This is a genomic window from Streptosporangium sp. NPDC049644 (assembly GCF_040675205.1).
GTDB classification, from domain to species: Bacteria; Actinomycetota; Actinomycetes; order Streptosporangiales; family Streptosporangiaceae; genus Streptosporangium; species Streptosporangium fukuiense.
Genome location: NZ_JBFAOJ010000006.1, coordinates 57,339 through 172,681, shown reverse-complemented (window position 1 = coordinate 172,681; position 115,343 = coordinate 57,339). Strand labels below are relative to the sequence as shown.

104 protein-coding genes, 1 pseudogene and 2 riboswitches (2 of these 107 cut by a window edge) are annotated in these 115,343 nt (G+C 70.6%); of the genes and pseudogenes, 40 read left to right on the top strand and 65 right to left on the bottom strand.

What is annotated here, in order from left to right; translation table 11 throughout:
- The 7 genes in view from AB0J58_RS05485 to AB0J58_RS05455 are tightly spaced (at most 54 nt apart) and all read right to left on the bottom strand, a layout consistent with a single transcriptional unit that may run on beyond the window.
- Positions 1-665 carry the 5' portion of a MaoC/PaaZ C-terminal domain-containing protein gene (locus tag AB0J58_RS05485; RefSeq protein ID WP_364210613.1) on the bottom strand. 199 nt of this gene lie to the left of the window's left edge, so the window shows 665 of its 864 coding nt (coding positions 1-665); it begins with the start codon at positions 663-665; its stop codon lies off the left edge, out of view.
- A gap of 1 nt (position 666) precedes the next feature.
- A complete protein-coding gene (locus AB0J58_RS05480) occupies positions 667-1,569 on the bottom strand; it encodes an SDR family oxidoreductase (protein WP_364210610.1) in 903 nt (300 codons plus the stop codon).
- Between the two features lie 54 nt (positions 1,570-1,623).
- A complete protein-coding gene (locus AB0J58_RS05475; RefSeq protein ID WP_364210608.1) occupies positions 1,624-2,778 on the bottom strand; it encodes a thiolase in 1,155 nt (384 codons plus the stop codon).
- Positions 2,775-3,197 (bottom strand): Zn-ribbon domain-containing OB-fold protein, encoded by a 423-nt coding sequence (locus AB0J58_RS05470; RefSeq protein ID WP_364210605.1) that lies wholly within the window; start codon positions 3,195-3,197, stop codon positions 2,775-2,777. Before AB0J58_RS05470 ends, AB0J58_RS05475 begins: the two co-directional genes overlap by 4 nt.
- Position 3,198: 1 nt before the next feature.
- Positions 3,199-4,326 carry an acyl-CoA dehydrogenase family protein gene (locus AB0J58_RS05465; protein ID WP_364210602.1) on the bottom strand — a complete coding sequence of 376 codons (1,128 nt, stop codon included), beginning with the start codon at positions 4,324-4,326 and terminating at the stop codon, positions 3,199-3,201.
- Between the two features lie 29 nt (positions 4,327-4,355).
- On the bottom strand, positions 4,356-6,557 hold the full coding sequence (locus AB0J58_RS05460) for an acetate--CoA ligase family protein (protein ID WP_364210599.1): 2,202 nt from the start codon (positions 6,555-6,557) through the stop codon (positions 4,356-4,358).
- Position 6,558: 1 nt separating this feature from the next.
- A complete protein-coding gene (locus AB0J58_RS05455) occupies positions 6,559-7,758 on the bottom strand; it encodes an acyl-CoA dehydrogenase family protein (RefSeq protein ID WP_364210597.1) in 1,200 nt (399 codons plus the stop codon).
- A gap of 140 nt (positions 7,759-7,898) precedes the next feature.
- Here AB0J58_RS05455 and AB0J58_RS05450 point away from each other — a divergent pair, with 140 nt between their 5' ends.
- The gene (locus AB0J58_RS05450; RefSeq protein ID WP_364210594.1) at positions 7,899-8,867 is read left to right on the top strand and encodes a zinc-binding dehydrogenase; all 969 of its coding nucleotides are present in this window, start codon (positions 7,899-7,901) and stop codon (positions 8,865-8,867) included.
- Positions 8,864-9,610: an enoyl-CoA hydratase/isomerase family protein gene (locus tag AB0J58_RS05445; RefSeq protein ID WP_364210591.1), complete on the top strand. Its 747-nt coding sequence runs from the start codon at positions 8,864-8,866 to the stop codon at positions 9,608-9,610. Before AB0J58_RS05450 ends, AB0J58_RS05445 begins: the two co-directional genes overlap by 4 nt.
- A gap of 15 nt (positions 9,611-9,625) precedes the next feature.
- Here AB0J58_RS05445 and AB0J58_RS05440 read toward each other — a convergent pair whose 3' ends face one another.
- The 4 genes from AB0J58_RS05440 to AB0J58_RS05425 are packed head-to-tail and all read right to left on the bottom strand — an operon-like array spanning position 9,626 to position 13,692.
- Entirely contained in the window at positions 9,626-10,858 is a 1,233-nt protein-coding gene (locus tag AB0J58_RS05440; RefSeq protein ID WP_364210588.1) for an MFS transporter, read from the bottom strand.
- Positions 10,859-10,895: 37 nt separating this feature from the next.
- Positions 10,896-11,612 carry a nitroreductase family protein gene (locus tag AB0J58_RS05435; protein ID WP_364210585.1) on the bottom strand — a complete coding sequence of 239 codons (717 nt, stop codon included), beginning with the start codon at positions 11,610-11,612 and terminating at the stop codon, positions 10,896-10,898.
- On the bottom strand, positions 11,609-12,493 hold the full coding sequence (locus AB0J58_RS05430; protein ID WP_364210679.1) for an SDR family oxidoreductase: 885 nt from the start codon (positions 12,491-12,493) through the stop codon (positions 11,609-11,611). The genes AB0J58_RS05435 and AB0J58_RS05430 overlap by 4 nt, the downstream gene beginning before the upstream one ends.
- Positions 12,494-12,495: 2 nt before the next feature.
- Positions 12,496-13,692: an acyl-CoA dehydrogenase family protein gene (locus AB0J58_RS05425; RefSeq protein WP_364210582.1), complete on the bottom strand. Its 1,197-nt coding sequence runs from the start codon at positions 13,690-13,692 to the stop codon at positions 12,496-12,498.
- Positions 13,693-13,779: 87 nt separating this feature from the next.
- Here AB0J58_RS05425 and AB0J58_RS05420 point away from each other — a divergent pair, with 87 nt between their 5' ends.
- Entirely contained in the window at positions 13,780-14,154 is a 375-nt protein-coding gene (locus AB0J58_RS05420; RefSeq protein ID WP_364210579.1) for a VOC family protein, read from the top strand.
- A gap of 41 nt (positions 14,155-14,195) precedes the next feature.
- Here AB0J58_RS05420 and AB0J58_RS05415 read toward each other — a convergent pair whose 3' ends face one another.
- The 18 genes from AB0J58_RS05415 to AB0J58_RS05330 form a co-directional block, all read right to left on the bottom strand.
- Entirely contained in the window at positions 14,196-15,245 is a 1,050-nt protein-coding gene (locus AB0J58_RS05415; RefSeq protein WP_364210576.1) for an MBL fold metallo-hydrolase, read from the bottom strand.
- On the bottom strand, positions 15,235-15,801 hold the full coding sequence (locus AB0J58_RS05410; RefSeq protein ID WP_364210573.1) for a flavin reductase family protein: 567 nt from the start codon (positions 15,799-15,801) through the stop codon (positions 15,235-15,237). The genes AB0J58_RS05415 and AB0J58_RS05410 overlap by 11 nt, the downstream gene beginning before the upstream one ends.
- The gene (locus tag AB0J58_RS05405; RefSeq protein ID WP_364210570.1) at positions 15,798-17,378 is read right to left on the bottom strand and encodes a class I adenylate-forming enzyme family protein; all 1,581 of its coding nucleotides are present in this window, start codon (positions 17,376-17,378) and stop codon (positions 15,798-15,800) included. The genes AB0J58_RS05410 and AB0J58_RS05405 overlap by 4 nt, the downstream gene beginning before the upstream one ends.
- A 146-nt stretch (positions 17,379-17,524) precedes the next feature.
- Positions 17,525-19,750: an acetate--CoA ligase family protein gene (locus AB0J58_RS05400; protein WP_364210567.1), complete on the bottom strand. Its 2,226-nt coding sequence runs from the start codon at positions 19,748-19,750 to the stop codon at positions 17,525-17,527.
- Positions 19,751-19,969: 219 nt separating this feature from the next.
- The gene (locus AB0J58_RS05395) at positions 19,970-20,968 is read right to left on the bottom strand and encodes an LLM class flavin-dependent oxidoreductase (protein WP_364210564.1); all 999 of its coding nucleotides are present in this window, start codon (positions 20,966-20,968) and stop codon (positions 19,970-19,972) included.
- Positions 20,968-21,498, bottom strand: coding sequence for a VOC family protein (locus tag AB0J58_RS05390; protein ID WP_343963814.1), 531 nt, complete (start codon positions 21,496-21,498; stop codon positions 20,968-20,970). The genes AB0J58_RS05395 and AB0J58_RS05390 overlap by 1 nt, the downstream gene beginning before the upstream one ends.
- Positions 21,499-21,524: 26 nt before the next feature.
- The gene (locus AB0J58_RS05385; RefSeq protein WP_343963812.1) at positions 21,525-22,487 is read right to left on the bottom strand and encodes an enoyl-CoA hydratase-related protein; all 963 of its coding nucleotides are present in this window, start codon (positions 22,485-22,487) and stop codon (positions 21,525-21,527) included.
- Between the two features lie 45 nt (positions 22,488-22,532).
- Positions 22,533-23,579 carry an LLM class flavin-dependent oxidoreductase gene (locus tag AB0J58_RS05380; protein WP_364210561.1) on the bottom strand — a complete coding sequence of 349 codons (1,047 nt, stop codon included), beginning with the start codon at positions 23,577-23,579 and terminating at the stop codon, positions 22,533-22,535.
- Positions 23,580-23,879: 300 nt separating this feature from the next.
- Positions 23,880-24,521: a TetR/AcrR family transcriptional regulator gene (locus AB0J58_RS05375; protein ID WP_364210558.1), complete on the bottom strand. Its 642-nt coding sequence runs from the start codon at positions 24,519-24,521 to the stop codon at positions 23,880-23,882.
- 84 nt (positions 24,522-24,605) lie between these two features.
- Complete coding sequence (locus AB0J58_RS05370; protein WP_364210555.1) at positions 24,606-26,144, bottom strand: long-chain fatty acid--CoA ligase; 1,539 nt, start codon at positions 26,142-26,144, stop codon at positions 24,606-24,608.
- An 8-nt stretch (positions 26,145-26,152) separates the two neighbouring features.
- Positions 26,153-27,208 (bottom strand): LLM class flavin-dependent oxidoreductase, encoded by a 1,056-nt coding sequence (locus AB0J58_RS05365; RefSeq protein WP_364210552.1) that lies wholly within the window; start codon positions 27,206-27,208, stop codon positions 26,153-26,155.
- Positions 27,209-27,233: 25 nt separating this feature from the next.
- Positions 27,234-28,010, bottom strand: coding sequence for an enoyl-CoA hydratase/isomerase family protein (locus AB0J58_RS05360; protein ID WP_364210549.1), 777 nt, complete (start codon positions 28,008-28,010; stop codon positions 27,234-27,236).
- Positions 28,007-29,011 carry an ABC transporter ATP-binding protein gene (locus AB0J58_RS05355; protein WP_364210546.1) on the bottom strand — a complete coding sequence of 335 codons (1,005 nt, stop codon included), beginning with the start codon at positions 29,009-29,011 and terminating at the stop codon, positions 28,007-28,009. Before AB0J58_RS05355 ends, AB0J58_RS05360 begins: the two co-directional genes overlap by 4 nt.
- A gap of 1 nt (position 29,012) precedes the next feature.
- The gene (locus AB0J58_RS05350; RefSeq protein WP_343963798.1) at positions 29,013-29,906 is read right to left on the bottom strand and encodes an ABC transporter permease; all 894 of its coding nucleotides are present in this window, start codon (positions 29,904-29,906) and stop codon (positions 29,013-29,015) included.
- On the bottom strand, positions 29,903-30,826 hold the full coding sequence (locus tag AB0J58_RS05345; RefSeq protein ID WP_343963796.1) for an ABC transporter permease: 924 nt from the start codon (positions 30,824-30,826) through the stop codon (positions 29,903-29,905). The genes AB0J58_RS05350 and AB0J58_RS05345 overlap by 4 nt, the downstream gene beginning before the upstream one ends.
- Positions 30,827-30,835: 9 nt before the next feature.
- Entirely contained in the window at positions 30,836-31,684 is an 849-nt protein-coding gene (locus AB0J58_RS05340) for an ATP-binding cassette domain-containing protein (protein ID WP_364210543.1), read from the bottom strand.
- Between the two features lie 483 nt (positions 31,685-32,167).
- Positions 32,168-33,577 (bottom strand): ABC transporter substrate-binding protein, encoded by a 1,410-nt coding sequence (locus AB0J58_RS05335; RefSeq protein WP_364210540.1) that lies wholly within the window; start codon positions 33,575-33,577, stop codon positions 32,168-32,170.
- A gap of 538 nt (positions 33,578-34,115) precedes the next feature.
- Complete coding sequence (locus AB0J58_RS05330) at positions 34,116-34,667, bottom strand: hypothetical protein (RefSeq protein ID WP_364210537.1); 552 nt, start codon at positions 34,665-34,667, stop codon at positions 34,116-34,118.
- A 710-nt stretch (positions 34,668-35,377) separates the two neighbouring features.
- Here AB0J58_RS05330 and AB0J58_RS05325 point away from each other — a divergent pair.
- Positions 35,378-35,695: an autorepressor SdpR family transcription factor gene (locus tag AB0J58_RS05325; RefSeq protein WP_355549267.1), complete on the top strand. Its 318-nt coding sequence runs from the start codon at positions 35,378-35,380 to the stop codon at positions 35,693-35,695.
- 11 nt (positions 35,696-35,706) lie between these two features.
- The gene (locus AB0J58_RS05320; protein WP_364210534.1) at positions 35,707-36,411 is read left to right on the top strand and encodes an SdpI family protein; all 705 of its coding nucleotides are present in this window, start codon (positions 35,707-35,709) and stop codon (positions 36,409-36,411) included.
- Positions 36,412-36,427: 16 nt separating this feature from the next.
- Here the strand turns inward: AB0J58_RS05320 and AB0J58_RS05315 are convergent, their stop codons facing one another.
- From AB0J58_RS05315 to AB0J58_RS05285, 7 genes are all read right to left on the bottom strand, one after another.
- Positions 36,428-36,979, bottom strand: coding sequence for a hypothetical protein (locus AB0J58_RS05315; protein WP_364210531.1), 552 nt, complete (start codon positions 36,977-36,979; stop codon positions 36,428-36,430).
- A gap of 137 nt (positions 36,980-37,116) precedes the next feature.
- A complete protein-coding gene (locus AB0J58_RS05310) occupies positions 37,117-37,869 on the bottom strand; it encodes a lysophospholipid acyltransferase family protein (protein ID WP_364210528.1) in 753 nt (250 codons plus the stop codon).
- Between the two features lie 58 nt (positions 37,870-37,927).
- The gene (locus tag AB0J58_RS05305; RefSeq protein ID WP_364210525.1) at positions 37,928-39,571 is read right to left on the bottom strand and encodes a thiamine pyrophosphate-binding protein; all 1,644 of its coding nucleotides are present in this window, start codon (positions 39,569-39,571) and stop codon (positions 37,928-37,930) included.
- A complete protein-coding gene (locus AB0J58_RS05300; RefSeq protein WP_343963778.1) occupies positions 39,568-40,341 on the bottom strand; it encodes a cyclase family protein in 774 nt (257 codons plus the stop codon). Before AB0J58_RS05300 ends, AB0J58_RS05305 begins: the two co-directional genes overlap by 4 nt.
- A gap of 214 nt (positions 40,342-40,555) precedes the next feature.
- Entirely contained in the window at positions 40,556-40,918 is a 363-nt protein-coding gene (locus AB0J58_RS05295) for a hypothetical protein (RefSeq protein WP_343963775.1), read from the bottom strand.
- 261 nt (positions 40,919-41,179) lie between these two features.
- The gene (locus AB0J58_RS05290) at positions 41,180-42,508 is read right to left on the bottom strand and encodes a hypothetical protein (protein WP_364210522.1); all 1,329 of its coding nucleotides are present in this window, start codon (positions 42,506-42,508) and stop codon (positions 41,180-41,182) included.
- 558 nt (positions 42,509-43,066) lie between these two features.
- The gene (locus AB0J58_RS05285; protein ID WP_030919034.1) at positions 43,067-43,321 is read right to left on the bottom strand and encodes a Smr/MutS family protein; all 255 of its coding nucleotides are present in this window, start codon (positions 43,319-43,321) and stop codon (positions 43,067-43,069) included.
- Positions 43,322-43,688: 367 nt separating this feature from the next.
- On the opposite strand from AB0J58_RS05285, the gene AB0J58_RS05280 reads away from it, so the two are divergent.
- Complete coding sequence (locus AB0J58_RS05280) at positions 43,689-47,033, top strand: S8 family serine peptidase (RefSeq protein WP_364210519.1); 3,345 nt, start codon at positions 43,689-43,691, stop codon at positions 47,031-47,033.
- An 82-nt stretch (positions 47,034-47,115) separates the two neighbouring features.
- Here AB0J58_RS05280 and AB0J58_RS05275 read toward each other — a convergent pair whose 3' ends face one another.
- Together AB0J58_RS05275 and AB0J58_RS05270 are read right to left on the bottom strand one after the other, a co-directional pair.
- A complete protein-coding gene (locus tag AB0J58_RS05275; protein WP_364210517.1) occupies positions 47,116-47,544 on the bottom strand; it encodes a CBS domain-containing protein in 429 nt (142 codons plus the stop codon).
- A 94-nt stretch (positions 47,545-47,638) separates the two neighbouring features.
- Positions 47,639-48,838 (bottom strand): helix-turn-helix domain-containing protein, encoded by a 1,200-nt coding sequence (locus AB0J58_RS05270; RefSeq protein ID WP_364149710.1) that lies wholly within the window; start codon positions 48,836-48,838, stop codon positions 47,639-47,641.
- 184 nt (positions 48,839-49,022) lie between these two features.
- On the opposite strand from AB0J58_RS05270, the gene AB0J58_RS05265 reads away from it, so the two are divergent.
- The 18 genes from AB0J58_RS05265 (at position 49,023) to AB0J58_RS05180 (ending at position 67,966) form a co-directional block, all read left to right on the top strand.
- Positions 49,023-49,847: an ABC transporter ATP-binding protein gene (locus AB0J58_RS05265; RefSeq protein WP_364210514.1), complete on the top strand. Its 825-nt coding sequence runs from the start codon at positions 49,023-49,025 to the stop codon at positions 49,845-49,847.
- Entirely contained in the window at positions 49,844-50,668 is an 825-nt protein-coding gene (locus AB0J58_RS05260; RefSeq protein WP_343963764.1) for an ABC transporter ATP-binding protein, read from the top strand. Before AB0J58_RS05265 ends, AB0J58_RS05260 begins: the two co-directional genes overlap by 4 nt.
- Positions 50,665-51,555 carry a branched-chain amino acid ABC transporter permease gene (locus tag AB0J58_RS05255; RefSeq protein WP_343963762.1) on the top strand — a complete coding sequence of 297 codons (891 nt, stop codon included), beginning with the start codon at positions 50,665-50,667 and terminating at the stop codon, positions 51,553-51,555. Before AB0J58_RS05260 ends, AB0J58_RS05255 begins: the two co-directional genes overlap by 4 nt.
- Complete coding sequence (locus AB0J58_RS05250) at positions 51,548-52,675, top strand: branched-chain amino acid ABC transporter permease (RefSeq protein WP_364210511.1); 1,128 nt, start codon at positions 51,548-51,550, stop codon at positions 52,673-52,675. Before AB0J58_RS05255 ends, AB0J58_RS05250 begins: the two co-directional genes overlap by 8 nt.
- Before the next feature lie 2 nt (positions 52,676-52,677).
- Positions 52,678-53,955 carry an ABC transporter substrate-binding protein gene (locus AB0J58_RS05245; protein ID WP_364210508.1) on the top strand — a complete coding sequence of 426 codons (1,278 nt, stop codon included), beginning with the start codon at positions 52,678-52,680 and terminating at the stop codon, positions 53,953-53,955.
- Positions 53,956-54,061: 106 nt separating this feature from the next.
- A complete protein-coding gene (locus AB0J58_RS05240; RefSeq protein ID WP_364210505.1) occupies positions 54,062-55,471 on the top strand; it encodes an aminopeptidase P family protein in 1,410 nt (469 codons plus the stop codon).
- Between the two features lie 392 nt (positions 55,472-55,863).
- Positions 55,864-56,673 (top strand): ABC transporter permease, encoded by an 810-nt coding sequence (locus AB0J58_RS05235; RefSeq protein ID WP_343963754.1) that lies wholly within the window; start codon positions 55,864-55,866, stop codon positions 56,671-56,673.
- The gene (locus tag AB0J58_RS05230) at positions 56,673-57,539 is read left to right on the top strand and encodes an ABC transporter permease (protein WP_343963752.1); all 867 of its coding nucleotides are present in this window, start codon (positions 56,673-56,675) and stop codon (positions 57,537-57,539) included. The genes AB0J58_RS05235 and AB0J58_RS05230 overlap by 1 nt, the downstream gene beginning before the upstream one ends.
- Positions 57,540-57,544: 5 nt before the next feature.
- A complete protein-coding gene (locus AB0J58_RS05225; protein ID WP_364210502.1) occupies positions 57,545-58,564 on the top strand; it encodes an MlaD family protein in 1,020 nt (339 codons plus the stop codon).
- Between the two features lie 4 nt (positions 58,565-58,568).
- Positions 58,569-59,627 carry an MlaD family protein gene (locus AB0J58_RS05220; RefSeq protein WP_364210499.1) on the top strand — a complete coding sequence of 353 codons (1,059 nt, stop codon included), beginning with the start codon at positions 58,569-58,571 and terminating at the stop codon, positions 59,625-59,627.
- A complete protein-coding gene (locus tag AB0J58_RS05215) occupies positions 59,627-60,652 on the top strand; it encodes an MlaD family protein (protein WP_364210496.1) in 1,026 nt (341 codons plus the stop codon). The genes AB0J58_RS05220 and AB0J58_RS05215 overlap by 1 nt, the downstream gene beginning before the upstream one ends.
- A complete protein-coding gene (locus AB0J58_RS05210) occupies positions 60,649-61,764 on the top strand; it encodes an MCE family protein (RefSeq protein WP_364210493.1) in 1,116 nt (371 codons plus the stop codon). Before AB0J58_RS05215 ends, AB0J58_RS05210 begins: the two co-directional genes overlap by 4 nt.
- Positions 61,764-62,843, top strand: coding sequence for an MCE family protein (locus tag AB0J58_RS05205; protein WP_364210491.1), 1,080 nt, complete (start codon positions 61,764-61,766; stop codon positions 62,841-62,843). The genes AB0J58_RS05210 and AB0J58_RS05205 overlap by 1 nt, the downstream gene beginning before the upstream one ends.
- On the top strand, positions 62,840-64,180 hold the full coding sequence (locus tag AB0J58_RS05200) for an MCE family protein (protein ID WP_364210488.1): 1,341 nt from the start codon (positions 62,840-62,842) through the stop codon (positions 64,178-64,180). Before AB0J58_RS05205 ends, AB0J58_RS05200 begins: the two co-directional genes overlap by 4 nt.
- A 4-nt stretch (positions 64,181-64,184) precedes the next feature.
- The gene (locus AB0J58_RS05195; RefSeq protein WP_364210485.1) at positions 64,185-65,027 is read left to right on the top strand and encodes a hypothetical protein; all 843 of its coding nucleotides are present in this window, start codon (positions 64,185-64,187) and stop codon (positions 65,025-65,027) included.
- 79 nt (positions 65,028-65,106) lie between these two features.
- A complete protein-coding gene (locus AB0J58_RS05190; protein WP_364210482.1) occupies positions 65,107-65,670 on the top strand; it encodes a MarR family transcriptional regulator in 564 nt (187 codons plus the stop codon).
- 59 nt (positions 65,671-65,729) lie between these two features.
- Complete coding sequence (locus AB0J58_RS05185) at positions 65,730-66,410, top strand: LppX_LprAFG lipoprotein (RefSeq protein ID WP_364210479.1); 681 nt, start codon at positions 65,730-65,732, stop codon at positions 66,408-66,410.
- Positions 66,410-67,966, top strand: coding sequence for an MFS transporter (locus AB0J58_RS05180; protein WP_364210476.1), 1,557 nt, complete (start codon positions 66,410-66,412; stop codon positions 67,964-67,966). The genes AB0J58_RS05185 and AB0J58_RS05180 overlap by 1 nt, the downstream gene beginning before the upstream one ends.
- Before the next feature lie 46 nt (positions 67,967-68,012).
- Here AB0J58_RS05180 and tnpB read toward each other — a convergent pair whose 3' ends face one another.
- The gene (gene tnpB / locus AB0J58_RS05175; protein WP_364210473.1) at positions 68,013-69,380 is read right to left on the bottom strand and encodes an IS607 family element RNA-guided endonuclease TnpB; all 1,368 of its coding nucleotides are present in this window, start codon (positions 69,378-69,380) and stop codon (positions 68,013-68,015) included.
- 365 nt (positions 69,381-69,745) lie between these two features.
- Here tnpB and AB0J58_RS05170 point away from each other — a divergent pair, with 365 nt between their 5' ends.
- The 4 genes and pseudogenes from AB0J58_RS05170 to AB0J58_RS05155 all read left to right on the top strand — a co-directional run bounded on the left by AB0J58_RS05170 (position 69,746) and on the right by AB0J58_RS05155 (position 72,248).
- Positions 69,746-70,135: a pyridoxamine 5'-phosphate oxidase family protein gene (locus AB0J58_RS05170; protein ID WP_364210676.1), complete on the top strand. Its 390-nt coding sequence runs from the start codon at positions 69,746-69,748 to the stop codon at positions 70,133-70,135.
- A 16-nt stretch (positions 70,136-70,151) separates the two neighbouring features.
- Positions 70,152-70,754: pseudogene (cbiT, locus tag AB0J58_RS05165) on the top strand (precorrin-6Y C5,15-methyltransferase (decarboxylating) subunit CbiT); the annotation flags it as partial.
- Positions 70,751-71,500: a precorrin-4 C(11)-methyltransferase gene (gene cobM, locus AB0J58_RS05160; RefSeq protein WP_364149688.1), complete on the top strand. Its 750-nt coding sequence runs from the start codon at positions 70,751-70,753 to the stop codon at positions 71,498-71,500. The pseudogene cbiT and the gene cobM, both read left to right, overlap by 4 nt.
- Positions 71,501-71,507: 7 nt before the next feature.
- Positions 71,508-72,248 carry a cobalt-precorrin-6A reductase gene (locus AB0J58_RS05155; RefSeq protein WP_364210470.1) on the top strand — a complete coding sequence of 247 codons (741 nt, stop codon included), beginning with the start codon at positions 71,508-71,510 and terminating at the stop codon, positions 72,246-72,248.
- Here AB0J58_RS05155 and AB0J58_RS05150 read toward each other — a convergent pair.
- The 3 genes from AB0J58_RS05150 to AB0J58_RS05140 all read right to left on the bottom strand — a co-directional run bounded on the left by AB0J58_RS05150 (position 72,236) and on the right by AB0J58_RS05140 (position 76,048).
- On the bottom strand, positions 72,236-73,840 hold the full coding sequence (locus AB0J58_RS05150) for a precorrin-2 C(20)-methyltransferase (RefSeq protein ID WP_364210467.1): 1,605 nt from the start codon (positions 73,838-73,840) through the stop codon (positions 72,236-72,238). The two genes, AB0J58_RS05155 and AB0J58_RS05150, sit on opposite strands and share 13 nt — an antisense overlap.
- A gap of 97 nt (positions 73,841-73,937) precedes the next feature.
- Positions 73,938-74,564 (bottom strand): precorrin-8X methylmutase, encoded by a 627-nt coding sequence (locus AB0J58_RS05145; RefSeq protein ID WP_364210464.1) that lies wholly within the window; start codon positions 74,562-74,564, stop codon positions 73,938-73,940.
- On the bottom strand, positions 74,561-76,048 hold the full coding sequence (locus AB0J58_RS05140; RefSeq protein ID WP_364210461.1) for a precorrin-3B synthase: 1,488 nt from the start codon (positions 76,046-76,048) through the stop codon (positions 74,561-74,563). Before AB0J58_RS05140 ends, AB0J58_RS05145 begins: the two co-directional genes overlap by 4 nt.
- A gap of 15 nt (positions 76,049-76,063) precedes the next feature.
- Positions 76,064-76,268: riboswitch (cobalamin riboswitch) on the top strand.
- A gap of 31 nt (positions 76,269-76,299) precedes the next feature.
- On the opposite strand from AB0J58_RS05140, the gene cobN reads away from it, so the two are divergent.
- A complete protein-coding gene (gene cobN / locus AB0J58_RS05135) occupies positions 76,300-79,956 on the top strand; it encodes a cobaltochelatase subunit CobN (protein ID WP_364210458.1) in 3,657 nt (1,218 codons plus the stop codon).
- A 104-nt stretch (positions 79,957-80,060) separates the two neighbouring features.
- Here cobN and AB0J58_RS05130 read toward each other — a convergent pair whose 3' ends face one another.
- From AB0J58_RS05130 to AB0J58_RS05095, 8 genes are all read right to left on the bottom strand, one after another.
- Positions 80,061-81,452 carry a cobyrinate a,c-diamide synthase gene (locus tag AB0J58_RS05130; RefSeq protein ID WP_364210455.1) on the bottom strand — a complete coding sequence of 464 codons (1,392 nt, stop codon included), beginning with the start codon at positions 81,450-81,452 and terminating at the stop codon, positions 80,061-80,063.
- Positions 81,446-82,048 (bottom strand): cob(I)yrinic acid a,c-diamide adenosyltransferase, encoded by a 603-nt coding sequence (gene cobO / locus AB0J58_RS05125; protein WP_364210452.1) that lies wholly within the window; start codon positions 82,046-82,048, stop codon positions 81,446-81,448. Before cobO ends, AB0J58_RS05130 begins: the two co-directional genes overlap by 7 nt.
- Before the next feature lies 1 nt (position 82,049).
- Positions 82,050-84,119: a putative cobaltochelatase gene (locus tag AB0J58_RS05120; protein ID WP_364210449.1), complete on the bottom strand. Its 2,070-nt coding sequence runs from the start codon at positions 84,117-84,119 to the stop codon at positions 82,050-82,052.
- Positions 84,120-84,168: 49 nt separating this feature from the next.
- The gene (locus tag AB0J58_RS05115; RefSeq protein WP_364210446.1) at positions 84,169-84,894 is read right to left on the bottom strand and encodes a CbtA family protein; all 726 of its coding nucleotides are present in this window, start codon (positions 84,892-84,894) and stop codon (positions 84,169-84,171) included.
- A gap of 9 nt (positions 84,895-84,903) precedes the next feature.
- Positions 84,904-85,092: a CbtB-domain containing protein gene (locus AB0J58_RS05110; protein ID WP_364210443.1), complete on the bottom strand. Its 189-nt coding sequence runs from the start codon at positions 85,090-85,092 to the stop codon at positions 84,904-84,906.
- A 30-nt stretch (positions 85,093-85,122) separates the two neighbouring features.
- Positions 85,123-85,255, bottom strand: a riboswitch (cobalamin riboswitch).
- A 229-nt stretch (positions 85,256-85,484) separates the two neighbouring features.
- Complete coding sequence (locus AB0J58_RS05105; protein WP_364210440.1) at positions 85,485-86,648, bottom strand: transposase; 1,164 nt, start codon at positions 86,646-86,648, stop codon at positions 85,485-85,487.
- 134 nt (positions 86,649-86,782) lie between these two features.
- A complete protein-coding gene (locus AB0J58_RS05100) occupies positions 86,783-87,193 on the bottom strand; it encodes a hypothetical protein (protein ID WP_364210437.1) in 411 nt (136 codons plus the stop codon).
- The gene (locus AB0J58_RS05095; RefSeq protein ID WP_364210434.1) at positions 87,187-87,903 is read right to left on the bottom strand and encodes an ABC transporter ATP-binding protein; all 717 of its coding nucleotides are present in this window, start codon (positions 87,901-87,903) and stop codon (positions 87,187-87,189) included. Before AB0J58_RS05095 ends, AB0J58_RS05100 begins: the two co-directional genes overlap by 7 nt.
- A gap of 364 nt (positions 87,904-88,267) precedes the next feature.
- Here AB0J58_RS05095 and AB0J58_RS05090 point away from each other — a divergent pair, with 364 nt between their 5' ends.
- Positions 88,268-90,610 carry a DUF4132 domain-containing protein gene (locus tag AB0J58_RS05090; RefSeq protein ID WP_364210431.1) on the top strand — a complete coding sequence of 781 codons (2,343 nt, stop codon included), beginning with the start codon at positions 88,268-88,270 and terminating at the stop codon, positions 90,608-90,610.
- A 60-nt stretch (positions 90,611-90,670) separates the two neighbouring features.
- On the opposite strand, the gene AB0J58_RS05085 is transcribed toward AB0J58_RS05090, so the two are convergent.
- On the bottom strand, positions 90,671-91,897 hold the full coding sequence (locus AB0J58_RS05085; RefSeq protein ID WP_364210428.1) for an alpha/beta hydrolase: 1,227 nt from the start codon (positions 91,895-91,897) through the stop codon (positions 90,671-90,673).
- A gap of 242 nt (positions 91,898-92,139) precedes the next feature.
- Positions 92,140-92,892, bottom strand: coding sequence for a precorrin-6A synthase (deacetylating) (cobF, locus tag AB0J58_RS05080; protein WP_364210425.1), 753 nt, complete (start codon positions 92,890-92,892; stop codon positions 92,140-92,142).
- 82 nt (positions 92,893-92,974) lie between these two features.
- Here cobF and AB0J58_RS05075 point away from each other — a divergent pair, with 82 nt between their 5' ends.
- Together AB0J58_RS05075 and AB0J58_RS05070 are read left to right on the top strand one after the other, a co-directional pair.
- Positions 92,975-93,502, top strand: coding sequence for a hypothetical protein (locus tag AB0J58_RS05075; protein WP_364210422.1), 528 nt, complete (start codon positions 92,975-92,977; stop codon positions 93,500-93,502).
- Between the two features lie 74 nt (positions 93,503-93,576).
- Positions 93,577-95,664: a multicopper oxidase family protein gene (locus AB0J58_RS05070; protein ID WP_364210419.1), complete on the top strand. Its 2,088-nt coding sequence runs from the start codon at positions 93,577-93,579 to the stop codon at positions 95,662-95,664.
- A 67-nt stretch (positions 95,665-95,731) separates the two neighbouring features.
- On the opposite strand, the gene AB0J58_RS05065 is transcribed toward AB0J58_RS05070, so the two are convergent.
- Positions 95,732-96,262: an ATP-binding protein gene (locus AB0J58_RS05065; RefSeq protein ID WP_364210416.1), complete on the bottom strand. Its 531-nt coding sequence runs from the start codon at positions 96,260-96,262 to the stop codon at positions 95,732-95,734.
- Between the two features lie 328 nt (positions 96,263-96,590).
- Here AB0J58_RS05065 and AB0J58_RS05060 point away from each other — a divergent pair, with 328 nt between their 5' ends.
- The 8 genes from AB0J58_RS05060 (at position 96,591) to AB0J58_RS05025 (ending at position 104,721) form a co-directional block, all read left to right on the top strand.
- Entirely contained in the window at positions 96,591-97,445 is an 855-nt protein-coding gene (locus tag AB0J58_RS05060; protein ID WP_364210413.1) for a helix-turn-helix transcriptional regulator, read from the top strand.
- 33 nt (positions 97,446-97,478) lie between these two features.
- Positions 97,479-97,889, top strand: coding sequence for a DUF397 domain-containing protein (locus AB0J58_RS05055; RefSeq protein WP_364210410.1), 411 nt, complete (start codon positions 97,479-97,481; stop codon positions 97,887-97,889).
- Positions 97,890-98,336: 447 nt separating this feature from the next.
- Positions 98,337-100,040 (top strand): ABC transporter substrate-binding protein, encoded by a 1,704-nt coding sequence (locus AB0J58_RS05050; protein WP_364210407.1) that lies wholly within the window; start codon positions 98,337-98,339, stop codon positions 100,038-100,040.
- Positions 100,027-100,956, top strand: coding sequence for an ABC transporter permease (locus AB0J58_RS05045; RefSeq protein ID WP_364210404.1), 930 nt, complete (start codon positions 100,027-100,029; stop codon positions 100,954-100,956). The genes AB0J58_RS05050 and AB0J58_RS05045 overlap by 14 nt, the downstream gene beginning before the upstream one ends.
- The gene (locus AB0J58_RS05040; protein ID WP_364210401.1) at positions 100,953-101,939 is read left to right on the top strand and encodes an ABC transporter permease; all 987 of its coding nucleotides are present in this window, start codon (positions 100,953-100,955) and stop codon (positions 101,937-101,939) included. Before AB0J58_RS05045 ends, AB0J58_RS05040 begins: the two co-directional genes overlap by 4 nt.
- A complete protein-coding gene (locus tag AB0J58_RS05035) occupies positions 101,932-102,966 on the top strand; it encodes an ABC transporter ATP-binding protein (protein WP_364210398.1) in 1,035 nt (344 codons plus the stop codon). Before AB0J58_RS05040 ends, AB0J58_RS05035 begins: the two co-directional genes overlap by 8 nt.
- Positions 102,963-103,751 (top strand): ATP-binding cassette domain-containing protein, encoded by a 789-nt coding sequence (locus AB0J58_RS05030; RefSeq protein WP_364210395.1) that lies wholly within the window; start codon positions 102,963-102,965, stop codon positions 103,749-103,751. The genes AB0J58_RS05035 and AB0J58_RS05030 overlap by 4 nt, the downstream gene beginning before the upstream one ends.
- A 121-nt stretch (positions 103,752-103,872) precedes the next feature.
- Positions 103,873-104,721, top strand: a complete 849-nt coding sequence (locus AB0J58_RS05025; RefSeq protein ID WP_364210392.1) for an alpha/beta fold hydrolase — start codon at positions 103,873-103,875, stop codon at positions 104,719-104,721.
- Here the strand turns inward: AB0J58_RS05025 and AB0J58_RS05020 are convergent.
- The 12 genes from AB0J58_RS05020 to AB0J58_RS04965 form a co-directional block, all read right to left on the bottom strand.
- Positions 104,708-105,670 (bottom strand): LysR family transcriptional regulator, encoded by a 963-nt coding sequence (locus AB0J58_RS05020; protein WP_364210389.1) that lies wholly within the window; start codon positions 105,668-105,670, stop codon positions 104,708-104,710. The genes AB0J58_RS05025 and AB0J58_RS05020 overlap by 14 nt on opposite strands.
- A 191-nt stretch (positions 105,671-105,861) precedes the next feature.
- On the bottom strand, positions 105,862-106,410 hold the full coding sequence (locus tag AB0J58_RS05015; RefSeq protein ID WP_364210386.1) for an RICIN domain-containing protein: 549 nt from the start codon (positions 106,408-106,410) through the stop codon (positions 105,862-105,864).
- Between the two features lie 140 nt (positions 106,411-106,550).
- Positions 106,551-107,090, bottom strand: a complete 540-nt coding sequence (locus tag AB0J58_RS05010; protein WP_364210383.1) for an RICIN domain-containing protein — start codon at positions 107,088-107,090, stop codon at positions 106,551-106,553.
- 142 nt (positions 107,091-107,232) lie between these two features.
- Positions 107,233-107,775, bottom strand: coding sequence for an RICIN domain-containing protein (locus AB0J58_RS05005; RefSeq protein WP_364210380.1), 543 nt, complete (start codon positions 107,773-107,775; stop codon positions 107,233-107,235).
- A 392-nt stretch (positions 107,776-108,167) separates the two neighbouring features.
- Complete coding sequence (der, locus tag AB0J58_RS05000) at positions 108,168-109,592, bottom strand: ribosome biogenesis GTPase Der (protein WP_364210377.1); 1,425 nt, start codon at positions 109,590-109,592, stop codon at positions 108,168-108,170.
- Entirely contained in the window at positions 109,589-110,245 is a 657-nt protein-coding gene (gene cmk, locus AB0J58_RS04995; protein WP_343968838.1) for a (d)CMP kinase, read from the bottom strand. Before cmk ends, der begins: the two co-directional genes overlap by 4 nt.
- A gap of 260 nt (positions 110,246-110,505) precedes the next feature.
- On the bottom strand, positions 110,506-111,579 hold the full coding sequence (locus tag AB0J58_RS04990; RefSeq protein WP_364210374.1) for a prephenate dehydrogenase: 1,074 nt from the start codon (positions 111,577-111,579) through the stop codon (positions 110,506-110,508).
- Positions 111,580-111,613: 34 nt separating this feature from the next.
- Positions 111,614-111,973: a chorismate mutase gene (gene aroH / locus AB0J58_RS04985; protein WP_030919183.1), complete on the bottom strand. Its 360-nt coding sequence runs from the start codon at positions 111,971-111,973 to the stop codon at positions 111,614-111,616.
- 80 nt (positions 111,974-112,053) lie between these two features.
- Positions 112,054-113,868 (bottom strand): pseudouridine synthase, encoded by a 1,815-nt coding sequence (locus AB0J58_RS04980; protein ID WP_364210371.1) that lies wholly within the window; start codon positions 113,866-113,868, stop codon positions 112,054-112,056.
- Complete coding sequence (gene scpB / locus AB0J58_RS04975; protein WP_364210368.1) at positions 113,865-114,443, bottom strand: SMC-Scp complex subunit ScpB; 579 nt, start codon at positions 114,441-114,443, stop codon at positions 113,865-113,867. Before scpB ends, AB0J58_RS04980 begins: the two co-directional genes overlap by 4 nt.
- Positions 114,436-115,260 (bottom strand): segregation/condensation protein A, encoded by an 825-nt coding sequence (locus AB0J58_RS04970; RefSeq protein ID WP_364210365.1) that lies wholly within the window; start codon positions 115,258-115,260, stop codon positions 114,436-114,438. The genes scpB and AB0J58_RS04970 overlap by 8 nt, the downstream gene beginning before the upstream one ends.
- Before the next feature lie 30 nt (positions 115,261-115,290).
- A protein-coding gene (locus tag AB0J58_RS04965) for a ParA family protein (RefSeq protein WP_326638505.1) crosses the window boundary here: on the bottom strand, positions 115,291-115,343 show its end. Its footprint extends 895 nt past the window's final position; the window shows 53 of its 948 coding nt (coding positions 896-948); its start codon lies off the right edge, out of view — the gene reads right to left on this strand; the stop codon is at positions 115,291-115,293.

The window sequence follows — 115,343 nt, the reverse complement described above, 5'->3', positions numbered from 1 at the left end:
GCCGCCACGACGGCCCTGCCGGTGAAGCCGTACGTGCACATCCCGTGCAGGATCGGCCGGTCGAACCCGCCGCGGGCCGCGAACGCGGGATCCGAGTGCAGGGGGTTGCGGTCACCGGTCAGGCGGTACAGCAGCGCCTGTTCCGGGCGGGTCCGGTAGCGCACGACCTCGTCCGGAGAACGTGTCGGCTGCTTCCAGTCGTCGGCGGACCCCCGGGGGCCGCCGAAGCCTCCCGCGCCCCGGATGAAGGCGGCCGACCGGGTGGAGAACATCGGCGCGCCGGAGGTGGGATCGACCGCGCGGACGCCGGTCCACACGATCGCCCCGCTACCCTTGTCATGGATCGCCAGCACTTCGGCGGTCAGTCTCGCCCGGCCGGAGACGGCCAGCGGGGCCGCCAGCTCCAGGTGCTGCTCGGCGTGGAGCAGCCGGGCCCTGTCGTACGAACCGATGTCCGGCCTGGAGACCCGCTGGCCGAGCAGCGCGCCGAAGGTCGGCAGCACCCGCTGGCGCAGGTTCTCGCTGTTCTCCGTGGTCACCGAGAGCTCGGCGCCCGGATCCTGCCCGGCGCCGATCGAGACGGCGTAGAGCAGCGCCTCGTCGGATCCCCAGGAGACGTCCACCGGCTCGCCGGTCCGGCCGACCGAATCGAGGTCGAGGGCCATGTCAGGCTCCGTCCAGCTGGGGCAGCCGGGGGTTCCGCACGGACTGGGCCAGCAGCTTGCGGACCGCTCCGTCGATCTCCTCGGCGTGCCACAGCCGGGGCAGCTCCGCGGTGGGGCCGACGTTCCAGCCCTCGTACACGCTGAGCAGTCCTCCGCTGGACCCGAAGACCTGCCCGGTGACACCGGCGGACCGCTCGCTGCCCAGCCAGGCGACCAGCGGCGAGATGGCGGCCGGGTCGTAGGGGTCGAAGTCCCCCTCGGGCTCGGCCATCAGCCCCTCGGTCATCCGGGTGCGCGCTCCGGGAGCGACCGCGTTGACGGTGATCCCGTACGGAGCGAGTTCCATGGCCGCGATCACGGTGAAACCGGCGATGCCCGCCTTGGCCGCCCCGTAGTTGGTCTGGCCGATGTTACCGAGCAGGCCGGACGAGGACGAGGTGTTGACCAGGCGCGCGGACAGCTTCTCGCCCGCCTTGGCGCGCGCCTTCCAGTACCGGGCGGCGGCGCGGGACGGCGCGAAGGTCCCCTTCAGGTGGACCCTGATGACGTCGTCCCACTCCTCCTCGGTCATGTTGGTCAGCGTGCGGTCACGCACGATGCCGGCGTTGTTCACCAGCACGTCCAGGGTGCCGAACCGGTCGACGGCGGTCTGCACCATGGCCTCGGCCGAGGCCATGTCGGCGATGTCGCCGTGGTCGGCGACGGCCTCGCCGCCCATCGCCTCGATCTCCGCGACGACCGCGTCCGCCGGCGTGCGCGAGCCACCCGCGCCGCCGCGCTCGACACCCCGGTCGTTGACGACCACCTTGGCGCCCTGGCGGGCGAACTCCAGCGCGTGGAAGCGGCCGATGCCGTTGCCCGCACCGGTCACGATCACCACGCGTCCCTCACACAACCGCGACATCCGTCCTCCTGTTCACATGTTCCGACAATCGTGTTTCGACAACGGGGTGGCGCCTCAGGCGGCTGCGACCTCTTCCGCGCCGAGCACCAGGACGCCCGCGCTCATGAAAGAGCCGCCGTTGCCCAGCACGACGCTGGTCCGCACCCCGTCCACCTGGGCCGCGGCCTCCCCGCGTACCTGGCGTACGGACTCGCAGATGGCGAACATGCCGTACATCCCGGTGTGCGTGTACGCGAGACCGCCGCCGTTGGTGTTCATCGGAAGTCGTCCGCCGGGGGCCGTGTGCCCCTCCTCGACGAATCCGAAGGACTCCCCTCGGCCGACGAAGCCCAGATCCTCCAGCCCGTACAGCGGGACGTGCGCGAAGGCGTCGTAGATCATCAGATGGTCCACCTCGGAGTGCGAGACCCCGGCCTCCGCGAACGCCGCGCGGCCGGCGTCCCGGAACGCACGGGACGACGTCAGGTCCGCCATCTGCGAGATGGCCGACGACTCTCCCGCCTCACCGGCACCCAGCAGGTACACGGGAGGTTTCGGCCCGTCGGCGGCCCGTGCCGCGGAGGTGACCACCACCGCGGCGCCGCCATCGGTGACCAGGCAGCACTCCAGCAGGTGGAGCGGGTAGGAGATCATCTTGGAGGACAGCACGTCGTCGACGGTGATCTCGTCCCGCAGCTTCGCCCGCGGGTTGAGGGCGGCCCACTTCCGCTGGACGACCGGCACCATCGCCAGTTGTTCCGGCGTCATGCCGTACTGCTTCATGTAGCGCAGCACCCCGATGGGGAACGTCGACGGCGCGAAGACGCCGCCGTAGGGCACCTCGAACTGCCCGCGCATCGACTGCGGCGCGGGGGCCCACGGCTGCATGCCGACGCGGGACCTGCCGGACTCGCCGTGGGTGATCAGGACCGTCTCGCAGAGCCCGGCCGTGATCGCGGCGGCGGCGTGCCGGACGTGCAGCATGAACGACGTCCCGCCGACCATCGTCCCGTCCAGGTAGGAGGGGTTGATGCCCAGGTAGTTGGCGACGTCCAGCGGGCTCTCTCCCGCACAGGCCACCCCGTCGACATCCGCGACGCCGAGCCCCGCGTCGCGCAGCGCGGCCAGCCCGGACTCGGCGTGCAGCTGCAGCGCGGACTTGTCGGGGATGCGCCCGAGCTGCTCGGACTCGGCTGCTCCGACGATCGCGACCCTGCCTCGGATGCTCATCGGCCACCGCCCGCCGGCTGGAACTTCGGAACGGCGACGTCACCGTGCTTGTCGAAGACGACCTCGAGGTCCATGTCGAGGACGAGGTGCTCCGGGTCGTTGGGAACCCCGACGATGTTGGACATGAGTCTTGGACCCTCCTCAAGCTCCACCACCGCCACGGCGTACGGCCCCTCGCTCTCGAAACCGGGCGACGGCCGGTGGGCGATCAGGTAGGAGTGCAGTTTTCCCCTGCCGGTTGCGGTGAACCACTCGATGTCCGACGAGGAGCAGAAGGGACAGACCGAGCGCGGGTAGAGGAACGCCTTGCCGCACGGGACGCATCGTGGCAGCCGCAGCTCACCGGCCGCGGCGCCGTCCCAGTACGGCCGGGTCTCGGGGGTGGGCTTCGGCGCCTGCTTCCCCTCGTTGCGGGCCACCTCAGACCCCCACCCGGACGGCGAGCTGCTCGCGGTGCAGGTCGGAGTCTCCGAAAAGGTGCTGGGAGGCCTTCGCCCTCTTGAAGTAGAGGTGGGCGTCGTGCTCCCAGGTGTAGCCGATCCCGCCGAGTACCTGGATCATCTCTCCGGTGATGGCCGTGTAGGCGTCCGAGCAGACCGCCTTCGCCACGGAGGTCGCGACGGGCAGGTCCTCCGCGTCGTCGGCGACCGCGGCCGCCGCGTAGTACGCCGCGGAGCGCGCCGCCTCCAGGTCGAGCAGCATGTCGGCGCACTTGAACTTGATGGCCTGGAAGCTGCCGATGGGGACGCCGAACTGCTCGCGGACCTTGGCGTACTCCACCGCCACCTCCAGGGACCGCGCGGCACCGCCCACCTGCTCGCAGGCCAGGCCGGCGGCCGCGATGCCGAGGGTCGCGTCCAGCACCTGCCGGGCGCGGGCCCCCAGGGCGACAGCCCGGCCGCGGGCGTCGGCGAACGTCACCGTCGCCAGCCGCCGGGTCATGTCCAGCACGGGTACGTCCTCGGCGACGACGCCCGCCTCGCGGGTGTCCACGGCGAGCAGCACGGTCTCGCCCTCCTCGCCACCCGCGACCGAGGCCAGGACGAGGAGCAGGTCCGCCTGGACTCCGTCCATCACGAACGACTTGGTCCCGGTGACCCGCCAGCCCTCGCCGTCGCGTACCGCGCTCACCCGGGGGCGCGCGGCCCGCCAGTCCCCGTCCGCCTCGACGTGGGCCAGGCTCGCGACCGCGTCGCCGGCGGCGATGCGGGGCAGCCAGTCGCGGCGCAGTTCCTCGTCGTCGCCGAGCAGCAGGGCGTTGGCCGCCACGATCACGGTGGACAGGTAGGGCGAGCGCAGCAGCACCCGGCCCATCTCCTCCAGCACCACCGACTGCTCGCGGAAGCCGTAGCCCGCGCCGCCGTACTCCTCGGGAATCGCCATCGCGTGCAGTCCGAGGCTCTCCGCCATCAGCTTCCAGAGCCCCGCGTCGTAGGGCTCCTCGGACTCCAACTCCGCCCGCAGCCTGTCGGTGCTCGCGTGCTCGGTGAGCAGGCGACGCACACCGGCGCGCAGTTCCTCCTGCTCGGCCGTGAATCCAAGCCTCATTGCCGTCTCCTTATGCTTCCTGGTGAGTGTCACGCCGGCCTGCCGACCACGAGGGCGTCGAGGGCCTCGACCACCGTCCCGTCGACCCGCATCGGGTTGACCTCCACTGAATCCCAGCCGTCACCCCAGCCGAGTGCCGCGTCCGTCAATGCCAGGACCGCCGCGACCACGGCGTCGACGTCGCCGGCCGCACGGCCTCGTACTCCCCGTAGCAGCGCCGCCCCCCGGAGCCCGCCGAGCATCTCGGTGACGTCTCGCGCGCTGACCGGCAGTGGCCGTATCGCCACGTCCGCCAGTACCTCTACCAGCACGCCGCCGAACCCGAGGACGAGAACGGGTCCCCAGACGGGGTCGCGGTTGATGCCGACGATCAGCTCGACGCCACCGGGGCGGAAGGGCGCGACGAGCACGCCGTCCAGGCGCGCCTCCGGCACCCGGGCGGTTACCGTCGCCATCAGGCCGGTGTACGCCTCGGCCACCGCGTCGTCACCCTCCACGTCGAGGACGACGCCACCGACATCGGACTTGTGGGCGATGTCCGGTGAGCAGATCTTCAACACCACCCGGCCGCCGAGCAGCCGTGCGGCCTGCACCGCGCCGGCCGCGTCCGAGACGAGGCGGTAGGGCATCACCGGCACGCCGTGGCCACCCAGCAACTCCAGCGCCCGCGCCTCCGACAGCGGGCCCTCCGACAGCGGCCCTTCCGACAGCGGCACCTCCGCCAGAGGTGCGGACGACGTCGGCCGGTCGGCGGCGCCGGTCCGCTCCTTCCCGCGCAGCCGTTCTCTGCCGGCCGTGTAGCGCATCGCGTTGGCGACGGCGCGCAACCCGACCTCGACCCCCGGCAATCTGACGAGGTCGAGTTCCGCGAACAGCTCCCGGGCGAAGTCGCTGAGCCCGACGCCCACCTCGTCCTGGAGCAGCACCGGGACGTCGAGCCCCTTGACGGTGTCCGCGATCGCCGCGAAGTGGGCGCGGGTGAGGTCGGGGTCGGCGGGTTGCTCGGGGGGCGCGACGAACGCCTGGAACAGCAGCAGGTCGTAGTGCTCCGCCCCGGTCCTGCCCATGACGGCGGCCGCGTCCACCGGCAGTCTCGGGTTCACCGTCGCGTAACCGGTGACATCGAGGGGGTTCTGCACGTGGGAGAAGGCCGGCAGCAGGGAGCGGAGCTCCTCCAGCGCCTCGGGTGGCAGCCTCGGCAGGGTCATCCCCTCGTCGGCGGCCTTGTCCGCCACCAGCTCGCAGCTTCCGCCGGACGCCGAGACCACACCGAGGCGGCCGCCGCGCGGCCGCACCCCGCGGGAGAGCAGCTCGGTCGTCGCGACGAACTCCTCCATCGAGGAGACCTCGACCACGCCGAGCTCCCGCAGCACCGCGGACGTCACCGCGGAGTCTCCGGCCAGCGCTCCGGTGTGCGACATCGCCGCCTGCCGGGCCACCTCACTGCGCCCGACCGGGAGCACCACGACCGGCCGGTCGAGTTCGAGCGCGCGCTCCGCCAGCGCCCGGAAGCCCTCGGCGTCCCTGAACGCCTCGAGGAACAGGCCGATCGCCCCGGTCTCCTCGCTCTCGACGAGGTACCGCGCCACATCGGTGGACGAGAGCGTGGCCTCGTTCCCGGTGCCCGCCAGCATGCCGACCCCCACGCCCCAGGCTCTGGCGAGGGAGAGCAGCGGCTTCATCAGGCCGCCCGACTGCAGGACGAACGAGGCGCCGCCGGGGTCGGGCAGGTTCGGCAGCGCGAGGCCGAACGGTACGACCTGGTGCCGCACGTCCACGTAACCACTGCCGTTCGGTCCCAGCAGGTGGATACCGGTCTCCCGCACCGCCGCGGCGAGCTCGCGCTGCAGCGCCCGGCCGTCGTCCGTCTCCCCGAATCCCGCGGTGAGCACGACGGCGCCGCCGATCCCGTTCGCGGCCGCCTCCCGCAGGAGGTCGGGAACGGTGTCGCGCGGGGACATGATGTAGGCCAGGTCGACCGGTTCCCCCACCGCGCTGAGGGAGGCCGCCGCCGTGACGCCGTGCACGGTCGCCCGTGAGGGGCTGACGCAGTGCACCGCGATCCCCGGCGAGTAGCGGCGCAGGTTCTCGAAGGCGTTGACCGACCACATGGAACGTTCCGTCGCACCGACGAGGGCGACCGACCGCGGCCGGAAGAGCGTGCCCAGGTCCGGCGTCGCCCGCGCCGCCTCCGACCGCGCGCCGCCGGTCACGTTGTCGAGGATCGCCACGCTAGGACGACCTTGGCAGGCCGAGCACGCGTTCGGCGACGATCCGGCGCTGCACCTCGCTCGTTCCCGCGAAGATCGTCTCAGCGCGGCTGGTGAGGAACGTCTTCTGCCAGCGCCCCACCCGGTAGCCGTCGCCAGAGGGGCGCACCAGCGCCTCCGCGCCCTCGATGTCGATGGCGATCTCGCCCAGCCTCCGGTGGTACTCGCTCCAGACCAGCTTGGTCAGCGACGCCTCGGCGCCCAGTTCCTCGCCGGAGGCGAGCGTGGCGAGGACTCGCTGGCCGGTGGCCTTCATGACGTGCACCTGGCAGTAGGCCCAGGCCAGTTTCTGGCGGATGAGCGGGTCGGAGTCCCGGCCGAGTTCCCTGGCCCGTTCGACCAGGGCCTCCCACTCCTTCTCGTACTCCAGGTGCTGGACGGCGGCCACCGCGCCGCGCTCGCTGCCGAGGGTGGTCATCGCGGACCGCCACCCGTTGTTGAGGCCCCCGATGACGTTGAACAACGGAGCTCGGGCGCCGTCGATGTACTCCTGGGAGAACGCGTCCTCACCCGACATGGTGATCAGCGGCCGCACCGTGATCCCGTTGTCCCGCATCGGGACGAGCACGTAGGAGATGCCCTTGTGCTTGGGGGCGTGCGGGTCGGTCCGGCACAGCAGGAACAGCGTGTCGGCGAGATGTGCCCGGGATGTCCAGATCTTCTGCCCGGTGATGACGATCTCGTCACCCTCCACGACTCCCTGGGTGGCGACGGCGGCCAGGTCCGAGCCCGCGTCGGGCTCGGAGAAACCCTGGCAGTACCTGTCCTCGCCGCTGACGACACGCGGCAGGAAGTACGCCTTCTGCTCGGGGGTGCCGTGCGCGAGGATGGCCGGACCGGCGAGGCGCTCCCCCATCCCCCGGGTCACCCGCGGCATGTCCGCACGTGCGAACTCCTCGGCGAGAACGGCCATCTCCAGGTCGTCCAGTCCACGGCCGCCGTACTCCACGGGCCAGTGCGGACAGACCAACCGGGCTTCCAGCGACGCCTTCTCCCAGGCGAGGAAGTCCTCGTAGAGCGGTGACCCGGGGTTCCGCCAGGCCTCGCGCTCCAGTTCGTACTCGCCCTTCGACGCGAGTGCCGGCCGCCGATGCTCGTTCAACCACTGTCGCAGTTCGGCGCGGAAGTCCTCGAGCCGTTTATCGCCGAAGTCGGTCGTCATCCAATCCTCCTCAGCACAGACGCTCACACAACGATGGTGTGGAATCCCTCGAACATTCGAGGCGTTGAATATCCAGAATCGTACCGGCCAGTTGGTATGATGTCGAGAACTTTCTCCTCGACCGCCCAGGGAGCCCCCCGATGCTCGCCGCATTCGCGCACGCCACGTCGGCCGACGACCCCGTCAGCGCCCTGTCCGTCGGAGAGCGCCCCGAACCGGTACCGCCGGACGGCTGGGTGCCGATCACGGTACGGGCCGCCTCGCTCAACCACCACGACGTGTGGACGCTGCGCGGTGCCGTCACTCCGGCAGGCGGCCTTCCCTGCGTGCTGGGCACCGACGCGGCCGGGGTGGACGACGACGGCAACGAGTACGTGATCCACGGAGTCCTCGGCGACCCCGCGCGCGGTCGTGGTGACGAGACCCTCGACCCGGAACGGTCCGTGCTCTCGGACGCGGGGCACGGGACTTTGGCCGCGCGAATCGTCGTCCCGCGCCGCAACCTGGTCCCGAAGCCCGCCGAGCTCTCCTGGGCCGAGGCGGCCTGCCTGCCCACCGCGTGGCTGACCGCCTACCGCATGCTGTTCACCAGGGCTCGGGCACGGCCCGGTGACCGGGTGCTGGTGCAGGGCGCCGGAGGCGGGGTGGCCACGGCCGCGATCCTGCTGGCCCGCGCCGCGGGACTGTGGGTGCGCGTGGTCACCCGGGACCCCGCCAAGGCCGACCGGGCCGCCGAGCTCGGCGCGCACGAGGTCGTCATGTCCGGGGCACGGCTTCCGTCCGACTGCGACGTCGTCCTCGACACCGTGGGGCAGGCCACCTGGAAGTCCTCTCTCGGCGCGGTACGCCCGGGCGGCACCGTGGTGCTCTCCGGCGCGACCACCGGCTTCGACGCGCCGACCAACCTGGCCCGGCTCTTCTCCCGGCAGATCAACGTGCTCGGCTCGACGATGGGCACCCGGACCGAACTCGAGGACCTCATCGGGTTCCTCGTCGCCGGCGGCGTCCGGCCGCTGGTGGACTCGGTGGCGCCGCTCGACTCGGCCGGTGAGCAGTTCTCCCGGCTGCTCTCCGGCCAGGTGTTCGGCAAGGTCGTGGTCGAGCCATGAGCTACGTTCACGTCAGCCGCCGGGGATCGGCGTTGTGGGCACGCCTGGACCGGCCGGAGCGGGCGAACGCCCTCGGTCCCGAGATCGTCGCCGGGCTGACCCGGTGGCTCGCCGACGGAGCGGCCGACCCGGCGGTGCGAACCCTGGTCGTCACCGGAACCGGCAGGGCGTTCTGCCCCGGAGCCGACGTCCGGGCCTCCGCCGCCCTGCGGGACGCGGACTCCCGCCTGGCCTTCCTGGAGAGCGGACGCGATCTGATGACCGCGATCGAGGAGTCGCCGCTGCCGGTGATCGCCGCGGTGAACGGGGCCGCGTTCGCCGGCGGGCTGGAGCTGGTCCTCGCGTGCGACCTGGTGATCGCGTCACAGCACGCGGTCTTCGGGGACCTGCACCTTCCCCACGGGCGGATCCCGGCCTGGGGCGGCTCCGCGCGGCTGGTCAGCGCGGTGGGAGCGGCGCGGGCGACCCGGATGCTGCTCCTCGGTGAACGGTTCGGTGCCGCCGAGATGACCGAGTTCGGCCTGGTGAGCCGGACGGTTCAGGACGACCTGCTGGTGGAGACCGTCGACGAGGTGGCGCGGACCCTGGCCGGATACGACCGGACCGCCGTGGCGGAGATGACCGCGCTCATCCGGTCGGTCCGCCGGCAGGCACCGCAGGAGGCGCTCCGGACCGAGTGGGCGCACTTCCGGCGGCACTTCACCGGCCACGGCGACCCCGGGGCCGTCACGATCCGCCGCTGAGCGGCCGAGCCGCGGTCACTCCCGGCGCTGCTCGCGCCGCGCGGCGCGGCCGGTCAGGAAGGACAGCGCGAGCAGACCGACCACGGCGAGGCAGACGAGCCCGGAGATCCCCAGGGCCTGTCGCGCTCCGGCAAGGTTGGCGAACCACCCGAAGACCGGAGCCCCCACCGGGACCCAGACGAAGAAGGCGACCACGTACAACGCCATCAGGCGCCCCTGGATGTTCGCGGGCGAGCGCAGCTGCAGCGCCGAGATGGCCGAGGTGCCGAACACCTGCATCGTCACGCCCGCGACGAACAGCCCGGCGGCCAGGGCGGGCCCCGGCGGGAGCGTGGACACCACCGCCGTCACCGCGGCGAAGGCCGCCGACCAGACGAACAGGGTCCGATTGGTCGGCTCGGATCTCACCGACGCCGCGAGCCCCGCCCCCACGACGCCGCCGATCCCGATCATCGCCGTCAGCACGCCGAAGCTCCCCGCCGCGTCCTTGTCCGTGGAGTCCACCAGCAGCGGGACGGCCAGTTGCAGGTGGGTCATGCCGATGCCGAGCATCAGCCCGCCCAGCAGCGGCACCAGATAGGCCGGCGCGTGCAGGTCCGCGAGACCCCGGCGCCCGCTCCCCGGCTCCGCCACCTCCGTCTCCTCGCCACCGGGCAACGGGCGCACCTTCAACAGCGCGAGGCAGGACACCAGGCCGAGCACCGCGACGACGGCGAACACCTCGGCGGTGCCGGAGAAGGCGATGAGGCCGCCGGCCAGGGCGGGACCGGCGACGCGCGAGAGCTGGAAGACGGCGCCGTTCAGCCCGACCGCCGCGGCCAGGAACCGGTACGGGACGAGCTGCCGAGGGTAGGCCAGCCGCACCGGCGCGTCCAGCGCTCCCGGGACGCCCAGCAGGACGGCGAAGACGTAGGCGATCGGCAGCGTCACGGCGTCACCGGCGATCAGCGCCGCCAGGACGACGCTGGCCACCACGACGACGCTCTGCGTCATCAGCATGATCCGGCGTTTGTCGAACCGGTCGCCGAGCGCACCGCCGCTCAGCCCCAGCAGGATCATCGAGATGTACTGCAGGCCGGTCACCACGCCGACCGCCACGCCGTCACCGCCGGAGATCTGGACGACGAGCCACACATGGGCCGTGCGGTGCATCCACATCGCGCCGTTGCCCAGCACCTGCGCGAGGGCGAACCAGCGATAGCTCACCAGGGCGAGCGCCCGGAAGGGCGAACCGTGCTCGGCCGTCACGACGCCCGGCTCCACGGCGGCACACGCCGCATCGCGGTCACGCTCCGACCGGCGGCTGGTCCCACCCGTCGACGAACACGACGTCCTCCACCGGCCTGCGCGCCGCCGGACGGAAGTCGGTGCCGATGGTGTAGGCGACGGGCAGCAGCGCGCACTGGGTCACGCCATCCGGAATCCGCAGGATCCGGGTCACCGCCTCGGGTTCCCGCAGGTGCAGGGTGGTGATGATGGAGCCGAGTCCTCGCGACCGCAGCGCCAGCTGAAAGGACCAGACCGCGGGGAAGACGGAACCGTACACCGCGGCGGCGATCTTCGCGCTGCGGTTCGGGCGGGTGGCGCAGGCGAGCACCAGCCACGGCGCACGGCCCAGGTTCTCCGCGAGGTACGCGGCGCCCGAGTAGACCCGGGCCCTGCGGCGGAGGGCCGCCTGCTCCAACGGCTCCGCCGGTGGGTCGACCCGCATGGTGCCGCCCTGGAGCATCCCCGCCATCCGCGGCCCGACGTGGACGTCGAACAGGCGGCGGTACTCCGCACCGATCTGGCGGCGGACCTCGGGGTCCCCCACCAGGACGAAGCGCCAGTCCTCTGCGTCCCCGCCCGTCGGCGCCTGCAGGGCGGTACGGAGACAGTCGAGGACCGTCTCGCGCGGCACCGGCCGGTCGAAGTCGAGCCTGCGACGCACCGCCCGCGTCGTGGTGAGCACCGTCTCCAGGTCCGTGATCGGCAGTTCCGTCGTCGACGTCCCGGCCGTCACAGGTTTCCTCCCATGGACTCCGGCGGCGCCGCCTGCTCCAGCAGCCTCTCGATCGTCACCCCGACCTCAACGGGGTCCATCACGCCGTCGGGAACCACCGACGGACCGTGCCGCCAGGGTTCCGCCACGCCGAGCCTCCGCCCGGAGACCTCGAAGACCCTGCCCGTGACCTCGCGTGAGGAGGCGCCGGCGAGCCAGGTGACCACCGGCGAGACGTGCTCGGGCGCCAGCTCGTCCACCGCGCGCGGGTCCGTCACCAGATCCGAGGTCATCCGCGTGTAGGCGACCGGCGCGACGGCGTTCACCGTCACGCCGTAACGGGCCAGCTCCGCCGCCGCGATCATGGTCAGCGTCGCGATACCGGCCTTGGCCGCCCCGTAGTTCGCCTGTCCCGGCTTGCCGAACAGGCCGGACGGAGACGTCGTGTTGATGATCCTGGCGTCGACCTCGTCGCCGGCCTTGGACCGCTCACGCCAGTGCGAGGCCGCCCACCGGCTCAGTGCGAACGTGCCACGCAGGTGTACGTGCATGACGGCGTCCCACTCCTCCGCGGACATGTTCACCAGCATCCGGTCCCGAAGGATCCCGGCGTTGTTCACGACCACGTCCAGCCGGCCGAACTCGCCGACGGCCAACTCGACCAGCCGCCTGCTGGCGTCCCAGTCCGCGACGTCGTGCCCGCTGGCCACCGCCTGGCCGCCGAGGGCCCGGATCTCGGAGACCACCTCCTCCGCCACCGGGCTCGCCTGCCCGTTGCCGTCCCGGCCGGAGCCCAGGTCGTTCACCACGACGGCGGCACCGGCGGCGGCCAGCGCGAGGGCATGGCACCTTCCCAGGCCCCGTCCGGCACCGCTGATGACGGCCACCCGGCCCGCGCACATGCTCACTGACGCACCACTTTCCTGTCGGTCTTCGGTCCCCACCACATGTGCCGCTCCTGGAGGCCGCGGGCGATGATGCCGAGCTGGATCTCCGAGGTCCCCTCCACCACGGTCAGGTTCCGCGCGTCGCGGTGGAACCGTTCCGCCGGATGTCCCGCGACGCTTCCCGCGGCACCGAAGATCTGCGTGGCCAGCCCGGACACCCGTACGGCGCACTCGGTGGCGTGCAGTTTCGCCACGGCCAGCTGTCCCGCCGAGTCCGGCCCGCCGGCGCCGCTCTCCACCAAGTCCGCGGCCCGGTAGGTCAGCAGCCTGGCCGCCTCGACGTCGGCGGCCGCCCGGGCCAGTTCCCACTGGATGCCCTGTTGCCGGATCAGCGCCACCCCGTTGACCTCGCGCGTCTCCGCGTGGCGTACCGCGTGCATCAGCGCAGCCTCGGCGAGACCGAGGCCCCGCGCGGCGACGACGGGGCGCATGGTCGCCAGCGAGCGCAGCAGCGGGCCGAGCCCGGTGATACCCGGCAGCACGGCATCGCCGGGAACGCGCACGCGGTCGAGTTCGATGTCCCCCAGGCTCATTCCCCGGACCGACGAGCGGGGGTGGAGCCGGAGGCTCAGTCCCGGGGCGTCCCGGTCCACGATGAAGGCGCGCAGCGCGTCCGGCCGCCGTTCGGCGGGGTCGGCCGTGGTCGCGACCACCACGTACCAGTCGGCCTCGGCCGCGCCGGAGATCCAGCTCTTGTGGCCCGAGAGCAGCCAGCCGTCGCCGTCCGGTTCGGCGCGGGTGGACACGCCCAGCACATCGCTACCGGCCTGCGGTTCGGACATGCAGAACGAGCCTCTGCTCCGGCCCTGCCCCAGGGGGATCAACCGCTCCCGTCGCTGCTCCGGCGTCCCGGCGAGGAGCAGGAACGCCGCGGGCAACCGGGACAGCAGCAGCATCAGGCCCGCCGCGCCGGAGTACTGCGCCATCACCTCGGTGGCGTGAGTGAGCGCGACGATCCCCCGGGGGGCGTGGCCTTCCGGACCGCCGAGCTCGGGCGGCAGGCTGAGAGCCAGCAGCCCTTCCGCGGCGAATCTCCGGTAGACGTCCTCGGGGTAGAGGCCGTCCGCGTCGATCCCGGCGGCCCGTGGCCGGACCGCGTCCACGGCGATCTCATGAAGACGGTCACGGAAGGAGTCGAAGTCTTGGAACATCATCACCTGTCCTTAGATACCGACCAGATGGTATGATCGTGCGCACATCCCCGTCAACGCCCGGCCGATCAGGCCGAGAAGGAGACCGTCATGACCGTGGCCCCCCAGCAGAGTGGCGTGCTCCGCGGCATCGCCGTCGCGGTCCAGGACACCGCCGCCGCCGAACGGCTGCTGGGCCGGGTGACGGATCTCCCGGTCACCGTCCGGGACGGCGACCGCTGGACCGCGCTGGAGGCGGGCGGGCTCACCGTGGCCCTGACCGTGACCGAGGAGTTGCCCGGCGGCGCGGCGGTGAGCCTCAACGTCAAGGTCGCCGATGTCGCGGCCGCGCACGAGGAGCTGATCGCCGCCGGCGCGCTGTCCGTCATGGCACCGGCCCTGACCGCGCACGAGGAGCGGGCCGCGGTCAGGCTCGGCGACTCCGTGGTGCTCTCGATCTACCGGTCGCTCCCCCGGCAGGCCTGACCGGTGGGCCCGAGACCGGGCCCGGCACACCGCCCTCGGCCTCAGGAGTCCCGAGGCACCCAGCCCTCGGTGGACGCCCCGTTCCGGTCGAGTCGCGCCAGGCGGCCGAGCGTCTCGAGATGGACGAGGTGCGCCATGGTCTCCGCGACGGCGGCCCTGACCATCGCGGAACCGAACCGCTCCAGGGGCCGCGACCAGCCGATGCGCCGCGTCACCTGCCAGCCGGACACCCCGGGGTCCGCGCGGACCACCGACTCCACCTCGTCGAGGCGCAGGTCGTGGTGGCCGGCCAGGAAGTCGGTCCGCTCACGCAGTCCGGAGAACCGGTTCTCGTGCCCCGGCAGCACCTCCTCGACGTCGAGCGCGGCCACCTTTCGCAGGGAGGCCAGGAACTCGCCCAGGACATCCGCCTCCTCGGCCGGGTGCACCCCGACACCCGGCGTGATCCGCGGCAGCACGTGGTCACCGGAGAACAGCAACCGGTTCCCGATGTCGTACAGGCAGAGATGCCCCTGCGTGTGACCGGGGGTCCATACCGCCCGCACCGACCACCCGGGCAGGTCCAGCGTCGCCCCGTCGGGCACCCCCTGGACCGGAACGGCCCAGGACTCCTCGGATGAGGGGGCACTGGCGGCCAGCATCTCCTCGACCCGCGCCGGAGGCACGCCCCAGCGGGGGTAGGTGGCCTCAAGCGCCCGCCGGAAGTTCAGCGGGCCGCTCCTGCCGCCCCGCAGCCGTCCCGCCTCCAGTTCGTGCACCAGCACGCCGGCCCCCGACGCGCCCGCCACGCGGTAGGCGAGGCCGAGATGGTCGGGATGGGCATGGGTGACGACCACCTTGCGCACCTCGTCAAGACGCCGCCCCAGGAGACTCAGTCCGTCTCGCAGGCTCCGCCAGGACTCCTCGCTGTCCCAGCCCGCGTCCACCAGCGCGACGCCGCCGCCCGCCAGTTCGAGGACATAGACGTTGACCGCCTGGAGCGAGGCGATCGGTATCGCGACCGGTACCGACCACAGGCCGGGACGGACCTCGGCCGGTCGCCAGTCGATCGGCCGCCGAGCCGCCGAGGCCAGGTCGGCCTCAGTCGACACTGAGGTACCGCCCACCGAGGAAGACCAGAGGCATCTCCCCGGTCCCCGTCTCAAGATGCGTCACCCTGCCGACGGCGATGCTGTGGTCGCCCGCCTGGTACTCGGCCTCCAGGTCGCATTCCACCCAGGCGACCACGCTCTCCAACCGTGGCGCGCCGTTGCCCGCCGCCGTCCAGGAGAGTCCACTGAACTTGTCGGGCTGCTTGCTCGCGAAGGCCGCGCAGACGTCCTCCTGGCCGGCCGCCAGGACGTTCACGCAGAAACGCTTCGCCATTCGGATCTTGGGCCAGCTCGTGGAGCTCTCACCGGGGCAGAAGGCCACCAGCGGGGGGTCCATGGACACGGAGGTGAACGTGCCGATCGCCAGCCCGACCGGCTGCCCGTCCGGCCCGATACCGGCGACCACCGCGACACTGGTCGGCACGTTTCCCAGCACCCGCCGGAAGTGCGCTCCCGGGATCGTCACGGACTGGGACGCCCCGGTGGGACGAGGCGCCTTCGCCAGGCCGGAGGACCCGGCCTGGCACAACGATTCGGTCATCGGAACAGTCGTCATGCCGACTCCTTGCTGTCGTTCGCCCCGGAGGACCGGGACGCGTCCGAGGCGACAAGCGCCGCGCGCTGGACCTTTCCTGCCTCGCTCCGGGGCAGCGCGTCCACGAAGGCCACCTGCCGCACGCTCTTGAAGTGGGCGAGCCGCTCACGGCACCAGGCGACCAACTCGTCGGCCAGCGCCGTTCCCGCCGCCGTTCCCGCCGTGGGGACGACGAACGCCTTGGGCACCTCGCCGAGGCGGTCGTCCGCCACGCCGACCACCGCGATGTCGGCCACCGCCGGGTGCCGGCGTAGGACCCCCTCCAGTTCCCCCGGCCACACCTGGAAACCTCCGGTCTTGATGACCTCCCTGCTACGCCCCACCAGATACAGCACCCGGTCGGCGTCGACATAGCCGATGTCACCGGACCGGACCCAGCCGTTCTCCACGAGCGAGGCCCCGTCACCGCCCGTGTCGACGTAGCCCTTGGTGCGCGTGGACTTCACCCAGATCTCGCCCTGCCTCCCGGTCTGCTGGGAGGCGCCGCCCTCGTCGCGGATCTCAAGCTCGACACCGTCGTAGATCCGGCCGACCGAGCCCGGCTTCCACCGCCCCTCACGAACGTCCCGGGCATTCCACCCGGCGACGTGGCCGAGCTCGGCGGAACCGTAGTTGGACATCACGATGACGCCGAACCTCTGCTCGAACAGGGTTTTCAGCTCGGGGTCCAGCCGCTGTCCGGCGACGAGCACCTTGCGCACCGAGGAGAGGTCCGGCCGCTCGGTGGTGTGCGTCAGGTCGTACACCATGGTCGGCAGCAGGAACAGGTTGTCGACGCGGTACCGCGGCACCAGCCGTGCGATCCGGTCGACGGAGAACCGCTCGACCAGCAGCACCGTCCTGCCGACGTGCCAGCTGAACAGCAGGGACTGGATGCCGCCGCCGTGGAAGAGCGGCAGCAGCACCAGGTTCGGCGGCACGGACTCGTCCACCAGCGCGTACAGCCCCTCCTCCGGCTGCCGTCCCCCCTTCTGCGCCCGGGCGAGGGTCGACATCGAGGCGTGCGTGCCGGAGTGGGTGACGGCCACGGCCTTCGGCATGCCGGTGGAGCCGCCGGTGAACAGCAGCAGTCCCTCGTCCTCTTCGGCCGGCTCGGGGGCCCTGACCGGCGGCGAGTCGCTCCCGGCGGAGCCACGAGCCGTCTCCCCTGCCGCCCGGACCACGTCAAGGGGGAGCAGCGGGACGCCGACGCCGTCCTCGGGGAGCTTCGCCGGGTCGGCGACCACCATGTCCGGCCCGGTCTTGGCGACGCACGATCGGACCTCGTCGAAGTTGTAGAGCCCGCTCATCGGGACCGGAACGAGACCGGCCTTCCAGCAGCCGGCGAGGCCGAAGACCAGCTCGGGGCTGTTGGCGAGGTAGAGGCCCACCCGGCTGCCCGGCGTCAGCCCGTGTTCGACGAGGGCACGGGCGACCGCCGAGGCGGCCTGGTCGATCTGCCGGTACGTCCAGGTCCGGCCATCCTCATGGATGAGCCCGATGCGGTGTGGCGATCCGCTCGCCCGCGCCTCCAGGTCGTGTACGAGGTTACGCCTCAACTGTCCTCCTCGGCTGTTGGCACGGTGGCCGAACATCGTGATTCCGTTCCGCCGGCGGATCCGCCGCCCATGGGCCCTCAGACGCCTCGGATGAGCCACGGTCCGCTTCCGGCGCCACTCCTTTTTAATACCGACTAGTCGGAATATTACTGTGTGCCGGACTCGCTGTCCACCTTCTCCGCCTCCGGCCGGGGAGCCCAGTCGACCAGCAGGTCCAGCGCCTCCACCCGGTCTCCGTGAACCCACAGCGGGTTCACCTCGATGGCGCGCAGCTCGGGGCCGAGGGTGGTCGCGAGCCGCTGCACCCCGTGGACGGCGGCCGCCACCCTTGCCAGGTCGGCGGGCGCCGAACCGCGAAAACCGCCGAGCAGCCGCGAGACGCGCAGCTCCGACAGCAGGCCCGGGATGTCCCGTTCAGGCACCGGAAGCGGCCTGACCACGACATCCTCCAGCAACTCGGTCAGCACCCCTCCGGACCCCACGGTCAGCAGCGGGCCCCAGTTCGGATCGTTGATCACGCTGACCAGCAGTTCCACACCCGCCGGACGCATCGGGGCGACCAGCGCTCCGTCCAGCACCGCGTCGGGCAGCCTGCTCGCCACCTCGGCCAGCATCTTCTCGAAGGCGCTCCGCACCGCGTCGGGATCGCGGAGATCGAGCACCACACCTCCCACATCGGATTTGTGGGGCACGTCCTCACTGATCACCTTGAGCACCACGGGGAAGCCCAGCTCGGCGGCCGCCTCCGCGGCCTCGTCGGCCGTACGGGCCAGGCGGCTGGGAGGTACCGGCACCCCGCACTCGACCAGGAGTCTCTCCAGCTCGGAAGCGGCGGCACCGCTCACGGTGCCGTTCACAGTGCCGTTCACGGTGCCGCCGGTCACCGGCACGACGGGGCTCCGGTCCCGCAGCGCGCGCGGCAGCAGCTCCGCGTACCTGGCGGACCCGTCGAGCGCGTTCATCCCCGCTGCGATCCCGGGCAGGATGACCAGGTCGTTCTCACGGACGATCTCCAGCGCGAACGGGCTCAACGCGAAGACCGCGCCGGTCTGGAGCACCACCGGCACCGGACTGTCCCTGATCGCCTGGGCGAGCCGCCCGAACCGGGCCCGAACCACGTCCTCGTCCGGTCCGGGCGCCGCCGGCAGCACCACGGACTGCAGGATCGTCACGTCGTAGTCGTCGGAGCCGTGCTCCGCAACCAGTCGTGTCGCGGTGAAGGGAAGGTCCGCCGCCTTGACCACGAACCCCGTCACATCCAGGGGGTTCTGGACGTCGGCGAAGGCGGGCATCTCCTCGACCAGCGCCTTGGCCAGGGGACCGGCGAAGGGAGGCAGCGTGAAGTCCAGCGGCTCGGCCGCGTCGGCGATCAGTTCGCACGCTCCCCCCGACGCGGCGACGACGGCGAGCCTGCGTCCGCGCAGGCCCCGGGGATGGCGGCCGAGCAGCGCCGCCGTCGCCACCAGATCCTCTATCGAACGCACCGGGACGACACCCAGGTCCTCCAGGGCCGCCACCGTGGAGGCGTGGTCGCCCACCAGGGCACCGGTGTGCGACAGGGCCGCCTCGCGTCCCAGCGACGAGCTGCCGACGTGCAGGGCGACGATCGGCTTGCCCCGCTCCGCCGCCCGCAGCGCGGTCGCCCTGAACGCCGCGGGGTCTCGCACCGACTCCAGGAACACCGCGATGACATCCGTGGCCTCGTCGTCGACGAGGTGGCCGATCGCGTCGGTGGCGGTGATCACCGCCTCGTTCCCGGTGGTGACGAGCAGGCTCAGGCCCGTTCCCCAGCTCCGCGCCAGGCCGAGCACGTGGGTGGCCAACCCTCCGGACTGCATGACGACGCCCACCCGGCCGGCCGGCAGCCCGTCCGGAACCGGCAGGCCGAACAGCCGCACCCCGTCCGTGGCGTTCACGAACCCGCTGACGTTCGGGCCGAGCAACCGGGCGCCCCCGGCCGCACAGAGCTCCACCAGGCGTCGCTGTCGTTCCTCGCCCCTGGGACCCGCCTCGCCGAGACCGGCCGAGAGCACGACGAAGTCCCTGGTACCGGCCGCCAGTGCCTGCTCGACGACGTCCGCCACGTGGTCCGGCCCGACCATGACGAAGGCGAGGTCGACCGGCGCGTCCAGCGCGTCCAGGCCCGGCACGGCCCGTCGCCCGTGCACCGTGCCACGTCGCGGATTCACCAGGACGACGTCGTCGAGTCCCGCCGAGAGGTCCGTGCCCGCGAGAACGAGCCGGGTCCAGCCGGAGGACTCGCTCGCACCGATCAACGCCACCCGCCGCGGCGCGAAGAAACCGCCGAGGTCACGCGTCAGCGCCGCGTTCGGCCACTCGGGGCCGCCGGGCACATCCCTGCCAGCACTCATTCCGCTCCTCCTTCGAGTCAGTGGATTTCCCATTTTAGTACCGTCCGGTCGGTATGTTATTCCGGCCGGAGAGGGCGTCCGGGAGAGGTTCCCCGCTCGCCGGGGCCGACCGGGTCGCGCGGCCCCGTCGTTCCGCAGGCGGGAAACCCAGGGCGACGAGAGCCGCGCCGACCGGGTGGGCGGCCATGGCGAACGCGGCCTCCGTGCTGCGAGGCACCGTCAGACGCCGGCCGGCCCGGCGAACCGCGGCATGACCTCTTTCGCGAACAGCTTGATGGACTCGACGGTTCGCTCGTGCGACGTCCCGAGCCAGTACGGCCGGGCGATGATGTGGTTCACCCCGGCCTCCTCCAGGCGCGAGATGCGCTGGGCCACGAAGTCGGGGTCACCCACGATGAACAGGTTCTCCCACATGTACTCGAACCTGTCCTTCTGGAAGGCGAGCTGCGGGTACTCGGCGTAGTTGAAGTACTCCCGCTCGACGTTCGGCCGCACGGTGTCCCTGGCCAGCTGTGTGGTGGGAGCACAGAACACGTTCACGATTATCGGATACTCGCGGCCTTCACGTGACTTGCCGGCCTTGGCCAGTGCGTCGTCGTGGTTGGCCATGGCCTGCACGTGCCAGTCGGGCTTCGGCGAGTTCCCCGGAATGATCCAGGCGTCGCCCAGCTCGGCGGCCTTCCGCACGGAGATCGGGCCTCCGGCCCCGATCCAGATCGGCGGACCTCCCCGCTGCAACGGCTTCACACAGATGGTGTCGTGCACGCTGTAGAACTCACCGTCGAAGTCCACCTTCTCGCCGGTCCACAGCGCGCGGATCAGCCGGATCTGCTCGTGCATCTTCCGGAACCGGTTGGGCTTGTCGATGTTCATGGCGGCGAACTCGTTGTTCCGATAGCCCGCCCCCACCCCCAGGACCAGCCTGCCGTCGGCCATGTGGTCGAGGGTCGCGAACTCCTCCGCGATGTGAACGGCGTGGTAGGCGGGAAGGATCACCAGGCTGGTTCCGACGGTCATGTTGCCGGAGTGCTGGATCAGTTTCGCGACGACCGAGATGGTCTGCGGTGTCTGCAGGTTCGCGAGAAAGTGGTTGATGGCGAAGATCGAGTCGAACCCCTGCTCGGCGGCCAGCTCGGTCAGGTCCCACAGCTCGTAGAGCCGCCGGCGAAGGTCGTCCTCCGGCAGGTACTGGTGCGACGCCAAGATGCCGAACTTCATTATCGCTCCTGTTCCGGCGTGTCTGCTGACGCCGCTTCCGCTCGCCGTGCGGCCCTGAAGGCACGGACCTGCTCCGGGGTGGGCAGGCTGACGAACTCGACCTGGATCTGATCCGGGTCCTCGCACATGAACATCGTGATCGGGCCGTAGTTGTCCAGGACGCTGGTCGCCGGAGGGTGGTAGCAGTCCACCCCCATGCCGACCAGCCGGTCGTACACGTCCTGGATCTCGTCGGCCGGAACCTGGAAGGACAGTGAGAAGACGCCCGGGTCGCCCGGTCGCTTGGGGCGGGAGTCCGCCGGCACCGGCAGGTCCCACTGGATCAGCTCCAGCTGCCCGATCCGTGTCGGCCCCTGGAAGTACACCGCCCTGCCGCCGGCACCGGGGGGTGTGCGCAGCCGCTCGTGCATCGTCTCGTTGCCCACCCGCATGTCCAGGGTCATCCGCAGCCCGAGCCCGTCACGATAGAACGGGATGGACTTCTCAAGATCACGGACGCTGATCGCGACGTGGTGGATCTCGCCGACCATCGGCAACTCTCCCTCGATAGTGAACGTCAGCCGAGCTTTCCTCCGAGCCGGAACCTCGGTGCGACCGCGGCGTCCCGGTCCCTGAGCGCCTGGGCGAGGCCCTTGTCCCGCCGCTCCTTGACGAAGTTGTACTCGCCCTCCGCCAGCGAAAGGTTCGTGGCCCAAGCGTGCCCGATCCAGTTGCCCACCTCGCCGACGCCCTTGCCGCGCGCCTCCATGGCGATGCGCATCATCGACTTGCCGATCATCAGGCCGTCCAGCGGCATGAACGAGATGGCCGTGACGTACTCGTCGACGGCGGCGTCCAGTTCCTCTCTGGGCACCACCTGGTTGACGAAGCCGATGCGCTCCCCCTCCTCCGCGCTGAGGGGCCGCATCGTCAGCATGATCTCCTTCATCTTCTTCAGCCCCAGGTTCTCGATCCACAGGTACATGTCCTGCGGGGCGGAGCCGAGGTAGCGGAAGGCCGGATGGGTGAACTGGGCGTCCGGCGAGGCGACGATCATGTCGGCCCCCAGCGCGATCTTCATGTGGCCGCCGTAGCAGTAACCGTGCACCTGGCAGATCGTCGCCTTCAGACAGTTCGTCACCCTGTTTCCGAGACTCTCGGAGAGGAGGTTCCGATCCGGAAGAATGCGCTGGCGCTGCGCCGGACGCCCCGCCCGCTCGCCCTTCTTGTTCTTGCCGTAGCCGATGTAGTAGCCCAGTTCGGCGGCGTCCGCACCGGAGCCGAAGCAGTCGCCGTTGCCCTTGAAGACGATCGTCTTCACGTCATCGTCCATCTCGGCCTCCCGGATCAGGTCGCCGACCCTCTCGAAAGCCGCCACCGGGATGCCGTTCAGCTTCTCCGGGACATTGAAGATGATGTAGGCGACCGACTTCTCCGGGTCCTTCTCGTACAGCACCGAGTTCTCGATGGCCTTCTCGTCGATCGCCATGCCTTCGGCGTCCCACTGGGAGGCCAGGAGTTCGTACTCGCTCTTCTTCATCAAACTCTCCAGGAGCTGGGAATGGGCCGGCCCGTCGCGCTCGCGTCAGACCGAGGTGAGCTGGGGAATCACCTTCGCGGCGAAGGTCTCCATCGACTCGATGGCACGCTTGCGGTCAAGTGAGGGAATGTGGAACCAGCCGATGTAGTGGGTGACACCCAGTTCGTCCCGGATCCTGCCGAGGGTGTCGACCACCCGGTCCACCGAACCGAAGGTGCCGCCGTGGGTCAGGGTCTTCTCCACGGTGAGCAGACCGATGTTCCGCTGGACCTTGTCGTAGTACACCCGCTCCGACTCGATCGCCTCGTCGGAGCCGGGAATCACCTTGCCGACGCTGCGGTAGTAGTTCAGCGCGGCCCCTGCCGCCGCCTGCAGGCCGTCCGCACTCCCGCCGACCCACACCTGCTGCATGAAGGGGAGGTCGAAACCGCTGCTCTCGTGCCCGCCTTCGACGAGCGCCTCGCGGTAGGAGTCGTAGTTGTCCTTGATCCGCTGCATGGGCGTGAAGCTGGACGACACGATGATGTGGTCGCCGGCGAGCCCGCGCTGCCGGAAGGTCTCCGGTGACGACGTACCGTGCAGGATCGGCGGCCCTCCCGGAGTCACCGGCTTCGGAAAGATGTTCATGTCGCCGTACTGGAAGTGCTTGCCCTCGTACGACCAGTTCTCCTGGGTCCAGGCCAGCTTCAGGATGTCGACGATCTCCGCGTACAGCTCCTTGTTGGCGTTGCGGTCCTTGCCGAAACCCCGGAACTCGTTCGGCTGGTAGCCGCGTCCGATGCCGAGCACGAGGCGGCCGCCGGACAGGATGTCGAGCAGCGCGGCGTCCTCGGCGATGCGCAGCGGATCGTGCAGTGGGACGACGACCACTGCGGTGCCGATGGTGATGTTGCGCGTCCGTTCGGCGATCGCCGTGCCCAGCATCAGCGGATTACCGAGGATCCCGTAGCGCGAGAAATGGTGCTCCGCCAGCCAGCACGAGTCGAATCCCAGCTCGTCGGCGATCTGGATCTCTTCGATGGTGTCGCGCAGCACCTGCGCGTCGTCTCCGTCACCCTCGGCCGGAAACAGATTCATCACACCGAATTTCATGCTTCAACCCCCTCGTTACATTCCGACCAGTAGGTATGGTACGGGTATCGAATCGAGATCGTCAAGGTCCGGATGTTCAGGCTCCCGGCGCTTCCCCGGCGGACGGCGCCGGCGTTCGCGGGTCGTCCACGGCCTCGCCGAACGGCGTCAACGCCGAGGTCAGCAGTACCACGGGGCGTCCTCAGAGGCGCGGTCAGCCGAGCGCGCCTCCGGGCCCTCCGCCCCCGACGGACATCCCCCGGCCCGGTGAGCAACCGGGCACGCGAGGTGCCCGTTTTCTCACACCGACCGGTCGGGACGTTATTGCCTGGAAGAAGTCCCGCTCGCCGGCGAGGTCAGCCCCTCCAGAACCAGCTCGGAGAGCTGGTCGGCCACTTCGGAGACGGCCAGCAGACCGTCCGGGCGGTACCAGTTGTACGCCGAGGTCAGCATGCCAAGGACTCCGAAGCTGGCGATACGCGGTTGCAGGGCCGGATTGAAGACCCCTTCCTCGATACCTTGGCGGATCACCGACTCGTACATCGCATCGAGCTCGTCGCGCTTTTTCTTAATCGCGGCGAAGCGCTCCTCGGTAAGGAAGCGACGCTCCTGAGTAAACACGGTGACATGGGCCCGGAACTGGTCGATGGCGACCAATGACTCAAGGATGAGCTGCCGCAACCGTTCAGCCGGGGCCTCGAACGACTCTAGAATGCGACGGCAGTTCCGGAGCCGGTCATCGATGTATTCCTCCTGTATCTGCTGAAGGATCTCCTCCTTACCGGAGAAGTGATGATACAAGGCTCCCTTGGTCAGGTTGGCCTCCTTCACGATGTCCTCGACGGACGTCGCGTGGTAACCGCCGACCTCGAACAGCTTCAGCGCACTCGCCAGCAGCGCCCGCCGCGTCTCCGCGGGAGAATAGGTGCCCCGGGGGCCACCTCGTGATGCGGTACGTGCCATGGTTCTCATCCCCCTTACCTAGAACGGTTTTCCGGTGGTTATCTGCCACACAGGGTAGGGCGTTCGCCGTCACGGTGCGCGAGGTCAGGAGAGGAGCATCGAATCGGTTTTCTCCGAGGATTCCCGTAGCACCCGCTTGAGCACCTTTCCCGAGGGATTGCGAGGAAGCCTGTCCACGAAAGCCACGGATTTCGGCGTTTTGAAGGACGCGAGACGTTCACGGCAGTAGCCGATCAGATCGTCCTCCGCCAGCATCGCGCCGGCCTTCAGCACGACGTACGCCTTCGGCACCTCCTGCCAGCGCGGATCCGGCACACCGATCACCGCCGTCTCGGACACAAGAGGATGAGTGTAGATCACCCGCTCGATCTCCTGGCTCGCGACGTTCTCCCCTCCGGAGCGGATCATGTCCTTGAGCCGATCCGTGATGTGCAGGAAACCATCCTCGTCCACCATCCCGACATCACCCGTGTGGAACCAGCCACCCCGCCACGCCTGCGCGGTCAATTCCTCGTCACCCCAGTAGCCGGGCGTCACCTTCGGCCCGCGGAGCACCACCTCACCCTGGACACCCGGCCCGGCGTCGTTCTCGTCCTCATCGACCACCCGATACTCCACGAAGGGCACGGCCGTGCCGACGGAACCACGCTTCGACACGACGTGTGCGGCGTCCATGTAGGCGATGGCGCTGCACGCCTCCGTCATGCCGTAGGCCTGGACCAGGCGGGTCGTCGGCAACATCTCCCGGACCTCGCGGTACAGCTCTCCGGCGGCCGCGCCGAAGATGATCCACTTGAGCGAGGAGAGGTCCCGGGAGCCGTCCGAGGCCGACCGCAGGCTGTGCAGAATCGCCTGCACGAAGATACCACCGGTGACCTGGTGCTCCTCGATCAGCCTGAGTGCCAGCGGCGCGTCGAACTTTCGCATTATCACCAGCGCCCCGCCGTTGAAGAGCGCCCCGACGCCTGGTGAGTCCCAGGCCGCGACGTGGTACAGCGGGGACGAGACGAGAAGCCGGTCCGCCGAGGAGAGGCCGAGCTCGCTCGTCTGGGCGAGGACGTTCAGCGCGGCCATGCCGTGCGTGATGATCACACCCTTCGGCCTGCTGGTGGTCCCCGAGGTGTACATGATCCGTTGCGGATCGTCGAAGACGACCTCCGCCGGCGGGACCTCCCGGCCCGAGTAGTCCGTCAGCACCCGGGAGAGGAGCGACCATCCGGGAGAGCCGCAGCCGTCACCGTCGAGTTGCACCAGTGCCCGCAGGCGCAGGTCCTCGCAGATCTCGTGCATGACCTCCGCGAACTCGCTCTCGCAGATCACCGCGACCGCTCCCGAGTCGCGGACCAGGAACTCGAGTTCCACCCGCTGGAGCCGGTAGTTCAGCGGTACCGCGATGGCCCCGAGCCGGTAGACGGCCAGCACCGCGCAGACGTACTCCGGCGAGTTCATGCCGAGCACGGCGACCCGGTCGCCCTTCCCGACACCGCGTTCGGCGAGGAACGCGGCGGTGGCGTGGACCGAATCGGCGAGACGCCCGTACGTCCAGACGTCCTCGTCGGTGATGAGCGCGGGCTCCGTCTCCCTGCGCACCCTCTGAAGATCGACCAGTCGCCCAAAGTTCATCGCGGTCATTAAATTCGGACCTCTCCTATCGATTTCCGGGGGACTTCGGAGGTTTCTCCGACCGGCACCTCCGCCAGCGCGGGGATGACCTCCTCGCCGAGCAGTCGGATCGAGCGCAGCACGTCGGCCTGGGGCATCCCGGTCCACTGCAGCCGGAGCACCACGTCGGTGTAGCCGATCTCCGCGTAGCGGCTCAGCCTCTCGATGACGTCCTCGGGTGAACCGATCACGGCATGACCGCTGATCAGGTCATCCAGCGAGGCACCGTGCTTCCAGCCGCGGTAGTTCTCGTACTGCTCCGCGAGGAAGACACCGGCGGCCTCGACGGCGGCCTGTCGGGTCGGGGCGACACACCCCTCTCGCAGCAGCGGGTAGTCACGGTCCAGGGAGCGCCCGTGCCGGACCAGGGCCTCCCGGAACATCGCCATCCGCTCGGCCACCTCCTCGACCGTTCCGTTGGGGGCGACGGCCCAGGCCGCGTCGAGTCTGGCCACCCGGCGCATGCCCACCGGGCCGAAGGCCCCCAGCCAGAGCGGCGGCCCCGAGGGGGCGACCGGCTTCAGCAGCACCCGCGCGCCGTCCAGTTCGCCGAAGGAGCCCGACCTGGTGACCGGCTCCCCCGACCACAGGGCTCGGAGGACCTCGACGTACTCCTCCATCCGTTTGAACCGCTCCTCCATGGGGATCCCGAACGCGCGGAACTCCACGCTGCGGTAGCCCGCGCCGAGTCCGAGGATCAGGCGCCCTCCGGAGAGCTGGTCGATGGTCGCGAACTCCTCGGCGAGCGCCAGCGGGTTGTGCAGCGGCAGCAGGTAGACGCCGAATCCCAGCCGGATCCGCTCGGTGCGCGCGGCCAGGTAGGCCACCGTCGACAGTGGTTGCAGGAACTGCGAGCGGGTCAGGTAATGGTGCCCGAGCAGGATGGTGTCGAGGCCCATCTCCTCGGCCAGCGCCACCTGCTCCATCGTGTCGCGCAGCCCCTCGCGGACCGATGCCTCGGGCGTGTAGTGCGCGGAGAGTGACATCCCGACCCGGATGCGACGGGTGGGTCTCGTCTCGGTCATCGTCGTTCCTCCTCGTCTGCCTGTGTCATGCGGGCGCCTGGCCGGCGAAGCGGCGCAGGGCCGATTCGACCCCGAGCGCCACCCGCTCCCCCTCGTCGGCCGCGGCGAGGCGCCCCACGAGTTCCTTGGTGGCCCGCACCGCCCCGTCCGGATGACCGGAGAGCAGGCCGGCGACCCGCACCGTCTCCTCGTCGTGGTCCGAGGCCGGGACGACCGAGGTCACCAGCCCGTCCGCCATCGCCCGGCGCGCGCCGAACCGCTCCCCGGTCACCGCCCACTCCAGCGCCGCGCGGCGCGTCATGACGGAGAGCAGTTCCGGGAGCACGGTGGCGGGGGGCATGCCGAGTCTGATCTCGGGGAGCCCGAAACGGCTGTCGTCCGCCGCTATCACCAGGTCGCAGCGGGTCAGCAGGGCGCAGCCGAATCCGAGCACCAGGCCCGCCGGAGCGGCCACGGTCACCTGCGGCAGCGCGCTGATCGCCGCGAGCAGCCGTCGGCCATGCCGGAAGAACGACGCCAGCGCCTCGGGGGCGGCACCGGCCAGCCGCTCGAAGTCGGTGACGTCCCATCCGGCGCAGAACGGCCGGCCGGCGGCCCGGAGTACCACGACACCGATCTCCGGCCGGGGCGCCAGCCATTCGAGGGCGGCGACCAGTTCGTCACAGACCTCCTGTCCGATGGCGTTGCGCCGCTCGGGCCGGGACCAGGTCACCGTCGCCACCGGGCCGTCGACCACCGACACGACGAACCGGCCCTCGGGCCGGCTCTCGGGCCGGTCCTCGGGCGCGGTCGAGGCGTTCATGCCTGGGACGAGGCGGGCAGGAACGCCTCGCCCCGGTCGTTCTCCAGCGCGAAGTGACATCGCGCGTGGTCACCCCCCGGGACCTCGACCCACGGGACCTGGCCGGTCGTGCAGATCTGCTCGGCGCGGGGGCAGCGCGGGGCGAATCGGCATCCCGTCCAGTCCTCGGTGATCCTGGGAGCGGCCCCGTCGATCGCCTTGATCTCGCCGCCGTCCCAGCTCGGGATGGCCGCCAGCAGGGCCCGGGTGTAGGGGTGCCGGGGACGGTGGACGACGTCCTTCGCCGTGCCCATCTCCACGATCTGACCGGCGTACATCACCGCTATCCGGTCGCAGATCTCGCTCGCCAGCATGAGGTCGTGGGTCACGAACACCGTGCCCATCCCGGACCCGGCCGTCAGCGAGCCGAGCAGGTCGACGACCTCCGCCTGGGTGGTCACATCCAGCGCCGAGGTGCACTCGTCGGTGATCAGCACCTCCGGCTCGGTGACCACCGCGAGTGCGATGGCGATCCGCTGGCGCATTCCCCCGGAGAGCTGATGGGGGAAGGAGTCGAGCACCCGATCCACCTCGGTGAAGCCCATCCGGCTGATCACATGAGCGATCCGCGCGTCCCGCTCCTCGGCGGAGAGCTTCGGCAGGTGGGTGCGGACCACCTCACGGAGCTGGCGCCGTACCCTCATCAGGGGGTTGAGCGAGGACGACGCCCCCTGGAAGACCATTCCGACATGACGTCCGCGGACCCTGTCGACGTTCTGCCTTCCCGGCGCCTGGACCTGCTCGCCCAGCACGACGACCTCGCCTGAGGCCACCGAGACATTGCGGTCCAGCAAGCCCAGGACGCTCCGCACCGTGGTGGTCTTGCCGCTGCCCGACTCCCCGATGAGACCGAGGATCTCTCCTCCTTCGAGGGTCAGGTCCACGGCGTCCACCAGCACCTGCGTGCCCCGGGCGGTCGCCGCCTCAATGGTGAGATTACGGAGTTCGAGCACCGTACCCATGTCAGTACCTCCGCTTCTTCGGGTCGAGCCAGGAGCGCATGGCGTCACCGAGCAGGTTCACCAGCAGTACGACGATCGTGATCGCCAGGCCGGGGAAGGCCGCGACCCACCAGGCGTGCGAGAGCTGGTCACGCCCGTCCGCGAGCATCGCACCCCAGCTGATCTGCGGTGACACCACACCGAGTCCCAGGAAGCTGAGCGCGCTCTCCGCCAGGATCACCGTTCCTATCTGCAGGGTGGTGAGGACGAGAACGGTGCCGGCGAGATTGGGCAGCATGTGCCTGAGCAGGATCCGCAGGGTCGGCACACCGGCGCAGCGCAGGCCGAGTACGAACGGACGCTCCCGTAGCGACAGCGTCTCGGCGCGGACCACCCGGGCGTACTGCGCCCAGCCGATCAGAGCCAGTACGAGGATCAGCACGGCGAGAGAACGTCCGCGGCTGGCGATGATCGCGATGGCCAGCAGGATGAACGGCAGGGCGAGCTGCGCCTCGACGAACCGGGAGATCACCGCGTCGGCCGCTCCCCGGTAGAACCCGCTCACCAGTCCGGCCAGCGTGCCGGGGATGGCCCCGGCCAGCATGCCGACGATCGCGATGACGAAGGTGAGCTGGCCGCCATGGACGATCCGGGACAGGACGTCACGCCCTAGGTGATCGGTGCCCAGCGGGTGCGACCAGTTGCCGCCGTCCATCCAGACCGGTGGCTGGAGCGCGTCTCCGAGCGTCTGCAGTGCCGGGTCCGGCAGCGGCAGCAGCGGTGCGGCGAGGCAGATGAGACCGATCACCGCCAACGGCAGCCCGAAGGCCAGCACCGAGCCGGTACCGCGGGCCCGCACCGCCGGGGGCTTCCGCACCGGCCGCGGGGACTTCTGGATCGTGTTGATCGTGGTCATGCGACACCGTCCCGAATTCGCGGGTCCAGGACGCCGTAGAGGAGGTCGACGATCAGGTTCACGACCACGAACACCGCGGCTCCAAAGACCACGATCGCCTGGATCAGGGAGAAGTCCCTCGTCTGAACCGCCTGGGTGGCAAGGGTGCCGAGTCCGGGCCAGGCGAAGACGAACTCGACCGTGATCGCCCCGGAGAGCAGGGTTCCCGCCTGAAGGGCGATGATCGTGATCACCGGGAGCGAGGCGTTCTGGAGGGCGTGGATCAGCACGATCCGCCAGCGGGGGATGCCACGGGCCTGGGCCGCGGAGAGAAACGCCTCGCCCAGTACCTCGGACATGCTCGATCTGGTGAGACGCGCGATCTGTGCCATCGGTAACGTGGACAGTGTCACGGCGGGCAGGATCAGCGAGCTGAACCCGGTGGACTGCCCGGCGGGCAGCCAGCCGAGGCCCACCGCGAACAGCAGGATCAGCATCAGGCCGAGCCAGAACAGCGGGATCGACTGGCCTGCCAGCGCCACGGCCGAGGCCAGCCGGTCCGCCAGCCGGCCCTCCCGCAGCGCGGCCCAGATGCCCAGGGGCACGCCGAAGAGCACGGCGATGAACATCGCGGCCGCCGCCAGCTGGATCGACGCCGGCAGCCGGCTCTGGATGAGCTCCAGGTTGCTGGATCCGTATCGGAGCGAGTCGCCCAGGTTCCCGGTCACTAGGTCCCCCAGAAAGTGGAGGTACTGGACGGAGAGCGGCCGGTCGAGACCAAGCTGGGCGTTGAGCTGGGCGACCTGCTCGGCGCTGGCGAGATCACCGAGCATCTCCCTCACCGGGTTGCCGGTACCACGGGCGAGGAAGAAGGCGACGGACACCGCGATGATCAGGGTGGCGATACCCTGCACCGCCTTGCCCGCGAGGAACCTAATCACGTCGGCCTCTCAAAGGACGGGGGTGGGAGATCGATGACCGTCACCGGGGATCGAGTCGTCTGACACATGGGCCTGCTCCGCCGGGCTCGCCGTCTGCCTGCCGGGAATCGCCGCCAGTAGCCTGCGGGTGTACTCGTGCGCGGGACGGTCGAAGACCTCCGCGGTGACTCCGTGCTCGACGACCTGGCCGCGCAGCATCACGTGCACCTGGTCGCAGACGGCGCGCACCACGGCGAGATCGTGACTGATGAACAGGATCGCCAGTCCCTCGGTGCGGCGCAGTTCCAGGAGCAGCCGGAGGATCTGCGCCTGGACCGACACGTCGAGAGCCGACGTCGGTTCGTCGGCGAGCAGCAGGCTCGGGCGGAGCAGCAGGGCGCGGGCGATCGAGACTCGCTGCGCCTGGCCACCGCTCATCTGATGGGGCAGCCTGTCGAGCAGGTCGGCGGTCAACCCGACCTTGGCGAGCAGTTCCTCGTCCGTCACCCAGGCGGTCCGCTCGGAATGGATGCCGCGTAGCTCCCGCAGCCCACGACGCACGCTCTGGCGGGGGTCGAGAGAGCCGTGGGGATCCTGCAGGATCACCTGGATCTCAGCCCTGGCGCTCCGCGAGAACCGCTTGCCGACCTCGGTGCCGGAGACCGTGACCTTACCGGTGGAGATCTTCCCCAGACCGGCGACGGCCATCGCCAGCGAGGTCTTTCCCGATCCCGACTCACCGACGACTCCGACGATCTCGCCGGCGCCGACGCCGAGTGAGACGTCGTCGACCGCGACGACGGGATGGCCTCTGCGGCCCCGAGCGCGGTGCACGACGGACAGGCGGTCGACGTCGAGTACGCGTCGTTCCTCAGTCATCCGGACCTCCCTTGACGGACAGCGCCTGTGACAGAAAACGGTTCTCCGAAGAGGTGAGAACCCGACGGTGAGCGCGGGCACCGACTTCCGACGGCCTCCCGACGGACATGGAATCGCCACTCCGGCTCAGGTCGGTGATCTCAAACTCACGGTATGGATAACGGCCGGTCGGTATGTTCACCGTAGTGAAGTCGATCTGGACGGTCAAGACATTTCTTATACAAGAAGGCATATGTCCCATCAATCACTTATCTATCAGTCGATCGTGGGACGAATTCGTACAGTGAATCGTCCGCGGCCGGACACCGGGACGGGAGTTCGCCGATCTCTTTCAGCGGTCACCTCCCGGTTGGGCGCGGTGGCCGGATCCACCCTCGACGGCTTGCCAGAAGTGTGGAGATTCATGGCGAGAGGTTCCGGCCGGTCGCCGCTACGCGCCGAGGGTCCTCCACCGTTTCGGCGGAGAACCCCCGGCGCCCCGAATCAGCTGTCAAGCGTGACGTCGTACATCGAGGGGACCGCGTCGAGAGCGGACTTGAACCCCTTGACCTTGTCGGTCATGCCGTAGGAGATCACCTGGTCGTAGAGCACCGCGTTGCAGGCGTCCTCGTCCAGCACCTTCTTCTCGACCCGGTCGTAGACCTGGTCACTCGCCTCCTGCTCCTTCGCCGAGAGCGCCTCCGCGGTGAGAGCGTCGTAGCCCCCCGGGTCGGTGCAGTACTTCACCGCCGCGTTCTTCCCGGTGAAGAAGGCGATGAACGAGTCCGGGTGAGCGAAGACCGGGAAGTTCTGCACCATGTACATCGAGTAGTTCCCGGTGTTGCGCTCCTTGCGGAGCGCGGCGTTCTCCATCGGGACCTGCTCGACCTGGAAGCCCACCGCCTCCAGCATCGCCGAGACCGCCTCGCCGACCTGCTTGTCCTTCGGGTAGAAACCCGTCGTGTACAGGTACCGGAGCTTGGGCGTCCCGCCACTGGCGCTGACCAGTTCCTTCGCCCTGGCCTGGTCGTACTTCTGGTAGCCGATCTCCGGCTTCTCCGGAAGCAGGTCGCCGATGAAGTAGGGCGACTTCCGTGCCCCGACGTCTCCGAAGAGCGTCTTGACGATGGCGTCGTAGTCGATCGCCGCCTGCACCGCCTTCCGAAGGTTCGGATCCTTCAGCGTGCCGTCATTCGAGTTCATGCTGAGCGCCATCTTGTAGAGGGACGGCGCGGAGAGGACATTGGTGCCGGGCGCGCTGTCGACCTCCTCGATGAGCTCGTTCGGGAGATCGGAGACCAGGTCGGCGCCGCCGCTCTGCAGCAGTGCGGCACGGGTGGACGCGTCCGCGGCCCACGAGTAGGTGATCCCCTCCAGCTTGGGCGCCCCCTGCCAGTAACCCTTGAACGCCTTGACCGAGAACTTCTGGCCGGCCTGGAGCGAATCGAACTCGAAGGGGCCGGTGCCGACCGGCTTGTTCCCGAAATTGTCCCCGGTCACCTCCGCGTAGTACTTCGGCGGCAGGCCCATCGCGGTGGTCAGCACCTTCGGCATCGCGATGTAGGGAACGTTCGTCGTCACCAGCAGGGAGCCGTCCGACTCGGCCTTCACGTCCGTGACTCGCACGTAGTACGGGGCGAAACCGCTTTTCGGCTCGTCCCGATACTTCTCGATGGTGAAAGCGGCCGCTGTAGCGTTCCACTCCTCGCCATTGTGGAACTTCACCCCCTCCCGGACCTTGAATCGCCACTCGGTCGGCGAGACCCGTTCCCAGGAGGTGAGCAGGCCGGAGTCGTTCGGCTCCAGCGTCTCCTTGTCGAAACCGACCAACGGGTCGAATACCGGACCCACGATGCGCAGGGTGCTGTAGAGCGCGAGCGCCGGGTTGAAGGTGGCCGGCTCCGCCGGGAGCACCACTCTCAGCGGATGCGCGCCGGAGGCGGAACCGCCGGCCGCCTGACCGGAACTGGTCCCCGCTGAACTCGAACACGCGGTCAACGTGATGACCGCCATGGACAGGACTGACAGTAGACGTACCTGCCGTGTACAACGCCGAAGAGATCGCATGGCGCTCCTGAAGAACGACTCGCTGGGGGAGAGAAGGACGTGTGCGTCTGCCGCGTGATCCGCGGAGACGTTGGGTCGCGGAGCGTTCTCCACTACGCGACTTCAGTTCCAACCGGTCGGGATGTAACCGTAGCCGCGTGATCTAGATCATGTCAACGACAAGGGATCGTTACCCACCGTTAACGTCGCTGGAAGAATGAGCCGGTGTACGGCCCGGGGCGTAAAGCCGCCGCGACCTGGCCGTCACCGGAGAATCGCCGGAGACCTCCGGCCGAAGGTGCGGGCGTCCGGTCCGGTCGAGCGCGCTCAGCCGCATCGGCTGAGCGCGCCTGACACCACGGGCCCGGTGGGCCGGATCTCATCTGGCGAGTTCGACGGCGGACACTCAGGGGGTGGGGGTCGGGGGCGGGGTGTCCGTCACCGTGGGAGTCGGCTCCGCCGTGGGCACGGCCGGGGTCTCCGTAGGCGTCGTCGGAGCGTCCGTCGGTACCGTCGGGGCGTCCGTGGGCGTCGGGAGTGGCGGAGCGGTCGGGGTCTCGACGGGCGGGGTGGGGCAGGGGGTGGGGTTGGGGGTGCGCCACCTGCCGTCCGGCCGCCACTGCCGGGGGAGCCACCAGCTGTCACCGCGCCAGAACCTCTTACTGGGCCGCGACAGGTCGAAGACGTAGGCGGCGGTCGCCGTCTCGCCCTGGGTCGTGGCGGTCACCGACACCCAGTCGCCCTGCCTGACCACATTGCCCCGCCGGCCCGCGAGGGTCCGGGTGGAGTCGTTGATCGCGTACGCCCTCTCGAAGCCGTCCTGGCTCCTCACCGTGATCGAGTTCTCCGCCAGGGCGATCGCCTCCCCGGTCTGGGCGAACACCGTGAAGCCGCAGCCGTCCTCCGCGGGCAGGACGAACTCGCCGTGCAGCGCGCCGGGGAATGCGATCAGGGGCACCTGCGGCACCGTGGTGGCGGTGGGCGTGGGAGTCGGCGTCTCCGCCCCTGTCGGTGAGCCCGTCGGGGACGCGGTAGGGGACACCGTCGGGGACGCCGTCGGGAGCACTGTCGGGGACACCGTCGGGGATTCCGTCGGGGATTCCGTCGGGACGGGCGCTGGTGCTGCCGCCGACGCCGCGGACACGCCGACGCCGCCCGAGGCCGCCAGCACGACGGCGGTGGCGAAGACCAGCGGACGCGAAATGCGCCGTTGTGGTCCGCCCGCTCCGCTCGACAGGGCTTCGTTGGGCCTTTCAGGGTTTGTTAGCGTCACCTTGTCCTCCATCTGGCTTGATCTGGAACCAGCGGCGGCGTCCAAGGGGTGCTTCCGCCTGCCGCCGAGACCGAGGACCACTGCCCGGTCGTGATCCTCCGTCGATGGACGCGGGGAAGACTGCCCGCTTCTATCCCGCCCATGCCGACAAAACAGCCACTCAGTGCCTGAATCCGGATATCCCGCCAGGTCGCCACGGCATTTCGCGGATCAAACAAATCGGCCGTGACCGCGCCTCGCCGGAAGGCGTCGCAGAGGCCCTCGCCGGGGAATCCTCGCATACCACCCCAAACCATGACTCTCCCCCGGCCCCCGAGCGCGGACGTAGCACGGAGACGCGCCGACTTTCCCCACGTAGGATATATTTCGGTTGTTAGCTAACAAGGGAACAATCTGTGAATCGGGTCTACGAGGCACTCGCGCATCCGACTCGCCGCCAGATTCTCGCGCTGCTCCGGCAGTGCGACCGGTCGGCGGGCGAGATCGCCGACCATTTCGACATTTCCAAACCCACCCTGTCCGGCCACCTCCGCCTGCTCCGCGAGGCCGGTCTGGTCTACGGCGAGCGCAGAGGAACCTCGATCATCTACCACCTGCACGTGTCCCTGCTGGAGGAGTCCCTGGGCGCGCTGCTCGATCTGTTCAAGATCGGAGACGCCAGGCCACCCGATCCCGTCCAGCCCTCATCGCCCCCCCGCCACGACCACGAATGAGAGGGACATCGATGACCGAGAACATCGCCGACGGCAGGACCGTAAACCCGCGTCCCGGGCTGATCGGCAGCGCCGTCGCACTGCTCGTCTCGGCGGGCGTCTCGATCTGGGGTTGGACACAGATTCCCGACGACGCCCTGCTGCCGGTGCACTGGGGTCCTTCAGGAGAGGCCGACCGGTTCGGCGGCAAGACCGAGGTCCTGGCCACACTTCCGCTGATCATGCTTGGGCTCTGCGTGCTGTTCGTCGTGCTGCCGCGTCTGCTCCCCCGCCGGCGGCACCTGGCGAGTTCGGCCCACACCTACACCGCTTCCTGGCTCGGCGCACTCGCCCTGCTGGCCGGCATCCACCTGGTCAGCGTCGTCAACGCCACGGGCGGCGAGATCCCCGTCGTCCGGATCATCACCGCCGGGGTGGGGGCGCTCTTCCTGGTGCTGGGCAACTACCTGCCCAAGACCCGCAGCAACTGGGCCGTGGGAGTGCGCACTCCCTGGACGATGCAGAGCGAGCGCTCCTGGCGACTCACCCACCGGCTGGCAGGCCGGCTTTTCGCCGGTCTCGGCGTGGTCCTGCTCGTCATCGCGTTCCTGCTCCCGCTCCCCGCACTGTTCCCGGTCGTGCTCGTCGGGGCGGCCGTCGCGAGCCTGGTCCCGCTGACCTACTCGTGGTGGGTCTGGCGTGCCGAGCAGGGCGGATCGGCGGACACCGGAAGGTAGGGACGGCAGGGGCCGGTCAGGCGTAGGCGGCGACCATGCCGACGACGACACCGGCGAGCGAGACCGCGGTGAACACGGAGCCGAAGACGACCGCGGCACGCCTGCCCCGCCGCACCTTGAAGACGTAGAGGAGCACGTACGGCAGGAAGGCGAACACCCCGACACCGAGGAACGGCATGGTCAGCGCGGCCAGGATGCCCGAGGTGCCGGTCGCTACGGCACGGTCGCCCTCGGGGGTGAGCTGTGCCCGCCTGACGTCACCGGCCGTGGAGTCGGGCGAGGCGTCGACCGGGATCGCGGCGCCGCCGCCGTCGGGCGCGAAGCTGCCCTTGCAGTCGTAGCGGCCCCTGCCCAACTCCTCGCACGAGACGACCGTGAGGGTGCCGGGAGTGCCGATGGAGCCGGTCGCGAGCTTGAGGCCGGAGACCGCGAACACGAAGGGCGACACTCCCAGCCCCACCCAGAGGAGGAGCAGGATCGCCATGCCGACCCGCCCCGGTGTGCGGCCGGGACCGGGGGTCGGCACCGGCTGGAAGGCGTTCACCACGTCGTCGAATGCGTTGCTCATGCGAACAGGCTGGGGCATGCCACTTGCGAACTACCTGCTCATGACTTGTAGAGGATGCTCATGGTTCGCGCACTTTGTCGTGATAGGCGATGGCATTGGCGTGGCGCGCGGCATCCGGTACGCGCGCGTACCGGCTCTCACGACTCGCGCCGGGACGCCCTCTCCTCCGCCTCCTCGGCGTCGAGCTTCTCCGCCTCCTCGGGAGTGGGAGCGGTGCCCCCGAGGTGGCGGGGCTGCCACCAGACGCCCTTCGGGATCTCCGGATAGTTCCGCTGCGCCTGGTCGAGCATCTCGCTCATCCGCCCGCGCAGGTCGGCGGTGACGGCGTCGTAGTCGTCGCCGCGCTGGGGGTGCATGGGCTCACCGACCTGGATCGTGATCGGCACGTGCCGCTGCAACAGCTTCTTGGGGTGGCCCTTGGTCCACAGCCGCTGGGTGCCCCACAGCGAGACCGGAATCATCGGCACCTTGGCGCCGACGGCCATCCGGACCGCGCCGTTCTTGATCTCCTTGATCGTGAAGGATCGGCTGATCGTGGCCTCGGCGAACACGCCGACGACCTCCCCGTCCCTGAGCGCCTTCAGCGCCGCGCCGAACGCGGCGGCACCCGCCGCGCGGTCGACCGGGATGTGGTGCATGCCGCGCATCAGCGGGCCGGAGATCCTGTGGTCGAAGACCTCCTTCTTCGCCATGAAGCGCACCAGGCGCTTCGAGGGGCGCGCGGCCAGACCGGCGAAGATGAAGTCGAGATAGCTGATGTGGTTGCTGACCAGCACGGCTCCACCGGTCCGCGGGATGCGCTCGGCCCCCTCGATGCGAATCTTGAGGTCCAGCGCGCGGAACAGGGTCAACGCCGCCCCGATGACCGGGGGGTACACGATCTCAGCCATGGCTGAACCGTACCTCAGCCGCTCCCCCCTCCCACACCCGCGAGGAGAGGGAGGCGGCTCAGTGTCCCCGGAACGCCTCCTCCAGCCACCACGAACCCCGCGCGCGGCTGACGTGGGCGTGGATCAGCAGGGGCCGCTCCCTGGCTCCGTCCAGCCAGCGGGCCACCCCGGCGAGATCGGACCTGTCCCCCACCGTGACGGCCTCGCAGCCGAAGCCGCGGGCGATGGCGGCGATGTCCACGGGCGGGAAGGTCACCGTGTCCAGGGGGTGGCCGTCCGGCCCGAAGTGGTGCACCTCGGCGCCGTAGCCGTCGTCGTCGTACACGACGATCACCATCGGAAGACCGAGGCGCACGACGGTCTCCAGTTCGGCGACGCCCATCAGCGCGCCGCCGTCGCCCAGCGCGGCCACCGGGAGCCGGTCCGGCTGGGCCAGGGCGGCACCGATCGCGGTGGCCAGGCCGAGACCGACCGACTGGAACGCCTGCGTGAAGCAGAAGCCCCGCTCGTCGGGAACGTCGAGGAACATCGACGGATATCCCATGAAATTTCCGGAGTCGATGGAGAGGACGCGTTCCGCGGGGAGCAGGTCGTCCAGTTCGATCGTCAGCGTCCTGGGGTCGATGCGGCCGTCACCGCTCTCGTCGGTGTAGGGCACGTCCCGCCAGCGGTTCTCCCCGGCGATCCGGGTGGCCAGCGCCGCCGAACGGTAACCGGTTCTCGTGTCGTCGCCGAGCAGCCGGGTGGCCTCCCGCGCGACGCGGGCGACGTCACCCGTCACGCCGAGATGGACCGGGCGGTGGGCGCCGAGCGCGGCGGCCTCCAGGTCGACCTGGACGACCGTGGTGTCGCGGCCGATCAGCGTGCCGTGGCGCATCGTCCACATGTTGAGCGCGCACCCCCAGCCCACCAGCACGTCGGCGTCCCGGATGAGCTCGGCGGTGAGCGGCGAGGCGAAACCACCGCTGACGTCCAGATCCCACCGGCTGCCCCGGAAGAGTCCCCTGGCCACGGCGGAGGTGGCCAGCAGCGCTCCGGCCCGCTCGGCGAGCTCCTCAAGTTCGCGCCGCGCCTCGCGGGCACCACGCCCGGCCACGAAGACGGGACGACGTGCCGCCGCGAGGACCTCCGCCAGCCGGGCGACCTCCCCGGCCTCCGGTACGGCCATCGGAGCGTTCCCGTCCGGGACCCCCGTACCCGAGGCCCCCGGCACATCCGGAACGTGTCGCCCCTGGACCTCCAGCGGGAGGTTGAGCAGGACCGTGCGGCGGCCTTCACCCGCGACGCGGAACGCCTCGGCGGTGTCGTCGGCGGCGGTCTCCGCCGAGGAGATCCGCAGCGGGACGGCGCCCACCGCCTCCGCCAGCGCGGCCTGGTCGACGAAGAAGTTGGAGCGGGGCTCCGTCGCCTCTCCCGCCAGCACGATGAGCGGGGTACGGCTCTTGGCGGCCTCGGCGATGCCGGTCATCGCGTTGGTGAGCCCCGGCCCCTGGTGGACGCTGAGCACGGCGACCCTGCCGCTGAGACGCGCGTAGGCGTCGGCCATGGTCGCCGCGCCGCCCTCGTGGCGCGCGGCGACGTAACGCGCGCCGTGCGCGACCAGGGCGTTGGTCACGTGGAAGTTGCCGCTGCCCACCACCCCGAAGGCGACCTCCACGCCGAGCCGGGCCAAGGTCCGGCCCACCGCCTCCGCGACGTTCATCTCTCGACCAGTGCCAGCACCCGCAGCGGGCTGCCGGAGCCGCCCACGATAGGCAGCGGCGACGTGACGACCACCGCGCCGGTCACCGGGAGCCGGTCGAGGTTGCGCAGCTGGGTCAGCCCGTACTTTCCCGCGCCCAGCAGGAAGGAGTGACACGGGAAGGCCGGGTCGAAGCCGTGCGCGGCGCCGGCGTCCGTGCCCACGGTCTCCACGCCCAGTCCGGCGATCGAGGTCTCCTCGGCCAGCCAGCGGGCGCACTCGACCGAGACCCCTGGCGTGTGCGGGCCCGTCTCGTTCGCGTTCAGGAAGCGCTCCTGGTCCTGGGAGCGGGCGTCCCAGCCCGTGCGGTAGAGCAGCCATCCGCCTTCGGGCAACGGCCCGTTGGCCTCCTCCCACGCCTTGACGTGCGCGATCTCCAGCAGGAAGTCCGCGTCCCCGGCCGCCTCCGCGGCGAAGTCGAGGACCACGGCCGGGGCGATCAGCCGGTCGACCGGAACCTGCGAGACGTCCTCGCCGTCCTTCCCGGTGACCCAGTGCACGGGGGCGTCGAAATGGGTGCCGGTGTGCTCTCCCGTCACGATGTCGTTCCAGTACCAGGCGGGGCCGCGGTCGTCGTAGCGGCTGATCTCCTTGAGCGCGAACGGGACGGTGTTGCCGAACGGCTCGGGCAGTCGCAGGATCGGCGTCTCCGATGACAGCGGTGCCGTCAGGTCGACCACCTCGATCCCGCCGTTCCGGATGCTCTCCACCAGGTTCCGCAACACCGACATGACGCCTCCAACACGGGATGAGATCTGGGCAGATCTTCCTACAGCGCCACCGCCCGCCGCCACCTCCCCCGGCGCGTGACCTCGCCGCGGCCCACCGCGGGACCCCCCTCCGGGGAGACCAGGGCCGGTCGCGCGGCTTGCCGGGACTCCGTGAGGGTCCCGGCAAGCCGCGCGACCGGGATCCGCGTGAGGGACCGAGGTTCCCGCACCGGCGCTAGCGCGTGGCCAGCAGGCCCTCCAGGAGGCCGATGACCGCCTGGATCGGCGGGGGTGTGGTCCCGAACTCCACGTCGGTCCCGCTGACGGAGTCCATCACGGTGACCGAGTTGGGCGGCAGGCCCCAGCGCTCGCCGCCGTCGTGACCGACGCCGACCTCGATGCCGGCGAAGGTGACGTACTCCCAGTTCTTGAGGTCCCTCCTGAGTGCCTCGTGGCCTTGACCGGTCGCCCACTTGGCGACGGCCGCGAGGATGTCACCGAGGGTGTTCTCGCGTTCCTTCAGATCGCCGGACTGGAGTTCCTCGATCAGACGGTCCAGTTCGGCACGCTGGGCGAGAAGTGCCTTGATATCGCTCATGAGGGGCCTTTCGAAGAAGGTGAGGGTACCCGGATGACAGCGCTGGACTCGTCGGAACATCGTTCAAGCCGGAATCGGGCCGCCGCTCGGGCACCCCCGCCGCGATCCGCGCCCTGCCGAAGGCTCCACCGATCGCCGGAGAGGGCATTGCTGTCATGCGTCACATAATGGTGCCGCACCCACCCGCTCGCCGTCGATCCATCAAATATGGGCTTTTAGCAGTCCAAAAACACCAAGACGGAGCCATTCTCCGAAAACACGTCAGGGGACGGCGTCGTAGGCGTCGGCGGTGAGGCCGAGATACTCCTCGCGGCTCAGCGTCCGGGCCTCGAACCCGAGGCCGTGCCGCGCGGCGAAGCGGTGCGCGTCCTCCGGCGCCCAGGGGCCGGGCAGGTGACGGAGGATCCGCCCGCCACCGCCCGTCACGAAGAGTCCGGCCAGGTTCCCGTGGCGGTAGGTCATCAGGCCGGCCGCGCATCCCGCGTCCAGTCCGATCGGGATGTCGTCGGGAACCATCCGCGGGCCGAGCCAGACGCGCAGCGTACTCTTGCGCCAGACGGAGAGGTACGGTCCGCCGGGGGGCCCGAGCGCGCTGCCGCGCCGGATCCGCCGGCCGTGCCACGCCTGGCGCGCGGGGTTCAGGACGACGAGCAGGGGGGCGAAGAAGACCGCCAGCCACTTGGCGTCCAGGATGTCCAGCAGCGCCCTTCCCAACGCGGACAGCCCCCGCCACGCGAACCAGCCGCTCGCCGAGACGATGTAGGCCATCACGAACAAGCCCGCCACCCCGGCACAGACCGTGGCGACCGTCCTCGCCCTGGACGCCCTGGAGAGCGCCTGCCCGGTGAGACGCGCCCAGCCGGGAGCCCGCCTGCCCAGGGTGGCACGCACCGCCCTGGGCGGTGCGATCAGGGCGTCGCGCACGGGCACCCCCCTCCCCATCGCGAAGATGGCCACGTCCGGTGGCGTCCACTCGCCGGGCAGGTCGGCGAGCACCAGCCCGTCGGCGTCGAGCACGGCGAGACCGGTGAGGAGACGCGGCTCCTTCCTGCCCGAGTTCTTGCCCGAGACGAAGACGGCACGCTCGTACCGGTAGTGGTACAGGGCGGCGGGCGCGAGCCGCATCGAACGCCCGGAGATCGAATCCGTCGCGACCAGCGTCCGGTCGTCCCAGGTGAGGACGGTCGCCGGAGCGGGCGCGCCGTCCAGCGCCCCGCCGTACGGCCGAAGCTCGGTCGGCGCCTCTGCGCCGAGGCCGGCGGGAAGCCCTTCGTGCGCCGTGGTGTACCACTGCCGCGCCCGGTTTCCGAACGCGGCGCGCGCCTCCTGCTCCGTGGCGTACCGCCGGTACTCGGAGGCCAGCCCGGCAGCGGCGGCGAACGTCTGCACCTGGTGGCGGGACCTGAACCCCGGGGAGTCGAGCATGACCCTCCCGCTCTCGTCCAGGACCGCGAGACCGTAGACGATCCTGTCTCCGGAGGGGCGGCCGTACAGGACGAGCCGCGTCGCGCGTTCCCTGCCGCCGAGCGGCAGCCGCACACGGTATCGGCCGGAAACGTCGACGACCAGAGACCCGCGGTCGATCGACAACTCGCACCCTCCCCCGGTAAGCGCCGGCCTCGTGTCGATCGTCACCCCTCCTGCCCGCGAAATGAGTCCCTTTTCCCGGACATGACGAATAAAGTGAGCATAAAGTTCCGAAACCGGAGGCCCTGCCCTGGACGGCCCACAGGCGGCCCGGCGTTTCAAGAAAGCCGCCTCTACCTGCTCCGTATCGGTCGCGGGGCAACACCTCGCGAGACACACTCGTGGCCGCGCCCCTGCCCGAACGACCTCCGTGGATCCGGTCAAGGCGTTGAAGAGCGGGTTCACCGCGAGCAAGCGGAGTCGACAAGTTCGACTCGCCGAAAGCTGGAAACGCGGAGGAGCCCCCGCCGGTCCGAAGACCGGCGGGGCGTTCGCGTCGACGCAGGTTGCCCCGCAGAGTGTCAGCCGCCCAATGGTGTTTCGCGGGCGACTCACGTCACCTTGCGGGGCAGGGCACATCACGCCGAGATCCCCTGCGATCCGATGAGATCCAGCAGGGCTGGAAACCCCAGGTCAGCGGGGACTTAGCGGAGGTGTCCGCAGGTCGGAGAGCTACCCCTGCTACTTGTAGCGGAAGTAGACGAAGAGGCGGCCGTGGTTCTTGGCGTCCTTGTCGATGCGGTGGTAGAGGGCCTTGATCTCCTTCTGCTCCAGGAAGCGCAGGACCTTCTTCTTGAGCTGGCCCGAGCCCTTGCCGGGGATGATCTCGACCTCGGTGGCCTTCTTCCTGATGGCCTCGTCGATGATGCCCCGCAGTGCCTTGTCGATCTCCCCGCCCCGGTTGTAGATGGGGTGTAGATCAAGCTTGAGCTTCAACCGGGCCTCCCGCATGTCACCTGGGGTCAGTCTACGCACGGTGGACCGCCGCCCTCTTCCGCCGGCCACGAGCGCCCCGGGCCCGGGGAGCGGCCGGGCCACGGCTCCGCGATAACCAGAACACCCGGCGCAGTCTGCAATGAAAATTGACCAATTCCAATGATGATTGTGTCAATTTCACGATCTAGGCAAATAAATGGCTTCTAGTTAGGCTGCCAGTCATGATCGGCCGCCTTTACCGGTGGCCGATCGCGTGTCACCCGACGGGGAGGGTCACGGCCTTCCCCGGCATGCCCCGCCCCGGGCGCACGGACAGCCTCCCTCCCTGCCGCGTGAGCCGTTCATGCGTGCCGACAGGGAGGTCTCGTTGACCAGAAAGCCCTACTTACCGAGGATCAGACGCGCGGCTGTGCTCGCCGCCGGCCTCGGGCTCGTCGCGGCGATGGCGCCGCCCGCGAGTGCGGATCCCACCCCCACCCCCGCGCCGCCCGCCAAGTGGACGGCGACCCCCCTGACCGGGGGTGAGCCGGTCCAGGGCGCGAAGTCCCCCACCGGCAAGCTCGCCCGCAGTGACGAGGGGCTGCTGAAGTCGACCTCGGGCGCCACGGTCAACGTGATGGTCAAGCTCGACTACGACTCCTTCGCCGCCTATCAGGGCGGCCTCGAAGGGCTTCCCGCGACGAGCCCGGCCAAGACCGGAAAAGCTCTCGACATAAAGAGCGGCGACGCGAAGAAATACCAGAAGCACATCGAGGACGTCGAGAACACCTTCCTCGCCGAACTGGCCAGAAGCGTGCCGGGCGCCGTCGCGGGCCAGAAGCTGCGGACCGTCTACGGCGGCATCGCGCTGCGCATCCCCGCCAACAAGGCGGCCGCGGTGCTGAAGCTGCCCGGCGTGGCCGCCGTCCAGGAGGACAAGCCCGAGCAGCTGCTGACCGACTCCAGCCCCGAGTTCATCGGGGCACCCGCGATCTACAACAAGCTGGGCGGCAGCTCCTCCTCCGGTAAGGGCGTCGTCGTCGGCATCCTCGACTCCGGTGTCTGGCCCGAGCACCCCCAGTTCGCCGATCCGGGTACGCTGCCCGCCGTACCGGCGACCAAGGACGGCACCCCGCGCGTCTGCAACTTCGGCGACAACCCGCTGACCCCGGCGGCCGACCCGTTCGTCTGCAACCGGAAGCTCATCGGCGGCGCCCCGTTCCTCGACACCTACAACGCGGTCTACCCCGGCGAGTACTTCCCGACCAGCGCCCGCGACTCCAACGGTCACGGCACCCACACCGCGACCACCTCGGCGGGCGGTCCGGTCGCCGACGCCAACCCGCTCGGCATCAGCCGCGGCCCGATCCACGGCATCGCCCCGGCGGCGCACGTGTCGATCTACAAGGTCTGCGGCGTCGAGGGCTGCTTCCCCTCCGACTCCGCCCAGGCGGTCGGCCGGGCCATCCTCGACGGCGTCCGCGTGATCAACTTCTCGATCTCGGGCGGCACCTCCCCCTACAGCGACCCGGTGGAGCTGGCCTTCCTCGACGCCTACGCGGCCGGCGTGCTCGTCTCGGCCTCGGCGGGCAACGCGGGTCCCGGCGCGGCGACGGTCAACCACGTCGCCCCATGGGTGACCACGGTGGCGGCCTCCACCCAGCCCAGGACCTTCCAGTCGACGATCACGCTGTCCGGTTCCGGCGGCGCGACGGCCACGCTGACGGGCGCCTCCATCACGGGGGGCGTGCCCTCCGCGCTGCCGCTGGTACGGGCCTCGGCACCGCCGTACTCCAACGCGCTGTGCACCACGCCCGCGCCCCCGGGCCTGTTCTCCGGGAAGGTCGTCCTCTGTGAGCGCGGTCCCAACCGGGTCCTGAAGAGCTTCAACGTCAAACAGGGCGGCGCGGCCGGCATGATCCTGTACAACTCCAGCCCGCTCGACGTGATGACCGACAACCACTGGCTCCCCACGGTCCACATCGACAAGCCCGATACGGACGCGCTGCTGACGTTCCTGTCGGCCAACCCCGGCGCGACCGCCTCGTTCACCCAGGGCACCAAGGCCACCTGGCAGAGCGACAGGATCACCACGTTCTCCTCGCGCGGCCCCGGCGGCGACTTCCTCAAGCCTGACGTCACCGCCCCCGGCCTGCACATCGTGGCCGGGCAGACGCCGGTGCTGGAGGGTCCGGCCGGTGGCCCGCCGAACAACCTGTACCAGGTCATCGCGGGCACCTCGATGTCGTCGCCGCACGTCGCGGGCTCCGCGGCCCTGGTGTTCGCGCTGCACCCGGACTGGACTCCCGGCCAGGTGAAGTCCGCGCTGGAGACGACCGCCAAGACCTCGGTCACCAAGCAGGACGGCGTCACCCCGGCCGACCCGTTCGACACCGGCGGCGGGCGCATCGACCTGACCAAGGCCGGCGACCCCGGCCTGACCCTGGACGAGACGGGCGCGAACTTCCTGGCCGCGGCCGACGACCCGCTGAACCGCATCGACCTGAACCTGCCGTCGGTGAACGCCCCGATCATGCCGGGTCTCATCACCGCCAAGCGGACGGTCACCAACGTCACGGACAAGACGCTCACCTTCGCCGCCACCGGCACGACCGTGGCCGGTGCCAACATCTCGGTGCTACCGCCACTGTTCACCGTGAAGGCGGGCAAGACCGCCAAGTTCAGCGTGGTGATCACCGCGCCCGACCTGCCCGAGGGGCAGTACTTCGGCCAGGTGAACCTCAAGCAGGTGGGCGGCTCACGCAACCTGCACCTGCCGGTCGCGTTCGTCCGCAAGCAGGGCGCCGTCCCGGTGGAGCAGACCTGCGCCCCGGCCACCATCCCGCGTAACACCGGCGAGTCCACCTGCACCGTCAGCGTGCGGAACGACACGCTCCAGGACGCCGAGGTCACCGCGGTCAGCACGCTGGACGCCAAGCTGCGCCTGAACTCGGTGACCGGCGCCACCAAGGTCGGTTCCCAGATCGCGACGGCGAAGACCACCCTCGCGGCCAGGCAGCCGGACCGGCCGGGCATCGCCCCGGGCACCGGGCCGGCCCCGTACCTGCCGCTCGACGCCTTCGGCATCGCACCGGTACCGATCGGCGACGAGCAGGCGATCAACTTCACCGTCCCCGCGTTCCAGTACGCGGGCAGGACCTACACCAGGATCGGCATCGTCTCCAACGGCTACACCGTCGCCGGAGGGAGCTCGGGGTCGACGGACATCTCGTTCGAACCGCAGACCCTGCCCGACCCCTCGACCCCGAACAACGTGCTCGCCCCCTACTGGACCGACCTGGACGGCACCGGCGCGCCGGGCGTCTACGCCGGGACGCTGACCGACGGCGTCAGCGACTGGCTCGTCATCGAGTGGCGGGTCAACCTCTACGGCACGACCGACACCAAGGTGTTCCAGCAGTGGATCGGGCTGAACGGGACCGAGGACATCACCTACACCTACGACCCGGGCAACCTGCCCGGCGCTCCCCCGGCGGGCTACGGCCTGACCGTGGGGGCCGAGAACGGTGACGGCACCGCGGGCGGCCAGATCACCGGCCCGCCGACCGAGGACCTCCGGGTGACCAGCACGCCCGGCGCTCCGGGTGGCAGCCTGACCTACACGATGAAGATCAAGGGTGTCAGCGCCGGGACCGGGAAGGTGACGACGGGAACGTCGACACCGCAGGTCAAGGGCGTGACCATCGAGGTGGACAAGATAGTCGTCCAGTAGCGGGAGGGGATATCGGACCGATGAGCCCGGCGCGACGCGCCGGGCCCATCGGGTCTTCGGGGGAACTTCGGGGAACGGGCACTCAGCGGTGGAGGTAGTCGACCAGGTACGCCTTCTCCGTCTCCAGCGCCTCGATGGAGCTCTTGACCACGTCGCCGATGCTCACGATCCCGGCCAGCCGGCCGGCGTCGACGACCGGCACGTGCCGGATGCGGTGCGTGGTCATGGTCTGGCGAAGGTCGTCGACGTCGGTGTCCGGGGGGCAGGTGCGGACCTCGGTCGTCATGATGGACGACACCGTGTCCTCCAGCACGCGCGCGCCCCGGTCGTACAGCCGTCGCACCACGTCGCGCTCGGAGACGATGCCCTCGATGGAGGAGCCGTCCTCGGACACCACCACGGCGCCGATGTTCCTCTCGGCCAGGATGGCCAGGAGTTCCGTGACCGTCGCATCGGGGCGTACGGTCGCCACCTCTGTTCCCTTGCCTTGCAGAATCGTACCGATCAGCATTGACACCACCTCGGTTCAGCCTGGCGCGGGTATCCCTTTCCTCTGCCCAATCGGCTCTCACGCTAAGCCACCAAGTCGGCAAAACGTGTGACCGTCATGTAACGGGCAGCAGCCGGACCGCGTCGAGGGCCAGGGTGAGCTCGACGATGTCGAGCGGGCGCGCCAGGGAACGGCCGGTGAGCTGCTCGATGCGGCGGATGCGGTTGAAGACCGTGTTGCGGTGGCAGTACAGCTGCCCCGCGGCGCGCATGGCCGAGCCCTCGCAGCGCAGCCACGCCTGCAGGGTGCCGAGGAGCACGTCCCTGTCCGCCTGGTCGAGGGCGAGGATGGGCCGCAGCACAGCTCCGCTGAGGTGACCCGCGAGCTCGGGCTGGCTGACCACCAGGGCGGCGGGCAGCCTGTCCTCCAACCTGGCGATCTCCGGGCCGTCGCCCACGCACGTCCGCAGCGCGAGCTCGGCGAGCCGCCTGGCGCGGCCCAGTTCGGCCAGTCCCTCGACGATCGGGCTGATCCCGGCGCAGCCGGTGACGTGCGGGCGCAGTTCCTCGGCCAGGTGTTCCATGTCCGCGTCGTGCAGCAGCACCACCGACACCTCGTAGTCGGGGCGCATCCGCCACAGCAACCGCATCGCACCCAGGGCGGTCGGCCGCGGCGCGTCGTCCCCGTGGTCGTGGCGGCCCGGCAACCTGGTGATGACGACGGCGTACCGGCCCAGTTCGGGCAGGTCCAGCGCGGCGGCGGCACTGCGGACCAGGGCGGCGTCCGCCCGGTCCTCCAGGAGCGCGTCGAGCAGGGCCTGGACCCGCTCGGCTGTGCGGCCGAACATCTCGGCCTCCCGTCTTCGGTAGGCCTCGGCGGCGGCGATCGCCTGCCTGTCGATGGCGTGCCACACCTTCGTGGCACTGCGGATCAGGACCGGCAGGCTGTCGGACTCCTCCTCGGTGACCACGTCGATGAGGCCGTCCCACATCACCTGCGCGGAGAGCCGGTAGCTGCGCAGCAGGGAGTCCATGGGCAGACCCTGCTCCGCCCTGCGCCGGGCGGTCTTCTCCGCCTGCGGCAGGTCACGCCGCTCGGGGCGGGGCAGCAGGATGGCGCCGATGCCGTCCCGCATCGCCTCGTAGACGCTCTGCCAGTGGTCGTCGGTGGGCACCATCCTGCGGTACGCCTCGTCGGTGTCCCGGATCTTCGCGACGAGCTCGTCGGTGAGCTCGGGAAGTCTCAGCAGCAGCCGGCGGGCCGCCAGGCGCATGATCCTGCGTACTTCGTCGTCCGTAACCGGCCGGGTCCCCATCTGGGAATCGTGTCAGCAAGTCCCGCAGTGGAACAAGGTTCTGTTCTGTTTCGTGATCCGGCGTTGTACTGGCGCACAACCGTGCCCCGTCCGCCATGGGCGCCCGCCCCGACTTCACCCGGCCCTCTGGACGCCGGTGAACCGCCTCGGTTGGGTGCGTTCATCGGCTGTACAGGAGGAACACATGGACGTGCACGACCCTCGCCCGCCCGGGGACTCCGGGCTGGTCGTCAGGGATCTGGCGGTGGGTTACGGCCCGGTCCTGGCCCTGCGGGGTGTCTCGCTGGACGTCCCTCGCGGTTCGGTCGTCGCGGTGCTCGGCGGCAACGGCGCGGGGAAGTCCACCCTGCTGCGCGCCATATCGGGCACCCTCAGGTTCCACCGGGGCGGGATCACCGCGGGCGAGGTCGCCTTCGGCGGGACGCGGCTCTCCGGCGCCACCACCTCCGCCGTCGTGGCCGGCGGCGTCGTTCAGGTACCCGAGGGCCGCCGGGTCTTCGCGCGGATGACCGTGGAGGAGAACCTGCGGGCCGGCGCCCTCGGCGCGTCCGGCCGGCGGGCGGCGGCCGAGGCGAGGGAGCGGGTGCTCACGCTCTTCCCCGTGCTCGCCGAGCGCGCCGGGCAGCGCGCGGGACTGCTGTCCGGGGGCGAGCAGCAGATGCTCGCCATCGGCCGCGCGCTGATGGCCAGGCCGAGGATGCTCCTGCTCGACGAACCCACCCTCGGCCTGGCGCCGATGATGGCCTCCCGGATCGCCGACACCGTTCGCGAGATCAACGCCGGGGGGACCACGGTGCTCCTGGTGGAGCAGAACGCCGCCATGGCCCTGTCCCTGGCCTCGCACGCCTACGTGCTGGAGGTCGGCGAGGTGGTCCTGTCGGGACCGGCCGCCGAACTCGCCGCGAGCGACGAGGTGCGCCGCCGCTACCTGGGCATCGAGGACGCACCCGAGGACGCGCCCGCGGCCGCGGCCGGCGCCCGTCCCGTGCTGGCCAGGTGGTCCGGGTGAGCGACACGAACACCGCCGTTCCCCGGCTCGACGTGCGCGAGGTGACGGTGCGCTTCGCCGGGCTCACCGCGCTGGACGCGGTCGGCTTCACCGTCGAGCCCGGCAGCGTGCACGCTGTGATCGGGCCCAACGGGGCGGGCAAGTCGACCTGCTTCAACGTCCTGTCGGGCGTCTACCGGGCCACCTCGGGCAGCGTGCGGTTCGGCGACGCGGAGCTGACCGCCCTGGCCCCGCACCGCATCGCCGCCCTGGGCGTGGCGCGCACCTTCCAGAACATCGCGCTGTCGCCGATGCTGTCGGTCCGGGACAACCTGATGCTCGGCCGCCACCGGCTGACCCGCGCCGGGTTCCTCTCCGCCGGGCTGCGACTGCCGTCGGCCCGGCGCGAGGCAGCCGCGCACGGCGAGCGGGTGACCGAGATCGCCGCGTTCGTCGGGCTCTCCGAGCACCTGGCCACACCCGTCGGACTCCTGTCGTACGGCGTGCAGAAGCGCGTGGAACTGGCCCGGGCACTGTGCATGGAGCCGCTGCTGCTGCTGCTGGACGAGCCGGTCGCCGGTATGAACGGGGGCGAGCGCCGCGACATGGCCGAACTGATCGTCGCGGTACGGGAAAGCCTCGGCATCTCGATCCTGCTGGTCGAGCACGACATGGGGATGGTCATGCGGCTCGCCGACGCGGTGACGGTCCTGGACTTCGGCAGGCGCATCGCGGACGGCCCGCCCGGCGAGGTGCAGAACGACCCCGAGGTCATCCGCGCCTACCTGGGCGCGGCGGCCGAGAGCACGACCGCGAGCGGGACCGAGGAGGTCACCTCATGATCACCTTTCTCGAACTCCTGGTGAACGGCATCTCCGTCGGAGCGGTGTACGCGCTGATCGCCCTGGGCTTCGTGATCATCTTCAAGGCGACCGAGGTGGTGAACTTCGCCCACGCCTCGCTGCTGCTGGTCGGCGGATTCGTGGTCGCGAGGCTGCACCCGCTGATCGGCTTCTGGACCGCGCTGCTGCTGGGCATCGCCGGTGCGGCGGTCGTGGGCGCCCTGATCGAATTCCTGATCATCCGCAGGGCGAACGTCATCTCGCACAGTGTCCTCGCGATCGTGACGATCGGTGTCGACATCGTGCTGACCACCGAGCTCACCAGGCAGATCGGCACCGACGTGCTCGCCCTGGGCGACCCGTGGCGCGACCGGGTGCTGCACCTGGGAGGCGTCAGCATCGCCGAGACCCGGCTCGTCGCGCTGGCCGTCGCCGCGGTCCTGATCTCCGCGTTCCTGCTGGCGTTCAAGTACACGAACTGGGGCATCGCCATGCGCGCCACCGCGGAGGACACCGAGACCGCCGCGCTGATGGGCGTGCGGCGCGGGCGGATCTCAATGGGGGCCTGGGCGGTCGCGGGGGCGCTCGCCGCCGTCGCCGCGCTCTTCCTGTGCGTCTTCCCCACACCGGGGCTGGATCGCAGCACCACCTTCGCGGCGATGAAGGCGTTCCCCGCGGCGATCCTCGGCGGCCTCGACTCCACCACCGGGGCACTGGCCGGCGGGCTGATCATCGGTGTCACCGAGGCGATGATGAGCGGCTACCAGAACGACCTGGTCTTCCTCGGCCGGGGTATCGGCGACGTCGCGCCGTTCCTGGTGATGATCGTGGTCCTGCTCATCCGCCCCGCGGGGCTGTTCGGGACGAGGGAGCTGGCACGTGTCTAAGAAGGTCATCCTCTCCTGTGTCGTGCTGGTCGCGGCGGCGGTCGCCGTACCGTTCTACCTGGAGGGCTTCTGGCTGCAGGCCGGACTCTTCGCGATGTCGGCGGCGATCGGGGCGATCGGTCTCAACCTGCTGACCGGTGCCACCGGCCAGCTCTCCATGGGCCACGCGTTCTTCCTCGCGGTCGGCGCGTACGCCTACGTCTACTTCGCCGCCGAACCGGAGGGCGGCGCGCACGCCCTCGGCGGCCTCGGCCTGCCCACGCCGGTCGCGGCACTGCTCGCGGTGCTCGCCGCGGGCGTCGCGGGCGGGGTGTTCAGCCCCATCGCGGGACGCCTGAAGGGCGCGTACCTCGGCATCGCCACCCTCGCGCTGATCTTCGTCGGCCAGCACGTGCTGTTCAACGCCGAACCTGTGACGGGCGGCTACAACGGGCGGGCGGTGCCGCCGATGGAGCTGTTCGGATTCGTGTTCGCCGACTCCCCCGAACTGGTGATCGCCCAGGTGCCGTTCGGGTCGCTGGAGCGCCTGTGGTTCCTCGGGCTGGCCGCGCTGACCTGCGCGGCGCTGTTCGCCCGCGGGGTGCTGCGCGGCCGGCCGGGACGGGCCATGAACACCATCCGCGACCACGAGATCGCGGCCGGGGTGATGGGCGTGCCGGTGGCCCGCTACCGCGCCGGGGTGTTCGTGCTGTCGTCGATGTACGGAGGGCTGGCCGGGGTCCTGGTCGCGCTGGTCTTCCAGCGCACCGTGCCCGACTACTTCGGCCTGCTGCTCTCCCTCGACTACCTGGCGATGATCATCATCGGCGGCCTCGGCTCCGTCGCGGGCGCGGTGATCGGCGCGTTCTTCATCTCCCTGCTCCCCCAGCTGCTCAGCCGCTACAGCGACGCCCTGCCGCTGGTGGCCGAGCCCGGATCGGGCGGGGTCTCACCCGCCGAGGCGTCCCGCATCCTGTACGGCGCCGCCGTCGTCGTCATCGTCCTCTTCCTGCCCGGCGGGCTGCTCGGCCTCGCCAGGCGCCTGCGCCTCGCCGTGGCCCGGCGGCTCACCCCGGCCCCCGCGACGAGGAAGACCCCGCTCTCCCCCTCTCCCACCCCCTCCCCCGACACAAGGAACTGACAATGGGAATCCCAAGAACCCCGGTCCGACGAATCGCGGTACTCGCCCTCCTGGCCCTGGCCGTCACCGCGTGCGCCAGTGAGAAGGCCACCGGGGGCAGCGGGGGCGCCCCCTCCGCCGTCGGGGGGGACGGCGTGAAGACCGGCCCCGGCGTCACCACCGACAAGATCACGATCGGTCTGATGACCGACCTCACCGGTCCGTACGCCTCCTTCGGCAAGAGCCTGACCCAGGCACAACAGCTCTACTTCGAGCAGACGAACGCGGCGGGGGGCGTGTGCGGGCGGCAACTGGAGGCTCTGGTCCGTGACCACGGCTACGACGTGCAGAAGGCGGTCGCGGCCTACACCGAGATCTCCCCGAAGGTGGTGGCCCTCGCCCACGTCGTCGGCTCCCCCATGGTCAACGCGGTCAAGCAGCGCATCGAGGCCGACGACATGCTCACCATCCCGCAGGCGTGGGCGACCGGGCTGCTCGGCAGCAAGCCCATCCAGGTCACCGGGACGACCTACGACATCGACATGATCAACGGGGTGGACTTCCTCACCAAGGAGAAGGGCATCAAGTCCGGCGACAAGATCGGCCACCTGTACTTCGAGGGCGACTACGGCGAGAGCGCGCTGAACGGCTCCAAGTACGCGGCGGAGAAGCTCGGCCTCAAGCTGGTGGAGCAGAAGATCAAGGCCACCGACCAGGACATGAGCGCCCAGGTCGCCGCCTTCAAGGCCGAGGGCGTCAAGGCCGTCCTGGTCTCCGTCGGCCCCAGGCAGACCGCCTCGCTCGTCGGCGTCTCGCTCGCCAAGGGCATGGACGTGCCGTTCGTCGGCAGCAACTCGGCCTACTCCCCGCAGCTGCTGCCCACCCCGGCGGGCCCCGCGCTGCTGAAGGACTTCTACTACATCACCGCCGGCACCCCGATCAGCGCCGACCAGCCGGCCATGAAGAAGCTGGCCGCCGACTACGCGGCGAAGTATCCGGACGCGGCCATCGACAGCGGTGTCTCCTCCGGTTACTCGGCGGCGGCGATCGTCGTCGACGCGCTCAAGAAGGCCTGCGAGGGCAAGGACCTGACCCGGGCCGCCGTGGTCGCCGCGCACCGCGGCCAGTCGGCCTGGGGTGCGGAGTTCGGCACCGTCATGGACTTCACCACGTTCGACAAGCCCGCCTCGCTGCTGTCGTACGTCGCCAAGCCGGACAAGGACGCCCTGGGCGGCGCGGTGATCTTCAAGGAGGCCGCCACCTCCGACCTGGCCAAGGCCTACCAGGTCCCGGTGGGCTGATCCGCGGTTCACGGCGGCGCCCCGCACCTCCCGCGACGGAGGTGCGGGGTGCCGCCGCTCCGGGCTAGCGTGGCGGGGACCGCAGACCTTCGCGCCCGGGGACACGATGACCCAGAAGCTCAATACCGGCAGCCACGACCTGCCGGTCTCCGACGCCCTCGCCGAGTTCATGAACACCGGCTGGGCCGACACCCACCGCGACGACCTGGCCGCGCTGCCACAGGCCGCCTACACCGCCAAGCGGCGTGCCGCGCTCGCCGCCCGCTTCCCCGGCGAGCGGCTGGTCGTCCCGTCCGGCACGCTCAAGGCGCGTAGCAACGACAGCGACTACCGGTTCCGGACGCACAGCGCGTTCGCCTACCTCACCGGCGACCAGGAACCCGACGACGTGCTGGTCGTCGAGCCCTCCGGGGAGGCCGTCCTGTTCCTGCGCCCCCGCTCGGTGCGGTCGGCGCCGGGACAGGCCGGGCAGGAGTTCTACCGCGACCGCCGCTACGGCGAGTTCTGGGTCGGCCGCCGCCCCGACCTGGCCGAGGCGGAGGCGCTGTACCAGATCGCCTGCGCGCCGATCGACAGACTCGACGACGTGCTCGGCGGGCCCGCGCGGGTGCTGCGCGGGGTGGACGCGTCGGTGGACGGGCGAGTCGCGCCCGGCGACGGGGACGAGGAACTGGAGACGTTCCTGTCCGAGATGCGGCTGATCAAGGACGACTGGGAGATCGCGGAGCTGCAGTTCGCGGTGGACGCGACCACCCGCGGGTTCGAGGACGTGGTGCGGGCCCTGCCCGCCGCCCTGGGGCACCGGCGCGGCGAGCGCTACCTGGAGGGGATCTTCGGCCTCCGCTCCCGCCTGGAGGGCAACGCGGTCGGCTACGACAGCATCGTGGCCTCCGGCGCGAACGCGTGCGTGCTGCACTGGATCCGCAACGACGGGCGGCTGAACGAGAGCGAGCTGCTCCTCCTCGACGCGGGCGTGGAGACCGACCACCTCTACACCGCCGACATCACCAGGACCCTGCCGCTTTCCGGGCGCTTCGACCCCGTCCAGCGCCAGGTCTACGAGCTGGTGTACGAGGCCCAGGAGGCGGCGATCGCCGTCCTGCGACCCGGTGCGAGCTTCCGCGACTTCCACGGTGCGGCCATGCGGGTCATCGCGGAGGGACTGCGCGACTGGGGCGTGCTGAAGATCAGTGCGGACGAGGCGATGGAGCCGGACAGCGGCCTGTACCGCCGCTACACGCTGTGCAGCAGTGGCCACATGCTCGGTATGGACGTGCACGACTGCGCCAGGGCCCGCGCGGAGGTCTATCTGGACGGCGTGCTGGAGGAGGGCCAGGTGCTGACCGTCGAACCCGGCCTCTACCTGCAGCCTGACGACCTGACGCTGCCGCCGGAGCTGCGCGGCATCGGGGTGCGCGTCGAGGACGACCTCGTCATCACGGCCGACGGCGCCCGTCTCATGTCAGGCGGTCTGCCCCGCCACCCGGACGAGATCGAGAAGTGGATGCAGTATTAATTGCGACGCTAACGCGTCGCGGTTCGGCCGCTCTTGTCCGGCTCCTTCCCTCGTCGACCGGGGCCGCTCGTTCCTCGCGGCCCCGCTCTCCTCAGTCCAGTCGCCGGCGCGGCCTCACGGGGGGCCGGAGGTAAACGACCTCACGAGGCCCGTAGGTGAGCGGCCTTGTGGGGTCCGTAGGTGAGGCGGCTTCCGTGGGGTGCGCAGGGACGCGCCCCGTGGGAGGCGGGAGGAAAATGTGGGGGGCTGACAAGTTGAAAGGTGGGGGTCATACCTTTTCATCAAATTACTTGAGAAGCATCGACTTACTGGAATACCCGTCAGTAGCGTGGCTGATCCATGGTCTGAGTCGCTAGTTCCGAGGTGGTCATGGCTCAACGGACGGCGGGTTGATGGCGGTCGGCGGACGGACGAGGGTCACCGGTTACCTGGTCCGCCGGACGACCGGCGTGCTGGACCGGGTCGGCGACATGTCGGTGATCGCCCTTGAGGGTTTCCGCCGCACCTGGGACGTCAGGACCTGGTTCTGGGAGTTCGTCCAGCAGTGCTGGTTCCTGGCCCGTGTCACGAGCCTGCCCGTACTGCTCGTCTCGCTCCCGCTGGGCGCGACCGTCGCCCTGCAGGTGGGCCAGCTGGCCTGGCAGCTGGGCGCCTCCTCCGCCACCGGCGGCGCGGTGGTCGTCGGCCTGGTCCGCGAGGTCGCCCCGATGGCCTCGGCCCTGCTGATCGCCGGGGCCGGAGGCTCGGCCATGACCTCCGACATCGGCGCCCGCAACATCCGCGACGAGCTGGCCGCCATGGAGGTGATGGCGGTCAACCCGATCCACCGCCTGGTCACCCCCCGGCTCTGGGCGGCGAGCACGGTGGCGGTGCTGCTGGTACCGCTGGTCATCGTGGCCGGGGCGGGCGGCGGCTACTTCTTCAACGTCATCGTCCAGGGCGTCACGCCCGGCGCCTACTTCGACGGCGCGGTCTCGCTGCTGGTCACCAGCGACCTGCTGGTCACGCTGCTCAAGGCCTGGATCTTCGGCTTCATCGCGGCCATCATGTCGTGCTACTTCGGCATGACCTGCCAGACCAGCCCGGTCGGCGTGGGCCGGGCGGTGAACCAGTCGACGGTCGTCACGTTCATGCTGGTCTTCGCGGTCAACTACGTGATCACCATGATCTACTTCCTCGCCTACCCGCCGAGGAGCATGTGATGGCCGCCGTACCGGAGGTGCGCACCGCGGGGGTCCGCGCGTACGGGCTGGCCCGCGACGGCCTGGACCGGCTGGCCTCGCTGTCGGACTGGCCGCTCTTCCTGTGGAAGGTCGTCTTCTACTCGGTCAGGGACATCGTCCTGCGGCTGAAGTTCTCCAAGGTCGTGCTGCGCCAGGTCAGCGACGTGGTGGTGGGCGTCGGCGCGACGGTCATCGGCGGCGGCATGGTCTTCGTGGTGTTCACCATGGCCTTCGCGGTCGGTGCCACCGTCGGACTCCAGGGCTACCAGGGACTGCAGTCGATCGGAGCCGAGTCCTTCATCGGGCTGGTGGGCAGCTTCGCCAACGTGCGGGAGATCACCCCGATCATCGCGGCGGTCGCGCTCGCGGCCCAGGTCGGCTCGTCCTTCACCGCCGAACTCGGCGCCATGCGGATCTCCGAGGAGATCGACGCGCTGGAGGTGATGGCCATCAACGCGTTCACCTACCTCATCTGCACCCGCGTGGTGGCCGCGATGATCGCGCTGATCCCGGTCTACATGATCGCGCTGTTCGCCAGCTTCTTCGCCACCCGGCTGATGTGCACCGTCCTGTTCGGCATGTCGCCCGGCGTCTACGACTACTACTTCTACCTCGGCCTGCCGGTGATCGACATCGTCTACAGCGTGGTCAAAGTGGTGGTGTTCGCGTTCGCCGTGGTCAGCATCCACTGCTACTACGGGTTCAACGCCACCGGCGGCCCGGTCGGCGTGGGCGTCGCGGCCGGGCGGGCGATCCGGCAGTCGATCATCACGGTCATTCTCCTCAACCTGCTGCTGTCCTACCTGTTCTGGGGTGGCGGCAGCAGCCTGAAGCTGACGGGGTGAGCCCGATGGCGACCAGGGGCGAGGTGGCGCTGCCGATCAGACTGGCGATCTCGGTCGCCGTGCTGCTGGTCCTGGCCGGGTCCGTCTTCCTGGTGGTGCGGGGTGCGGCCGAGGTGAGCGGCACCCGGCTGAGCGCGGTGTTCACCCGCTCGGGCCAGGGCCTGGACCCCAACTCCCCCGTCAAGATCCGCGGCATCACGGTGGGCGGGGTCAGCTCGGTCACCCTGAACCGGCAGGGCCAGGCCGTGGTCGCCATCCACGTGGACCCCGGGGTCAGGGTGCCCCAGAGCGTCACCGCCACGATCGAGCCGAGCTCGGTCTTCGGCCCCAAGTTCGTCAACCTCGTCCCCGGCTCCGGCGAGACCTCCGGCCCCTACCTGCTCAGCGGCGCGGTCATCACCAGGACCGAGGCCCCCTCCGACCTGTCGGACTCCCTCACCGACGCGTACGAGGGGCTGAAGGCGATCGACCCGCAGGACGTCACGACCATCGTGCACACCCTTGGCCGGGGCCTGGACGGCAAGGGTCCGCAGCTGCGGGCGATCGTCGACGACGCCGGGAAGATCATCGGGGTGGCCCACCGGCACCGCGCCGACTTCCGGCGGTTCATCGGCGACGCCGGAGACCTCAGCGCGTCCCTCGCCGACAAGGGCGACGAGCTGGTGGCCATCTCCGCGAACACCAACGTGATCACCCCCGACCTGCTGAAGCGGGCCGACAAGGTACGCGCCCTGCTCAAGGAGTTCGACGATCTCTCCCACCTGAGCGCGCACGGTCTGCGCGAGCACCGCGGCGACCTCAAAGCCACCGTCAACTCCGGTGAACGCCTCGCCTCCCTGCTGTACGCGCAGCTCGGCATCGTCGGGGACGGTGTGCGAGGGCTGAACCAGCTGCTCTCCGCGCTCAACGACCTGGCCTCGGGGCAGGGCCCGAACGGTACCGCCCAGATCAAGATGGAGACCTTCATCTCGACGGACGTGTGCGAGCTCTTCGTTGGCGCGTGCGGCTCCACGAAGGGCGGGTGAACGCGTGGCCGGATCCGCGGAGCAGGTTCAGCGCCGCTGGACACTGGGCAAGTTCGCGCTCTTCCTCCTGGTGACGGGCACGCTGATCATCCTGATCGGCGGCCAGATCGCCAGGGTGAACGTGGGCGACTCCTACAGCCTCGTCGCCACCTTCGACGACGTCTCCGGGCTGCACGAGGGAGACCAGGTGAAGATCGCGGGTGCGCCCGTCGGGCAGGTCGGCACGATCGAGGTGGTCGCCGGCCGGGCCGAGGTCACGCTCAACGTACGGACGGACGTCCGGGTCCCGACCGACAGCTCGGCCTCGATCCGCTGGCGCAACACGATCGGGCAGCGGGTGGTCTACCTGGAGCCGGGCACCGCGGACAAGACGCTCGGCGACGGCGCCCGCGTGGAGCGGACGAGTTCGGTGGTCGACATCGGCGAGCTCGTCAGCGACCTGGGCCCGCTCACCCGCAGCCTCGACCCCGAACAGATCAACCGGTTGCTGACCGCGGCGGGCGAGGCGCTGGACGGCAACCAGGAGAACATCCCAAAGCTGGTCGACAACCTCGACGACCTGACCGGCACGATCGCCGAACGCAAGAAGGTCATCCAGGGGCTGCTGGAGGACTACGCCACGGTGACCGACGTCGTCGCCCGCAGGGACAGGCAGATAGCCCAGCTGGTCGACAACCTGGTCGCGCTGACCGGCGCGTTCGCCCGTAACCGCGAACTGGTCGACGACGCCCTGGTGGAACTGTCCACCACGGTCAGGGTCAGCGACCGGGTGCTCGGCGCGAACTCCCAGGAGCTCGGCCGGGTGGTGGGCCGTCTGACCCGGTTCACCGGCGGCTTCCGGCGCAACATCGGCGGTGTGGAGAAGCTGCTCGGCACGCTCCCCCCGCCGATGCGGCGCTCGTTCCAGGTGACCGCGCAGGGCGACTTCGTCACCGCGTACGTGCCCTGCTTCGCGCTCGGCCCGCTGCCATGCCCGTACCCGATGAAGAGCCCTCCGCCGCTGCGCGGCTCGTTCAAGCTGTCCGACACCGGTGACCTGCGGCGGGTTCTGGTGGGGCCCTGATGGCACTCAAGTCGTTCCGCGACCGCGACAGGACCCTCGTCGGCCTGGTCTCGATGGCGGTCCTCGCCATCGTGCTGGCCGTCACCTTCCTCATCGGCAACCTGGGGCTGCTGGAGGGGGGATACACGATGTCGGCGGTGCTGCCCGACTCGGCCGGGCTGCGTTCCGGCAACGACGTCCGGGTGGCGGGGGTGACGGTCGGCAAGGTCACCGGGGTCCGTGCCGACTACTCCCAGGGGCACGTCGTGGTGACCTGGAGGGTGGACGACGGGATCAGGCTCGGCCCGCAGACCCGGGCCGAGATCGCCCTGTCCAACCTGCTGGGCGGGCGCTACGTCAGGCTCACCGGGCCGGTCACCCGCCCGTACATGGACGAGCTGCCCGAGGAGCGACGCCGGATCCCCATGTCCCGGACGAGCACCCCCGTGCTGATCACCGACGCGCTCAAGGACGCGACCCGGCTGGCGCAGCGGCTCGACACCGACTCCGTCGACAGGCTGCTGACCGAGCTGGCGGAGCTCAAGCCCGCCCGCCAGGGCAGGGTCAGCAGGCTGCTGGACAACATCGGCGAGCTGTCGGAGATCATCAGCGAGAGCGAGCCCGAGCTGCGGCGGCTGCTGGACAACGGCAACAAGATCATGGACGTGCTGGAGAAGAAGGACGCGCAGATCGGCCGCCTGATCGACTCGATCGAGGTCATGCTCAACGAGCTGCGACTCCGCCGTGACGAGCTGAAGTCGTTGCTCGGCGACGGCAGCGACCTGGTCGGCAGCATCACCACCCTGGTCAACCGGCACGAGAAGGACCTGATCACGGTGCTCGACGACGTGACCGCCATCGGTAACCGCCTCGACTCCACCAGCGGCAAGAACCTCAACTCGGTTCTCGCCTGGGTCGGCCCCACCTTCTCCGGGCTCGCCGCGACCGGCGGTCACGGGCCGTGGGTGGAGGCCATCGCCACCGGGCTGGGACCGATCGACCCCGAAGTGCTCGCCGCCATCCGCAAGGACAGGAACAGCCGTTGACAGCACAGGGACAGCAGGGAGCGAGCCGCTCGCACCGCGCCCGCGCCGCGGCGTGGTCCCCTGCGTGGGCTCCGGCGCGCAGGGGGATCGCGGCGCTGCTCGCGGGAGTGCTGCTGGCCTCCACCGGAGGGTGTTCGCTGCTGCCGGGCGGGGCCGGCCCCTACCGGCTGACCGCCTACTTCAGCGCGGCGCCCTCGCTGTACGAGCAGGCGAAGGTCAAGGTGCTGGGCCTGGACGCGGGAACCGTGCAGAAGCTCACGGTCGAGGGCGACCGGGTCCGGGCGGACCTGCTGATCGACGGCGAGGTACCGCTGCCCGCCGATGTCAACGCCATCGTGGCCGCGCAGAACACGCTGGGCGAACGGAACGTGGTGCTCCATCCGCCCTGGACGCCCGGCAAACCGAGGATCGCCCCCAATACGGTGATCCCGCTGGAGCGGACCGACCTGCCGGTGGAGATCGACGACGCCCTGGAGGCGTTCACCAAGCTCACCGACGCCCTCGACACCGACAAGATGGGCGATGTGGCCGGCAACCTGGCCGACACCGTCAGAGGCCGGGGCACGCAGATCAACGGCGCGCTCGCCGACGCCGCCTCACTGACCCGCACCCTCGCCGGGCAGGACGAGCAGCTGATCGAGCTGGCCAAAGGACTCAACCGGATCGCCACCAACCTCAACAGGCGTGAGAAGCAGGTGAAGAGCACCATCGACGCCTTCGCCGAGGCCGGTGCCACCCTCGCCGACGAGCGGCAGCGGATGAAACGCTTCATCACCGGCCTGGCGGAGCTCGTGCAGCGCGGTGACGTGCTGATCGAGGCGTACCAGGAACGGCTGCCCAGGGGGGTGGCCAACCTGGCCGAGCTGGTGCTGACCCTCAAGGTCAACAGCGAGTCGGTGGCCGAAGGTATCAGGAGCACCAGGAAGTTCCTCGACAACATGATCCTGTCGTGGGACAGGAAGAACCACGTGCTCAAGATCCGTGTGGTGCTCAACGCCCTGACCCGGGCCTGGCTGACCCCGCTCTTCGAGGCCCTGGGCCTGGGCAGGGTGCCCTGCCTGCCGGGAGAGCTGAGCAACTGCCCCTGGCAGGGAAGCGGGAAGGGCCGCTGATGGGCACGGGACTACGGGAGCGGACAAAGACGCCATCGGGGACACCGGCGGGCGCGGGCCGGTGGCGGCGGTGGACCCGCCCGGTCGCCGGGCTGGCCGTGCTCTGGCTGGGCACGGCGTGCAGCCTGCAGACCCTGGGCGCGCCGACCGGCGGGCTCACCCTGACCGCGACCTTCGACGACGTGCAGAGTCTGGTCGCCGGGCACAGCGTGCAGGTCTCCGACGTGCGGGTGGGCAGCGTGACCGACATCCGGCTGGAGGGCTACCGGGCGAAGGTCACCATGTCCATCGAGGACGGCAACCAGGTGCCCGAGGGGACGAGCGCCATCGTCGCCAAGACCTCGATCCTCGGCGAGAACTACGTCGAGCTGGATCTTCCCGAAGGACGGGACATGACGACGGGGCCGTTCATGCGGAACGGCTCGGCCATCGCCGTGACCTCCGTCAAGCCCGACATCGAGCAGGTCACCGAACGGGCCGGGCCGCTCATCGACGCGCTCGGCGCCCAGGACGTGAACGCCGTCCTGGACGCGGCGGCGACCGGGATCGGCGGCAAGGGCAAGGACCTCAACCGGCTCCTGCGGCAGACCACCGAGGTCACCACCGCCTACGCGCAGTCCCGCGAGGACCTGGCCCGTACCATCGACGGCCTGGCCAGGCTCGGCGACGAACTCGCCAAGGGCACCGCGGAGCTGGACCGGCTGCCCGGCACGCTCGCCGACGCCACCACCCGCCTGAACCACGGCCGCAGGCACATCAAGAAGACCCTCAAAGAACTCACCGCGCTGGCCCGCGAGGCCAACGACACCATCTATCCCAGGCACGAGGCCCGGCTGCGCACCCTGCTGCGCGAACTCGACGCGGTCTCCGCCTCCGCGATACGCGGCAAGGAGGACCTGAAGCTGCTGGTGAGCCGGGTGCAGAGCTTCCTCGACCAGCCACCGCTCGTGGTGAACGGCCAGTTGCTGATCTCCGTGTGGCTGAAAGGACTGCTGGTGTCCGAGCCGAAGAAGAGCGACAGGCCCCGCCTGCCCAACTCGGTGGACGACTTCCGCCTGCTGCTGGGGCCGCCGCGATGAGGAACCGCATCTGGATCAACCTCGGCTTCTTCGTGGTACTCGGCGTCGTGATGACCGTGTGGGCGTTCACCACCATCATCAAGCTCGACCTCGTCGAGCGGCCGTACCGGATCAACGCCGAGTTCCTCTCCTCCCCAGGCCTGGTGGAGGGCTTCGACGTGGCCTACCTCGGCGTGCGGATCGGCCGGATCAGCGGCGTGGAGCTGGCCCCCGGCAAGATCGTTGTCGCGCTGAGCATCGATCGCGGGGTGCGACTGCCCCGGGACGTCACCGCCGAGGTGCGTCGTAAGTCCGCCGTCGGCGAGCCGTACGTGGAGATCTCCCCGCCCGAAGGCGGAGCCGGCGGGGGCGCCGTCCTGGCCGCGGGCGCCACCATCCCGCTGGCCAGCACCTCGGTGCCGCTCGACTACCGGAAGCTGTTCGACGGAATCGGCAAGCTGCTCGACGCGGTGCCGGCCGAGGACGCCCGGACCATCGTGGGAGAGCTGGCGGCCGGGCTGAACGGGCGGACGACCTCGATCCGGGAGATCGTCGACAACGCGCACGACCTCACCGCGACCCTCGCCGAGAACACCGACGTGCTGGACGAGCTGTCGGTGCAGCTCACCAGGCTCACCGGAACCCTGGCGGGCCGGCGCGAGAAACTGTCCGAGGGGGTGGCGGACCTGGCCGGGGTGACCCAGGCCATCCGCGACTCCCGCAAACAGCTGAACGCCGCCCTCGACCACGGGCCGAGCTTCTTCCGGCAGGTCAACACCCTGCTCACCACCGCGCGCCCCGGCCTTTCCTGCCTGCTGACCGCCGGAGGCATCAAACCCGGCAAGATATTCGGCGGCGCCGCCCCCGACAACGTCAACCGCCTGCTCCGCAACATACCCACCGCTCAGGCGCTGCTCGCCGACGTGGGCGACAGGCAGGCCGACGGCCTGTACGGCAGGACCGCGTTCATCTTCAGCGTCCCCGGCGGTCCCAAGGCCGCGCGGGAGTATCGCAACCCGCTGGCTCCCCCGACGATTCCCAAGCTCCGTACCTGCCCGAAGGGACCCGCGAGCAAGGTGGCGGTCGGAAGGGACGAGGAGGCTCCCAGCGAAGAGAACGCCGAAGGAACCACCGACGACGAGTCGGCGGACGGAGCGACCGCCGAGCCCGGCGACGCGACGCCGGCGCCCGAGGAGAGCCGGCAGCCGGTACCGGCCGCGGACGCCGGCCGGACCTCGGAGTCCTCCCAGGACATGACCCCCCTCATCGTTGCGATCTTCGCCGCGGTCGTCGTCTCCGGCGGTGTGCTCGGCTGGATCGCCGTCGGCCGGGCCTCCCGCCGCCGTGAACAGGAGTAAGCCCTTGACCCCCACCCCCCGCACGTCGGAACAGCGCCGGCACGACCCCGCCGAGGACACTCCGGACCAGGACCGGGAATCCGCTGAGGAGACGGAGGCCGGACCCTCCGCCGGGACGAGCACGGAGGAGGACGCTCCGGTTCCCGAGCGGAAGCAGGGCCGGGAGACCGCTGACGAGACGGAGGCCGGACCGTCCGCCGGGGCGAACGCGGACCCCGAGCGGGAGCACGGAGCCGCGGACCGGAAAAAGAGCGGATTCAGCACGTGGCGCGGCAGGCTGGCCGGTGCCGTCGCGGCCATGCTGTTCGCGGCGACCGCGACCACCGCGGTGCTCCAGTGGACGGCCGCCGACCGGCTGGCGCGGGAGAAGGCCGACCGCGGGGCGGTGTCCGCCCGGGCGGGCGAGTTCGCCGTGGCCCTGCAGACCTACGACCACACCGACCTGCAGGCCTACCGCGACCGGGTCTTCGCCATCTCCGGCGAGGACTTCGAGAGGACCTACAACGAGGCGTTCAGCCCGCTCGAAGGCGTGATCATCACGATGCGGGCGAGCTCTTCGGCCTCGATCCGCGGCGTCTACGTCTCGGAGGTCGGCGAGGGCAGGGCGAAGGCGATCACGGTGGTCGACTCCCAGGTCACGAGCACGGCCGGGACCCGGCGCATGCTCGGCACGTACATGGAGCTGAGCCTGATCAAGACGGGGGGCCAGTGGAAGGTGAACGCGGCCACGGTGATGGGCGCCGCCGAGGAACTGGTCACCGACCCGAACGGCGAGACCGCCGAGCCGTCCCCGACGTCATCCCCGGCACCGTCACCGGCACCGTCACCGAGCAAGAAGGGCGACTGACGACGGAGAGAACCCCCTCCGGTCGCGCTGACGCCGCCTACCACGAGTGATCGGCGCCTTCTGAGGTAGGTTCTGATCCATGACCCTGCAGCAGGCCTCGCCCGGCGAACGGAGTGGTCGGTCGGGGGGCGGACCCGCCGAAGTCACCGGCGCGGGGAACGAGAGTGGTGAGCGACCGGTGAACGACGAGACGCCTCGCTGGCTGTCGTCAGTCGAGCAGCGCGCGTGGCGCGCCCACCTCGCCGCGCACAAACTCCTCGAACACCGCCTCGACCGCGAACTACAGCCCTTCGGGCTCTCGGTGAACGACTACGAGATCCTGGTGAACCTGTCGGAGACCCCCGGGCACCGCATGCGGATGAGCGACCTGGCGGACGCCACGATCCAGTCCCGCAGCCGGCTGTCGCACCAGATCTCCCGGATGGAGAAGGCCGAGCTGGTCGCCAGGGAGACCTGCGCCGATGACCGGCGCGGCACCTTCGCCGTCCTCACCGAGCACGGCTGGGACACCATCAACAGGGTCGCGCCGCACCACGTGGCCGGCGTACGCCGGCATTTCATCGACCTGCTCACCGACGATCAGCTGATCGAGCTGGAAATCGCCTACGCTCCGGTGGTGGAGCATCTCAAAAACTTTCGCTGACGCGAAACCGATACCGCCCGTACTCCCTTACTAGACCACGCTGTCGTTACGATCCGCCCATGTCTGCTCGCCGGATCTTCATCGCCGCGGTGCTCGCCGCGTGCTCCCTGGTCACCGCCTGCAGCGGCGGCGACGCCTCCGACGCTACGACGGCCCTCCCCAGCGGAGCCGAGCTGGTCAAGCAGTCCGCGGAGGCGACACGTGCCGTGAAGTCGGCGACCTTCTCCATGGAGACCGAGGGCGCTCCCGCGGTGCCGGTCAAGAAGGCCTCCGGCCGCCTCAGCGGGACCGGCGACGCGGACGGCACCATCCAGATCGACGTGGCGGGCAGCCTCCAGGAGATCAGCTTCGTGCTGATCGGGGAGACCGTCCACTTCAAGGGGGTGACCGGAGGCTTCCAGAAGATGTCACGGAGCCAGCTGGCGGCGATCTACGACCCGTCCGCCATCCTCAACCCGGAGAAGGGCGTCGTACAGTTGCTGAGCAACGCGCTGGACCCGAAGACCCAGGCGGCCGAGAAGGTGAACGGCGTCGACTCCTACCGGGTCTCGGCGACGCTCTCCCAGCAGGTGCTCGCCACGATGGTGCCCGGCCTCGCGCAGAGCGTGGACGGCACGCTCTGGATCGACAAGACCACCAGCCGCCTGCTCAAGGCGGATCTGCCACTGACCGGCGGCAAGGTGATCGTGGTCTTCAGCGACTACGACGTGCCGGTCCAGGTCACCGCTCCGGCTCAGTGATGGCGACCCGCGCCGTCCCGGAGGACGGTGGCCGGACGGCCCGGCGACGGGCCGCTCTCGGCGTCGGCGGCACCGCAGTGCTGCTGGCGGCGCTGGACGCGTACGTCGTGGTCACGGTCCTCGTCGACATCGCCAAGGACGTCGACGTCCCGCTCAACCACATGGAGCGGGCCACCCCGATCGTCACCGGCTTCCTGCTCGGCTACATCGCGGCCATGCCGCTGCTCGGCCAGCTCTCCGACCGGTACGGCAGGCGCCCGCTCATCCAGCTCTGCCTGGCGGGCTTCGCGGTGGGCTCGGTGGTCACCGCGCTGGGTGAGACGGTGCCCTGGCTGGTCGCCGGACGGGCCCTGCAGGGGGTCGCGGGCGGTGCGCTGCTGCCCATCACCATGGCTCTGATCGGAGATCTGTGGGATGAGGACGAGCGTCCGGTGGCGCTCGGCGCGGTGGGATCGGCCCAGGAGCTCGGCAGCGTGCTGGGCCCCCTGTACGGCGCGGCCCTCGCCGCCCTGGTCCCGTCCACCCTCCAGCTCGGCGGCGTGCAACTCGGCGGCTGGCGGTCGATCTTCTGGCTGAACATCCCGCTGGTGGCCCTGGCCGCGGTCGCCGTACATCGGTCGGTGCCGCCCCCCGGCCGTGACCGGAACGGCGCCGGCGGCAGCCGCGTCGACGTGATCGGCGGGCTGCTGCTGGCGCTCGCGCTCGGCCTGCTCGTGGCCGGTCTCTACAACCCCGACCCGAGCAAGGCGGTCCTCCCGCCCTGGGGCCTGCCGGCGATCGTCGGCGGGGTCGTGTCCGGCGCCGTGTTCGTCGCGTGGGAGACGCGCGCCAGAACCCGGTTGATCGACATGGCGGGGGTGCTGCGCGGCCCGTTCTTCGCCACGCTCGGGGTGAGCTTCCTGACCGGTGCCGCGCTGCTGGTCACCCTGGTCGACGTGCAGCTGTCGGCCCAGACCCTGCTGCGCCTGGACACCCTGGACGGCGCCCTGGTGCTGTCGCGCTTCCTGGTCGCGCTCTCGGTGGCCGCTCTGGTGGGCGGCCTGGCGTCCCGCCGGTACGGTGAGCGCGCGGTGACGGTGATCGGGCTGGCGCTGGCCGCGGTCGGCTACGTGCGCATCGGCCAGTGGCCACTGGACCTCGCCTCGGCCGGGTACCGGATGGACGCCGACCTGATCGTCGCCGGTCTGGGTCTGGGTCTGGTGATCGCACCGGTCTCCTCCGCGGTGCTGCGCGCCGTCCCCGCCGTCCAGCACGGGGTGGCCTCGGCGGCGGTGGTCGTGGCCCGGATGATGGGCATGCTGCTCGGTGTCGCCGCGCTGTCCGCCTGGGGCTTCCACCGCTTCCAGTCCCTCACCGCGGACCTGGACACACCGCTGCCCTTCGGCGTGGACCCGGCCGTGTACGCCACCCGGCTCGCCGAGTACGAGGAGAAGGTCAGGGCGGCGCTGCACACCGAGTACAGCGAGATCTTCCTGATCACCGCCGCCCTGTGCGGGGTGGGCGTGCTGGTCGCGCTGCTGCTGCCGAGCGGGTCCGGGTCGTCCGACCCGGTCTGACCTGGGCAGCTCCGTCCCCAAGTACACTCTGGCCGTTCGCTGATTCTCAGTGTTTCTCTGTGAGGACCAGCGAGCCGCCGCGTTGCCGTGGCAGCGTTCTCCCCTGCGGGAGTTCCCGTTTCACCGGTGCGAGCCTGGCGCGAACACCAGGACTTACCGCTCCTCCACAGGCGTTTAGCGTCTCCCCGCAACTCTGGGCGACGTCGGCCGCAAGAGCGGCCAGGTTGAGTGCAGCGTTAAGATCCCGGTCCAGGACCAGGCCGCACCCGGTGCACTCATAGGTGCGTTCGGACAGGGGCAGCTTGGCTTTCACCGCACCACAACCCGAACACGTCTTACTGGAGGGATACCAGCGATCGGCCACTACCAGCCGCCCGCCACTCCAGCCGGTCTTGTAGGTAAGCTGCCGTCTCACCTCACCCATCCCGACATCGGCCACCGCGCGGGCCAGGCACCGGTTGGCGAGCATCCCCGACACGTTGAGGTCCTCGACCACGACCGTGCCGTAGGTGCTCGCCAGGCGGGTGGTGAGCTTGTGGATGCCGTCGCGTCGCTGGTTGGCCACCCGGGCGTGCACCCTGGCCAGCGCCGCCTTGGCCTTGAACCACCGGGCCGACGCCTCATGCCACCCCCCGTCGGGGGTGCGCGGTCCCACCCGGCGGGCCAACTGCTTGTTCAATCTACGCAGCCTGCGCAGTGCCGTTCGATGGTGCTTGGGGTTGGCGACGACCTCGCCTGTGGACAGCACTGCGAGGTCCTTCACACCCAGGTCCACGCCCACGACCGCCCCCGGTAGCGCCGGGGTGCGCTGGGTGCGGTCGATCTGGCAGGTGAGAGCCACCACCCACCGGCCTCCCTCCAACCGGACGGTGGCCGACAGGATCCGGCCGGTGCCGCGTTCGAGGTGGCGGGCGAGTTTACGGGTGGACTCACGGGTGCGGATCGCGCCCAGCCGGGGCAGCGTGAGATGGTGGCGATCAACCTCAACCCGGATGGTGCCGGTGGTGAACCGGCAGGCCGGGGTAGTGCGGTGCTTGGACTTGAACCGGGGAAACCCAGCCTTCTTACCCGCCCGGGTGCCAGTGCGGGAGGCCGCCCAGTTCTTCAACCCCCGTGCCACCCCGTCCAGGCCACTGTTGTAGGCCTCCTTGGAGTTGTTCGCCCACCACGGCGCTGCCTCACCCTTGGCGAGGTTCCACGACCGTCTCAAGGAGTACAGCGACCAGGGCACCTCGGTCAGCTGATCCTCGGCCACCGCGTAGGAGCGCTCGGCGTCGCGCTGGTCCAGCGCGGCCTTGACGCGGGCCAGGCCCCAGTTGAAGACGAACCGTGCCGCGCCGCAGTGCGAGGCGAGCGCTTCGGCCTGCTCGGGGGTGGGGTCGAGGGCGTAGCGGTAGGCCTGATGAACCCGCACCACCCCACCCCCGCCCTTTACTCGGTGTTGCCAGCAGATGGTGGTGAGCCTACGTCCGGGCGATGATCGACAGCTTCCCAACGGGGAGAAAACCCGGCACCGACCCGGGAGTGAACCTAGGCACCGCGTGCCGTCCCGTCCGATGCCCCAGCCAACCGGGTGGAAGAATCCAGTAGAGAACTGATAAACACTGATGAAACAACCAGCAGTTCACAACCCCTCCACGGGTGACCTGCGGCATGCCCTGCCCGGCACCGGGAGAGGGCTGCGTCCCGCAACGGTACGCCACGGGGGTTCGATCATTGGGTGAACGTACCGACGACCATTGGGGTGACGTGATATTTGAGGGGGCCACGCGACCGGACCTGGCCGGACTCGGCGAGGGATTCGACGCGTTCTGGCGTGAGCGGCACCTGTGCACGCTGACCACCGTCCGCTCCGACGGGACGCCGCACGTGGTGCCCGTCGGGGTGACACTCGACGCCGGCACGGCGATCGCCCGGGTCATCACCTCGCGCGGGTCGTACAAGGCCCGGCTGGTGGCCGCCGCGGGTCCGGCGGGCGCGCCGGCCGCCGTCTGCCAGGTCGACGGGCGGCGCTGGTCCACCCTGGAGGGACGTGCGGTGCTCCGGGGCACCCCCGAGGAGGTCGCCGACGCCGAGCGCCGGTACGCGCTGCGCTACCGCGCCCCCCGGGTGAACCCCGACCGTGTCGTGATCGAGATCCAGGTGACCCGGGTGCTCGGCAATGTCTGACCCGGGACACGTCCCGCTCCCCCGCGTCCCCGGGCTGCCGGACGAGGCGTTCGAGCACGACGGGCAGCTGACCAAGCGCGAGGTGCGGGCGGTCACCATGTCCCGCCTCGCGCCCGTCCCCGGCGAGCTGCTGTGGGACGTCGGCGCGGGTGCGGGGAGCATCGCGATCGAGTGGATGCGCTGCCATCCCGCGTGCCGGGCCGTGGCGGTGGAGAGCCGCCGGGACCGGGCGGAGCGGGCCGCGCGCAACGCCGCCGCGCTGGGAGTGCCCGAGCTGGAGATCGTCGTCGGCACGGCCCCCGGCGCGCTCGCCGGGCTGGCCGCGCCCGACGCCGTCTTCGTCGGCGGCGGCGCGACGGTCCCCGGCGTGCTGAGCACCTGCTGGGCGGCGCTCAGGCCGGGCGGCAGGCTGGTGGTCAACGCGGTGACCCTGGAGTCCGAGGCGGTGGTGGCCGACTGGTACGGCAGGCACGGCGGGGACCTGGTGCGCCTCGCGGTCGGCCGCGCCGCCCCGGTCGGCGGCTTCACCGGCTGGCGGACGATGATGCCGGTGACCGTCTGGTCATCGGTCAAGGAGTCACCGGTCAAAGAGTCACCGGTCAAGGAGGAGGAGTCTTGACGGCCAGGGTGCGTTTCGTCGGAGCGGGTCCCGGAGCCGCCGACCTCGTCACGGTGCGCGGCCTGCGGGTGATCGCCTCGTCCCCGGTGTGCCTGTACGCCGGATCGCTGGTGCCGCGCGAGCTGCTGGACGACTGCCCGCCCGGGGCACGGCTGGTGGACACGGCCGGGCTCACCCTCGATGAGATCGTCGCCGAGATGGCCGGCGCGCACGCGGCCGGGCTGGACGTCGCCCGGCTGCACTCGGGCGACCCCTCCGTCTTCAGCGCGATGGCCGAGCAGATGCGGCGGCTGGACGCGCTCGGCATCCCGTACGACGTGGTGCCGGGTGTCCCGGCCTTCGCGGCCGCGGCGGCCTCGCTGAAGCGGGAGCTCACCGTGCCGGGAGTCGGGCAGTCCGTCATCCTCACCCGTACGTCCGCGCGTGCCACGCCGATGCCGCAGGGCGAGGAGCTGGCCACGCTCGGCGCGAGCCGGGCGACCATGGTGCTGCACCTGGCCGTGCAGCGGATCGAGGCGGTCGTCGCGGAGCTGCTCCCCGCCTACGGCGCCGACTGCCCGGTGGCGGTGGTGGCCCGGGCGAGCAGGGACGACGAGGTGATCCTGCGGGGCACCCTGGCCGACATCGCCGAGCGGGTCAGGGCCGCCGGGGTGCTGCGGACGGCGGTGATCGTGGTCGGGCGGGTGCTGACGGCCTCGGCGTTCCCCGACAGCCACCTCTACTCGGCGGACAGGTGCCGGGGGTGAGCGGCCGATGCGACGCCTGCTGATCCTGGGCGGCACCGCGGAGGCCAGGGCGCTGGCCGCCCGGCTGGACGGGCAGGCGGATCTGCACGTGGTGTCCTCGCTGGCGGGACGGGTCGCCAACCCCAGGCTCCCGGTCGGCGAGGTGCGCGAGGGGGGATTCGGCGGCCCCGAGGGGCTCGCCGAGTGGCTGCGGGAGCACGCGATCGACCTGGTCGTCGACGCCACCCACCCGTTCGCCCGGCGGATGACCGCCTCGGCCGTCTCGGCCTCCGCCGGCACCGGGGTGCCGCTGCTGGTGCTGCGCCGCCCCGGCTGGCAGCAGGGTCCGGACGACGACTGGCGCTGGGTGCCCACGCTTGAGGCCGCCGCCCGCCTGCTGCCCGAGCTGGGGAGGCGGGTCTTCCTCACCACCGGCCGCCGCAGCCTGGCCGCGTTCACCGGCCTTGACCTGTGGTTCCTGGCCAGGTCCGTCGATCCGCCCACCCCACCGCTGCCCGGCCGGACGGTGGTCGTGCTCTCCCGGGGGCCGTACACCCTGCGCGGAGAGCTGGAGCTGATGCGCGAGCACCGCGTCGAGGTGCTGGTGACCAAGGACAGCGGCGGCGAGATGACCACCGCCAAGCTGGCCGCCGCGCGGGAGCTGGGGCTTCCGGTGGTCATCGTACGGCGGCCGCCGGTTCCCGGCGGTGTCCCGCTGGCGGACACCGCCGAGGCGGCCGCGGCCTGGGTGAAGGCTCAGGCCGGGTAACGGCGCGGGGTGTAGACGACGGGCCGTCCGCCGCGTTCGGTGAGCCGGGTGGTGGACGAGCCCACGATCAGCAGGCAGCGCATGTCGATCGCGGCGGGGTCGAGATCGGCCAGCTCCACGACGCGCACGCTCTCCTGCGGACCGCCGACATCCCGTCCGATGACGACGGGCGTGCGCGGGGAGCGGTGTTCGAGCAGCAGGTCGCGCATGGCGGCCACCTGCCAGGTCCGGCTCCGCGAGGCCGGATTGTAGATCGCCAGCACCAGGTCGGCCCGTGCCGCGGCGGTGATCCGGTCCGCGACGACCTCCCACGGCTTGAGCAGGTCGGACAGCGACAGCACGCAGAAGTCGTGGCCCAGCGGGGCCCCGGCGCGACTGGCCACCGCCTGGGCGGCGGTCAGGCCGGGCAGCACGCGTACCTCGACATCGGCGAACCTCGGCTCGGACGCGACCTCAAGCACCGCGCTGGCCATGGCGAACACCCCCGGATCGCCCGAGGAGACCACGGCCACCCGCGATCCGGCGGCGGCCAGCCCCAGCGCGTGCGCGGCGCGCTCGGCCTCGACCCGGTTGTCCGTGGGGTGGCGGCGCTGGCGCGGGTTGGGCGGCACCCGATCGAGGTAGGGGCCGTAGCCGATCAGCTCGTCGGCCCGGGCGAGGGCGTCCTGTACCTCGGGGGTCAGCCACGGCCGCCCGGCGGGGCCGAGTCCGACGACGACGACCTCGCCACGCCGGTCGCCCCCGGCCTCCTCCCCGCGATCGCCGACGATCTCCGTCCCGAGCGAGGACCGGGAGACGTCCCGATCGCCGGTGTCCCCCACCACGAGCGGGGTCGCGTCGGTTCCGGCCGCGGCCTCCGTGAGCGGAACGAGCGGGCTGGGCAGCAGCGCGAGGGAGAAGTACGGGACCGAGGCGGGGTCGACGTCCGCCAGCGGCTCGATGCGCTGCTCGCCGGTGGTGGCCCGCTCGACGTACCAGGCGTCGTCGAGGCGACCGGCCTCGGCGAAGGCGGCGCGGACCTTCTCGAAGGTCCTGCCGAGTTTCAGCACCGCGGCCGAGTCGGCGGCGGCCAGCCGCTCGGCCAGCACGTCCGCCGGGAGCGTGCCGGGCAGCACGGTCAGCGTCTCGTCCCGCTCGACCAGCGGGCGGCCGAGCACCGCGGCGGCCCCGCTGACCGAGGTCACCCCCGGCACCACCTCGGTCGGGTACCGGTGCGCGAGCCGCTTGTGCATGTGCATGTAGGAGCCGTAGAAGAGCGGGTCGCCCTCGCAGAGCACCACCACGTCGCGTCCGGCGTCCAGGTGCGCGGCCAGCCGCACGGCGCAGTCGGCGTAGAAGTCGTCGAGCGCGCCCTGGTATCCGCCGGGGTGGTCGGTGGTCTCGGTGGTCACCGGGTAGATCAGCGCCTCCTCGACCTGGTCTCCCCGCAGGTAGGGCAGGGCCACCGACCTGGCGATGCTCCGCCCATGCCGGGCGCTGTGGTAGGCGATCACGTCGGCCGCGCCGAGCAGCCTGGCCGCCTTCACCGTCACCAGCTCCGGGTCTCCCGGCCCCAGTCCGACCCCGTACAGGCACCCGAGACCCTCGCTCAACCCGCTCACTCCCCCTCACCCGCGACCGCGTTGACGACAGCCGCCGCCATCGCGAGCCCGACCCCGTACAGGCACCCGAGATCCCTGCTCAACCCGCTCACTCCTCCTCGCTCGCGACCGCGTTGACCGCGGCCGCCGCCATCGCGCTGCCGCCCCTGCGCCCGTGCACCACCAGGTGGTCGAGTCCGGCCGGGTGCTCGGCCAGGGCCAGTTTCGACTCCGCGGCCCCGATGAAGCCGACCGGCACGCCCAGCACCGCGGCCGGGCGTCCGGCACCCTCCTCGACCAGTTCGAGCAGGCGGAACAGCGCGGTCGGCGCGTTGCCGATCGCGACCACCGCGCCGTCGAGCCGGTCGCGCCACAACTCCAGCGCCGCGGCGCTGCGGGTGGTGCCCAGCCGCAGCGCCAGCTCCGGCACCCGCGGGTCGCCGAGCGTGCAGATCACCTCGTTCGCCTTCGGCAGCCGCCGCCTGGTGACGCCGGAGGCGACCATCATGGCGTCGCACAGCACGGGCGCGCCGTCGCGCAGCGCCCCGCGCGCCGCCGTGACGACTCCCGGCGACCACGCGAGGTCGTCGACGAGGTCGACCATGCCGCAGGCGTGCACCATGCGGACAGCGACCTGTGCGACGCCCGGCGGCATGCCGCCGAGGTCCGTCTCCGCGCGGATGGTGGCGAAGGAGCGGCGGTAGATCTCCGCCCCGTCCCTGATGTAGTCGATCACTTTTCCTCTCTAGTCGCCGCCACCGCGGCGCTCGTCTGCTCGGCGTCGGCGAACGTACGGCTCACGCCGTCCGCCTCGACGCGGTATCCGTCTCCGGTCGCGACCACGTCCACGACCCGGCCGCGCGGGCGTCCGCATCGCCGCTCGCAGCCCGACCAGTGCACGGGAAGCGCACGGGTGCGGCTCAGCGGGGGGCGGACGCCGCCAGGACCGCCCGCGCCGGACTCGGAGCCGGTGCCGCCGTTCGTGTGCACACCCGCGTGCACACCCGCGTGGACGTCGGCGTGGACGTCGGCGAGGGCCTTGGCGCATCCGGGCCGGCCGGCGCAGGCGGTCAGGCCCAGCCACGGTGACCCCGGGTCGCAGACCAGGCCCGCGTCCGCGAGCGCCGCCCGCCGGCCGTCGACCTCCCGCGGCGGCAGGTCTGGGACGACGATCGTCCGCCACGGCGTCACCCGGACCTCTCCCCCGCCGTGCTCGGCCGCCCGGGCGAGCGCCTCCAGCTGGGCCGCAGTGAGCCGCCCGAGCGCGGCGAGAACGGTGAGGGCCGATCTTCCGTCACGCTGCGCGATGACCCCGACCGTGCCTTCCCCCGCCGCCCGCGCCCGTCGTACGGCGGGGGCGGACAGCCGGAGAGCCGGCTCCGTCCCGAGAACGCGGGCCGAGACCCGTCCTGGGCCGTCGGTCAGCTCGGCGAGCCGCCACGCGCCCGACCCCTGCTCGGCGCGCTCGGCCAGGAACGCCTCGGCGACCGCGAGCATGCCGGTGGCGGCGGAGGAGACGGGGACGCGCAGCCCCCGGTCGGCACCGGCGAGCAGCAGCGCCACCTCGGAGACATCGTCCACCGAGGCGTCCACCGGATCGACCGGCAGCAGCGTGACGTCCGCGCCGAGAGCCGCCATGTCGCCCGAGCCGTCGTCGAGCGCGAAGAGGAACCGGCCGGGCAGGTCGGCGAGCGCGGGCCGGGCGCGGAGTTCCCCGTCCAGCCGGGACACGAGCGGACGGACGTCGAGCAGGCTCGCGGGTGCCCGCCCGGCCAGGGGCGAGGCCACGATGTTGCGTACCCGCTCATGCGTGGCCGACGGCAGCAGCCCGGCGGCGGCCAGCCGCACGGCGAGGTCGGATGCCGGGGAAGGCCGCCGGTCGTCGTCCGGAACGCGCGCGTCGTCACGTGCGAAGGCCCCGGCCGGAGAAGACCCGACGCCTGGAACGCGCGCGTCGTCGCGTGCCGGGTCCATGGCGGGAAGGGGGTCGCCGTCCTGCGGCGGGAGGCCGCGCACCTGGAGGTTCGCCCGGGAGGTCAGCTCGATCACGCCGGATCCGAGCTCCCGGGCGGCGGCGGCGACCACGCGGAGCTGACGCGCCGTGAGCGCCCCGCCGGGAATCCTGATCCGTGCCAGGCCGCCGTCGGCCGCGGCGTGCACCTGGAGCGCTCCGGGACACACGTCGGCCCGGGTTCTTCCGGGAGGGTCGGTTATTGACACGCAGTGGATGGTAGCTCCCATTTCTTTACGGATGTCCGCCTGGCATAGTGTGACCTAGGCGACGGCGCAGGGAGGAAGCCGGTGTGAAACCGGCGCGGTCCCGCCACTGTAACCGGGGAGCGAACCCCACCGAAGGCCACGGTCCGGCAACGGACGGGAAGGCCGGGGTGAGCGTTGATCCGGGAGCCAGGAGACTCCTGCCGTCGCGACGACGACGACCCGGGGCGAGGACCCCGAGGGAGGACTTCCGCATGCGTTCCGTGCCGCCCACCCCACGATCGGCCGCACCACCCGCGCCACCCGCCGTCCTGCTGCTGTCGACCTCCGACACCGACCTGCTCAGCGCGCGGACGAGCGGCGCGAACTACCGGCTCGGCAACCCGGCGCGGCTGTCCGCCGAGGACCTGCCCGCGCTGACCGAGGGCACGGACCTCGTGGTCGTGCGGCTGCTCGGCGGCCGGCGGGCATGGCAGGACGGGCTGGACGCGCTGCTCGCCGACCGGCGGCCCGTCGTGATCCTCGGTGGCGAGCAGGCCCCCGACGCCGAGCTGATGGAGCTGTCCACGGCGCCCGGCGGGGTCTGCGCCGAGGCGCACGCCTACCTCGCGCACGGCGGTCCGGCGAACCTGGCCCAGCTGCACGCCTTCCTCTCCGACACGGTGCTGCTCACCGGGTACGGCTTCGCACCGCCCGCGCCCACCCCGGGCTGGGGCCCCCTCGAACGTGTCGCGCGACGCACCGAGGGCCCCGTCATCGGCGTGCTCTACTACCGCGCGCACCACGTCGCGGGCAACACCGCCTTCGTCGAGACGCTCTGCCTGGCCATCGAGGAGGCGGGCGGCCAGGCCCTGCCCGTCTACTGCGGTTCCCTGCGCAGCGCCGAGCCCGGCCTGTTCGACACGCTCCGGGCCGCGGACGCCCTGGTGGTCACCGTGCTCGCCGCCGGGGGCACCCGCCCGGCGACCGCCTCGGCGGGCGGGGACGACTCCGCGTGGGACGTCGGCGCGCTCGCCGAGCTGGACGTGCCGATCCTGCAGGGCCTCTGCCTGACCACGGGAAGGGACGCCTGGCGGGAGAACGACGACGGCCTGTCCCCGCTCGACGCGGCCTCCCAGGTGGCGATCCCCGAGTTCGACGGGCGGATCATCACCGTGCCGTTCTCCTTCAAGGAGGTCGACGACGAGGGCCTGACCGTGTACGTGGCCGATCCCGAGCGGGCCTCGCGGGTGGCCGGCATCGCGGTACGGCACGGCCTGCTCCGGCACGTCAGGGCACCGGAACGGCGGATCGCGGTGATGCTGTCGGCGTACCCGACCAAGCACTCCAGGATCGGCAACGCGGTCGGCCTGGACACCCCGGCCAGCGTGGTCAGGCTGCTCACGGCCATGGCGGAGGCCGGGTACGACCTCGGAGACGGTTTCCCCGGCGTGGCGGAACTGGACGGCGACGCGCTGATCCACGCGCTGATCGCGGCGGGCGGCCAGGACCGGAACTGGCTCACCGAGGAGCAACTGGCCGCGAACCCGGTGCGGATCCCGGCCGCGCGCTACCGGGCGTGGTTCGAGACGCTGCCCGAGGACCTGCGGCACGACGTCGAGGCGCACTGGGGGCCGCCGCCGGGCGAGTCGTTCGTCGACCGGAGCCGCGACCCCGACGGCGAGATCGTGCTGGCCGCGCTGCGCGCGGGCAACCTCGTGGTGATGGTCCAGCCGCCGCGCGGCTTCGGGGAGAACCCGGTCGCCATCTACCACGACCCCGACCTGCCGCCGAGCCACCACTACCTGGCCGCCTACCGGTGGCTGGCCGACGACTTCGGCGCGCACGCGATCGTGCACGTCGGCAAGCACGGCAACCTGGAGTGGCTGCCCGGCAAGTCGGCGGGGATGTCGGCCTCCTGCGGCCCCGACGCGGCGCTCGGCGACCTGCCGCTGGTCTACCCGTTCCTGGTCAACGACCCCGGTGAGGGCACGCAGGCCAAGCGGCGGGCGCACGCCGTACTGGTCGACCATCTGGTGCCGCCGATGGCCCGCGCGGAGACCTACGGCGACATCGCCCGGCTGGAGCAGCTGCTGGACGAGCACGCCTCGATCGCGGCCATGGACCCGGCCAAGCTGCCCGCCGTCCGGGCGCAGATCTGGACGCTGATCCAGGCCGCCAGGCTCGACCACGACCTGGGCGTCGACGACCGGCCGCAGGACAGCGGGTTCGACGACTTCCTGCTGCACGTCGACGGATGGCTCTGCGAGGTCAAGGACGTCCAGATCCGCGACGGCCTGCACGTGCTCGGCGACGCCCCCGAGGGGAAGGCCCGCGTCGACCTCGTGCTGGCCATGCTCCGCGCCCGCCAGATCTGGGCCGGTCAGGAGGCACTCCCCGGCCTGCGTGAGGCCCTCGGCCTGGCCGAGGACGGCGGCGCCGCGAGGGTGAGCGTGGACGAGGCCGAGTCGCTGGCCCGCGCCCTCGTCGAGGGCATGGAGGAGCGCGGCTGGGACCCGTTCGCCGTCTCCCCCGTCACCGCGTCCGTCCTGGCCGGCGGGGGTGACCCCGGCTCCGGGGTCCTGGCCGCCGTGGAGAAGGTGCTCGGGTTCGCGGCCGGGGAGATCGTGCCCCGGCTCGCCAGGACCACGGACGAGATCGGCGCGGTGCTGCACGCGCTCGACGGCGGTTACGTCCCCGCCGGGCCGAGCGGGTCGCCGCTGCGCGGGCTGGTCAACGTGCTGCCGACCGGGCGGAACTTCTACTCCGTCGATCCCCGGGCGGTGCCCAGCAGGCTGGCGTGGGAGACCGGGCAGGCCATGGCCGACTCCCTGCTGGAGCGGTACCGGTCCGACACCGGTGAGTGGCCGCGCTCCGTCGGGCTGTCGGTCTGGGGCACCAGTGCCATGCGCACGGCGGGCGACGACGTGGCGGAGGTGCTCGCGCTGCTCGGCGTGCGGCCGGTCTGGGATGAGGCGTCCCGCCGGGTCAGCGGCCTCGAACCGGTCCCGCTCGCCGAACTCGGCCGGCCCAGGATCGACGTGACCGTCCGGATCAGCGGCTTCTTCAGGGACGCCTTCCCGCACGTCGTCACCATGCTGGACGACGCGGTACGGCTGGTCGCGGGCCTCGCGGAGGCCGCCGAGGAGAACTACGTGCGGGCGCATGCCGACGCCGACCTGGCCGCGCACGGCGACGAGCGGCGGGCCACCCTGCGGATCTTCGGCTCCCGGCCGGGTGCCTACGGCGCGGGCCTGCTGCCGCTGATGGAGAGCGGGAACTGGCGCGACGACGCCGACCTGGCCGAGGTGTACGCGGTCTGGGGCGGCTTCGCCTACGGCCGCGACCTCGACGGGGCACCGGCGCGGCAGGACATGGAGAGCGCCTACCGGCGGATCGCGGTGGCCGCGAAGAACGTCGACACCCGCGAGCACGACATCGCCGACTCCGACGACTACTTCCAGTACCACGGCGGGATGATCGCCACCGTGCGGGCGCTCACCGGCCGGGCGCCCGCCGCGTACGTGGGCGACAGCACCCGCCCGGACGCGGTGCGGACCAGGACCCTGCACGAGGAGACCGCGCGGGTCTTCCGCGCCCGGGTGGTCAACCCCAACTGGCTGGCGGCGATGCGCAGGCACGGGTACAAGGGCGCGTTCGAGCTGGCCGCCACCGTGGACTACCTGTTCGGCTACGACGCCACGACGGGCGTGCTGGCCGACTGGATGTACGACAGGCTGGCCGCGACCTATGTCCTGGACCCGGAGAACCGGGCGTTCATGGCCGCCTCGAACCCATGGGCGCTGCACGGCATCGCCGAGCGGCTGCTTGAGGCGGCCGACCGGAAGATGTGGGAGCACCCCGACCCCGAGATCATGACGGCCCTGCGGGAGGCGTACCTCAGCATCGAGGGCGACCTGGAGGACCGCTGACCCGCTCCGGCCATGCCTGAGCGGGTCAGGTGCCCCGGACCGAGAGCGGGTCGCCATCGGGCGATCGGCCGGCCCGGGGCGGACGCCCCGAGGGTGAGGGCGGTTCAGGCGATGGCCGCGACCAGGCGTTCGGCCAGTTCGGGGCTGCCGGCCCAGTGCAGGTGCAGGTAGGAGGCGGCCAGCAGGGGCTCGGCGAAGCCGTCGGCCGCGCCCCTCCAGCGGAACAGCGGCGGCGTCGCGTGCCCGGGATCGGTGGCCGTGCGGTGGAACTCGTGGCCCCGGTAGCGCTCGCCCTCGCGGGTGAGCACGGACTTGGCGGTCGCCACGGCGTCGCGGTAGCCCAGCGTGAGCCGGCCGGTCATCGTCGCGGTGATGTCGAGCCTTCCGCACATGGGATGGCCGTCCAGCTCGCGCGCCAGGTAGAGCAGCCCGGCGCACTCGGCGACGATCGGGCCGTCGAAGGCGGCCACCCGGCGGCGGAGCGGCTCGTTGGCGGACAGCTCCGCCGCGTACATCTCGGGGAAGCCGCCGCCGATGACGACCGCCCCGGCGTTCTCTGGCAGGCGCTCGTCCCCGAGCGGGTCGAAGGTCACCACCTCGGCCCCCGCCGCCGCGAGCAGCTCGACCTGCTCGGCGTATCCGAAGGTGAACGCCGCCCCGCCCGCCACGGCGACCACCGGCGGCACGCCGTACGGGGCCACGGGCCGGGCGGGGGGCCAAGGGGTCGTCGGATGACTTTCGGCCGAGGCGGAGGCGAGGGCGGAGGTCAAGGCGGAGGCCGGGGTCCAGGGGGGCGCGGGTAGCGGCGGCGCCGAGCGCGCCAGGGCCACCAGTCCCTCCAGGTCGCAGGAGCCGGCGACCAGGGCGCCCATCCGCTCCACCGCCGCCACCGCGTCCCCGCTGCGCTCGGCCGCCGGGATCAGCCCGAGATGGCGGGAGGGGGTCGCCACCCCGTCCACCCGCGGGATCACGCCCAGTACCGAGATGCCGCTCTCGTCCAGCGCGGCGCGGCAGATCTCCTCGTGCCGCGACGAGCCGACCCGGTTGAGGATCACCCCGGCCAGCCGGACCCGGGTGTCGAAGGAGGCGAAGCCCTGCACGAGCGCGGCCACCGACCTGCCCTGCCGCGCGGCGTCCACCACCAGGACCACCGGCGCGCCGATCAGCCGGGCGACGTGCGCGGTGGAGGCGAAGTCCCCGCTCCCGGCACCGTCGTACAGGCCCATGACCCCCTCGACCACGGCGATGTCCGCGTCCCGCGCACCGTGCAGGAAGAGCGGCGCGACCCGGTCCTCACCGGTCAGCCAGGGGTCGAGGTTGCGGCCGGGGCGCCCGGTGGCGAGTGCGTGGTAGCCGGGGTCGATGTAGTCGGGTCCCACCTTGTGCGGGGAGACGCGCAGGCCCCGCGCGCGCAGCGCCGCCATCAGGCCGGTCGCGACGGTGGTCTTCCCGCTGCCCGAGGACGGCGCGGCGATCACCAGTCGCGGCACTACCATTCGATGCCCCTCTGGCCCTTCTGCCCGGCGTCCATCGGGTGCCTGACCTTCCCCATCTCGGTCACCAGGTCGGCGACCTCGACCAGCCTCGGGTCGGCGTCCCTGCCGGTGATCACGACGTGCTGGTTGCCCGGCCGCGCGGTCAGGGTGGCGACCACGTCGTCCACGTCCAGCCAGCCCCATTTCAGGGGGTAGGTGAACTCGTCGAGCACGTAGAAGCGGTAGGTCTCCGCGGCCAGGTCGCGCCTGATCTGCGCCCAGCCCTCACGGGCGTCGGCGGCGTGGTCCTCCTCGCTGCCCGGCCGCTGGATCCACGACCAGCCCTCGCCCATCTTGTGCCAGGTCACGCTGCCGCCCTCGGCGGACTCGCCGAGCACCAGCAGCGCCCGTTCCTCGCCGATGCGCCACTTGGCCGACTTGACGAACTGGAACACCCCGACCGGCCAGCCCTGGTTCCAGGCGCGCAGCGCCATCCCGAAGGCGGCGGTGGACTTCCCCTTACCCGGCCCGGTGTGCACGATCAGCAGCGGCCGATTGCGGCGCTGGCGCGTGGTGAGCCCGTCCTCGGGCACCGTGTCCGGCTTGCCCCGCGGCATCTCAGCCCGCCTTCCGGTAGTCGGTCCTGTGGTCACGGACGAGCCCGCCGAGCCCGCCGCCCTCCGCCGGCGCGTCGAGCCGTACGACGGGCGCGCCCAGTCTGGCCGCCAGGTCGAGGGCCAGACCGAGCCGCACCGGACCGCTCTCGCAGTCGACCACGACCGCCGCCGTACCGGCGAGCAGCGCGGCGGAGGGCGCCACGTCGGGCCCCGAGGTGGCCCGGCCGTCGGTGACCACCACGAGCAGCGGCCTTCTGGCCGGGTCGCGCAGCCGTTCCACCCTGAGCACCTCGGCGGCCCGGCGCAACCCGGCGGCCAGCGGGGTGCGACCGCCGGTCGGCAGCTCCCGCAGTCGCGCCGCGCCTACCTCGACCGAGGAGGTCGGGGGCAGCACCAACTCCGCCGTGGACCCCCTGAAGGTGATCAGCCCGACCTTGTCCCGCCGCTGGTAGGCGTCGAGCAACAGGCTGAGCACGGCCGCCTTGACCTCGCGCATCCGCTGCCGGGCCGCCATGGAACCGCTCGCGTCAACCACGAAGAGCACGAGGTTGCCCTCCTTGCCCTCGCGGACGGCCTCGCGCAGATCGGTGTCACGTACCAGCAGTCCGGGGCCACTGCGGCCGCGCTCGCGCTGGTACGGCGCGGCGGCGCGGAGCGTCGCCGACAGGTGCGGCCGCTGGAGCCTCCCGGCCGGAACCCGCGATCCGGTGGTCCGCCCGTTGGAGGTCCGGGCCCGCGACCGTCGGCCCGAGGCGCCGTCGCCCAGCCCGGGGACCTGGAAGGGGCGCACCCGGTACGGTTCGGCGGCGGCGACCACCCGCTCGGCGGCGGGATGGCCCGGCTGGTCACCGCTCTCGTCCGAGGCTGCGCCGTCGTCGCGCGAAGCCGCCTGGCCGCCTTCACCGGAAACGTCCCGCGCCGGGTTTTCCACCGATCCGCTCTCCGGCGCGTCCCCGGAACCCATGGGGCCGTCCGAGCCATCGGGACCATCCGAGCCGCCGGGACCGCCGGGGTCGTCGTCCGGCCCATCCGGTTCGTCCGGACTGTCCGGGTCGTCGCCGCCGTGTTCCGCCAGCAGGTCGTCGAGCCGTGACTCGTCGAGGCCCGGCGCGTCGAACGGGTCCCGGCGGCGGCGGTGCGGCAGCGAGAGACGGGCCGCCGCGCGCACGTCCTCGGCCGTGACCTCGGCGCCGCCGCGCCAGGCCGCGTGCGCGATGGCCGCGTTGGCCGTGACCAGATCGGCCCGGAGCCCGTCCACCTCGAAGGCGGCGCACACCGCCGCGATCTGGCGCAGCCGGACGTCCGGCAGCACGACCTTGGTGACCCGCTCCCTGGCCTCGGCGATCCGCCGCGCCAGGGCCGCCTCCTGTTCCGCCCACCCGGCGGCGAAGGAAGCGGGATCGGCGTCGAAGGCCAGCCGGCGCCGTACCACCTCGGCCCGCTCGTCCGGATTCCTGGACGCACGCACCTCGACGGTCAGCCCGAAACGGTCCAGGAGCTGTGGCCGCAGCTCGCCCTCCTCCGGGTTCATCGTGCCGACCAGCAGGAACCGCGCCGCGTGCCGTACCGAGACCGATTCGCGCTCGACGAAGCAGGTGCCGAGCGCGGCGGCGTCGAGCAGCAGGTCCACCAGGTGGTCGTGCAGCAGGTTGACCTCGTCGACGTAGAGGACACCTCGATGCGCGGCGGCGAGCAGGCCCGGCTCGAACGCCCTGACCCCCTCGGTGAGCGCGCGCTCGATGTCGAGCGCGCCGACCAGCCGGTCCTCCGACGCGCCGACGGGCAACTCCACAAGTACGGCCGGACGTTCCTGCCCTTGCTCGCCCGCGCCGTGCGGGCCGTCGGGGCAGGCCGGATCCGGCTCGGCCGGGTCGCAGGAGAAGCGGCAGCCGGCGATCACCTTGACCGCGGGGAGCTGTGCGGCGAGCGCGCGGACGATCGTGGACTTGGCGGTCCCCTTCTCCCCCCGGACCAGCACACCGCCCACCCGTGGCGAGACCGCGTTGAGGATCAGCGCGAGCTTGAGGTCGTCGAGGCCGACGACGGCGCTGAACGGATAGGCACCGATCACGAGGTTTCTTTCTGCGAGATCCTGTTGACGTGTCCGGCCCGCCGAACGTTCAGTTCGGGGCCGCCGCGAGCGCGTCACGGCGAACGACGCGCTGCACGGCGATGCCGTACAGGACGCCGATGGCCGACCAGAGCACGAGTTGGGTGCCGAGGGAGGACACGCGGAAGTCCCACAGCAGCTGGGCGGGGAAGCCGTCGGGCACCTCGTTGACCGCCGGCAGCACGAGCAGGGTGACGATCACGGGGACCAGGAAACCGGCCGCGCCGGCGAGCCAGGGCCTGGCCGGCACCTTGCGGGCGCAGGCCACGCCCACCGCCACGGACAGCAGGCCGATGGCGACCAGGACCAGGTACAGCGTGGTCCGGCTGCCGATGGTGTCCGGGTCACCGACGGCGGGCGGGTTGGCCGGGTACTTGACGAACGGCACCAGCACGATCGCGACGAACGCCGTGGCGGCCATCATCGCGGCCAGCACCGTGTCGGAGCGGGGGCCGATCCGGCCGCGCAACCCGGCGAAGACCAGCGAGAAGATACCCCCCACGGACATGCCGTACAGGGCCAGGGCGAGGAAGAGCCCGGCCTGCTGGCCGGACCGGCTGACCAGGGCCTCCTCCCCGTGGGAGTGCCCGACCTCGGTCTGGGCGTGGGCGGCGGCCTCTTCGAGCGCGATGGCCCGGTCGATGTTCGGCTCGCCCAGCAGGTAGGCGAACGCCGCGGCGATCAGGCCGGCGACCAGCCCGACGAGCAGGCCGCGGAGCAGCAGGGTACGTATCACGGCGCGCGTCTAGTGGCAGGGAACGCCGAGCAGGTGGCGCCCGTCGTGCATGAGTTCGTGCAGATAGTCGCCCGCCTGCGACACCACCCCCTGGTCGAAGGTGACCAGGTAGGCCACCAGCAGGAGCAGCGGAACCGCCACGAGCCAGCGGGCCAGGTGGGAGAGGGGAACGGGCTGAGCAACGGACAGCTCACGCATGAGTAGCCTCCTTGGGGATGACGCGTCCCGACATGTGAGGACGCGGCGGCCAAGTAACCTGGCTCCCGGAACTCACGTTCCGGATACAGTGGCGCGACCGCACCGGCTTCTCACCGGACTTCCCTCGGACCACCGCGAAATCGTCCGCAATGTAACCTTTTTTAGAGCGGGCCGTCAATGTGGGGTGACCTGTCACGGCACCGCGGACGCCGTTCCAGTCGGGTGTCCCCCATCTCTCCAGCGGAACGCACCGCGCGGGCTGCGTCACCGGCAGCCCTCGAATGACTCACGTGGTGGCACCGGTATCACCAGGCGCCCTTGATCAGGTCTGTCAGCTTCTCGGCCGTAAACAACCGAGCATGCAGCTCCTCGCCGTCGATGGGTTCGACGGTTCAGGCCGCGTCGTCGGCAGCGTGACTCACTGCCCAGCCCGCCACCCCGCGCGAGGCGATGTTGCGGGCCGCGTTGACGTCGGCGTGCTCAGCGAAGCCGCACGACGTGCAGGAGAAGGTCGCCTGGCCGGGCCGGTTCCTCTTGTCCACGTGCCCGCAGGATGAGCAGGCCTGCGAGGTGTAGGCCGGATCGACGTGGACAACGGCGACGCCCTGGCGGGCGGCCTTGTAGGCGATGAAGGAGCCGAGCTGGTGGAAGCTCCACGAGTGCAGCGTGACCCGCTGGGGCTTGCGGAGCCGTACCCGGTCACGGATGCCCTGAAGGTCTTCCAGCGCGATGCCTTGCCCGGTGCGTGCAGCCTCGGTCACGATCTGCTTGGCGATGATGTGGTTGGTGTTCGCGGCGAACCGGGCCTCGGCCCGGCGACGCCGCTTCAACAGCCGTTTGGCGGACTTGGTCTGCTTGGCCTGCAGACGGCGGCGCAGCTCGCGGTGGCGGTGGCGGACCGCGTTCAGGCCCTTGCCGCTGTGGCGAACCCCGCCACTGGTGGTCGCGATGTTGACGATCCCCAGATCCACCCCCAGGAATCCATCCGGGGCGGCGACCGACCGGTCGGGAATGTCGCAGGTGGCAATCAAGAACCACATACCGTCGCGGTACAGCAGGTCCGATTCGCCCTTGCGGTGGGCGGCCAACGTCTGGAGTTGCTCGGCCGAGGCGGTGAACGCCACGTTCTTCATCCGCCCGCGCGTGGTCCAGATGCTCACTGTGCGCGCCTCCATCTGCCAGGACAGGCAGCGGTCGTCGAACGGCTGGGCCGCACCGGGGCGAAAGACGATCGGCGTGGCCAGGGCCCGCTCGCGCCGGACGGAGCCGGGCCTGCCCAGGTTGCCGTTGCGGACATTGGCGTGCAGCGTGGCGTAGGCGTCGGTGACCTTCTTGACGACATGCTGCGCGGCCTGAGCCGCCAGCCGGTAGTCGTCCTTGATCTGCCCGTAAGCATGCTTGCGCAGGTCGTAGTTGCGAAACACCCGCCGCTGGTGGGCGAGCGCTGAGACCCAGGTGGCCGCGGCGTTGACCGCGCACAAGGTCGCCTCCAGCGCCGCCGCCTGCTCGGGCGTCGGCAGGAGTCTCGCCTGCACCACCAGCTTCACAACGCCCAAACTATCCTTTGGCTCATGTCACCGTGATAGGAATCCGACCTGCGCCGGGGCCGAACCGTTGTCCGCACGCTGCACGCGCATTCGGTCTTCACACCCGGGTATCGGTGCGGGGTCTTCACCGGCGAACCGCCGCGTCACCGTGAAGAGATCATGATCGAGGCGTGTGGCGGCTTCGGCGCCCGGCTTGTTGAGTTCAACGGCGAGGCGGTGCCGAGTACGGCCAGCAGCATGTGCGCGGCCCACTGGGCGCCGAAGATCATGGTGGAGGAGGCCGGGGTGGCGCGCAGCCGCTTGAGCACGTGGCGTTCGCGGTACTGGGCCAGGGTGGCCGGCAGGACGACCAGGGAGGCCAGGCCGACGACGAAGACGCTGAGCATCGGGACGACGGCGTCGATGACAGGCAGCCCGCCGGGCAGCGTGCCGCCGTTGCGCATCTTCACCCACAGGATGACCACGGGGAAGGCCAGCGCGAAGAAGGCGGCCATCGGATCGCGCACGGCCAGTTTGAGTTCGATCGCGATGACGTTGCCGAGTCCCTTCAACACACGGTCCTCTCGATGAGTGCGAAGTAGGCGTCCTCGAGGGAGTCGGCGTGACTTCTGTCGATGAGCTCGCCGGGGCTGCCCTCGTGGACGACACGCCCCTGGTCGATTACGGCGATGCGGTCGCAGAGGGCCTCCGCCTCGTCCATGAAGTGGGTGACCAGCACGACGGTGACGCCGCGGTCGCGCATGTCGCGGATCAGTCCCCAGGTCAGCCGGCGGGCAGCGGGGTCCAGGCCGGTGGTCAGCTCGTCGAGGAAGACGACCTCGGGGTTGCCGACCAGGGCCAGCGCGATGAACAGGCGCTGCTTCCAGCCGCCGGACAGCCCCGCGAAGCGGGCGCGCTTCTTCTCGGCCAGTCCCCATTCCTGCATCAGTGCGCGCCAGTCGGCAGGCTTGTCGTAGAAGGAGGCGTACATCCGCAGTGCCTCGCCGACCTTGATGGCGTCGGGCAGGGCGGCTTCCTGCAGTTGGGCGCCGATGCGCTGGAGCAGCTCACGTCGCCGGGTCCGCGGGTCCATGCCGAGCACGCGCAGGGTGCCGCCGTCGGGCTTGCGCAGTCCGGACGCGCACTCCACCACGGTGGTCTTGCCGGCTCCGTTGGGGCCGAGGATGCCGAAGATCTCGCCTCGCTCGACCGTCAGGGTGACGCCGTCCAGCGCCCTGTGTGTTCTGTAGCTCTTCTGCAGGCCGTTGATCTCGATGACTGCCATGTTTCGAGAATCCCCGCTCCGCCGGATCTCCGTAATCCACCGAATGGTTGATGGCGGCTGCCCAACCTGCGGGACGACGCTTCAGGCCGCTGATCAGGCATGGTCACGGTTGTGGCCGCCGTCATCTCGATCATCATGGCCCGGATGTGCGGCCTGCCGGGTTCGTGACCGCGCCGGCGGATGCGCCGCGAAAAGGTTCGGGGCCGACACCTCACCCGCGTCAGTGAGCGGCCGATCCGAATCGGACGAGGAGGCGGAAGCGGCTTTAGTGGAGATATGTCCGAATTACGACGGGGGGAATCTGTCGGTTCCGACTGATATCCATGATCACCCAGCGTTTCCGACTCATCAGTGGAGCCATGTCATGACGTCAGCGGGCAGATGGGACCACATGGACCTGGCCACGAGGGCCGCCTACCAGCGGTTCGACGAGCTCACCGAGCAGGGACTCGACCCCGGCCCCGGCGTCGACTGGCGGGTCTACGGCACCTACGCGCAGATGAGGCTCTGGCTGGGGCCGGAAGGCGGCCACGACTACGACGAGCGGGTGCTGCGCGTGGTCCGGTCGGTGGCCGAGCGCGACATCGACTTCACCTACCGGGAGGCGCACCACCTCATGGGCCGGGCGGAGTACTGGGTGCGGCAGGGGCACACCCGCTACGAGGAGCTGTTCCGGATCCCGCTCGCGGCGGCCCGCCGGTTCGACTACCAGCTGCGCCGGGACCTGCTGCGCTGGCTGACGTCGGGACCGTGGCTGAAGGACGCGCGGGCGCTCCTGGCCGAGCAGGTGACCGAGCTGCTCACCGAACCCGCCGAGCACGGCCCGGCCGGGGTGGTCCGGACCGAGATCGGGGACACCGACCACTTCGCCCGCATACTGGCCGAGGAGTACGGCCCGCGCCTGGTCGAGGTGCTGCCGCTGTTCCGCCACTGGAACACCGCCCGCTCGACCAAACCCAGCGCCCGGTGGCTCAGGAACGCCGCGCGGATGCTCACCCCCGGCGCGGTCGCCCTGGTCCGTGAGCTGCTCACGCGGCTGGTGGCCTACCGGGGCGGAGACTGGGTCGTCCGCTATGACGACGAGGAGTGGCCGGACAAGGTCTTCCTCAAGGAGCACACCATCGTCGTGGTGCGCGGCATCCTGTGGACCTGCCAGGTCATCGACGAGCGCTGGGTGACCTCGCTCGTCACCGACGTCGCGATGACCTGCGGCACCGGCAGCAACGGGATGGGCTCCACCTGCCGCTGCGAACCCGTCACCAACGCCGCCGTCGGTGTCCTGGCCCGCAGGGGCGGCCTCGACGTGATCGTCCCGCTGTCCAGAATCCAGGCGAAGGTGCGCGCGAGGTCCGTACAGAGGAATCTGAGCCTCGCCCTCGACGCGGTGGCCGGCGAGAACGGGCTGACCCGCGAGCAGCTGCTCGACCGGACGGTCCCCACCTTCGGCCTGGACACCGACGGCGTCCGCGAGGAGAAGATCGGTGACTACCGGGTCAGGCTGTGCGCCGACGTGCCCGCCCTGCGCTACGTGAACGCCGCCGGCAAGACCGTCAAGTCGCTGCCGAAGGATCTGCGCGCGGAGCTGTCCGATCTGCGGGCCATCCTGAAGGAGCTCAAGCTGACGCAGGCGGCCGAGCGGTCCCGCCTGGAACAGGCGATCGTCCATGAACGGACGTGGCACTGGCGCGAGGTGACCGAGTACTTCCTCGACCATCCCGTCACCGGCCCCTACGCCCGCGCCCTGGTCTGGCAGATCGCCGGCGGCCCGGCGGCCCTGCCGGTCAAGACCGCCGACGGCTGGGAACTGGCCGGCCACCGCCCCGCCCCCGACGCCATGGCAGGCCTGTGGCACCCGATCCACGCGACCGCCGACGAGGTGGCGGCGTGGCGCGACCGTCTTCTCGAAGGTGGTGTACGCCAGCCGTTCAAGCAGGTCTTCCGCGAGCTCTACCTGCTGACCCCCGCCGAGGAGCGGACCGGCACCTTCTCCAACCGTTTCGCCGGCCACATTCTGCGCTACGGCCAGGCCCGGACCCTGCTGGGCCAGCGCGGCTGGACCGGCCGGTCGATCGGCAACTGGGACTACGAGAACGGCGGCGACCAGGGCGAGGTGGTGCGCGACCTGGCGGGCTGGCAGGCCCGCTGGGCCATGCACATCGTCTCCGCCCCCGGGGCCGAGACCACCATGCTGTGCGCCACCGAGAGCATCACCTTCCACCGCGACGGGCGACCGGCGTCGATGGCCGATCTGCCGCCGCTGGTGCTGTCGGAGATCCTCCGCGAGGCTGACCTCGCCGTGGGCGTGGCCTCGGTCGCCCGCGACGACCAGGCACTGATCGGCCACGAACGCTACTGGCGCTCCCACGGCTTCGGTGAGCTGACGGAGACGGCCAAGACCCGGCGCGAGGTGCTGGCGCGGCTGCTGCCGAAACTGAAGATCGCCTCCCGGGTGGAGCTGACCGACAGGTTCCTTCTTGTACGAGGTGATCTGAGGACGTACAAGATCCATCTGGGGTCGACGAACATCCTGATGGAGCCCAACGACGCGTACCTGTGCGTCGTCCCGGCGAGCGGGCGCGCGGCCGGATCGGTGTTCCTGCCGTTCGAGGACGACGGGGGGACGCTGTCGGTGATCCTTTCGAAGGCGTACCTCCTGGCCGACGACACGGCGATCACCGACCCGACGATCACCCGGCAGCTCGGCTGAACGACCACTCGGACACCGCTGCCATGGGTGATCATCGGCCTGGAGCGCAGGCGTTCAACATCAGCAGTTCTTGGCCGAAGGTGCGCAGAATCGGACCTCGGGGTAGCGCGGAGAGGGCTTGTCCAGCAGGGGCTGCGGCTTGCCGCGCAGCTGCAGGTCGAAGAAGGCGGCGACGTACTTGCGGGTGATGTCCATCGAGCGGGTTTCCTTCAGGCCGCCGCCGAGGTCCACACCGAGCTGCTGGAGCAGCATGTCGTAGTCGGTGAAGGACGGGTGCAGCGCCCCCTTCACCACCAGCCAGCGTTTCCACCCGGTCAGGTGCTCCCAGTCACGTTTCCAGGTGCTGTCGTCCGAGGGGGCGCCCATCAACATGAACGGTCGCGCCAGTCCGCTCCTGGGGATCGGGAGGAACATGCTGCCGTCCATGTTGATCCCAGCGCGCACCCGGGAGTCCTTCGACATGGTCTCCGGGGCGGCGGCCCCTCCGATGGACTGGCCCGCCATCGCGATCCGGGCCGGATTGATCAGGGCGCTGCCCTTCCACTTGGGCCGCGGACCGGTCAGCTGGTCGAGCACGAAGGGGATGTCGATCGCCCGGCTCCGGATCACCTTTTGGCCGAAGTCGTCGTCGTTGACGTTCGCGCAGGCGGCGCAGGTGGCGACCCGCCCGTCAGGGAAGGTGGTGGCGAAGTTCTCGTAGGTGTGGTCGATGCCGGCCACCACATACCCTCTGCTCGCCAGGTCCTCGGCCAGACCCGTGAGCGAACTGCGAGGCCAGGTGAAGCCGGGCGACAGCACCACGAGTGGCAGACTGCGCCGGCGCCCCGACGGCTCGGCGTCGGTGAAGGCGTTCGTCCGCGTCCGGCTCAGCCCCTCTGGCGGTATGTTCTCCAGTTCCTTGATCCCCGAGCCCTTCAAGAGCAGCTCCGACTCCTTGGGGGTGACGTACGGCGCGCGCCGCCCGGCGCGCGCCGCCGTCGGGTACCACAGGGAGACCATGAGCTCCCTCGTCTTGGCCGCGGGGACCCACGGGTCGGAGCGGGAGGTGTCCGTCAGATGCAGGGACGTCGTGCCGACCCGGTGAGGGCCGGTCGGCTTCGGGAGATACGGCGTGCCGGGTGCCGCGGCGGCGGGAGCCGACGCCCAGACGACGGAGGTCGTGAGGGCGAGCAGTCCCACGACGGCGGCCAGAAGTACGGGCCTTCTTCGCGTTGGGCAGGGGTTGTCGTGTGCCATGGAGTCGATCTTGCGGTTCCGGATCGGCGCCGGCATCGGCCGCGAGTCCATGACCTCCTCGGCCGAAAGGTTGATCTCTAGAGGTGGGGCCGTGACTATTCGGGTTCTTATCTCCGACGGCCGGCAAACCGCTCGGTACTCCCGAACTGAGATCAACTAACCGTACTTACAACCCTATGTCGGTGCGCTGACCTGCTGGTTCGACGCTTGGCGTCAGTGCTGGCGAGCAGAGTCCCGGCTCCCCGATACCGGCCGGACGTGCGGCGGCCGGTGCGGGCCGCCGCGACGAACGCTCAGCGAGACACCCGGCGGAGCAGGTAGGTGTCCATGATCCAGCCCTTGCGTGCCCGTGCCTCGGCACGCAGCTCGCGGATGCGGTCGGCGACCTCGGGCACCGGTCCGGCGACCAGGATCTCGTCGGGGGTGCCGACGTAGGCACCCCAGTAGATGTCGAAGTCGGCGCCCAGGTCGGCGAAGGCGCAGTGCGCGTCCAGCATGACGACGACGTCGTCGGCCGAGGGCCCCTCCTCGGCGAGACGTCTGCCGGTGGTGACGTGCACCGGCCGGGCGACCCTGGTCAGGCTGACGCGATGCCGGGCGGTGAGCGCGGACACGCTGCTGACACCGGGAATCACCTCGTGCTCGAACCGGACCGAGCCCCGCTGGTGAATCTCCTCGACGATGGCCAAAGTGCTGTCGTACAGGCCCGGATCGCCCCACACCAGGAAGGCCCCCGTCTGCCCCTCGGCGAGCTCGTCGCGGATGAACCGCTCGCAGACGTCGGCGCGGCGCGAGCGCCAGTCCTCGACCGCGGGCGCGTAGTCGGGAGTGGTCCGGTCCCGTGCGGGATCACCGGCCTCGACGATCCGGTACGGCGGGCGGGCGTGCGCGTCGACGAGGTCGTGCCGCAGCTGGACGAGGTCGTGTTTGGCCTCGCCCTTGTCCAGGACGAAGAACACGTCGGTACGGGCGATGGCCTTGACCGCCTGGAGGGTGAGATGGTCGGGATCACCGGCACCGATACCGATGATGAGGATTCGCTTCACCCGACAAAGTCTGCCCGTACCGTTTCCAGATCCGGCACAGGGGCCCCAAGTGGTGGCGCAGACAACAGCAAGAGCCTGCCAAGTGGCGAAGACGATCCTTGGCACGTCAACCTCCCCCGACCGGCACTTCAAGGAACGTTCCATGCGCAAGGTCTTCCTCGGCTCCGCCGCACTCCTGCTGCTCGCCGTGATCGCCCAGTTCTACCTCTCCACCTTCGGTGCCTTCGAGCGCCCCACCCCGAGCCCGGGTGCCTCCAGCGCCATCACCCCGCACGCGATCAACGGGGTCGCGGTGATCCCGGTGCTCTCCTTGATCACCGCGATCGTCGCCGCGGCGGCCCGCGCCGGCGGCAAGATGATCTGGCTGAGCCTCGTCCCGCTGGCGGTCGTGCTGGGCCAGCTTTTCGTGATCTTCCCGCTGGTCGAGCTGTCCGGCGCCACCAAGGAGCAGACCAACACCTTCGCCCACATCGTGTTCGGCTTCCACGCGGTCCTCGGCCTGGTGCTGCTCTGGGCCTCCGTGGTGATCTTCCGCGAGGCGAGGGCCCTGGCCGGGGCCGCCGCCCACGCCAGGGGGCGGACCCCCCACCTGGCCTCCTCCCCGTACTGACCTCACCCGGTCCGCTCCTCCCACTGCAGCGCCGTCTCTCACGGTTCCGGCTCTTCGACCCACCCTGAAAGATCATGAATACCGCGCAGCTCCTCGCCCTGGACCGCATTCTGCTCGTTCTCGTCGCCGCGCTCTGGCTCGGCGCCGGGGTCGGCACGGTCATGGCCCGCCGCGACCGCCGTACCCGCCTGATCGCCCTCGGCCTGACCCTGGCGGCACTGGCCGCCACCGGCCTGCGCGTCGGACTGGCGGTCACGCTGAGCCGTTCGGGGTGGTGGTTCGCCGCCGACAAGCTGCTCCTCGCCCTGCCGCTGGTCGGCGTCCCCGCGCTGGTCACCGCCGTCGTCACCCTCCCCCGCCTGTTCCGCCCCTCGCCGTCACCCGCCACCGCCGTGCCCACGCTGACCGCCGGGTACGGCGCCCTGGGCGGTGTCGTCGTGGCACTCACGGTCTCCCACCCCGTCCCTCCGGTCCTGTCCGGCGTCCTCGTCGCCCTGGTCGCCGTCGGTGCCACCATCACCTGGCAGCTGCTCGGTACCGTCTCCCGTACGGGAGACGCGGAGACCACGACCGGAACCGTGGCGCGCGGGAGGTGGAGCACCACGGCGGGGATCGCGGTGCTGTGCGCGGCCCTGGTCTGGGCGGGCCTGTCGGCGTGGTCGAGCCGGATACCCGCGACGCTGGATCTCGGCGCCCACCACCGGGACGGCGCCCAGAGCACCGTCCGGCCCGCCGCCGCGACCAGGGCGGTGACGGACCTGCGCGGTCCGGCCACCGGTGCGAAGGTACGGCGCTTCACCCTCACCGCCAGGCCCGCGACCGTGACCCTGGCCTCCGGCCGCCGCGTCGAGGCGTGGACGTTCGGCGGCACGGTGCCCGGTCCCACCATCCGCGTCCGCCAGGGGGAACTGGTCGAGGTGCGGCTGCGCAACGCGATGCCCGACATCGGGGTGACCCTGCACTGGCACGGTTACGACGTCCCCGTTGGCGAGGACGGTGTCGCGGGCGTCACCCAGGACGCGGTGAAGCCGGGAGGCGAGTTCGTCTACCGCTTCCTGGCCGAGGACCCGGGCAGCTACTGGTACCACAGCCACGACCTGTCGGACCCGGCGGTCCGGATGGGCCTGTACGGCATGCTCGTCGTCGACCCGGCGGCCAAAGGCGCGAGCACCTCTCCAACGGCGGCCTCCCCCGGGTCCCCATCGGGTGCCTCGGACACCTCGGGCGGACCGGCCGGTTCCGGCTCCTCAACCGGCACCGGGGCGAAGGTGTCGGACCACACCGTCTCCACCCATGTGCTCGGCGGCATCCAGACGGTGGCCGTCGACGACGAAGGCCCGGTGGACGGCCTGGCCCGGCTCAGGATCACCCCGGGGACGCCGGTCCGGCTCCGCGTCACGGCGACCGACAACGTCCGGCGGACGCTGGGCCTGAGCGGCACGCCGTACCGGATCGCCGCCGTGGACGGACGGGACCTGTCACGGCCCGGCGAGATCGGGGACCGGCGGGTCCAGCTGGCCGCGGGCGGGCGCTACGACCTGACCTTCACGATGCCCGCCACGCCCGTCCTGCTCTCGGTGGACGGCCGCTCCGACCTCGGCCTGCTGGTCACCCCCGGCTCAGGTACCGCCCCGGCACCGGCCGCCGGCCCCCTGCTGGACATCGCGACGTACGACTCGGACGGCCTTTCCGAGCCCGGCAGGTCCGACGGGTCCGAGCGCCCCGAACGGTTCGACCGGGAGATCAGCTGGATCCTGGACCGGGGCCTGGCCATGCTGGACGGGGTCCCCACCCTGGCCCACACGGTCAACGGCGAGGTCTGGCCGCGCATCACCACCCCGGTGCTGCGCGAGGGTGAGCTGGTGAGGATCACGGTGGCGAACCGGAGCGGGGACGTCCACCCCATCCATCCGCACGGCCACCACGTCCGCGTGCTGTCCCGCAACGGCGTACCCGCCACCGGAGAGCTGTGGATGGACACCTTCGACGTCGGCCCCGGAGAGGTCTGGGAGGTCGCGCTGCGCGCCGACAACCCGGGCATCTGGCTGTCGCACTGCCACGACCTGGGCCACGCGACCCTCGGCATGACCTTCCACTTCGCCTACGAGGGCGTCACCACCCCCTACGACGCCGGTCACGCCTCCGGCAACAACCCCGAATGATCAACCGTCTCCACCTTGGCCGGGCCAGGACGCAACAACCTGAAACCAGGGCGACAACCCCGAATGATCAGCCGTCTTCGCCCAGGCCGGGCGGGGGCGTGGCGAGCTGGAACCAGACGCTCGTGCTCCCGGGGGATCGGTGGAAACCCCGGCGGGCCGCCAGGGTGTCGACCAGGGCGAGACCCCGGCCGCTCGGGGCCTCCTCCTCCGCCTGTCTCGGGTACGGGATCCTGGACGAACCGCAGTCCCGGACCGCGACCAGCACGCCGCCGGTGGCGAACGCCAGCGAGACGAGGAACTCCCGCTGGATCGCGTGCCGGATCATGTTCCCGGCGAGCTCGCTGGTGAGCAGGACGGCGTCGTCCCTGCGCGGATGTTCGTCCCCCAGCAGGTCCGCGACGAACGCGCGTGCGGGCCTGACCTGCGAGGCCGTGGCCGCGAAGCGGCGGGAGAAACTCGGGGAGGCGGACAGCACGTCCAGCGCGAACAGCTGCCAGTCCAGACCGGAGAACCTCCGATCCGCAGCACCGAAACGCCTGCCCCGGAACAACCCGGAGATCCCGCCGACGATCAGAGCACGCGAACGCTTCACCATCATTCCTGTCCCTTCCCTCGCCCACGGCGCCGATCGGCCTGGGAACGTTCCATCGCCGCCTGACACGGCCCGACCCCATGGCGGTACGCCACCACCCGGCAGCTCACACGGTCACCACCTTCCGCGACGAGAGCGGCGCCCCCGATGCTTCAAGCACCGAGCCCGCCCAACCTTGATTACAGATCGCTTTTGATCGATCGCCTTCGGTGACCGATCGCTGAGGTCTACAGTGAGCTTCGCGGTTCCGTCGCGCAAGCTGGTTGAGCGAAATAGTTACGCTGAGTTCCATTTTCGGCCCGCCTTGATCGGGCTCATCACTACGGGAGGGAAAATGAACACCGACATACCGTCACTTCGGCAGCGCTGGCTCGGCGCGAAACTGGCAGAACTTCGAGCGGCGGCGGGAATCCCCTCACTTGCCATAGCGGCCGACAAATGCAAACGTTCCACGGCCTCACTCAGTCGTATCGAAAACGGCATGGTCGGCATCCCTCCGCGTGACGTGCCTCCGATCCTGGCCGCCTACGGAGTCACCGACCCGAACGTCCACGACAAGCTCATGATCGTCGCAGCCGAGATACAGCAGGAACGACGCGGCTGGTGGGTCGAGCACGGCGACGCGTTGGCACCTTCGTACGTAGACCTGATACGGCTCGAATCGACGGCGACCGAGATCCGAACTTACGAGGCATACCTGGTGCCGGGGCTGCTACAGACGGAGGCGTATGCCCGAACGTTCGTGTCCGCCATGCAAGGTCTGAGCAGCGCCACCGAGCTTGGGGAATTCGTCGCCGTCCGGGCGGCGCGCAAGACCATCCTCAGGCGGCAGGAGCCGGTCACCCTACACGCTCTGATCAGCGAGGCCGCCCTCCGCCATCCCATTGGCGGCCCGGAGATCTTCCGTGATCAGATCGAGTATCTACGCGAGTGCGCGGCATGGCCCAACGTCACCCTGCAGATTCTGCCGTTCACCAGCCAACCTCATCCTGGAATGTCAGGAGCCTTCACCATCCTGCGTCTTCCCAGCCTGGACGTTGCCCACGTCGAGACGATGAACACCGATGCCTACATCGAAGACGAACACAGCGTCGAACAGTATCTCCGAGCTTTCGACCACCTCTGCGACCTTGCCCTGAGTCCTGATAAATCAGACTCTTTCCTGCGAGAGATAGCCGTTACGCTCTAATTGGCGTGATTTATCCAGGGAGGATGTTCAACGATGGTTGGCGATCAGCATTCCTGCGGAGTTTGGCGTAAAAGCGCTCGCAGTGGCGCTCAGAGCAACTGTGTCGAAGCCCGCTTCGACGGCACCGTCGTCTGGCTGCACAACTCCAACAACCCCTCCCCCCAGGGCCCGACCATCGCCATCACCCCGGAGGACTGGCTCGCCCTCCTCGACCGGGTACACGCCGACGATCTCGCCCCGCAGAGGCTGGGCACCCCCGCCCTCTTCGCAGGCCGCCTCCTCATCGGCTTCGACGGCGACCGCGTCACGATCCAGGACAGCGATACCCCAACCGCATCCACCATCACCTACACGCTCGACGAATGGCATGTCTTCCTCGACGGGGTGACCCACGACGGCGAGTTCACCCTCCCCTGGCTCCTCGGCACCCCGGCCAATGCCTGACCCGCGCCGAGGAGAAGACCACCACCGGCTCAGGAGCCTTCACCGTCCTGCGCATGCCGAGACGATAACCTCGCTGCTTCAACAACTTCCGGGGACCGTTTGTTGAGAGCATGGCGGGCAGGACGGCCCCTCTCCGGCCCGCCCCCCGACCCGCTGGCCGCCTTCCCTGCCCGCCCCGGCGACATCCGCATCTGCTACGCCCGCGTCTCCATCGGCGGACAGAAGTAGGTCCCGCCCGCGGGTGTGCGCCGCGGTCTTCCAGCCACCGGGACCGCCGGGCTATCGTGGACGCCGCGCGCGCAGATCTCCGCGATCTTTCAGATTTTCTGAAAGGTTCCCTGCAGAACTCCTCGATGGACGCGCGCTCTCGCTCGCCAACAGACTCCCTTCCTGAGATTCAAGCAGCGGACCCGACCGATCGGGACCGCCTCACAGGAAGCGCGATCTATGGCGAACCGATCCCGGAGAGTGGTGCCCGCAGGGCTCGCGCTCGTCCTGGCCCTCGTGACGGCGGGCTGCAACGCGAACTCGCAATCCACCGAGCCGACGAAGGAGAAGAACACGACGGCGCTCGAGTCCGTGCCCCAGGGCGGGACCCTGCACTACCTCTCGCGGCGCGCGACCGAGTCCTTCGAGACCGCCAACGCGCAGATGGTGCCGACCAGCCGGCTGCGGTGGGTGCACCGCGGGCTGACGTCGTGGCGGACGTTCCCGGACAAGGACACGATCCTCGTGCCGGACCTCGCCACCGACACCGGTACGACGGACGACGGCGGCAAGACGTGGACCTTCACGCTGAAGGAGGGCCTGAAGTTCTCCGACGGCAGCCCGATCACCGCGAAGGACGTGAAGTACGGCATCGAGCGGTCGTTCGCGCCGATGTTCCAGGGTGGCCTTGGCTACCACAAGACGCTGCTGGTCGGCGGCACCGACTACGACGGCCCGTACGACGGCAAGGAGCTCGACTCCATCGAGGTCGTCGACGACCACAAGATCGTCTTCCGCCTGAAGCGTCCGTTCGGCAACTGGCCGTGGATCGTCAGCATGCCGGCCTTCGCGCCGGTGCCGGCTGCGGCCGACACCAAGCCGGAGACGTACGGCGAGCACCCGGTCGCCAGCGGCCCGTACCAGGTGACGAGCTTCCGCAAGGGCTCGCAGGCGGTGCTGGTCCGCAACCCGAACTGGAAGGCCGACACCGACCAGGCACGGTTCGCCGGCCCGGACAAGATCGTTCTCGACATGGGCCTGAACAACGACACGATCGTGCAGCGCCTCATCGACGACAAGGGCGAGGACAAGACCGCGATCAGCAACGCGCTCATCTCGCCGTCGCAGTTCCAGCGGATCGAGTCCGACCCGTCGATCTCCGACCGCATGGCCAACAGCGAGTCGGGCTACTTCCGCTACCTCGCCATGAACGTCAAGCGCCCGGGCCTCTCCGACGTCCGCGTGCGGCAGGCGATCAACTACGCGATCAACAAGGCCGAGGTGCAGAGCGTGTACGGCGGCCCGAAGTTCGGCGGCCAGATCACCTCGACCATCATGACGCCCGGCATCCCCGGCTACACCAAGTACAACCTGTACGACGGCGGTGACACCGGCAACGTCGACAAGGCGAAGGAACTGCTCGCCGCCGCCGGCGTCTCCGACCTGAAGCTCACGCTGACCTACCCGACCAACGTGAGTGCGATCGAGGAGAAGGAAGCCCAGAGCATCAAGAACTCGCTGGCGCGGGCCGGCGTCAAGGTCGAGCTCAAGGGCCTCGACGGCGACACCTGGTACGAGCTCATCTCGTCCGCCGACGGCGACTACGACATGACGACGAACGGCTGGGGAGCGGACTTCCCGAGCGGCATGAGCACCATCCAGCCGCTGTTCGCGTCGAGCGAGATCGACAACGGCGGCGGCAACGCCTCGAAGTTCTCCAACCCCGAGGTGGACGCCGCGATCGACGCCGCGATCGCGGAGCCGGACCTCGACAAGGCCGCCGAGATGTGGGCCGCGATCGACAAGCAGATCATGGAGCACGCCCCGGTCGTGCCGATCCTCGTGCAGCGCACACAGGCCCTGGCCGGTTCGAAGATCCTGAACTACTTCATCCCCGCCTACCCGCCGTTCGCGAACGAGTTGGTCGTCGGTGTCGATCGCTGAGATCCAGCAGGCGGAGGGCCGGGGTACGTCGGCCCTCCGCCGCTTCCTCCGGAAGCGGTCCGGCGTCGCCGGCCTGGTCATGCTGGTCGTGCCGCTCGTCGCGGGGCTCTGCGCCCCGCTGCTCGTGTGGATCGAGGGACAGGACCCGAGCACCTTGCACACCGACCTGCTCGACCCGGACGGCGGCCGTCCGCTGGGCGCCTTCGGTGGCGTCAGCGCCGACCACTGGCTCGGCGTCGTCCCGGTGACGGGCGTCGACCTGTTCGCCCAGATCGTCTACGGCATCCGCTCGTCGCTGTTCATCGCGTTCGGGGCGAGCATCCTGTCGATCGCCTTCGCCGCCGTCCTCGGTACGGCGATCGGGTACTTCGGCGGCTGGCTCAACGCCGTCGCGGGGCGGGTGATCGACTTCATGTTCGGCTTCCCGGGCCTGATGTTCGTCATCGCGATCATGGCGATCGTGCCGCCGGAGATGCCGCGGGGCCTGGTCCTCGTGCTGGTACTGGCCTTCTTCGGCTGGACCGTTCCGGCCCGGATCATCGGCGCCCAGGCCGGCGCCATCAACGCCCGCGCCTTCGTCGAGGCGGCGCGCGCGACCGGGGCTCCGCCCTGGCAGATCATCCGCCGCGAGATGCTGCCGCACCTCTTCGGCCTGGTCGTCGTCCTGTTCGCGATGTCACTGCCCGGCAACGTCAGCGTCGTCGCGGGACTGTCGTTCCTCGGCGTCGGCCTGCGTGGCGACGTCCCCGACCTCGGCAAGCTGCTCTCGGACTCGCTGCCGTGGATCTACAGCGGTGCGGACGTCTGGTACATGCTCTTCCCTGGCGCCGTGGTGTTCCTGATCGTATTCGGCGCCACGCTCGCCGGTGACGCGCTCCGCGACGTCCTCGATGTGCGCACGGAGGATGCTGCATGATCGTTTATATCGCCCGCCGCATGGTCACCGCGGTGTTCATGCTCCTCGCGATCGCCTTCGTGACGATAGCCCTCTTCTTCGGGGCCTCGAAGGACCCGGCCCGCGCCATGTGCGGCAAGCCGTGCCCGCCCGAGACCCGGGCCAAGGTCAGCGCCTACATGCAGACCGACCAGAGCGCGGTGTGGCAGTACACCGAGTTCGTGAAGGGCCTCTTCGTCGGCCGTACGTACGGCGAGGGCGCCCAGCAGGTGCACTGCCAGGCACCCTGCTTCGGCTACTCGTTCCCGAACCGCAGCGACGTCACGACGCTCATCGTCGAGCGGCTGCCAGTCACGTTGTCGCTCGCGCTCGGCGCGGCCGTCCTGTGCCTCGTCGTGGGCATCGGCCTCGGCGCGTTGTCGGCGATACGCAAGGGCGGGATCGTCGACCGGTTCTCGACCGGCTTCGCGATGTTCGGGCTGTCGGTGCCGACCTTCCTCGTCGGCCTGCTCGTCGTCCAGGTCTTCGGCTTCATGCTCAACGCGCTGCCGTACTCCGGCTTCGTGTCGTTCTCGGAGTCACCGGCGGACTGGGCCTGGCACCTGATCGGCCCGTGGATGGTGCTGTCGTTCATCCTCGCCGCCGGCTACATCCGGGTCACCCGCACCCAGCTCCTCAACGAGCTCTCGGCCGACCACCTCGTCGCGATGACCGCGCGCGGCGCGTCGACCCGGCAGGTGAACCGGCACGCCGTCCGCGGCGTGATGGTGCCGGTCGTGGCGATGTTCGCGCTCGACGTCACAGCGCTCCTGGGCGGGGCGGTGATCGCGGAGAAGGTGTTCAGCCTGCACGGGCTCGGCGACCTGCTGCTGTCCGGCGTGAACGAGTCCGACCTGAGCATCGTCGTCGGGGTGACGCTCTTCTCCGCCTTCCTCATCATCATCGGCAACCTGATCGCCGACCTGCTGATGCCGCTTCTCGATCCGAGGATCCGCCGTGCCTGACCCCGTACTCCAGGTCGAGGACCTGTGCGTTTCTTTCACCGGCGGCGGTGTCACCGCCGATGTCGTCCGGGATCTCTCCGTGAGGCTGGACGGCGGCCGCACGCTCGCCGTGGTCGGCGAGTCGGGATCGGGCAAGACGATCACCGGCCGGGCGATCATGCGGCTGCTGCCGCGCGGGGCGAGCGCCCGGGGCCGGATCGTCGTCGCCGGCCGGGAGATGCTCTCCGCCGACGAGCGCGAGCTGCGCCGGGCCCGCGGCTCCGACGTGGCCATGGTGTTCCAGGACTCGATGTCCGCGCTCAGCCCGTACCTCGACATCGGCGCGCACATCGCCCAGGCGGTCCGCCTGCACGACCCGTCGGTCACTCGCCGCGCCGCGCGGGCCCGTGCGGTCGAGATGCTCGACCGGGTCGGCATCCCCGAACCCGCGGACGCCGTACGCCGCTTCCCGCACGAGTTCTCCGGCGGCATGCGGCAACGCGCGGTGATCGCGATGGCCCTGGTGAACCGGCCGGCGCTCCTCATCGCCGACGAGCCGACCACCGCGCTCGACGTGACGGTGCAGGCGCAGATCCTGGCCCTGCTCCGCGAGCTCCAGCAGGAGTACGGCATGGCGATGCTCCTGATCAGCCACGACTTCGGGGTGGTGGGGAGCGCGGCGGACGACGTCCTCGTGCTGTACGCCGGCCGCCAGGCCGAGTACGGCAGCATCCGCGACATCTTCGATCAGCCCGCCCACCCGTACACCGCCGGCCTCCGCGCGGCCACGCCGCGGCTGGACGCCCGGCTCGACACCGGAGGGGAGCGGACCCGGCTCCGCGCCATCCCCGGTGCGCCCACGTCGCTGCGCGACGCCGGACCGGGTTGCGCCTTCGCGCCGCGCTGCGGCCTCGCGGACCAGGTCGGCGAGCGCTGTGTCGTCGAGGCACCGCTGCCCACCGTCCGCCCGGCCAGCGAGATCGGCGGCCTGCACCTTGCGGCCTGCCACCTCGATCGTCTCCCCGCGCTGCAGGAGTTCGCCCGGTGAGCGAGCCGATCCTGAAGATGACCGACGTCAGCAAGCGCTACCGCATCGCCGGTGGCTTCGGCCGCGGGCGCAGGGGCTTCCTCGCCGTCGACGGCGTCTCGCTCCATGTCGAGCGGGGCGAGGCGCTCGGCCTGGTCGGCGAGTCCGGCTCGGGCAAGTCCACGCTGGCGCGGATGGCCAACGGCCTGGTGGTGCCGACCTCCGGCACCGTCCGTACGGACGGGCAGGATGTCGGCTGCCTCAGCCGGCGAGGACTGCGGCGGATGCGGCGCAACGTCGCCATGGTCTTCCAGGACCCGTTGGCGTCGCTGAACCCGCTGCAGACCGTGCGGCAGACGCTGGAGAACGTCTTCCGTGCGCACGGCGAGACGACGTCGACCGCCGAGCTGGTCGCGCTGCTGGAGTCGGTCGGCCTCGGCGCCGACTACCTGGGGCGCTACCCGCACGAGGCGTCCGGCGGGCAGCTCCAGCGCGTCGCCGTGGCGCGCGCACTCGCCCTCAAGCCAGACCTGATCATCGCGGACGAGCCGACCTCGGCGCTCGACGTGTCGGTGCGTGCCCAGATCCTCAACCTGCTGGCCGACCTGCAGCGCGACCAGGGGATCTCGTTCCTCCACGTCAGCCACGACCTGGCGGTGATCCGGCTCTACAGCGACCGCGTCGCCGTCATGCAGCGCGGCCGCATCGTCGAGACCGGCCCGTCCGACGAGATCTTCCGCTCCCCGCAGCACCCCTGCACGCGCGCGCTGGTCGAGGCGACACCGGAGGCGGAGCTGCCGACCTGACCCGCGGGAGCGTTGCGCGACGCCGACCAGGCGTGCCACGATCATGACCATGACTCACCGAACGACCACCCCGTCGTGAGCCGGCCGGAGGCCGGCGCGACAGAGTACTGAATGAGGACACGTGGGAACCGACCTGTTCGTCCGAGAGTACGGGCGGGACGCAGCAGATGCGCCCGCCATTCTCATCCTGCACGGCGCCGTGGAGTCCGGCGCGTGCTATGGCGACGCCGTCGACCGCTGGTGCGGCGACTACCACATCGTGGCGCCGGACGCCCGGGGCCACGGGAAGTCGCCCAGCCGCCTGCCCGAGCACGAGGGCGTTCCGTCCACCGACGTGATGGTGCAGGACGCGATCGACATCCTCAAGGACATGCTCGACGAGACCGGGCGCAAGACGCTCGTCGTCGGGCACTCCATGGGCGCGCGGATCGCCGCCTTCGTCGCCGCCGACGCCCCGCACCTCGTGGCCGGCGTCGTGCTCGAGGACCCGCCGTGGTGGGTGCCGGAGGCCGGTCCCAACCCGTGGCTCAGCGTCGAGCAGACCACCAAGGACCCCTTCGACTACGCCGACACGGCGTCGGTCGAGGAGCTCATGGACATGCAGCGCGAGCTCAAACCCCACTGGGCGGAGCAGGAGCTGCGCCCGCTCGCCGAGGCGATGAAGGCCGTCAACATCGACTATATGGAGCAGCGGGTCCATGAGAAGCGCCGGATCTGGACTCCGACCGCGCGGCAGATCACGGTCGGCCCGGCCGGTGTACCGGCGCTGCTCGTCACCGGCACCGGCGACGTCATCGTCGACAAGCACTCCCGTGAGCGCCTCACGGCCGTCGCGCCCGGCTTCGACGTCGTCGTGATCGAGGGCGCCCACCACTGCGTGCGCCGCGACAAGCCGGACGAGTACCACCGGCACGTCGACGCCTTCCTCCGCGAGAACGCGCCGTCGGTCAGAGCCGTCACTCGACGCTGAAGGTGTCGGACCGCGCGAGCGGGCCGTAGATCTCCGAGTCCGGCGCGGCGACAGCGGCCCGCATCGCCTCCAGCCCCGCGCGTACGACGGGGTGGCCCTGGTTGTCGCGCCGCGTCGTCATGATCACCTTGCGCAGCGGCGCGATGCCGCGCGTCGGCAGGATCGTCACCCAGTCGGCGTCGCGGGCGGAGAGCGCGGACTCCGGCACCAGGCAGATCCCCGCCTCGGCGGCGACCAGCGCCAGCGCGGCGCGGTAGTCGTCCGAGACGTGGGTGATCGGCGGGTGGAAGCCGAGCTCGGCGCACGCCTGCAGCACCATCGTGCGGCACGGGTTACCGGGCGAGGGCATGATCCAGCCCTCCTCGGTGAGCTGGGTGAGCCCGATGCCCTCCTCGCCGGCCAGCGGGTGCGCGTGGGGGAGGACGGCCTTGAACCGCTCGATGTAGAGCGGGAACTTCACGATGTCGGGGGAGTCGCGCTCGGGGTCGGACTCGTACTCCAGGCTGACGGTCACGTCGATATCGCCGCGCATCAGCATCCGGTGGCTCATGTGCGCCTCCGCGTCGACGACCGTGACGTCGACGCCCGGCGCCTGGCGGCGCAGCTCGACGATGGCGGGTGCCACCAACCAGCTGATCGCCGTGGGGAAGGCGCCGATCCGGAGCTGCCCGAGGACACCGCCCGCGTGCGCGGCCAGGTCGGCCTCGGCGATCTTCAGCCGGGAGTTGATCTCCTCGGCGTGCCCGGCGAGGATGCGCCCGGCCGGCGTGAGCGCCAGCTTGCGCCCTGTGCGTACGACGAGCGCGTGGCCGACCTCGCGCTCGAGCGCCGCGAGCTGCTGCGACACCGCGGACGGCGTCAGGTGCAGCGCCGCCGCGGTCGCGGTGACCGAGTCGGACAGCGCGAAGGCACGGAGGATGAGGAGACGTCGGGGGTCGATCGTGGGCACGCGGGCTCCGTCGCGAGTCGGCCGGGGGTCCGTCGCGGTGGGGGCATCCGCGAGGCGGGACAGGGCGACCCCGATGCTAGCGGGCGCTTCCGGACGCGGGGCCCTCCGGCCTGGGGTTTCCTGCCGCCCGCGAGTGTTCTCCGGGGAAGTCGGCGCGAATCCGACGCTGGCCCGCGACCGGTTGAGGAGCCTCAGGCGAGTCGCCACTCCTGGTTCTTCCGGCCCCTGACACAGGTCACCTGCCGGACGTTGGCCCCGTCCCTGAGCAGCGCATTCCGTACGTCCAGACACATACCGGTGTGCCGGACCACGACCGCGAAGTAACCGTTGTCCCGCTGGACCAACTTCCACTCCTGGTTGCGATGTCCGGGAACACAGGTCCACAACTGGAGGCCCGCACCACTGTGCCTGTCGGTCGGCACCACCTCCATGCACAGCCCGCTGGCCACGTCCCTGAAGTTGTAGTAACCGCCGCCGGTCGCCGTCAGGTTCCACACCTGGCCGTCATGGTCGTCGCTACAGGGCCACTGCTGGACACTGGTCCCCAACTTCAGCTCATCACTCAGAGTGAACACATCCAGGCACTTGTCGCTGTGCCGGGCCACCAGGATCGCGGTGAACCTGGCCCGAAACCCCTCCCGTACACCGGCGGCCTCGCCGGCCGACGCCCACCCGGCCGACGGGGCCGCGAGCAGAGCCGCCGCCAGGACGAACACCTGACCGGCGTGAAAAAGTCTCATCGGGCCCCCCGAGGCACTCCCTGAAGATCAACAAACCCTTGATAACACGGATCGCCCAACGCGCCGAACAGCTACGCCAAGTAATCGACATCGTGTCGCGTCCCCGAATGACCGGCCATCATCACCGGCGGAAACCCCGCTCAGACAAGCCGCCACTCCTGGCTCGCCCGCCCCCTGACACAGGTCCACTGCAGGGCATTGGTCCCGTCTCCCGTTCCGCCACCCTGCATGTCCAGGCACTTGCCACTGTGCCGGGACACCAGGACGAAGTAACCGTTGGCCCGCTGACCGAGCCGCCACTCCTCGCTGTAGCGCCCGCTCACGCAGGCCCACTGCCGGATGTTGGCTCCACTGCGCAGGTCGCCGTCCAGCACATGCAGGCACTTGCCGCTGTGCATGGCCCGAACGGTGTAATAACCAGCGTTGGTCGCCGTCAGGTTCCACATCTGATTGGCGCCGCCGTCGCAGGTCCGCTGCTGGACGTCGGCCCCGTCCTCCACGGCGGAGCGCAGTACCTCCAGGCACTTGCCGCTGTGCCGGGCCACCAGGATCGCGGTGAACCTGGCCCGAAACCCCTCCCGCACACCGGCGACCCCGTCGGCCGACGCCCACCCGGCCGACGGGACCGCGAGCAGAGCCGCCGCCAGGACGAACACCTGACCGGCGTGAAAAAGTCTCATCGAGCCCCCCGAGGCACTCCCTGAAGATCAACAAACCCTTGATAACGCGAAGTGCCCAACGCGCCGAACAGCTACGCCAGGCAGGCAACCCGTGTACGCACCTCTTGGAGCCCTCAAGCCCAGGCGAGTCCGCGCCGTCGACTTACGCGAGCCGCCACTCCTGGCTCTTCCGCCCTCTGACACAGGTCCACTGCCGGATGCGGGCACCGTCACGTATGTCACCGTCCATCACCTGCAGGCACTTGCCGCTGTGGCGGGCCACCAGGACGAAGTAACCGTCATCCCGCTGGCTCAGCCCCCACTCCTGGTTCCGGGCCCCGATCAGGCAGGTCCACTGCTGGATGCCGGCCCCGATGCTCAGGCTGTCGCCCAGCACGTCCATGCACTTGCCGCTGTGCGTGGCCTTGAGGGTGTAGTAGCCGCCACCTGTCGCCGTCAGGCTCCACTCCTGATTTCCCTTGTCATTACAGGTCCACTGCTGGATGTTGGCCCCGTCGTCCATCCCGCCACCCTGCACGTCCAGGCACTTGCCACTGTGCCGGGCCACCAGGCCGGCCGTGAATCTACCCCAACCCCATTCCGGCGCACCGGTGGCCACGCCCTCCGCCGCCGGCGTACCGGCGACCGGGACGGCAAACAGGGTCGCGGCCAGAGCCAGGACCTGACCTGCGCCAACGAGTCCCATCGAACCTCCCGAGACGCTCCTTAAAGATCAACAAACCCTTGATAGCACGGATCGCCCAACGTAGCGAACAGCTACGTCGAGTAACTACGTCGTGTCGCATCCCCGGTGGCGTCTCGTCGAACAACTGTGAGACAGACGTCTCCGCACAGCGCGCGAGCGCGGAGCAGCTTCTGGTTCAGGACCGGAGACGGGGTGGAATCGGCCTCTCGCTGTCAGTCCGGCGTTCCCCGTCGGAGTCGGACACACAGCTCCACGTTGCCTCAGGACGCCGAAGGGCCACCTCGACAGCCGCGCGTTCGCGACCTTCGTCGAGGAACAGGGCATCGGGCCCCGGCAGCACTCCGCAACGACGAACGGCCCGGCGCGGGCCGGGCCGTTCGTGATGGGGTTCCCTACTTCTTCTTCTGCGCCTGGCGCTTCTCTCGGATCTTCATGGTGACCTCGATGGGCGATCCGGCGAAGCCGAACTCCTCGCGGATCCGGCGCTCGATGAAGCGGCGGTAGGTCTCCTCCAGGAAGCCCGAGGTGAACAGCACGAACTTCGGCGGCTCCGTCGACGCCTGGGTGGCGAAGAGGATCTTGGGCTGCTTGCCGCTGCGGACCGGCGGCGGGGTGGCCGCGACCAGGTCGGTCAGGAAGGCGTTGAGGCGGGCGGTGGGCACCCGGGTCGACCAGGAGTCGAGCGCCTTCTCGATCGCCGGGACGAGCCGGTCGACGTGCCAGCCGGTCTTGGCGGAGATGTTGGCCCGCAGCGCCCACGGCACCCGGACGAGCTGGCGGTCGATCTCCTTCTCCAGGTAGTAGCGGCGGTCCTCGTCCAGCAGGTCCCACTTGTTGAACGCCACGACCATGCACCGGCCGGACTCGATCACCAGCGAGATGATCCGCAGGTCCTGCTCGGTCAGCACCTCGCTGGCGTCGATGAGCACCACCGCGATCTCCGAGCGCTCCAGCGCGGCCCTGGTGCGCATGCTCGCGTAGAAGTCGGCGCCCTTGAGCTCGCGGTCACGCCGCCGGATGCCCGCGGTGTCGACGAAGCGCCAGGTCTTGCCGCCGAGCTCGACCAGTTCGTCCACCGGGTCGCGGGTGGTGCCCGCCATCGGGTCGACGAGCACCCGCTCCTGGCCGGCGAGCTGGTTCAGCAGCGAGGACTTGCCCACGTTGGGCTTGCCGACCAGGGCGACCCTGCGCGGCCCGCGCTCGGCGCCGAACCGCTGCTCGGGCGTGTCCGGCAGCTTTTCCAGGATCACGTCCAGCAGGTCACCGCTGGAGCGGCCGTGCAGCGCGGAGACCGGCTGCGGCTCGCCGAGGCCGAGAGACCAGAGCCCGGCGGCCTCCAGCTCCATCTGCTGGTTGTCGACCTTGTTGGCGGCGAGGATGACCGGCTTGCCCGACCCGCGCAGCACATGGCCGACGATCTCGTCCGCGTCGGTCACGCCCACCACGGCGTCGACCACGAACAGGATCACATCGGCCAGCTCGGCCGCCACCTGGGCCTGCTCGGCGATCTTCAGCGCCATGCCGGTCGCGTCGGGGTCCCAACCACCGGTGTCGACCACCGTGAACCGGCGCCCGCGCCAGGTGGCGTCGTAGGTGACCCGGTCGCGGGTCACCCCCGGCACGTCCTCCACGACCGCCTCGCGGCGGCCGATGATCCGGTTGACCAGTGTGGACTTGCCCACGTTGGGGCGGCCCACCACGGCCACGACCGGCTGCGGGGCGGTGTCCGGCCCCGCCTCCTGAGAGCTGTAGTCGGTCCCTGAATCGGCGAGCTCCGCGTCGATCCAGCCGTTGTCGTCGTCGTATTCCCCGGTCACACTTTTTCCTTAATCACACGCAGTATCTCGGCGACGACCTCTTCGAGGTTCAGCGCCGTGGTGTCGAGTTCGACGGCGTCGGCCGCCTTCGCCAGCGGGTCGGCTTTCCTGGTCGAGTCGAGGGTGTCCCGGCGGGCCATCGCGGCCCGCTGTACCTCCACCGTGGTGCCGGTGAGCTCCGCCGTGCGGCGCAGTGCCCTGGCGTCCGCGCTCGCGGTCAGGTAGATCTTGACCACCGCGTCGGGCGCCACCACCGTGCCGATGTCACGGCCCTCGACGACGATGCCGCCGGCACCGATGATCTCACGCTGCTCGGCCACCAGGCGGCGCCGTACCTCGGGTACCGCGCTGACCGCCGAGACGGCCGCGGTGACCTCGGCGGTACGGATCGGCCCGGCGGCGTCGACACCGTCGACCGCCACCGTGGGGGCATCGGGGTCGGCGCCCAGGGTGAGGATCGGGTCGAGTGCCCTGGCCGCGATCGCCTCGGGGTCGGCGAGGTCGACGCCCCGCTGGAGCATCCACCAGGTGATCGCCCGGTACATCGCCCCGGTATCGAGATAACGCAGCCCCAGCGCCCGCGCCACCCCTCGTGACGCGCTCGACTTGCCCGATCCCGAAGGACCGTCCATGGCGACGACCAGTCCGGTCACGACGCCTTCTCCCTTGCAGCCCGCTTCAGTTGTCCGTACGAGGCTACCGGGAGCCGGGCGGGAACCGCGCATCGAGCGAGCGGGCCAGCGCGGGAGGTGGCCCGCGCGGAAAGCCGTCCCAGACGCCGAAAACGGCATGCGAACCAGACGATCACAAGGTCCGCGCCCGGAGCGCATCGAGCGAGCGGCCCCCGCGGAGAACCGTCCCAGACGCCGGACCAGACGATCACGGCGCTCCCCGTACGGGGAGCGCCGGGCGCCTACGGCAGGTGCCAGCCGTGCGCGCGCAGGGCCTCGGACAGCCTCGGCACCGCCTCCGGCTGCACCGAGAGATCGGCGGCGCCCAGCGGCAGGCCGGGGGCGTGCTCGAGCCGGACGTCCTCGATGTTGACGCCCGCCTCCTTGGCCACCTGGAACAGCCTGGCCAGCTCGCCGGGGCGGTCACCGATGATGACCTGGACCGTCGCGTAGGCGCGCGCGGGACCTCCGTGCTTGCCGGGGATCCTGCCGGTGCCCGTGACGCCTCGGTGCAGCAGTTCGGTGACGCGGGCCATGGCCCCGGGATCGGCGGCCTCCCTGAGCGCGGCGGCCGCGGCGACCAGGTCGGCCGCCACCGCCTCCAGCACCTCGGCCACCGGCAGCGCGTTGCCCGACAGGATCCCGGTCCACAGCCTCGGGTCGCCCGCCGCGATGCGGGTGACGTCGCGCACCCCCGGCCCGGCCAGGCCGAGCGCGGTGGCCGGCGCGTCCGCGAGACGGGCGGCCACCGCGGAGGCGGTCACGTGCGGGGCGTGCGAGACGATCGCGACGGCCCTGTCGTGCTCCTCCGCGCCGACCCTGACCGCCTCGCCGCCGCAGAGCTTGACGAGGCCGTACATGGCCTCCAGCGCGTCGGGCGAGGTCTCCTCGGTCGGGCAGAGCGCCCACGGGCGTCCGAGGAAGATGTCGGCCCGCGCCGCGGCGGGCCCGGAGCGCTCACGGCCGGCGAGCGGGTGTCCTGCGACGTAGCTCGTCAGGTCGCAGCCGAGGCTCGCGGCCTCGCTGAGCGGAAGGGCCTTGACGCTGGCCACGTCCGTGTAGAAACGGGCCGCGCCCTCCTTCTGGAGGGCGGCGAGCCGCCCCGCGACCGCATGGGGCGGAACCGCGATGACCGCGACGTCCACTCGCACGCCCTCGGCCCACTCCACTCCGGCGCCCAGTTCGCGTGCCAGCCGCAGGGAGCCCTCGTCCCGGTCTGCCAGGTGGACGGCGACGCCCTGCTCGCGCAAAGCCAGGGCGATCGAGGTGCCGATCAGCCCGGTACCGACGACCAGGACGCTCTCCAGACCGCTCACGCCCACTCCCCCGAGATCACGATGCCTAAAGGACTCACTGGGCGATGTCCACCCGAAGGGCGACCGCGCCGCGCAGGTAGACGTGCTGGACCTCCTGGCGGGGCCGGTCGACCTCGACATGGGCCATCAGCCGAACCACGCGGGGCAGGGCGCCCGGCACGTCGATCTCGGAAGCGCAGATCAACGGGACATCGTGGAAACCAAGCTTGCGGGCGGCCAAGGCGGGAAACTCGGCGGTGAGATCGGGCGTGGCCGTGAAGATCACACTGATCACGTCCTCGGTGGTGAGCCTGTTGCGCCCCATCACCTCCGTGACCAGTTCGGTGACTCCGGACAGGATCGCGTCCCGGTCGTTCGCCTCGACCTGAATCGCACCGCGGATCGCCCGCACCATCGTCGTTCCTCCATATCCACCCACGCCGGACCACCCCGAGGGGTGATCCGGCGCGTCCTGAACGTGCGTGTCAGGGAAGGCTACAGCCCGACCGCGGCGTAGAGTTCCCCGACCTCCGTGAGGGTCAGCGCACGGAGGGTGCCCGGCTTTAGGCGGCCGAGCTTGACCGGGCCGAACTCGATACGGGCCAGGTCGATGACCGGGTGCCCGACCTCCTCCAGCATGCGGCGGACGATGTGCTTGCGGCCCTCGTGCAGCACGATCTCGACCAGGGCCTGCTGGCCGTGCTCCTGGACCAGGGTGAAGGAGTCGGCCTTGGCCAGGCCGTCCTCCAGCTCGATGCCCTTCTTCAGCCGGCGGCCGAGATCGCGCTCGATCCGGCCGGGAACCTTGGCCCAGTACTTCTTCTGCACGCCGTAGCTCGGGTGGGTGAGCCTGTTGGCCAGCTCGCCGTCGTTGGTGAGCAGGATCAGGCCCTCGGTCTCGGTGTCGAGACGGCCCACGTGGAACAGGCGCTCGGTGCGGTCGGCCACGAAGTCGGCCAGCGAGGGGCGGCCGTCCGGGTCGGACATGGTGCTGACGACGCCGATCGGCTTGTTGATCGCGAAGTAGACCAGGTCGGGCATCGTCGGCAGGCGCTTGCCGTCGACGTGGATGACCTGCTTGGCGGGATCGACCCGGGCGCCGAAGCGGCGGACCACCTGGCCGTCGACGGTCACCCTGCCGTCGCCGATCATGTCCTCGCAGGCCCGGCGGCTGGCGACGCCCGCCTGGGCGAGGACCTTCTGCAGCCGGACGCCGTCGGGGACCTCGGTGGTGTCGCGCTCGTCGACGTAGTCACGGTCGTAGAAGTCGGAGTCCCGCTTGGGCTGGCGGGCGGTCTTGAACCGGTCGTTCGCGATCGCGCCGGGCCGCAGCGGGGCCTTCGCCTCCGGAGCGCGGCCGGCGGGGGCGCGACGCTCGCCGTACGCCCCGGCGCGGTCGCCACCGATCGTCTGGACGTCGTCCCGGCGGCCGGTCCTGCCGAAGCGGGCGCGGGAGCCACCGGCGGGCGCGCCACCGCGACCGCGGTCGGAACCGGGCCTGCCACGCGAGCCGTCCCGGTCGGCGCGGAAACCACCCTGCGAACCGCCGCGGTCGTCACGGCGCGGGGCATCGGACCGGAAATCGCTCCTCGGACCACCACGGTCCTCACGGCGCGGAGCGTCGGAGCGGTAGCCGCCCTGGGAGCCCTCGGAGGGCCTGCCGTACCGGCTCCTCGAACCGTCGCGGGACCCGCCGAACGACGAACCGCCGCGATCATCGCGACGCGGCCCGTCGGACCGGTAACCGCCACGATCGTCCCGGCGCGGACCGTCCGACCGGAAACCGCCCTGCGAACCACCCGAGGGCCTGCTCCCGTACGAGCCGCGCGAACCATCACGCTCAGCACGGAAACCACCGCGGTCGTCCCGGCGCGGACCGTCCGACCGGAAACCGCCCTGCGAACCACCCGAGGGCCTGCTCCCGTACGAGCCGCGCGAACCATCACGCTCGGCGCGGAAACCGCCACGATCGTCCCGGCGCGGACCGTCCGACCGGTAACCGCCCTGCGAACCACCACGGTCGTCACGACGCGGACCGTCGGACCGGAAACCGCCCGAGGACCTGCCGGACGAGCTGCGCGAACCATCACGCTCGGCGCGGAAAGCACCGCGGTCGTCCCGGCGCGGACCGTCCGACCGGTAACCGCCCTGCGAACCACCACGGGAGCCCCCTGACGAGGACCTGCCGGACGAGGATCCGCCCCGGAATCCACCGGACTGCGAGCCTCCACGGGGATTGCCACCGCGCGGGGCTCCGCCACGGCCTTGACCGCGTCCATCACCGGACGGGGTGCTACGGCTGTTGTTCACTGCTTCTGCTCCTCTAGGGATTCCATGTCGTCGGGCAGGAAAGGCGCCAGTTCTGGAAGCTCGTCGAGCCCCCGCAGGCCCATCCTCTCGAGAAAATACGAACTTGTCCGGTAGAGCACGGCTTGGCCCTCCGGTTCGGTGCCGGCCTCCTCGACCAGCCCCCTCGTCACCAGCGTGCGCATGACGCCGTCGCTGTTGACACCGCGGATGGCCGCCACCCGGGCCCGGCTCACCGGCTGCCGGTAGGCGACCACGGCCAGGGTCTCCAGCGCGGCCTGGGTCAGACGCGTCTGCTGGCCGTCGCGGACGAACCGCTCCACGAGCGAGGCACACCCGGCCCGCGTGTAGAAACGCCAGCCGCCCGCGACCTCTCTCAGGTCGAAACCCCGCCCGGCTTCGGTGTATTCCGCCGAGAGTTCCCGGAGCACCCTGCCGACCTCGTGGACGGGCCGCTCCAGCACCTGGGCGAGGGTCACCTCGGCGACGGGCTCGTCGACCACCATCAGGATGGCCTCCAGCCCGGCGCGCAGGTCGGGACCGGCGCTCAGCTCCGGCTCGGACGCCACGTCAGTCATCGGCGGGTTCTCTCTTCGGGGTCTCGTCGTAGTCGTCGGCCACGGCGACGTCGCCGTCGTCACTGCCGGTCCAGGTCACGTGCAGCTCCCCGAGAGGCTCGATCTGCTCGAAGGAGACGGCCGCCTCCCGGTAGAGCTCCAGGACCGCCAGGAAACGAGCGACGATCTCGAAGGTGCCGGCGCAGTCGGAGGTGAGTGCCCGGAAGGTCGCCCGGCGTAGCCGCCGCAGCCGCTCGACAAGGATAACCGCCTGATCGCGGACATTGGCGAGTGGTTGGTAGATGTGGGCCACGGAAACCGACGGGGGCACCTTGGGGGCGAAGGCCCGCCGGGCGATCTCAGCGAGGCGGTCGGGGCCGATACCGAGGATCAGCTCGGGCAGCAGGCCCGCGAACTGGGCCTCCATCGGCACGGTACGCGGGAAGCGCAGCGCCTCCTCGGCCATCCTGGCGGAGAAGACCTTGACGACCTCCTTGTAGGCCCGGTACTGCAGGAGGCGGGCGAAGAGCAGGTCGCGGGCCTCCAGAAGGGCCAGGTCCTCCTCGTCGTCCACCTCGCCGGCGGGCAACAGCCTGGCCGCCTTGAGGTCGAGCAGGGTCGCCGCGACGAGCAGGAAACGGCTCGTCTGGTCCAGGTCCCACTCCGGGCCCCTGGCCCGGATGTAGGAGATGAACTCGTCGGTGACCTGGCTGAGCGAGACCTCGGTGATGTCCAGCTTGTGCTTGGAGATCAGACCGAGCAGGAGGTCGAAAGGGCCTTCGAAGACCTCCAGATGCACCTTGAAGGTGTCATCGGCGGTCTTCGGCTGCTCGGTCATCCCTCCATTGTCCCGTACCGGCGGGTGGGATCACCGCTCCAGCGCGGCCCACCTGGCGAGAACTTCCCTGGCGAGCTCGCGGT

Excerpts from the sequence above, each read along its gene's own strand:
- AB0J58_RS05375 (WP_364210558.1), bottom strand. The coding sequence starts at position 24,521 with ATGGCACGTACCGCATCACGAGGTGGCCCCCGGGGCACCTATTCTCCC.
- AB0J58_RS05390 (WP_343963814.1), bottom strand. The coding sequence starts at position 21,498 with ATGGTCGGCGAGATCCACCACGTCGCGATCAGCGTCCGTGATCTTGAG.
- AB0J58_RS05230 (WP_343963752.1), top strand. The coding sequence starts at position 56,673 with ATGGCCGCCGTACCGGAGGTGCGCACCGCGGGGGTCCGCGCGTACGGG.
- cobO (WP_364210452.1), bottom strand. The coding sequence starts at position 82,048 with ATGCCGCGGGGCAAGCCGGACACGGTGCCCGAGGACGGGCTCACCACG.
- AB0J58_RS05450 (WP_364210594.1), top strand. The coding sequence starts at position 7,899 with ATGCTCGCCGCATTCGCGCACGCCACGTCGGCCGACGACCCCGTCAGC.
- AB0J58_RS05110 (WP_364210443.1), bottom strand. The coding sequence starts at position 85,092 with ATGCGTGAGCTGTCCGTTGCTCAGCCCGTTCCCCTCTCCCACCTGGCC.
- AB0J58_RS05275 (WP_364210517.1), bottom strand. The coding sequence starts at position 47,544 with ATGCTGATCGGTACGATTCTGCAAGGCAAGGGAACAGAGGTGGCGACC.
- AB0J58_RS05265 (WP_364210514.1), top strand. The coding sequence starts at position 49,023 with ATGGACGTGCACGACCCTCGCCCGCCCGGGGACTCCGGGCTGGTCGTC.
- AB0J58_RS05085 (WP_364210428.1), bottom strand. The coding sequence starts at position 91,897 with ATGGACTCGCGGCCGATGCCGGCGCCGATCCGGAACCGCAAGATCGAC.
- AB0J58_RS05235 (WP_343963754.1), top strand. The coding sequence starts at position 55,864 with ATGGCGGTCGGCGGACGGACGAGGGTCACCGGTTACCTGGTCCGCCGG.
- AB0J58_RS05380 (WP_364210561.1), bottom strand. The coding sequence starts at position 23,579 with ATGAAATTCGGTGTGATGAATCTGTTTCCGGCCGAGGGTGACGGAGAC.
- AB0J58_RS05400 (WP_364210567.1), bottom strand. The coding sequence starts at position 19,750 with ATGAGTGCTGGCAGGGATGTGCCCGGCGGCCCCGAGTGGCCGAACGCG.
- AB0J58_RS05060 (WP_364210413.1), top strand. The coding sequence starts at position 96,591 with ATGAACACCGACATACCGTCACTTCGGCAGCGCTGGCTCGGCGCGAAA.
- AB0J58_RS05190 (WP_364210482.1), top strand. The coding sequence starts at position 65,107 with ATGACCCTGCAGCAGGCCTCGCCCGGCGAACGGAGTGGTCGGTCGGGG.
- AB0J58_RS05310 (WP_364210528.1), bottom strand. The coding sequence starts at position 37,869 with ATGGCTGAGATCGTGTACCCCCCGGTCATCGGGGCGGCGTTGACCCTG.
- AB0J58_RS05200 (WP_364210488.1), top strand. The coding sequence starts at position 62,840 with ATGAGGAACCGCATCTGGATCAACCTCGGCTTCTTCGTGGTACTCGGC.
- AB0J58_RS05475 (WP_364210608.1), bottom strand. The coding sequence starts at position 2,778 with ATGAGCATCCGAGGCAGGGTCGCGATCGTCGGAGCAGCCGAGTCCGAG.
- AB0J58_RS05225 (WP_364210502.1), top strand. The coding sequence starts at position 57,545 with ATGGCGACCAGGGGCGAGGTGGCGCTGCCGATCAGACTGGCGATCTCG.
- AB0J58_RS05155 (WP_364210470.1), top strand. The coding sequence starts at position 71,508 with ATGCGACGCCTGCTGATCCTGGGCGGCACCGCGGAGGCCAGGGCGCTG.
- AB0J58_RS05385 (WP_343963812.1), bottom strand. The coding sequence starts at position 22,487 with ATGAAGAAGAGCGAGTACGAACTCCTGGCCTCCCAGTGGGACGCCGAA.
- AB0J58_RS05365 (WP_364210552.1), bottom strand. The coding sequence starts at position 27,208 with ATGACCGAGACGAGACCCACCCGTCGCATCCGGGTCGGGATGTCACTC.
- AB0J58_RS05270 (WP_364149710.1), bottom strand. The coding sequence starts at position 48,838 with ATGGGGACCCGGCCGGTTACGGACGACGAAGTACGCAGGATCATGCGC.
- AB0J58_RS05465 (WP_364210602.1), bottom strand. The coding sequence starts at position 4,326 with ATGAGGCTTGGATTCACGGCCGAGCAGGAGGAACTGCGCGCCGGTGTG.
- AB0J58_RS05370 (WP_364210555.1), bottom strand. The coding sequence starts at position 26,144 with ATGAACTTTGGGCGACTGGTCGATCTTCAGAGGGTGCGCAGGGAGACG.
- AB0J58_RS05340 (WP_364210543.1), bottom strand. The coding sequence starts at position 31,684 with ATGACTGAGGAACGACGCGTACTCGACGTCGACCGCCTGTCCGTCGTG.
- AB0J58_RS04970 (WP_364210365.1), bottom strand. The coding sequence starts at position 115,260 with ATGACCGAGCAGCCGAAGACCGCCGATGACACCTTCAAGGTGCATCTG.
- AB0J58_RS05205 (WP_364210491.1), top strand. The coding sequence starts at position 61,764 with ATGGGCACGGGACTACGGGAGCGGACAAAGACGCCATCGGGGACACCG.
- AB0J58_RS05180 (WP_364210476.1), top strand. The coding sequence starts at position 66,410 with ATGGCGACCCGCGCCGTCCCGGAGGACGGTGGCCGGACGGCCCGGCGA.
- AB0J58_RS05355 (WP_364210546.1), bottom strand. The coding sequence starts at position 29,011 with ATGGGTACGGTGCTCGAACTCCGTAATCTCACCATTGAGGCGGCGACC.
- AB0J58_RS05430 (WP_364210679.1), bottom strand. The coding sequence starts at position 12,493 with ATGTGCGCGGGCCGGGTGGCCGTCATCAGCGGTGCCGGACGGGGCCTG.
- AB0J58_RS05320 (WP_364210534.1), top strand. The coding sequence starts at position 35,707 with ATGACCGAGAACATCGCCGACGGCAGGACCGTAAACCCGCGTCCCGGG.
- AB0J58_RS05350 (WP_343963798.1), bottom strand. The coding sequence starts at position 29,906 with ATGACCACGATCAACACGATCCAGAAGTCCCCGCGGCCGGTGCGGAAG.
- AB0J58_RS05215 (WP_364210496.1), top strand. The coding sequence starts at position 59,627 with ATGGCACTCAAGTCGTTCCGCGACCGCGACAGGACCCTCGTCGGCCTG.
- AB0J58_RS05240 (WP_364210505.1), top strand. The coding sequence starts at position 54,062 with ATGACCCAGAAGCTCAATACCGGCAGCCACGACCTGCCGGTCTCCGAC.
- AB0J58_RS05305 (WP_364210525.1), bottom strand. The coding sequence starts at position 39,571 with ATGAACGTCGCGGAGGCGGTGGGCCGGACCTTGGCCCGGCTCGGCGTG.
- aroH (WP_030919183.1), bottom strand. The coding sequence starts at position 111,973 with ATGGTGCGGGCGATCCGCGGTGCGATTCAGGTCGAGGCGAACGACCGG.
- AB0J58_RS05295 (WP_343963775.1), bottom strand. The coding sequence starts at position 40,918 with ATGAGCGATATCAAGGCACTTCTCGCCCAGCGTGCCGAACTGGACCGT.
- AB0J58_RS05315 (WP_364210531.1), bottom strand. The coding sequence starts at position 36,979 with ATGAGCAACGCATTCGACGACGTGGTGAACGCCTTCCAGCCGGTGCCG.
- AB0J58_RS05395 (WP_364210564.1), bottom strand. The coding sequence starts at position 20,968 with ATGAAGTTCGGCATCTTGGCGTCGCACCAGTACCTGCCGGAGGACGAC.
- AB0J58_RS05010 (WP_364210383.1), bottom strand. The coding sequence starts at position 107,090 with ATGAGACTTTTTCACGCCGGTCAGGTGTTCGTCCTGGCGGCGGCTCTG.
- AB0J58_RS05455 (WP_364210597.1), bottom strand. The coding sequence starts at position 7,758 with ATGACGACCGACTTCGGCGATAAACGGCTCGAGGACTTCCGCGCCGAA.
- AB0J58_RS05360 (WP_364210549.1), bottom strand. The coding sequence starts at position 28,010 with ATGAACGCCTCGACCGCGCCCGAGGACCGGCCCGAGAGCCGGCCCGAG.
- AB0J58_RS05090 (WP_364210431.1), top strand. The coding sequence starts at position 88,268 with ATGACGTCAGCGGGCAGATGGGACCACATGGACCTGGCCACGAGGGCC.
- AB0J58_RS05095 (WP_364210434.1), bottom strand. The coding sequence starts at position 87,903 with ATGGCAGTCATCGAGATCAACGGCCTGCAGAAGAGCTACAGAACACAC.
- AB0J58_RS05185 (WP_364210479.1), top strand. The coding sequence starts at position 65,730 with ATGTCTGCTCGCCGGATCTTCATCGCCGCGGTGCTCGCCGCGTGCTCC.
- AB0J58_RS05245 (WP_364210508.1), top strand. The coding sequence starts at position 52,678 with ATGGGAATCCCAAGAACCCCGGTCCGACGAATCGCGGTACTCGCCCTC.
- AB0J58_RS05070 (WP_364210419.1), top strand. The coding sequence starts at position 93,577 with ATGAATACCGCGCAGCTCCTCGCCCTGGACCGCATTCTGCTCGTTCTC.
- AB0J58_RS05050 (WP_364210407.1), top strand. The coding sequence starts at position 98,337 with ATGGCGAACCGATCCCGGAGAGTGGTGCCCGCAGGGCTCGCGCTCGTC.
- cobN (WP_364210458.1), top strand. The coding sequence starts at position 76,300 with ATGCGTTCCGTGCCGCCCACCCCACGATCGGCCGCACCACCCGCGCCA.
- scpB (WP_364210368.1), bottom strand. The coding sequence starts at position 114,443 with ATGACTGACGTGGCGTCCGAGCCGGAGCTGAGCGCCGGTCCCGACCTG.
- AB0J58_RS05055 (WP_364210410.1), top strand. The coding sequence starts at position 97,479 with ATGGTTGGCGATCAGCATTCCTGCGGAGTTTGGCGTAAAAGCGCTCGC.
- AB0J58_RS05255 (WP_343963762.1), top strand. The coding sequence starts at position 50,665 with ATGATCACCTTTCTCGAACTCCTGGTGAACGGCATCTCCGTCGGAGCG.
- AB0J58_RS05130 (WP_364210455.1), bottom strand. The coding sequence starts at position 81,452 with ATGGTAGTGCCGCGACTGGTGATCGCCGCGCCGTCCTCGGGCAGCGGG.
- AB0J58_RS05425 (WP_364210582.1), bottom strand. The coding sequence starts at position 13,692 with ATGATGTTCCAAGACTTCGACTCCTTCCGTGACCGTCTTCATGAGATC.
- AB0J58_RS05420 (WP_364210579.1), top strand. The coding sequence starts at position 13,780 with ATGACCGTGGCCCCCCAGCAGAGTGGCGTGCTCCGCGGCATCGCCGTC.
- AB0J58_RS05445 (WP_364210591.1), top strand. The coding sequence starts at position 8,864 with ATGAGCTACGTTCACGTCAGCCGCCGGGGATCGGCGTTGTGGGCACGC.
- AB0J58_RS05015 (WP_364210386.1), bottom strand. The coding sequence starts at position 106,410 with ATGAGACTTTTTCACGCCGGTCAGGTGTTCGTCCTGGCGGCGGCTCTG.
- AB0J58_RS05480 (WP_364210610.1), bottom strand. The coding sequence starts at position 1,569 with ATGTCGCGGTTGTGTGAGGGACGCGTGGTGATCGTGACCGGTGCGGGC.
- AB0J58_RS05040 (WP_364210401.1), top strand. The coding sequence starts at position 100,953 with ATGATCGTTTATATCGCCCGCCGCATGGTCACCGCGGTGTTCATGCTC.
- AB0J58_RS05300 (WP_343963778.1), bottom strand. The coding sequence starts at position 40,341 with ATGTCGGTGTTGCGGAACCTGGTGGAGAGCATCCGGAACGGCGGGATC.
- AB0J58_RS05005 (WP_364210380.1), bottom strand. The coding sequence starts at position 107,775 with ATGGGACTCGTTGGCGCAGGTCAGGTCCTGGCTCTGGCCGCGACCCTG.
- AB0J58_RS05410 (WP_364210573.1), bottom strand. The coding sequence starts at position 15,801 with ATGACGACTGTTCCGATGACCGAATCGTTGTGCCAGGCCGGGTCCTCC.
- AB0J58_RS05065 (WP_364210416.1), bottom strand. The coding sequence starts at position 96,262 with ATGATGGTGAAGCGTTCGCGTGCTCTGATCGTCGGCGGGATCTCCGGG.